This window comes from Leptospiraceae bacterium (assembly GCA_016708435.1).
Lineage (GTDB): Bacteria > Spirochaetota > Leptospiria > Leptospirales > Leptospiraceae > UBA2033.
Map to the genome: position 1 here is coordinate 288,358 of JADJFV010000034.1, position 115,343 is coordinate 403,700.

Sequence of the window (115,343 nt, forward strand, 5' to 3'; positions counted from 1 at the left end):
CAAATATTCATCCGGGGATATTATGACTTATCCTCTCATTCTTGCAATCATGATTGGGAGAGTTGGATGTTTTTTGGCAGGATTAGAAGATGGAACTTACGGCGTGGAAACAGAGCTTGTCTGGGGAATTAATTTTGGAGATGGTGTTAAACGTCATCCGACACAGATTTATGAAATTATTTTTTTAATGGTTTTATGGATTTGGATTCGCTTATTAGAATCTCAAAAAGTAATTTCTTATCTTCATCAAATAAATGGAAGCATATTTCAGGAACAGAATCGTTTACCGAATGGTGTTAGATTTAAGCTTTTCTTATTTCATTATTTGATTTTTCGATTTATCATTGAATTCATTAAGCCAGTAAATCTTTTCTTATTTCGCCTATCGTTTATACAAATCGCCTGTATTTTAGGAATTGGTTATTATTATTTTTTACTTTTAAGATTCTATTTGAGAAAGTATTGTTTATGAAAACCTTTTCATTTTATGCTTAACAAGGTGTATTATAAATTGAGTTTATTATGATTAGCCGCAGCCTATTTGATTGCATTTTCTTGAACAGGTTATCTTTGTTTACTTGAGTATGTAAAAAAAATTTTATTTTTGAAATCAAAATTATTCTTTTCATGTCTAAGTATTATATTTTTTTGAGTTTATATTTTAAAAGGAAACAAAATGAAACCTGCGAAAATTGAAAGTGATGACCTAAACAAAATAGCGAAAAAGATACAGGAAAAATCCGACGAAGCAATTGGCCTATTCGTATTCAACGGATACAGAATTCAAGTCAGTAAATATCAAATGGATGGAGGAAGCAGAGTTCGTATACTGTATAATAAACGAAGAGCCAGAGGTCTTTGTATCGTATGCGAGACTAAAGTAAAACGCGTAAATCCTTCTTCAGGCAAATTATACAGATTGTGTGATACCCATAGAAAATCCATTGACAAACAACGAAATAAAAATCGATCCCAATTGCGCTAAGAGATTAGAATTCCTTTTTTCAAAAAACGAATTTCTTTTTTTAGAGAATTGAGAAGTATTTCTCTTTGCCTCACCTCATTCAAATCTTTTTCGTACCTGCGGAGGTAAATCTCTGTTTTGCGAATCATCTGTTTGAGATAATGTATTTGATTGATTTTTTCTTTAATTTGCTCTAAGATTATTTCAGAATTATCAATAGAAATTTCATCTAGATAAGAACTAAGATTATTCAATTCGTTTAAAAATTCCTTTTTAAGAGTTTCACTTGATAGTATTTCTTTTGGTTCTCCTTGCCATGCGGGGTTATTGGCCCATGGATAATTGTGATTCTCTTTCGCGGATAACAGTTGTTTGGCTTTTGTAACGCCAATGTTTTTGACATTTTCAATATAGGAGCCTCTACTACTTACATTGTAAATTTCAAGCGTTGTAGTTTTGGCTGACTCCTCGAACCAGTGCTTGTAAATTCCTAATACGTAATCAGTTAAAACAGTTCCTCCGTCGCAAGCTTTTACATACTTTGTTTCTCTCTTGCGAACGATCTCCTCATTTATTTTTTCAAGACTTTTTTTTCGGTTTAAAACAGTAAGCCATTTTTCATTGTGATGTGTTCCTGTTGAATGAATTTCTCGTCCTGTATATGCTAAGTCCTGTCCCGTGAGGAAAATGGGAGAAAACCCCATTTGGCGTATTATATCAAATGCGCTAGTCGCAACACTTCCGCCTGATTGAACATCTCCTATGTCACCAATTTTTTCTTCTACGATAGCGCCGCCTGCTGTTATTTCTCTAAATGGTTTTCCCGAAGCATCTACTTGAAATTTAGCTGTCAGGCTATGGATAATTGATTTGAATTTAAAATTACGCAGCAAAGCAGGGGAGGTTACGAAGTCGGCGAATATAGGAATCTCAGATAAATCTTCTCCTAGAAAATGAAAATAAGAGTGCAATTGAGCGTCTAATGTCATTACTCCGTCGGGTATTATTCCAAACTTCAGAAGAACTTTAAGAGCAGTATCGCAAGCGAATACAAATACTTTATCGCGATTTTCTTTAATAAAATCACATTGGCTTCGCAAACTCGGTCCTGCCGAAACTAATATCGCTGGTATATGACTGTAATCTCCTAAACATTCTTTAAATTTGTATCTAGGAGTAGGGTTTGAATTGTATTGAATCAAATTTGAAATGGAATTACGAACCCATATGCGCTCAAATTCAAATTTAGTAAGTAAATCGCTCATCTTAGAAGAAAAAAGTTTGTTGATACGCTCTTCAATGTCTAAGTAAAAAGCTGGGTTTAATTGGATGCTAGGATTATTTCTAAAGAACTTAATACCGGATAGCCGCTCTATAGGAAGAGATTCAATGTAGCCCCATAGAAGGTGGAGTAGTCTTTCGCCTAAGAATAGATGACGACCTGGAATTTCCATTGCCGGATAAATAAATTTATCCCATAAACTAGAAAGAATTTCTTCCGAGGAATCTATAAATAGAATTATTTGATTCCGTGCAATCTTCTCATTCAGGATTTGTATAAGATGAGGATTTCCCAGTCCAAAGACTACGACCAAATCCGTTTCGCGAATCTTTGTTTCGCCAATCATCCTCATTGCCGAAACCTTTGGAGCTACCGAACTAGCTAAATTTTTTCCGCCAATCGAGACATAGTATTCCTCCTTTTCCTTAATTTTATTTAGGGCATATACCCTCGAAGACTCGATAGAGCCTTGAAAATAAAGGTTCAAATAAGGTTTTTTAAGAATTAATTCTTTTAAATTTATTGGTGACATAATATCCACTTTTTATAATGTACACCCTAGAGATTTGGTCAATCGGTTTTAAAAAGAAAAAGCGATCAATTTTCGATAGTACGAAAGGTTTTCAGAAGGGTAAATTATAAATCTCCCGGCAAGGAGAATTGGTAAATTTACCCATTTTAAATCAAATTACTTTTCTATATCAGGGGACTTTATGTATTTAAAAAGTATGAATATTGTTGGATTCAAAACCTTTGCTGATGAGACAGAGGTTGTTTTTGATCCGGGCTTTACGGCGGTTGTCGGTCCGAACGGCTCAGGAAAGTCAAATATTGTGGATGCGCTTAGATGGGTTCTAGGCGAAAAATCTGCGAAAGGTTTACGCGGTGATAAGATGGAAGATGTTATTTTCCATGGATCAGAAACAAGAGATCCCGCCGGTTTCTCAGAAGTAGCCGTTCATCTGGATAATAGCAATAAAACTTTCGCGATTGATTTTCCTACAGTGAAGATCACAAGAAGATTATTTCCTGATTTAACAAATGAATATTATATAAATAACTCCCGTGTTCTAAGAAAAGACGTAGAAAAACTTTTAATGGATACTGGGATTGGAAAGGCTAGTTACTCTATCATGGAGCAGGGAAGAGTAGAGGCAATTCTGAATGCAAAGCCTGAAGATAGAAGAGCAATCTTTGATGAGGCAGCAGGAATTTCTAGATTCAAAATGGATCGAGCAGAGACAGAGAAAAAATTAGAATACACAAGCCAAAATCTTTTGCGGATATCCGATATTATGTCCTCGATGGAAAAAGAGTTAGACTTAAAAAGTAAACAAGCCGAAAGAGCAAAGAATTATTTTGATCTCAAAAGTAAATTAACAGAAGCAGATAAAAATATTCGTTACTTAAAACTAAAAAGTCTTAAGACTCGTTCTAAAAAAGTAGACGCAGAATTAGCGGAAGTAAAAAAGAAAAACGAAGAGCTAATGGCTCGCATGAGTGATGATGCAAAGCTAATCGAAGAAAGAGAAAAATTTCGCTACGAAATGGAGCAGAAAATTTCTGAGATAGACAAAAAGCTTTTGGATTTCCTATCACAAAAAGAAATTCAGCGAGAAAAAATTGAGAAAAATAAAAGTATTATCCACGAGTTCGATCAACGTATAGATGAACTGAGAGCAAATCTAGAAAGTGAAAGAACGCGGATGGAAAATGCAGAATCCGAGTATAATCAACTTTTGGCTCTTAGCGAAAATCTTGCCAAAATGATTCAGATGACTTTAGCGAATGTAGAAAAATTTACTTCTGACAAAAAACAAATTGAAATTCAAATCGAAGAAGAGTTACGAAATATTCAAAATTATCAAGAAACGATTGCTTCCAATGACAAGAAGCATAATATTCTGCGAGAAAAATTAAAAGACAGTATCCTCTCTTTAATCAATCAAATTGAAGAGAAGAAAAGAGACGCCGAAAAATCAGAAGGTAAAAGAGAAGAGCTTAGAAAATTTTTAATATCTTCGCTCGATGATAATATAGATAAAATCAACGAAATTATATCTGGAAATTTAAGTTCTGAGCGCGTAACAGAGATTTTGCGTGAGATAAATCTTACTTCGTATCGAGAAAATCTAAAAGACTTTATTGAAATGGAAGATGTATTTCGTGATATTCTACTTGATAAGGATGGACTTCTAGCAAAAAAAGAAAGCATTGACTCTGAAATTGAGGACTTGATTTTAGAAAATGAAAACCTATCTAGAAAGATAAAAGATGCAAGTTCAAACATTGAATCATTACGTCTTTCCTTGGAAGAAAAAAAAGAGGAAATCGTTAAACTAGAAAAAAGCATCTTAGAGATGGAAGGCAAAAATGCCTCAGCGTTAGACGCTAGAGATAAAGAACTTCGCATTAAGCATGAAGCTGGTGAAAGAATTTCAAATTTTGAAAAATCAATTGAGACTCTACAAAACAAAAAAGTAACCTATCAGGATGATGTAAAAATTCTAGAAGAGCAAATCGAAAAGTCCTATACAGAATTTTTAGGAATGAGTAAAACTTTAGAAGCAGAGAAAGAACAATTAAAGAATCTTTTCTCAGAAATCCAGAATCTAAAATCGTCTTCGCAAGCTGACCAAGAAGAGTTTAAATCCATTATTCCACTCATGAGCGATTTCGAAAGAAAAGCCTCGGCACTTCGCGTGCAGTTGGATACATTCAATGAAGAGTTATACAACGATTATTCGATGAGCGATGTGGAATTAGAAGAAGAAAAATCTTCTCTAACTCTTAAGCAAGAAGCAGAGGATACAAAGCTTAGAGAAATAAAATCCGAGATGCAACTTCTTGGTTCAATCAATCCACTTGCAGTTGATGAATACAACAATGTGAAAGAAATTTACGATCACCACAAATCACAAAAAGAAGATATTGAGAAAAGTAAAAATGATATTCTAGATGTTTTAAAAAATATCAATGCTGAATCAGAAAAACTTTTCACAGAAACTTTTGAAATTATTAAGAAGAACTTTCAAGAAACATTCTCCACTCTATTTAACGGAGGTCATGCAACGATTGAACTAACCGAGAAAGAAGACAAGCTCAACTCCGGTGTTGAAATAATAGCTGAGCCTCCCGGCAAGCATGTGCAGAATTTAAAGCTTCTTTCAGGTGGGGAAAAGTCAATGACGGTTATCGCATTGTTATTCGCGATTTATATGGTCAAACCTTCTCCTTTTTGTTTTCTAGATGAGATTGATGCTGCACTTGATGAAGTAAATAAAATTCGTTTTTGTCAAATTCTAGATAAGTTCAAAGATGTAAGTCAGTTTATAGTAATTACACATGCGCCTCCAACGATTTCACGCGCCAACGCGATATTTGGCGTAACGAGTTCAGAGCCTGGTGTGTCGCGAGTGATTTCTCTCAAAGTAGAAGAAGCAAAACAATTTGCAAAGAAAATGCAAGAGGCTGTATAAGTTTTAGAAATGGCAGAACTAATCGAGGCTAATCAAGATTATCTGGAAATGGGTGGACGAAAATTCCACTCCAGGCTTTTTATTGGCACTGGAAAATTTTCCTCTTCGCTAGAAATGCGAGACGCTATATCTTCTTCGGAAACGGAAATTGTCACAGTTGCACTCAGAAGAGTGAATTTGGAAAACACTGAAGATGATATTTTATCTTCGATTGATCGATCTAAAGTTTTACTTCTTCCAAATACAAGTGGAGCTAGAAATGCAATGGAGGCAGTGCGACTTGCAAAGCTCGCTCGCTCACTAGGTGCAGGTGATTGGGTTAAATTGGAAGTAGTCCCTGATCCTGTTTTTTTATTGCCAGATCCGATTGAGTCATTGAAGGCTGCTATTGAACTTGCTAAAGATGGATTTAAAGTGATGCCTTATGTAAATGCAGATCCAATTTTATGCAGGCATTTAGAAGAGGCGGGATGTGTTTGTGTTATGCCACTTGGTTCTCCGATAGGATCAAATCTTGGCATTAAAAATCGCGCCAACATTGAAATGATTATTGCGCAATCCAAAATTCCTGTGATAGTAGATGCAGGATTAGGAGAGCCTTCTCATGCAGCGGAGGCAATGGAGATGGGAGCAGATGCAGTGCTTGTAAATACTGCCATTGCCATTGCAAAAAATCCTGCTCGAATTGCGGAAGCCTTTAAGCTTGCGACGATTGCCGGACGACTTTCGTATTTGCATCGTGGGCGAAGAATTCAAGGAAATCTCTCCATTAAGGCTAATGCCTCTAGCCCGCTCACTGGATTTTTAAACGAGGAAGATCGTGTTTCTTGACTTGTTCAATCAATTTGATTTTCGTTCAAGTATTTCCGAAGTCAAAGCAAAAACGAAACTAGATGTAGAGATTGCCTTGTCGAGAGCGGTTAATGGCGAACGGCTTGCGTTTACAGATTATTTGTCTCTCATTAGTCCCAATGCCAATTCTTACCTAGAAGAAATGGCTATTCTCTCGAAAGAAATAACGCAAGAGCGTTTTGGGAAAACGATTCAGCTTTATATGCCGATGTATCTCTCAAATGAGTGCAGGTCATCCTGTTTATACTGTGGATTTAGTTTTGAAAATAAAATTCCAAGAAAGACATTAAATGAAAAGGAAATTCGTAAAGAAGCAGAGATTTTATCTAAAAAAGGAATTGAGCATATTCTAATTTTGACAGGGGAAGATTATTCCAAAACTCCAGTGTCTTATTTAATCGATTCTGTAAAGATTTTAAAAGAATACTTTTCTTCCGTATCGATTGAAATTTATCCAATGGATACCTTTGAGTATCTGCAATTGATACAGGCTGGTGTTGATGGACTCGCATTGTACCAAGAAACATACGATCGAGATACCTATCGTAAATATCATCTGCGTGGAGTCAAAAAGGATATGGATTACAGATTGAATGGTCCTGACAGAGGTGGGCTTGCTGAATTTCGAAAAATTGGCATTGGCGCATTACTCGGATTAGCCGATCCACTGGGAGAAATGTTTTTCTTAGGATTACATGCATCTCACCTTCTAAAAAAATATTGGAAAACTTCGCTTCAAATATCTCTACCAAGAATGCGTCCTGCAAAGGGTGATTTTCATTCTGTAGTTCCTGTGAGTGATAGAGAATTTACTAGATTCCTATTTGCACTGCGAATTTATTTTAAGGACATTGGAATTGTTCTGTCTACGCGTGAGAGCGCAAGTCTTCGCAATAATTTAATTGGTTTAGGCATAACAACAATGTCTGCCGAATCGAAAACAGAACCAGGTGGCTATAGTGAGAGTGGGGAGCTTGAACAGTTTGAAACAGAGGATAAAAGAAGTCTAACAGAGGTTATCCGCTATATACGAGTTAAAGGGTTTGATCCGATTCTGAAAGATTTCGATAATGCAATTGTTTGAGTAGGGCACAACGACATCTCTTTGATGCCGCTGTTTTTATCTAGGGTTTACGTTATTTTTTTGTAGCTGAGTAACTTTTCTGAATGCACAATCCGAATTCAGTGCAAGAAGATTGACTTGCATCGTAGCAAGCAAGGACTGCTCTTGTGTTTCTCTTGCAAGCATTCATACATCCATCTTTCATTTTCTTAATTTCTGCTGGAGTTGCTTTCTTGTCTTTATTCATTTCTCTAGCGCAATCTAGGAAACGTTCACAAGCTAAATCACATTTTGGATCTAATGCCCAAAGGGATGAAGAAAAAAGAGAGAGAACTAACAGAGAGGAAAAAATGAGTTTCATGATTATCTCCTTGAAAGTTTTTCTAGCGACACAGGGATTCGAACCCCGGACCTGCGGATTATGATTCCGATGCTCTAACCAGCTGAGCTATGTCGCCGCGAAACCTTCTATAACCTTATTTTTAAAATGCCTATACTGTCAAAACAAAATAGGTCATTTTATCTATCGGAAATCTTAATTTATCGTATTGAAAAAGAAAGAAGTTTTCATTGAAAAATATTTTTTTATTCCTGAGTAGTTTTATTTTTTTTTGTAATATTGTTCAATGATTGCGAATAACTCGTCTGGCACAAAGGGCTTTGCTATATAGTCCGTCATTCCCGCTTTCTGCACTTTCTGCTTGGTGTCAAGAAGGGCGGTAGCTGATAAAGCAATGATTGGAATTTCCTTATACTTGGTCTCTTCTTTTTTTCTAATTTCTATTGCAGCAGTATAACCGTCCATCTGGGGCATTTGCAAATCCATTAAAATAATATCATAATCTTTATCCCTGATCTTTTCTAGACAGACTAGTCCATTTTCTGCTAAGTCTGCTTCAATTTCCCATTTTTGCATATAACGTAATGCTACTTTTTGGTTGCTTATATTATCTTCTACGAGTAGTAAGCGTAATCCTCTCAGGTTTTTTCTTTCTTCATTTGTTTGCATAGTATTTGTAACTTCGGTTCGTTAGATCCTCGATCTATATATTTTTAAAATATTTCTGGAATGGGAAAAATAATATTAAACTCATCTGCTGAAAGCCCAAAAGAAATTCTAGAAATACTAAATGGATTGGCAAATAAATTTTCATTAACCATCCATTTATTTATGAAGGCAATTTTCCCTTTACCGCTTCCCACAAATTTTGTGTTGATTAGGCTTTCTGTATCAGATTTCTGCAACAGTGAAATTGGATATAGTTTTGTACTCATTGGGAAGCTGAAAAATTTCTTAGTAATCTCTGCCTCTAAGAAAACTCCGTTCTCCTTTGAGGAAGCACTAATCATAGTTTTATTTGATTCTTTTTTCCAAGTAAATTCTGCCATTTCCTTCGGAATTGCCCAATTTAATCTTCCTTCTTGCACAGATGTGAGGCTAGACACATATATTTTGGTAATCTTTTTGTAGAGTTTTTTCTTGGTTGATGTCTTCGTTGTTCTACTATGTTCAAAGTTTCCTGGTATAAATAGTAGTTCGAAATATGGACCTACATTGGAAGACTCATAGTTTACAACCATGATAGCGCCAAGTCCTCCTACAAAGGATTTTTTATCTTCTTCAGGAATAAAACCTTTATCGAGTAATAAAGACTTGTTTCCTAAAAAAGGAATAATAAATCCTTCCCCTTTTAAATTCCATGGTGGTGGGTAATGCTTTGTATCATTCATAATCATGTTAAAAAAGATTCATTTTTGCAAAATCTTTTGCGAAATAGGTTATAATGATGTCTGCCCCTGCACGCTTAATCGCGATTAGACTCTCCACCATTGCCTTCGATTCATCTAGCCATCCAAGTCTCGCGGCTGCTTTAATCATTGAATACTCTCCACTTACATTATAAGCTACAACAGGAATTGGAAAGTTTTGTTTAATCGATTGGATAATATCAAGGTAGGCTAACGCTGGTTTAACCATCAGATAATCCGCTCCTTCTTGAAAATCAAGCTCTGCTTCTAATAAAGCTTCTTTTGCATTTCGAGGATCCATTTGGTAAGTTTTCTTATCACCTGCTTTGGGTGCAGAGCCGAGTGCATCTCTAAATGGTCCGTAGAAGCTACTGGCATACTTCGCAGTATACGACATGATTGCGACATCAGAAAAACCATTGTTATCTAAGATATCTCTAATATATCCAACGCGACCGTCCATCATATCAGAAGGTCCTAAAATATCGGCACCCGATTCTGCTTGGGCTAATGCCATTTTGCCTAAGATGACAAGGCTCTCATCGTTTAGAATTTTACCATTTTCAACAAATCCATCGTGTCCATCCGAGCTATAAGGATCCATCGCAACATCTGTAATAATTGTCGCATCAGGAAATTCTTTTTTCATCGATTGTATCATCTTGAGGTATAGGTTATTTTTCTTATAACTAAGGGTTGCTTTTTTATCTTTTAGTTTTTCTTCAATTTGAGGAAATAGAATAAAATTTTGTATTCCCAAATTTAAAGACTCTTCAATCTCTTTCAGGATTAAATCGGGTGAGAATCTGAAGAAATCTGGCATGGAAGAAATTTCGGTTTTCAATTTGTTTCCTTCTTGAACAAAAAGAGGATGAATCAATTGAGATTTTCTTAAAACTGTTTCTGCCATCATTTCTCGAATGGGGCTTGACTTCCGATTTCGTCTTGGTCTTCGTAATATGTCCATATATAGCCAGTGAATGCTTACCAATTGATTTTTCGATTAAAAATTTTACGTTACAATAAAAATGGGATTGGATTTACAGTATTTGGTAATATGAATCAGTTTCTTAGCCCCGTCATTTCTTTTTTCTATGGTGCGTCTTTTTCTGTTTTACTTTTTGGAAACTGCAGCAGTGTTGAAAGTGAAAAAGCATATTGCGAGAAACGTGCACAGCGGTATTTTCTACTCTGTTTGGTAAATATAAAGACATCACCATCTTATTTTGGCAAGCCAGAATGGAACAGCCAGCAAGTTCAATCCTATGCTCAAAACTTTTGTATCTCTGAATACCAGAGAAAAAAAAGATGCGCGAATCAAGATTCTTTTGTGCCCCATCGAAAAGATTGAAACAGTTTTTTATTTTTCTACTTTTTATTTTTTCTCTGTATGCCACAGAAGAATCGCATTCGTTAGATTATTTATATGTGAATGCAAATACCGGTCAGTCGAGTGGCGGACATTCTGCGATTCGGCTAGGGCAACTTGTTTATCATTTCCAATACTTTCCCGACAAAATTTTCCACATCATTCGAGAGCCATGGGAAGAGTTTCGCTATGTATATGGTATACAAGAAAATCGAACTATTCTAATTCGGAAAATTAATCTTTCAAAGAAGAATTATACTTTTCTTCTTGAGCGGATGAATGAAATATACCTCTATCAAAGAAAGGAATTGGACAACCTTGAAAAGCTTCAAAACGATGCCAGAATAATTGAATCCATACTTTCGGGTGATCAAACTCTTTTTTTAAAAGCGGCAGGTTATTTTTCGGAGAACTCTTCATCTTCTAGGAATTATCGTTCTTTAAAAAGGAAGATAGTTGATAGGCTCGGATCTAATTTTATTTTAAAGCATTTAACTTTCGTTCGGAGTCAATTAAACAATTACAGAATTCCACTCCCTCTATCGATTCAAATCGATTCAAATTCAAATGGTTTTCCGAAAGCTGTGGAAAGTTTTTCGATAGAATATGTTGATTTGCTTTCAAACTTAAAAGCCTTCGAAATTATCCAGGAAGAGCAGGGCTTGAAATCAAACGGATACTTTACATTTACCGGTAATCCTGAAATACAGGTAAACGAATCTATACTTAAGCATTTTATAATGCTCTCAGAAAATTTAGAGGAAGAAATTCTAAGATTACTTGAATCGAAATCGGCAAATACTGGATATCCCCTGCTAGTTTTATTGGCGCGTTATCAAGTGTTACAAAAGTCAATCAAAGAAAGAAAGGTATATTTTTTAGATAGCTTTGGAAAAAATCATTCTCTTGTGATTGGGGATGCAATTCAAAACAAACCATATTTAAGTGGAATTTATGAACAAATTTCAAAGAAAACAAATGCTTTATTCTTAAAAATGTCAAAGCAAGATATTCTTTTAGAAAGAGATTATACAATACTCGAAGACCTGGCAAACAGAGAGCGTGAGGTTCTAAATGGGTTAGGGGAGTCGATACCGATTCGCATAAACTATGAATTGATGCTTCCATCAAAAGAAGAGAGTGTCTACCTTTATAGATCGGAATCCTATAAGGAATCTCTGAAAAAAATGGAAGAGCTTTATAAGTCCAATAGAGACAAATATGAATTATCCTTACAAAAAAAATATTCTTTTAATTTATTTAAAAAAAACTGCACTACTGAAATATTTCATTCGATAAATTCTTTTTTTGAGGAAGTCGATAAAGAATCGAAAGAAAAACTGGGCGGTGTGGTGAGAGGTGACGACTCTTTTGTGTTTGTTCCGGTTTATGCATATTATGCGGTAGGTAAAAATTACCGAGTCGTAAATGAAAATATGATACCATCTTTACGAACAATTATTTTAGAAAGAAATATATCCGCTGATTTTCTATTCTTTATGAGAGAGTCTTCAACATTTACTTCAAAATTTTACAAATTTAACAAGGAAGATTCTTTTTTTATTTTCTTTACCGATGATGTCTTCTGGCAAAGACCAATTTATGGCTTTGTAAATTTAATTGCCGGCATAGGCGAGCTTGGGTTAGGTGCGATAATTATTCCCTTTGACAAGGGGGAACAGTTTGTAAAAGGATTACAGGGAATTTTTTTTAGTGGACCGGAGCTTTTATTCTTTAACATCCGAAAAGGAACTTTTATATATGAAGGCAAGCCAGATTGGACGGAAGAGGATTGAGTCAAAAAAAGCTAGTCTTGTAATTCCATTTTTATATCAATGATAAAGGACTTCTCATGAACAAACGATTTTTATTTTTACTGACGGTTTTTTTAAGTTTTAACCTATTCATTTATGTATCGAATGCTGCTTGGTTCATTTACTTCAATAAAACGTATTTATATATTCTATCAGGGATTTGTGTAAGCTTACAGCTCGCATATATCTTTTATGCAAAAGCCAATGAAAGTAGAAATAATCTGTTTCAATCGCGAGTAAAAATTCCTATCGCATTCTCATACATTCTTCTTTTTATTTCTGTATCTCTGATGATTTTTTTTCCCGTTCGAAATTTGAATTTGGGAGATGGGATTTTGCTTTTAGAGCATGTTGCATTGGAAGCGAAAATGTTTGGCTATCATCTTACGATGGATGAAGTCTTTGAGGCATTTGTGCATTCGATTCTATTTGCCAAATTCCCTTCCCATTTTGTCACGCCGATGGAAGTATATCGAATTGTTAGCACTGTATCGGGACTATGCGCTCTTGGAATTCTGGTTCATTATTTTCGAAAATTCAAAGTTAGTTTTACGGGATACTTTCTTGTCTTAAGTTGTGGTGGTATATATTTATTTCATGGGTATAGTGAAAATTATACAATGATAACGACTGGCCTTTGGTTTTATATTCTGTATAGTGTAAATTCTATTCGTTCAAATCAATCTAGAAATATGCAAGCCTTGCTTCCTATTTGTCTTATTGCCTGTTTATTGATACTATCTCATCTAGTAAGCGGCTATTTATTGTTTTCCCTTATTTTCTTGTGTTACCATTTTTCAGATGAAGGAAAATTTCTTCAAAATGCATTGTATTCAACAATCTTCTCGCTTCTTATTTTACTTCCAGTATTTGGCTATTTTACTTTTTTTTCCAATATTCGATTTGACTTTACACAAACTCATTTAACAAATCCTAAATTTTATCCAATTGCAAAAATGATTTCGATAAACCATTTTCGGGACATTCTTTTTTGCATTGTGGGCTCTGCATTTTTACCTTTTGTTGTATTGCTTTATCTATTGCTCTTTAAGAAAGAACAATCTATTCAGATATTGAAAAGAAAAGAGTTTCAATTTCTAATATTTGTTTTAATTGGGTTTCTAATCCACGGCTTTGTTCATTATCCGCAGCTTGGATTTCCGGCAGATTGGGATTTACTTGCTTTTTTTTGGAGTCCCATTGTATTTATAACAGTACTAATGCTAGAAGAATTCCCGGAAATAAATGAGGCTGGATTTAAAGGCAGTCAAGACAGTTTTCCTCTAGAACTTATCCCAATTTTTCTTTTTGCAGGAATTATATTTGTATTAAATGCGGCTATTCTAAGTAAGCCGGACGATAAGAAGATGATTGAATTAAGGGAATCTCTTTTAATCATTGATCGATTTTCCTATTCAGAAGAAGCAACTGTTTTGGTTGGTGTTAAGCCTGAGTTTAAGAAATTTTACTTAAAAGTTAGTTTCTTTTTGTTTGAGTCTGGGATAAAAATTCAAGGTTTAAATCTACATTCAGAATCAAACGTTGCCCGTCTTTTAAATGAGAATAAACAATTTCAATTGGAATTAAAGGAGCATATCGGAAATATTGAAACCAAATGGCAGAAAGATTTTTATGCAAGACTAACGCGCTATCATTTGGAATATCTAGATATTACGAAGGAGAAATGAAAGATTCTTCTGTGGATTTGTTTTTAAACTTTCTTGGATATGCTTATCGACTATTCTCTTTGCACTCTCAAAGGAATTATTTGCATTAGCCGCTATTTGAATTTTCTGAACAAATGATTCGAAATCCATTTTTGAATTAGCTTCTGACGGCAAGAATCCTGAATTATATAGAAAGAGAATAGAGTTGTCTATATAGTCAATGGTTTGAGTTTTGAACTCGGTTCCGGGCATTACTCCAATGATATTGGAAATTTCTGAACTTAAATAACAATAATCATTTGAAATTAAAATTGGATCAGTATTGCCACCATTTGAATAATGAATTTGTTTCTTATCTTTATCAATTAAGAGGCAAACTGCTGTTAGTGTATGAATATTAATTTTAAAATACAATTCATCGTTTAATAGTGACAAGACTTTGTCCGGGGATGTCTCTTTTCTGAAAATATCCTTTAACATATTAATAGTTAATAAACCAATGAAGCTAGAGGTTACACCATTTCCTTCGATTTCACCAAATACGATGATGCTTTTATTTTCTATTTCTTCTGTATAATAAAAACTTCCAGAGACAAATGAGAATGCATGAAAATCTGCATATGTATCTTTCGTATTTGTTTTAGGAGAAATCACTTGCTTCTGAATGGAAGAAATAAATTTCATATCCTGCTCTAAATTTTCCTGATAATTGAAATTATCTTTAAGTAGCGTGTAATACTCTATACTTCTCTCTACAGCAACTTTTACAGAGTCAAAAGAAAAAGGTTTTAATAGAAAATCTGAAGCCTTATTTTTTAAACTTGTCACGACTGAATCAATATCGCCTTCACCACTCATCATCACAACTTGGGTAAATGGATTTATAGTCTTAATAGTGGGAAGTAAATCGAGGCCATTATCATTGGGTAAAAAAATATCAAGAAATATAACCGGATTCAATTCATTTTGAAAATATTGAATTGCTTTTTCTGATGAATCAAAATACTTACTCGCAAATCCAAGGCTTTCTATTATTAGCTGCAAAGCCTCTCCAATTTCGAGTGAATCGTCTATAATTAATACTTCAATTTTCAAATTTTACTCCATTAAGAAAAAGCGGGTAGCTCCGGCATCTGTAACTTTTTCAAAATACTTTTTGTCGAAAATAGTCTCCTTTAAATACTCATCATTGGTAAACAACATTTCTCCATGCTTCCATTTATAAATTTCCTTTGTTTCAGAGAAGGCCAATTTTTCTGTATGAATCAAAATGCTCAAATCTCTCAAATTCCGGCCTTTGAAATTCTTTAGTATAGATTTAAAATGTCCCTGTTTAATGGGATCAATGAATAAAAAATTCTTTTGAAATAGGACGGCATCATGAAAGTATTCAGGAATATTGAATATTCCATAGCAATTCATTTTAGAAAAGAGTAGGAAAATGAACTGAGTTAGTTCTTTAAAAATATTGAGCCCGGGGTATTCCTGTCCTTGAAAGAGTATTTTTTTATTTTTTAATTTTCCCAGTCGAATGTTTTGTGTCAATAACCAATCAATGTATACCATCTTTCTATCTTCTTGGATACTCTTTATAAAGAAGTCAGCAACTTTTAAACGAATGTGGATTAGTATCTCATTTGATTCAGTCTTAATGTAAATTCTATTGTCTAAATCTGAAATTGGATCAGTCACCAGTTTAAAACTCTCATATCCTCTTCTTTTTACCATTTCAAATATTTTAGCCTCTTCAAGCATTGAATAAATCTCTGCATCAGAGAATCGTCCGAAAATTAATTTTTCAATGTTTAAAGATGTGCTCAGTTCATTTGAAAAATCGAGCATGTCTAAATTGGTCAGTTTATCTGAATCTGTTTCTTTACTATCTTTATCGCTGGCTTCAAAAATACTCATATCATTTCCTTGCGAAAATTTGGGCTGTATGGTAGTGGATTTTCACTGTGTCCATAAAATTCTTCGCGTAACCGCCTGCTGCTAATATAACAACCTTGCAATTATTTTTTTTGGCAAATTCTTTGATTCGCTCATCTCTATCTCGTAGACCTTGAAAACTAAGTTTAATATTTCCTAATCGATCACCTTCATAGGGATCCGCCCCTGCTAGGTAAAAAATTAAATCTGGTTTCATTGCTTTTTCTATTGAATCTAATGATTTATCAAGCAATAACAAATATTCTGAATCAGTTGTATGCTCCTCTAGCGGTATATCGAAATTAGACGTTTCTTTCTTTGGATAAAGATTATCTTGATGCATCGAAAACGTAAAAACATTTGGGTCGTTCTCGAAAATTCTCGCATTACCATTTCCTTGATGGACATCCAGGTCTACGATTAATACTTGCTTGCCCTGATTGTGCTTTAAGTAGTGCTTAGTTGCGATTGCTACATCATTCAAATAACAAAAGCCTTCCGCATGGTCAGCGAAACTATGGTGCAGACCACCGCCTAAGTTAAATACAAATTGATAATTGGAAGTAAGCTCTGCGGCTAATATTGTTCCGCCCACACCGTAAAGAAAACTTTCTACAATTCTTTCAGTGAGTGGGAGCTCAGAATACTTCGTTCTTTCTGTTACCTTTAGATTGAGCAAGTCTTCTAAATACTCTTCTGTGTGGACAAGATCGAGGTGGTCACGAGTAGCTTTATCTGGCTCATGAATCGAAATTTTACTAAAGTGCTCATCCAGACAAATCAATTCATAAATTTTTGAAAATTTATTGCCAGGAAACACATGGTCGCCTAAATAAATATCATAGTAAGAAGAATACACAACAGAAAAATTCTTATCTGCGTATTCAATTTTTTCAGGAAAGAAAAAGTTTAGGAAGTTCATATTCTAAATGCAGTTACTACAAATTGAATGGTAGCACTATTGTTGTAATAATTCTCTTCTAAAAAACCGAGTAGGTTAATTGAAGGCGCTCTTGCGATTGCTGACTCAAATTCTGATGCACGATTCCAAATAATAAATTTAATTTTATTTGATGCACCGAGAACTTGGAAACGGGCATGTTGTCCGTCCGACATTGGTTTGAAACTAATAATTTTCGCATTTCGAATAGAAAGTCTAGGCTCTGGATTCTCTTGCCCAAAGGGCTGGAGTATTTGTAATTCCTTGAATAAAGTTTCTGTGACTTCCGTAGGTTGAAGGCTAACACTACTTTGCTCTTCAATGCTTGACGTAGATGATTGTTGTAACCATGTCAAAGCGGCTGTCTTTAATCGTTCTTCTAAGATGGGAATATTTTTTAATTCAATTGAAAAACCACCTGCTTCTTTGTGACCCCCAAAGTGAATTAGTAAGTCAGAAACGAGATTGAGTAAATCCAAAACATTTTCATTTTCAAAAGATCGAATGCTACCCCTGCCGTGTCCATGATCTGGAGTGATAAATATTGTAGGACGTTTATATCTCTCTACTAACTTAGTTGCCACAATCCCAGAAACTCCGGGTTCCATATCTGGTTCATAGCAAAAAATTATTCTTTCTTCTGTCCTCTGCGGTTTTCGCTTAAAATATTCTTCTACTTTGTAAAGATTTCTCTTTGTTCGTTCTTTTCGCTCCGTATTTAATTGAAGCAAATCTTTTGCAGAAATATCTGCTTTTTCCGAATTGTTGGCGAGTAACAAACCAACGGCTATTTCTGTTTTGCCCATGCGACCAGCGGCGTTTAATGCCGGACCGATTCCCCAGCCTAAATCTTTGGATGTAATTTTATTAGAATTTAATTTCAGGGAGTTCATAAGTGAAAAAAGACCTTTTCGATTTGAAGGCTTTGTTTCCAATACATTACTCAGTGTTTCAATACCATGCTTGACTATGATTCTATTTTCACCAAAGAGCGGCATCATATCAGTAATCGTTCCTATAGATGAAAGATCCAGAAGAGATTTTAGTTTTTCTAAGATATGTGGATATTTTGTTAAATAGGTAACAATGTCAATTTTTCTATAAATTTCTTCAAGATTTGGAAAAAGGGAATCAGTAACAACAGAATCTGTGGATTGAAAGATTTCATCCAAATGGTAAGCGAAAATTAGCTTCATGGCCAATGTTGAAGTGCAAATCTTTTTCTCTGGATAAATAGAATCTTCCCGCTTCGGATTTATTAATTTACACTTTGGAATTTTTACTGGAATTTCATGGTGATCGAGAACAATTATTTCTATGCCCTGCGCGACCAAATCATTTATTTCATCATAATTGGATGTTCCGAAATCAAGAGTTATCAATAAATCGGGTTTCTTAGATCTGATAAAATTGACTACACTTGGACACAAACCGTAATCGTCATTTGCTGATGATGTTTGAATTGTCAGCAAACCACCGTTTGCCTCATGTGATTCACGAAAAAACATTCCAAGTAAGGTCGTTGAGGAAATCCCATCCGTATCACGATCACCGAACAATAAAATATGGCTCTTCTTTTTGATATGCCTCTTTATAGTTTGAATTGATTCCGTTAAATCAGGTAAAAGGAAAGGCGATGGGAGATTTTTTAAATCCGGATTCAGAAATATATCCCAGTCTGCTTTGTCTGGCAATATACGGCTCATAAGGTAAGATTGAAATGGAGTTAGATTTTTGTGTTCTGAATCCTTTACGCTAGAAAAATTAATACCGTGTAAAAATTTATCTGACATTGCGTTACTACATAATGCAATTGCCGGACAATTTTGCTCCTGATTCGATGCTTAAAAGGGGAGTTTTTATATCGCCGACAATGGATCCAGTTTTTCCTACTTCGATCTTTTCTCTTGCTTCAACGTTTCCCCGCAGAGATCCATTTACGGCTAAAGAGCTAACTATAATATCTGCATCTACTTGTCCAGTTTCATCCACGATTAGATTGCCGTTTGATTCAATAGTTCCTTTCATCTGCCCTTTCAAACGAAGAGAATTGTTAAAACGAAGAGTTCCTTTGAAAATAATATCTTCCCCAATGATTGTATCTGCTTTTTCTTCGCTCATGCAACTCCGCCTTTTTTATTATTCTAGTTTCATTACAGACAACTACGATAGGTCATTCGATGCAAGAAAAAAATCAATATGCCGCAACAAGAATCGTTTCGATTTCATTTTTAGGCAATTCTCTCGGAAGACAATCAAGAAAAGACATTGAAAAGGCTAGTGAGGCAATTTTAGGAAGCTCATTCTTCTTAACTTCGTATTCTGATAGTCTTTGAGGAATTTTTAATTCGATGTATATCTTACGAATACCCTCGACTGCTTTAATCGCAGCCTCAATAACTGAAATATCGCTTGTGTCCTCATCGAGTGCTCGAGCAATCATGACATATTTATTTGCTGAAGTTGTAAGATTGTATTCCATAATGTGTGGCAATAGAATTGACATAGCTTGAAAAATATCCAATTTTGTAAGACTCATTGTCGCAAGAGAAATTGCAAAGCATAGTCCAAGAGAACTTACGGATTGACTAATTCCAGTTAGCAAACTTGCGGCATACAAAGCATTCTTTGCGGGAATATTCTTCGGATCTCGAATAGAAGTAATAATGTTTTTAGATACTAATTCAATTGCTCGCAGGGACGATGAATTAGTAATTTCGTTAGCATACTTAGATAAAATTGTATCAATGGCAGCTGCTAATATAGATGTTCCAGTTTTGGCTATATCAGAAGAGGTCATATGCAAACCAATTTTTGCATCTGCAACAATTAACTCTGGGAACAAATCTGAGCTGGCAAAGTATTTTCGCTCATTCTCTCTTTCGTCTAGTATTGTGCAAAAAGGGGCACATTCAATTCCCATGAGTGGCATAGTAGGGATAATCACTAATGGCAAGGGCTTTCGGGTTGCCTTTTTGGTCTGTAAAATCAATTCCTCGGTAAATAAATCATTAGCAGCAAGAATTGAAACAACTTTCGCAATATTTACAGATTCAAACGATCCGTAGGCTATGATACAATTGACTTGAGATTGTCGGGCAAAGTGAGCCGCAGTGTCTAATTCTTTAAAAGTTCCAACATTTTCAATGTCATCATAAATAATCAGACCTTCTGTTTCCCTCTCTATGCTCGATTTAAGAGCATACAGTTCATTCGGGTTTTGTAGCTCGCGTTGCGTTGTAATTAGAAGAAACCTGCTACCTACATGCTTTATGAAGTTCCCTGCCTTGGAAGCACAATCAACCTCAATATGCAATTTACACGGAAAGTGAAAATTAACCCAATCTTGTAAAACTGGCATTTATATCTGAATTAATTACCAAGGAAAGAATCTGCAATTTTTTCAGCAGTTTTTTCTATGACTTCGGCACCTAGGTTATCGTAGTAACCATCAGCCAATTTTGACTTAATATCGTTTAATCTACTTACATCCATACCAGTCTGTAAGGATAGGGTATGCGATGTTATTGCTTTAATGTCAGCTTTTAGTTTAGCTGCATCAGAAATGTGAACATTATCATTCGAAAGCAATTCAGAACTTTTTTTGACAGGAGCAGATTTCTTAGGCTCGAAAGCCGATCCAATATTTTTTACCTTATCTATGAACATAATTTGCTACCTCTCTCTGTATATCATATCGGTAGAGGAGCTTTTCTCTTTAGCTATTTTTTTTACGTAGTTATTGATTAATACTACGAATTCCCCCTTTGGATAGATGCTTTCTGGGTTTATTTCTTCTGTCTTGTAAAGTTTTATTTCTTCATGAGCCTTTGTTAGTTCCCTTCCTACTAAAACTTCTGTTCCCGGGAAGAGCTCTTTTACAATAGCGAGCGAAGTTTTAATTTTGTAGACTGATTCGTAGAAGACAATTAAGCCTTCTTTGTTTACAAACTCTTCTAGCTCTGCCTTTTTTCTAACAGGCTTTTCTGAAAGAAAGCCCAAGAAGAAAGTAGGATTGGTCTGAAATCCCGAGACTGATAAAATGGCACCAAGTGCACTTGATCCGGGTATCGGAATGATTGCTAATCCTTCTTTTCTTACGGACCTCACAAGACCTGCACCGGGATCGGAAATTCCAGGAGTTCCAGCATCTGAAATATAGGCAAAGCTTTTGCCTGATTTCATTTCATCTACAATCCACTTGAATGAGTTTGCTTGTCCGGAAAAAAGAGTCTTTGAAGGAGTTTTGATTTCGTAGTTTTGTAGCAGTTTATATGAGTTTTTCGAATTTTCGCAGAGAATTTGATCCACTTCTTTTAAAATGCGGATTGCACGCAAGGTAATGTCTTCTAAATTTCCAATCGGAGTTGCAACGAGGTAAAGAGAGCCTGTTTGCATTAGCGATTACACGATATTACAGTGCTTGCACTTAGATTTGTTGATTCACCATCTTTACACTCGCATCCAGCTCTAGGTTTTCCACCAGAATCTTTGACCGTGCATGGGTTACAGAGAGTTCCAACGGGACAAGTTGCTCTTGTTGAAATGCTACAAGAAGAATCGGAGCAAGCAGATGGATTGCAACTGCTTCCCACCGGACATTTACTTGGATCAGTGCTAGCACAGGAAGAAACTGATACAGACGGATTTGAAGTTTGAGGAACATTGCTTAAAACTGCGCGTAGTGTGAAGTTATACATTTCGCATCTTTGGAAATAGACAACTCCAGGAGGTGGAACCCGCCAAGAAATTTTGCGTCTTTTCATATTATCTTTAGCCGTGGAGTTTTCGAGAGCTAAGTGTGGAAAAGAAGGTTGAACCCCATTTTCCGTGTAAACGCTCCCAGCCATTCCAGCCTGCGTTTCAATTAGCGTAGGATTTTGTGAGGTGATAGTTAAATTATACCCAATAAATTGCTGTTCGGTATTTGTGACGAAGTATTTTACGATGAACTCAGGGCGATTTGGATTTACGTATCCTATCAAATCTCCAACTCCCGTTCCTGTAGTCGGAATTTCTTCGGTCGGTATAATTCCAACAAGTTGAGGAACGTTGATTGGATTTGTAAGGAAAATGAGCGGAGCTAAGACAACCGGCGTATCAGTATTTGTTCCACAGGAAGCTGAAAACAGGAGAAGGAAAAAGCTAGCAACGGATTGCTGTGCAAATTTTTTTAATTCGAAATTCATCGTTTCATCAGCTTTTCAAAATCAATAGATATGCCAAACAAAAAAACTTGTTTTTTTGTTTTCAATTCCTCACTACTATCTAAGATTATTCCTATGACAAATAATAAAGGCGTTCTTGGAATTGTAATATTGGTTTTTCTTGTAATTGGGTATTTTGCTTTTTTTTCTGGCGAGAAAAAGAAAAAGCGCGTTGAGTCCAAAAAGCTGAGTTTGTTGCTTGGCGGAGGCAGTGGAAATGGAGATGATGCAAGTTTTGAAAAGAAAAGGGGGCGTAGGAATAATAATAGTTCAGTTTTTGAGAGTGATTTTGGGAAAAGTGGTCTTCCGCAATTTGTAGAAGAAGAAACTAATTCGCCTGAAGGGCAGCAGGGAGATATTCCTATTAACCCGCAAACTGGTAAACCGTGGGAAGAAGATGCAATGCAACAGTTTGATGAACTTCGCAAATTATTTGCAGACAATGATTTAATTCCCAGACGAGCTACGAAAGAAGATCAAGCCAAACAAGCTCAATTAGCAGAAAAATGGAATAAAGCGCAGGCCGCAGTCAGTAGTGGAACATTTACAAGAGATGATTTGGATACTCATTTTTCGCATCAGAAAAAAGTGGTAGAAGATCGTATGCAGATTATTGAGTATTTAATGGAGGCGCAAAAGGAAGATGGGGAAGTCGATAAAGATGGACAATTCGAAAAAATTCTTGAAGGAACAAAAGCGCAAATGAAACAATTGGAAGTTGAGCGAGAGGAATTATCTAAAAAGTTAGGAGGATAATGGGTAATTTTTAATTTGAACGTTTCTGATAACCCGACGAAATCTCCCTCTCGCAAAGATGATCAGGAGATTTCGTAGCAACCAAAGCTTGCTAGTAGCGATTACTATATTGACAATTCTAGGTTTTTTACCAGACTGACTTCGAGGTGACTCATGCGTAAGGTTATCGAATATTTTTTATCCAAAAGTCTTTTATTAAATCTATTGACGGCGCTGATAATTCTTGTTGGAGGATTTAAGGCTTTCACTATGAATCGGGAGGCATTCCCAAATATCAATTTTGACATTGTAACGGTTACTACCATTTATCCCGGAGCCTCTCCTTCTGAGGTAGAGAAGCTCGTCACCAAGCCAATTGAAGATAGTATTAAATCAGTCGATGGTATAAAGGAATACCGCTCTGCATCAATCGAAAATCGTTCTGGAATCGTCATCACAATTGATCCAAATGTAAAAGATACGCAAAAAGTTGTGGATGACATCAAGTCAGCAGTTGATCGAACTGAGGACTTGCCTGAAGATTCTAAAAAACCGATCGTGCAAGAAATCACTTCTAGCCGTAGTCCGGTCATTGAAATTAATGTAGGCGTAAAAGCGGATTCGAACGGCAAACCGGTATTAACCGAGAAAGAATTTAAGCTAAAAGCAAAACAGCTAGAGGATTTATTGCTAGATGTTTCCGAAGTAGGGCGTGTTGTTCGTCGTGGCTATCGCGAGGCAGAGATGCATGTGGATATTGACCCTTTTGCGCTCGATCGTGTTTCGCTAAGCACGAATCAAATTATCATGGCTCTCAAAGGAAAAAATATAAACTTTCCAGGTGGAACAATTGCAGATTCAGGAAAGGAAGCGATCGTAAGAACTGTTGGCGAATTTGATACAGAAAGCGAAATTGAAAAAGTTTTTATTCGCTCGAATGATGCAGGAAGATCTATTGTATTAAAGGATGTCGCAAAAGTAAAAGAAGACTTTGAAGACAAACAATATATTGAAAAAGTGAATGGGCTTTATTCTATCGTTCTCGTTGTTGTAAAAAAAGAGCGTGGGGATGCAATTAAGTTAGTTGATAAAGTTAAGAAGGTTGTCAGTGATTATGGAGCCAATCAAAAAGATTTTATTACACTCTCTTACGTAAATGATTTATCAAAATACATCCGTCGTCGTTTGGATGTTCTTGTTTCGAACGGCTTACAGGGATTTACCCTTGTTGTCATTTCCTTGTTTTTCTTTTTAGGATGGAGAGTTGCAATCATGGTTGCTCTCGGTCTGCCTCTTGCCATGGCATTAACATTCATTATCCTCGACTATATGGGTATGACTCTAAATTTGATTTCGATGTTAGGACTCATCATTGTAGTCGGTATGCTAGTAGATGATGCCATTGTAATTAGTGAAAATATTTATCGATACTTAGAAGAAGGAATTGAGCCGTATGAAGCTTGCATAAGGGGAACCATCGAAGTAATCGCACCAGTAACAGCAACGATTACTACTACAATCGCAGCATTTGGTCCTATGTTATTTGTGACTGGAATTTTTGGTAAGTTTATTTATTCAATTCCAATGGTAGTAATTATTGCACTTTCGTCTTCTTTATTTGAGGCTTTTTTCATTTTGCCGTCACATATTTACGATGCAAATAAACGTGGAATTAAAAAGGGAGAGATTAAGGAAGAAGGACACTGGTTTATAAAAGTGAGAGAAAGATTTTATCGTCCTTCCCTATCATGGGCACTCCATCATTCTAAGACTACTATTTTAATCCTTTTAATTACATTTGCTGGGGCTATTGCTCTAAATGCAAAGTTCGGCAAATTCAAATTATTTCCTGGTGGTATAGAAGTGTTTATCATTAAGATTAGTGCAGAGACCGGTCTTACTCTAGAAGAAACAGAAAAGTTTGGACGCGCAGTGGAAAGAGAGATTGCTCTATTAACGCCTTATCAGGAAAAACCGCTATCTGGATTTTTGAATCGAATACATTTTTTCTTTCATTCGATAGGAATTGGTGTGAGTGAAAAATTTCATACAGGTGAAGTAGAAAATTATGTTACACGAATTGGAATTATTCAAAAGGATGTGAATGATCCGTTTACAAAGCGAGGGAAAAATTTTGCACAAGTAGTCGTATATCTTACTCCTGACGCAGAAAGAAAACGGACAACCGATCAGATTATCAATTATGTGCGCAAAAGGACTGAATGGCTAATGAATGAAAAAGCCTTAGCTATCGCCAAACAGAAAGAAGCCGCTAGACTCAATCAGGATAAAGCCAAGCACAAAGTTTCTGAATTGGAAAATGTTCAAATAGAGATTCCAGAAGAGTTCAAAGATCTAAAAGGAAAATTAGTATCTCTAGATTTGGAAGCAATACAAGGAGGTCCACCCGTTGGCAAACCAGTTGCCATAGAAATTAGAGGTGATGATTTTATAACACTGAAAAAAATTGCACAAGAGTTCAAAGATATTATGGGACAAGTGGAGGGCGTTATTGATATAGGAGACGATTTCAATGACGGAAAGGATGAAATTCGTTTGACGATAGATGAAGCGTTAGCCGCTCAAGCAGGTGTATCAGTTCAACAAATCGCACTTGCTGTAAACACTGCTTATCAGGGAACAGTGGCTACTACGATTAAGCGCGCCGAAGAAGAAGTGGATGTAAGAGTTCGCTTCCCAGAAAATTTTAGAACTTCTATTCGCTCTCTGGATAAAATATTTGTGAACAATAATATGGGCAATCTAATTCCAATTTCTAGAATGACAAAATACCAGAAGTTGCCAGGTATAGCTTCCATTAACCACTTAGACGGCAAAAGGTTATTAACTGCTACTGCCAATTTGGATGAAACAAAAACTACATCGATGAAAGCAAACCAAGAAATTAAAAAAATAGTCGATGCAGCTAAGGTTATTGATAAATATCCAGGATATCGAATTCGATACGGTGGAGAAAATAAAGATACCGAAGAATCTCTCGCAAGTCTCGGAAGATCTTTTTTAATTGCTTTCTTTATAATTTTCATCATTCTGGTTTCCCTGTTTAGATCTTTTATTCAGCCTTTGATTGTGGCTGCTGCAATTCCATTTTCTTTTATTGGAGTCATTCTAGCATTTGTCACACATGGACAATATTTTAGTTTCTTAAGTTTTATTGGAATTGTGGGTCTGGCTGGTATCGTTGTCAATGATTCGATTGTGCTCGTAGATTTTGCCAATCAATTGAGAATACAAAGACCAGATATGACATCGTATGAATTGCTTTTGGAAACAGGGTGTGTGCGTTTACGACCTGTTATCCTTACGACGGTAACAACTGTATTAGGTATTTTACCAACAGCTTATGGAATAGGTGGGGCTGACCCATTTTTAATGCCAATGGCACTCGCGATAGGTTGGGGGTTAGCATTTGCAACACTCTTAACACTAATCATTGTTCCTGTATTGTATAAAATCACAATGGACATTCAGATTTGGTTTGTCTTAAAGGCGAATAAAATTAGAAAGAAACAGACTATGGCTGTGTAGAAAGAATTGAAAATAAATGGAAAAGTTTAATCTGACTTGTATTTAAATTTTCTATGAGTGATCTTTGTATAATTAAGATTAATCGTTCGAACAAACTTGTAATAATAAAGAAGGAAAAGAAATGAGTTTAAATTGTGGTATTGTGGGACTTCCAAATGTTGGAAAGTCGACTATTTTTAATGCGCTTACAAAAGCAGGAGCGCAAATGGCAAATTATCCGTTCTGCACAATAGAGCCTAATAAAGGAATTGTTGAAGTTCCAGATAGAAGACTCAATCGTTTGGCAGAGATTTATAAGCCTAAGAAAATTATTCCAACTGTCATGGAATTTGTAGACATTGCCGGATTAGTGAAAGGGGCAAGCACTGGAGAGGGACTTGGAAATAAATTTCTATCTCATATAAGAGAAGTGGATGCTATTTGCCATGTTGTGCGAGCCTTTGAAGATGCAAATATCACGCATGTGCATGGGAAAGTGGATCCAACGGAAGACGTGAGCATTGTAAATTATGAATTAATACTTTCTGATTTGGAAAGTTTAGAAAAACAATTTCCAAAATTACAAAAACTTGGAAAGACAAGCAAAGAAGCTGCCGAATCTACACTGGTGATGGAGAAAATCATCAATATCCTCAAGGAAGGAAAATGTGCTCGACTTCTTGATTTGAATGCGGATGAAAAAAAAATTGCGCTTAAGTTTAACTTGATTACATTAAAACCTGTTTTATATTGCGCTAACGTTCTTGATTCTGAAATAAAAAATACAAGCAATCCTCTTTTAGACAAAATTTATGCGATGGCAAAGGAAGAAGATGCAGAGGTCGTTGTTCTCTGTGGGAAAATTGAAGAAGAAATTTCCGGTCTTGCTCCTGAAGAGCAAATAGAATTTCTAAAAGACATTGGAGAAACGGAAAGTGGATTAAACCGAATGATTCGCTCGGCTTATAAGCTTTTAAATCTTGTTACCTTTCTTACTGCCGGTGAACAAGAAGTAAGAGCATGGACTACACTCGTTGGAAGCACTGGTCCTAAAGCGGCTTCCGTAATTCATTCCGATTTTGAAAAAGGCTTTATTCGAGCAGAGGTAATGACCTTCGAAGATGTAGACCGTCTTGGTTCGCCCGTGAAAGTAAAAGAAGAAGGTAAACTAAGACTAGAAGGTAAAGACTATATTGTCCAAGATGGGGATGTGATTTATTTTAGAATTAATGCGTAATGTGTCTTTAGGGGTTTCTGTTCATTAGCCTCTACAATCAAGCCAGATTGGTTTTCGTTAAAGAAAAGTTTTTTAGACAGGATTAACAAGATTTACTGGATTAAGAAACCCAAAGCCAATCTGAGTAATTCCTGAATGAATAGGCATCGAAGTTTTGCAGAACTGTGTTTAACAATGTAAATGTTTAAACTAAAGCCATTTTTCTATTGGGATCTGGTCTGAAGGGTGCGATTAAGATTGCTAGTATATGAATGTCCATTGTATTTTCCTTTTTTTATTCTCTATTCATGATTGCGTCTAAAGAAATTTCTTCGAATGCAAGTAAGAATGAATAGAATAGTTTTAGTAACTCAATAAATTCTTTATTTATTTCTACAGTATGATAACTTGTGAGTATTAGTTCGTAATCAATTAACTCGATTGCAAAATTGTTCTGTGATAATAAATTACAGGAAAGACTCTCTCTATTTAGAATTTGGGCAGATAGTCTTTCTGAATTGCTTTTTAAGTAAAATTTTTCCTCTAAATCCAAATTTTCACAAATGCCGTGGATAGATTTATCAAAAATTCCACTTGTTGATTTGTAAGCTTTCTTATCCTGAACGAGAAAATAGAAATCCCTTGGATTGTGAACTGGTGCTTTTATTTGAAGATACATTCCCGTTTGTGGATTTGCTTCGTAAACAGCTTCTACTGAAATAGGTTTTCCATTTAAATGTCCACGAATGACTGGGCGATCTAATGGATCTGAAAGAGTGGAGAAAGAGTAGTTGTTCTTTGCAGCAAACTTCTTCCAACTATCCCATTTTCTATTTTCTTTTGTATTAAAAAAAACTAGAAATAATTTATTTTGAATCTTCATGGAAATATATTTCCATGTGGTTAAAATTTATCAATAATTTTTTGACAAAACTAAATTAATTTTTTAAAAAATTGCAAAAGTATAAAGTTAAGCCACTTTCCATCAGGAATTTCCTCTGTTTTCCGAGTAATGAATCCAACATGTCCCCCAGTTTCTGTCAAAATAGGAGTAAGGCTTTGAATTTTTTTCCAATGAATACTACGGAAAGTATCTGGAGGAATAAGAGGGTCATCTTTGGCATGAATGACAATTCCCTTTGCTTTAATTTTATGGATGTAATGAATGCTTGAGTTATTACGATAGTAATCAAGTGCCCCTTTGTAGCCGAATAAGGGAGCTGTTACCATATCATCAAAGTCAAACATTGTCCTAGCTTTATAGGCATGCTCTTTGACTGAGTTTGGTGCAGACAGAATTCCTCGCTTGAATTTATCTTTGAAAGAATCTAAGAAAACTTTTCTATAAAAAATACCTGCCTGAGAATCAATGTGCTCACAGGCTCTCTTTAGATCTAATGGTGGTGAAACAGCAGAGAAGAATTTGGATCGAATCGTTCTCTTTTCTCCAAAGTATTTAAGTAAAATATTGGCAGAAAGAGAAAAACCGCAGAGTATTATTTTCTTTGAAAAATTATTGTATACATAGTTTTCAATTTGGGCAACATCATTTGTCATACCTGCATTGTAGCCTTTTTTGGATAAGCCTTCGCCTCGACCACACCCTCTCTGGTTAACACGTATTACCCCGTAACCCTGTAGCAATGCAGCTTCCGCCAGGGATACTATATAATGACTATCTGAGCTTCCTTCCATTCCATGGAATAAAACTAAATAATACCCATTCCAACTTATAGCCTTCTTATTCGACTTTGACAGAGGGGGATTATGGTCTAACCACAAAAAATCTCCGCTATCATCTTTTGTCTTAAGAATTAATACGTCTGAATCATACTTTGTTTTTAAATGATTCTTTGGTGGGAATATTGTAGTGAATATTGTTTGAACATGATTGTTATTTAAAAACTTGGGAGGGTGGAGATTAATTACTTCAGTATTTCCGTCCATTCGTCTGCTTCTTCTTTGTTAAAGTATTTTTTTTCTTTTAAGAATTTCAAAAAACTCCTAAGCACTATTTTAGACCTAGTTTGAAGTTCTTCATAGTTATCAAAATTGTCTTCTAAATAAAAATTTAAAAAATCATCTACTTCGTAATGGGTAAAATCTTCAAGCTCTATAGGCTCTTCCGATTCAGTAGTTCCTTCTTCATCATGAAAAAGATGAGAGAGATAGTTTAAGATTAAAACAATTATCTCCCCATCGTCTCTCTTTGTGTAATCTAGATATAATCTAAATACAGTCTCTAAATCTTGCTTATTGGACATGGATCGAAGTTGCCAGAGCGTCTACTATGCCGTATTCGATTGCCTCATTCGCAGTCATATAATAGTCTCTATCTGTGTCCTGAGCAATTTTTTCGAGGGGTTGCCCACAGGCTTCTGCTAAAATTCTATTTAATAACTCTTTAGTTTTTTTAATTTCATTTGCATGAATTCTTATATCTGTTGCAGGAGCTACGATTTGCCCACCGATGCTTGGTTGGTGAATCATAACTTTTCCGCTAGGCCAAATAAACCTTCTGCCTTTCTCTCCAGCGCATAATAGGAGTGAGCCCATAGAAGCTGCCATTCCCATGCATACAGTCGCAACAGGTGAGGAAATCATTTTCATTGTATCATAGATCGTCATTCCAGATGTGATCACGCCACCGGGACTATTAATATAAAATGTAATTTCTTTTCCTGGATCAATCATTTCTAAATACATTAGCTTATTGACAATTTCTTTAGCTGATTCGTCCATGACTGGACCCCAAAGGAAAATCTTTCTTGTTTCTAGAAATTTCTTTTGTATGAAATTTCCATTTTTGAGTTCTTCTAGTATATTCGGAGCTTTTTCTTCCGTTTCTTTCTCGTCTTCGGATTTGAGTAAATTTGTTGAATTCAAGTTCATATCTACCACTATTTATTATTTAAATTTCATGAAAACACCAATTAAAACTGCTCCGGCTCCAATGATATAAAAAAACTTGAGCATATTGACTGGTGGCAAGTGTTCTTTTGTGTCTTTCTTTTTTAAATGAGAACTCGGTAAGCCAGAAGCAAAGAGTCTATCGCTAGATTCATTAGAAATAGTCTCTTTGAATTTTATTACTTTCGAATCTTCAGAAAGCAAATAATACTTTCTCGCTTCTCTGGCTAATGCAGTTTCGTCATCTCTTAGAAATTTCTTTTTAGCTTCTAAATTCATATTCTCAGTTTCTAAACGTTCCACTTCCTCTCGAAGTGTATTTAAACGATTTTCGAGAGTTCTCCTTTCTAATATACCATTCGAGCCAAGTACGGCTGAGTATAGTATGCAAAAAACGGAGATGAGTCCGATAGAAACTGAAATTTGATTTTTATTTAACATCAAGATTGTAAAAAGTTTTCTTTCCTTTATAGACTGCACTTGTGCCCAAATCTTCTTCAATTCTTAGCAGTTCATTGTATTTCGCGATTCTATCTGTACGAGAGAGGGAACCTGTTTTGATCTGTCCAGAATTGGTTGCAACGGCAATATGAGAAATAGTAGTGTCTTCGGTTTCACCACTTCTATGACTTACAACCGCAGTGTAACCAGCACGTTTAGCCATTTCAATAGCAGAAAGAGTTTCTGTCAATGTTCCAATCTGATTTACTTTGATTAGAATAGAGTTACAGATACCTTCTGTTATCCCCTTTTGTAGCTTTTGAATATTAGTTACAAACAAATCATCACCTACGAGTTGAACCTTACCACCAAGCTTATCGGTTAACGCTTTCCAACCAACCCAATCGTTTTGATCGAGGCCATCTTCAATGGTAATAATCGGGTATTTTGAAACTAACTCAGAATAATAAGCTACTAATTCTTCGCTTGTTTTTTCTGGATTTTTTTCTGCTTTTAAAACATATTTCTTTTTTTTCTTATCATAGAATTCACTAGAAGCTGCATCTAAACCGATTAATATATCTTCCTTGGCTTTAAATCCTGCTTTAGCAATTGCTTCTAAAATTACTTCAAAGCCCTCTGAGTTACTCTTAAGGTCAGGGGCAAATCCACCTTCGTCTCCAACTGCTGTGTTTAATTTTTTCCCATGTAGAACTGATTTTAAAGCATGGAAAACTTCTGCGCCCATTCGAAGTCCTTCTTTAAAAGAAGTTGCACTCACAGGCATAATCATGAACTCTTGGAAGTCAACGTTGTTATCCGCATGAGATCCACCATTGATAATGTTCATCATTGGAACTGGTAGTTCTCTTGCAAAGTTTCCGCCTATATAACGGTAAAGCGGAAGATTACAGTATTTTGCCGCTGCACTAGCTACTGCTAAAGATACGCCTAATATCGCGTTTGCCCCTAAGTTTGCTTTGTTAGGAGTTCCATCTTCTTTGATCATTTTTTCGTCTATAAATGTTTGCTCTAGTGCGTTTAGACCAATAAGAGATTTGGCAAGCTTGGTGTTTACATTAGCCACAGCTTTTAATACTCCCTTTCCGCCATAACGCTTTTTGTCGCCATCTCTGAGTTCTACAGCTTCGTATTCTCCTGTTGATGCTCCTGATGGCACTGCGGCGCGACCAATATGACCGCTTTGTAACTTAACATCTACTTCAATGGTTGGGTTACCTCTTGAATCTAGAATTTCTCTTGCTTTGATTGATTCGATAATGGGTGAATTTTTCACGGGATAAAACCTCTTATTGATAAAAATAAAAATACAAAACTATTGTTTCAAATACCAATTCTTACTAGCAATAATTTTTTTGAAAAATATTAATTTCTCTTTTATTAACGGATGGAAAATGCAAAAAACCGTAAACTTTTTATCGAAGGCGAGCGATTTCGACCGAAACTAAGAGCAGGTAATACATTGGAAGACAAAAATTGGATGAAACGGTTTGTTTTGGGAATTACGGGCTCAATGGGGGGTGGAAAGTCAACGGTAACGAAGATTTTTGAATCTCTTGGTGCTTTTCGAATTTCGTCTGACGAGATTGCGAGGCAGTTTACTTCCGGTGACTCGCCTGTTAAAAATGAAATTATTGAGCTATTAGGGCATGAAGTTTTAGATGAATTGGGTAATTTAGATAGAAAAAAGATTGCAGAAATTGTTTTCTCTGATAAAAACGCAATCGCAAAGCTAAATGAATTAATGCATCCATTGATTCGAAAAAAAACTCTCGCGTTGATAGAATCCATAACCAATGGAAGGATAATAGCATGGGAAGCACCACTTCTTTTTGAAGCCGGTGGGGATAGCATCTGTAATGCTACACTTACCGTATTTGCCGAATACGAGCAAGCTTGGAGTCGTGTATATAAGAGGGATGAAATTACAGAAGAAGAATTTCGAAGCCGACTCGCAAACCAGATGGATATTAAGAAAAAGCTAGAAGCTTCCGACTTTAGGATTGTAAATGATAGAGATTTAAGGCATTTAGAGTTAGAATGCAGTGCTATTTATAATGAAATAATGAATAGAAAAATTATCCCTTAGGGGTAAGAGGAAACAAATGAAAGAAAGAACATTTTATACTATCAATCTAGACGTGCGAAGAATTGTATTTATAGTCGCAATACTCATTGGTCTCATGACCTATTTTTTTATGCTCGGGAATGCGATGGGTAAAAAGAGTGTAGCCGCAAAAGATAATTCTGCAAAGGATTTGACAGAAGCACACCATGAAGAAAACAAAACTCCAGAGAAATCTCCCCTGAAATCTTCACCAGAAGAAAATATGGTTCCTGCTCCACCGGAAGAAAAAGTAGATGGAAAAGAATCCGAAGTAGTTGACTTAAAACCTTCTACCGACAATGCCAAAACAATTCCCGTTCCAGTATCTCCGGTTCAAGAAGTGAAAGAAGACTTAACTAAAAAACCTGTAGCGGTTAATCCCGTTCAGCCGCTTCCTGCTAAAACTGGACAGACTCCTCCTCCTGTTGCGGTGAATCCTGCTTTGCCTGCAAAGAAAGCCTTATATCCTTATCCTGCCAAGAAAGTATTACCTCCTGCAAAAACTCCGATTGTGCTTGAAGAAAAAAATTTCTATACGATTCAATTAGGTGCATTTAGTTCCCAAGAGCAAGCTAACAAATTTAAAGATAATGTTATTACAAAAAATAAATTCCCAGGAAAATTTGCTCCTTATGTTTTAAAGCAAAGAGATTTTTTCGTTGTCCTAGTAGGTAAGTCAACTGCCAAAGAGGATTTAGAGAAAATTGTTCAGAACTTAGATGCGGCTACTCAGGGTTCTGCGATGATTGTTAAAAACAAAAAGCCATAAGAAAATTATGATTTTTAAATTTTGAATTATGAATTCTAAGAAATGTGTACTGTTAGGTTGTGTTCTACTTGGCATTAATTCTATTTTATCAGTAGAACCGCCTAAGGAACCAACTGCTCCAAGTGTAGAGTTAGCAGACAAAGTTGATACTCCCAAGAAAGATTCTAAAAAGGATAAGAATACTAAGTCTGCTTCGGTTACAGTTAAACTTTGTGATGGCAGACAAGTAGCAGGAAATATAGAATATGAAAAGGATGAAATTTTCTTTCAACATCTAAAAGATGGAATCAAATACGATAAAAAGATGCGGATAATGGAGATTAAGCAGTTAAAAGTTTTATCCTGGGAATTGAAGAAAGGGAAAAAAGTAAAGGATGGAACAACATTTCAAATTTCCCCATCGAAGGTTCAAATTACTAACAATTCTGCTGAAAATTTTATTCTGAAAGGTTTGCAAGATACTGAATTTCTGAATTTAAACGTATCAAATCAAAATGGAATTGCAAAGCTTTATACATTTTGGTTGGATTTACAATATGAAAATGGAACTTGGTTTTCAAAGCTGTCTACTGTGAATGGTATAGAACGGGAAGATTGTCATGCTGATGTGATTCGTGTGATTCAGTTTAATTAACAGAGTCATATAGTTTCCTGCTTGACTTCTAATTATTTTTTATCACTGTATTTCTATGAAAAAAATCCTGTTTTTAATTCTTGTTGTATTCTCTCTTCGTGCTGATTCTATTCTTACTATCAGACATGTAACGTTAGCCGATATAGTCTATCAGCCTCATTCGGAAGAAGGTTATCTACAAGGTTGGAATTTCTTTTTTCGCAATTCAGAATTTAATATCATCGCAACATACTTGGTTAGTAATCTTGGTCCGAATGATTTGAATAATGGTGTTAGCATTGCGATCGAATCTAAAAAGACAGGTTCCATTTTTATTACAAAGGAATTTGGCAGAAAAGATCTTTCCGTGGATAACGGCATTAATCTCAAGATGTATAACAATACTTTGAAATATGACAATGGTGTATATGAGGTTTCTCAGTTTTATGATGATATGAAACTCTTTCTAAAGTTTGAATCAGATAATCTAGGTGCAACACTTTCAGGTGGAAAGCATTTTGTCAAAGGGCAGGAAAAGTTTGTTCGGGCTGATATTCCTTTTTCATTTGTGAAGACAACAGGCTATATTGATTATAAAGGTGAAATTATAGAGTTAGAGGGAGTCGGTGGGCTAGAGCATTTAATTACAAATTATGAAGTTTATAAATACAGCAGCAAATGGGAAATACTCCGCGCAGTGAATAAAGAGGGAATGAAATTATATACTGGAGGATTTCATGGAATAAAAAAATCGGGCGAAGATTTTTTTCGGACTCTTGTGATTCAAAATCAAAAAGGAGAAGTCTTACTTTCTGGAATGATTACAAAAACCGAAATCGTTTCATCTGAATTGGATAAATTTTCAGGGTATACACTTCCAGTAAAAGAAAAAATATACATAGGAGATAATGGTTGTTTTGTGCAATCAGACCGATTGTATAGTGTTGGTAAAATTAATATACTTTCGAATATTTCAGCCGTGTTGCGCTTTTTTATAAAACTTTTTTTTGCAAATCCATTTCAAGTTAATTACTCTACACGGCTAACAGTGAATTGCCCGGATTCTTTTAAACAAATACCGACAGAATTTACAGGGATTCACTCCTATTACTTAATCAATCCAAAGTAAATTCCTTAGTGTAAATGAATTTATGTAATTAATAAATGACTTGACTATGTTTTAATTTCTATCGTATACTTTATCAGAATGAAAGCCATAGAGAAGCATCGAATTTATATAGGGAAAAGGCAGTAATAGGAAGTGGATATTAGTTTATCAGATTGCGAGAAAGAGCAGATTCATATACCAGAGTTAATACAGCCGCATGGATATGTATTAGTTTTTAACAAGAATACGCATATAATTACTAGATATAGCGAGAATTTTGAGCATTTAATCGAGCAGGCAAAGGACAAACTGATCGGGAAAAGGATAAGTGATGTTATCCCTTCGAGTGTCTATAAGATAATTAAAACAAAGCTAGATTTTTCAATGTATAAGCGACATACTTTTTTTAATGCTGTGCTTGAACAATACTTTGAAAAGCCTATCGATATTATAATTTGTGATGCGATAGGCGAAATTATTCTTGAACTCGTTCCCAATTCAAATATCGAGGAAGATATCCACTCTATGGATATCCAATTAAATGAAATTGTTCGCAAAGTGATAACTACTCAACAAATAAATTCACTTTTTGATGTAGCCGCAATTGAAATAAGGAAACTATCTGGCTATGATAGAGTGATGATTTATAGGTTTGATGAAGAGTTTAACGGTGAGGTAATTGCCGAATCTAGAGAAGCGGCAATGGAGTCTTATCTAAATCTTCATTACCCTGCTAGTGATATTCCATCGCAAGCTAGAGAACTTTACAAAACGAATATGATACGAACTATAGTGGATATTCATTATAAGCCGGTTCGAATTCTAAAATCCATTAACGAATCTTCTGCACCTTTGGATATGAGCCATAGTTATCTTAGAAGTGTATCTCCTATTCATTTGGAGTATTTGCACAATATGGGAGTAAGGGCAACTTTAACTATTTCGATCATGGTAAATGGCAAACTATGGGGACTCATTAGCTGTCATCACCGAACCGCATTTTCTCCGAATATAAAGCGCTTGAATCTTGTTGAAATTTTTGGAAACATACTTGGTGGAATTATTCAGGCACGAGAAGAAAGTGAAAATGAAAAAAGAAGCAGTGAATTGCTTGCTCGTCTTGACCTTGTAATGGAAATGCTTTTGATGCATGAAAAGAGTTCTGATCTAATGAGCCTGATTCAGAAGAAAATTCATTTGCTTCAATCGATTTTTAGTTCTGATGGATTTCTTGTTTACACAAACAATGCTATCATTGCGCATAATTTCCCTTTTCCTGAGAATGAAATAAAGCAATTGATAGATTGTTTAAAACCATTGGTGCAAGATAAAATTTTCCATACAGATAATTTGGTATCGGTAAACAGTAATTTGCCGGAAGTTATTTTGGAGATGTGCGCTGGTCTTATCGTAATGAAATTAGACACGCAGCCGAGTAGTTATTGGATATGGAGACGGAATGAAAAAACGCAGACCATTTCTTGGGGAGGAAATCCAAATCAAAAAGCGATTTTAAATCAACAGGGAGTAATTTCACCGAGAAAATCATTTGAAAAATACAATCAAATTGTAACCAAGAAATCAATTTCTTGGGATATATCTGAAAAAGAATTTTATATTCATTTAATTCCACGGTTATATAGATTGCATGAAATTTTTGAATCGAATAAGGAATTAGAGCACCATAAGCAGCATATACTTCATATAGAAGAAGAGCGTGCAAAACATTTTGAAGAATTAGTAGAAATGTTAGTTAGTGTAATTGAAATGCGCGATGCTTATACTGGAAATCATACTCGCAGAGTTGCAAGTTATTCACTAGCGATAGGTAAAGAATTAAAGATCAATAAGGAAGATATTAATCGACTTAGAGAAGCCGCCATTCTTCATGATATTGGAAAATTAATTATTCCAGATACAATTTTACTGAAACCGGGAAAACTATCTTATAAAGAATACGAATTGATTAAGCAACATGTAATAGTGGGACACCAGATTCTAGACAAGATAGATTATTATAAGCCTATCGCGCATATCGTTCTAAATCATCATGAGAAATATAATGGAACTGGGTATCCTTTGGGAAAGAAAGGCTCTGAAATTCCTTTTCTATCGCAAATAATGATTGTTGCTGATTCGTTTGATGCTATGACTACGAATCGAATTTATCAACCTAGAAAGACATTTGAAGAAGCATTGGCAGAGTTGATAAAATATCGTGGTATATGGTATCACCCAGAAGTCGTAGATGCCACAGTAAGAATGGTGAAAAATTTACAAATAATAGAATCCGAAACATCTCAAATGCCATTTACGCAAATTGAAAAAGAAAGGTTTTCTTATTTTTTCAAAGACCAATTAACAAATATATATAATGCGACTTATTTGTGGCGAGTCATTAATGATTTAATTCCAGGAATGCATTATAATTATTTTTTAATGATTGAACTTCGCGGAATGACAGATTACAATTCGCATTTTGGGTGGAATAAAGGAAATGAAATCATTCAAGAGTTGGCGCAAGTCTTGATAAAAATTACGAAAGAAGAGCAATTGTTTAGAGTCTTCGGGGATGATTTCATTGTCTGTTTTGAAACGTTAGACGCTAAGGATTCCTTTTTAGCAGCATGGAAGATTACTCAGATTCAAGGAGTCTTGTGTAATTGCAGGTCCATTGAAAAAAACATGTTCATAGAAATTCTATAAAACTAATGAATCTTGATCCCAAAACTGTAATCCTGTTTAACGCAATCGGATCTCTTTCTATTAGCTTTGGCTTTTATATAATTTCGCGCGGTAATCTCCGTCAGATATGGGAAATCAGAAGTTGGGCACTTTCCACTTTTATTCAGTCTACCGGTTGGATAATCATTGGAGTATTGCGCGGAATAATTCCTGATTTCATATCTATCATTTTGGGCAATGGTTTACTTATTTTATCGCAGGCAATGACTTTTAACATTCTTTGCAAGTTTCTAAATATAAAGGCAAATCGTTATTATTCGTATCTAGTAACTGGAATCGCAACTCTTTTTATTTGCTATTATCAAATGATTGAACCTGATTTTTCGAAGAGGTCAATAGCTTTATCAATTAGTATAGCATTGATTCAGATTTCTTCTGCGTTTGCTTTGCTTAAGCCTTTAAGTCGTCATTCGGTTCATTATTTTATTAGCGCAACTTATGCGATATGCGGTATTTCCTTAATTGGTCGCGCAGTATTTTATATAATTCATTCGAATCCAATCAATTCACTGTTTGAGCAAAATCTAATGCAAGACATTGGCTATCTTATTTTCTTTTTGACAGTCATGCTTTTGCCCTTTGGTTTTTTATTATTGTGTATAGATAGATACATTGTTAAGAAAATGCAGTCAGATGAGAAAATACAAAAGTTGCTAATGGGAGTTGAACAGAGTCCAGTTTCGATTGTGATCACAAATACAAAAGGGGAAATAGAATATGTCAACCCGTGGTTCTCGGAGGTAACAGGTTATAGCCGAGAAGAGGTGATTGGTCAAAATCCTAGAATATTGAAATCAGGATTCACACCTCATAATGAATATGTGACTATTTGGGAACAGATTGCAAGTGGAGAAAAATGGAAAGGAATTTTTCACAATAAAAAGAAAAATGGAGAATTATACTGGGAATCCGCAAACATCTCACCAATTCAGAATGCGAGAGGAGAAATTACACATTACATAGGGATCAAAGAAAACATTACTGCTCAAATAGCTGCAGACAAAAAAATCAAGGAAAGTGAAGAGAAGTATAGACTCATTTTACAAACGTCGAGGGATTTGATTCACATACTAGATTTGGATGGGAATCTCATCGAATTCAACTCTGCCTTTTTAACGCATCTCGGATATACAGAAGAAGATGTGAAGAATTTAAATGTCAATCAATGGGATGCACAATGGAATCAAATTGAATTGGAAAAAATTATTCCAGATTTAATCAAGAATCCGAAAATTTTCGAAACGGTTCACAAACGAAAAGATGGATTACTTGTAAATGTCGAAATCAGCGCAACTGGTATAATGATTAAAGACCAATTCTTCTTATATGCAGCAGCAAGGGATATAACTGTTAGAAAAAAATGAACTCATACTAACAGAAATTAGAAAAAAACTGAAAGATTCAAATACAACTAAGGACAAATTTTTTTCCATTATTGCACATGATTTAAAGGGTCCAATTGGAAATATCAATTCAATCTTAGAAATTGTTACTAGTAAAGAAAATGAGATATCGAAACAAGAAAATGACAAATTTATGAGTATGCTAAAAATTTCAGCAAAGAATGTTATGAGTTTACTAGAAAATCTTTTGACATGGTCTCGTTCACAGCGAGGGGATATTGATTTTAACCCGAAGAAATATGCTTTGAATGAAATTGTTAATTCTAATGTAAGTCTTTTTTTCTTCCATGGCGGCTAACAAGAATATACTTTTAAAAAATAGCATTGAGGACAAAGTATCTGCCTTTTTTGATTTTGAAATGATGAATACTGTCTTTAGGAATTTAATCAGTAATGCAATCAAATATACAAGGGAAAATGGAGAGGTGAATATTTCTGCCGTTGAAACTAAGGACTTCACTGAATTTGTTGTGAGGGATAATGGGATAGGAATGAGCGAAGTGATACGCGATGGTTTGTTTCGATTGGATGTAAAACAGGCAAGCATACAAGGAACAAAGGGTGAGCACGGCTCTAGACTTGGCTTGATTCTATGCAAGGAATTTATTGACAAACACAGGGGAAGCATTACAGTAAAATCCAAACCGAATCAGGGAAGTGAATTTCTAGTTCGGCTTTATTGGAATAATCATGATGAACCTCGACCCCAAAACCTTAATTCTTTTTAATTCGATTAGTTCTCTATTTATTGGGCTTGGACTTTATACAATTTCGCATGGCTACCTAGGACAAATCTGGGAAATAAGGCGATGGGCTCTTACTGTATTAATGCAGGCTGCGGGATGGATTTTTCTTGGAACTGTTGGTGAGGCTAATTCTGATTATGCATCAGTTATTCTTGGTTATGGTTTAATTCTTTTTTCATTATCCATGAGCTTTAATATTCTTGCGTCTTTCTTGAAAGTTAAGATAAGACATTATCTTGCCTACTTTTTATTTGCCATAGGATTGAGTCTTATTGGATTTTACACGTTTGTGTTTCCAGATATTTTAAAACGCATTGCTTTTCTCACTCTCTCCAGTTCCATTCTTTTTATTTCTTCCAGTTTTATTTTAGTAAAGAATAAAAAATGGAAATTGAAAAGTCATTTTTTCACTGCATCGATTTATGCGATATGCGGAATATTTTTGGGTTCAGGGTCGATTTACTTTCTACTTTGGGATAAGCCTCATATTCAGTCAATTTTTGAACGTGATAATGCATTAGGAATTTCTTATACAATTTTTTTGTTAGGCGTAGTTCTGATTCCATTTGCTTTCTTACTTATGTGCATTGATATATTCATCATAAAAAAAGAGATGGCAGATCAGAGAATTAAGAAGTTAACAATGGGAATCGAGCAAAGTCCGAATTCGGTAATGATTACCGATACAGATGGTGCAATCGAATATGTGAATCCTAGTTTTTCGGAGATTACAGGCTATTTGTCGGAAGAGGTAATCGGAAAGAATCCCAGAATATTGAAATCAGGGTATACATCTCTAAAAGAATACAAAGAAATATGGAATACTATAGGCTCTGGTCAAAGATGGAAAGGAATCTTTCGTAATAAAAAAAAGAATGGAGAACTTTATTGGGAGTCTACAAGCATTTCTCCTCTAAAGAATCAATTAGGAGAAATTAGTCATTTCATTGCAATTAAAGAAAATATTACAGCTCAAATTATTGCGGAACGAAAATTAGCCGAGAGTGAAGAAAAACATAGACTCATCATGCAGACTTCTACGGATCTAATTCATATTACGGATATTCGCGGTAATCTCCTTGATTATAATTCTGCTTTCTTAAGGCATCTTGGTTATAAGGAAGAGGAAGCCGAAACTCTGAAAGTGAAAGACTGGGACGTGCAATGGAATGAATCTGAGCTTGAGAAGATAATTGAGGATCTTATTCATAAGCCACAAATGTTTGAAACCATGCATCGTAGAAAAGATGGAACTGTCCGCAATGTAGAAATTAATGCAATCGGAATAATGATTCAAGGCGAATACTACCTATATGCCTCCGGAAGGGATATAACAGAAAGAAAGCAAAATGAATTTGCGCTCAAGGAGAGTGAAGAAAAATTTAAAAGCTTCTTTCAAATGAATAAAGCCATATTTTTATTAATCGATCCAATGAACGGCAAAATATTAGACGCAAACTCCGCTGCTCAGAATTATTATGGCTATTCAGTTGACGAATTAAAGTCAATGCGGGTAACAGATATTAATACCCTGAGTCCAGAAGAAATAAAAGCTGAAATGCAGAATGCTTCTCTATTTATGAGAAATTATTTTAATTTTAAGCATAGATTAAAAAATTCTGACATAAGGGATGTAGAAGTATATTCAACACCAATAACTATTAACCAAAAAAATATCTTATTTAGTATGGTGCATGATGTTACTGAGCGCAAAGAGGCAGAACGATTATTGCTAGAAAGTGAAACTAGATTGAAACTTGCTTTAGAAGGTGCCAAGGAAGGAACATGGGATTGGAATATTAAAACTGGTGCAGTCATTTTTGACAATTACTGGGCTGAAATGCTTGGGTATGAACTATCAGATATTGCGCCTAATGTTACTTCATGGGAAGAATTGTTACATCCTGAGGATAGAGAAATTGTATTCGATTGTCTTACGAAGCATTTGAATGGCGATACAGAAGTTTATCAAATGGAGCATCGAATGAAGACTAAATCTGGTAAGTGGAAATGGATATTAGGGCACGGAAAAGTGATTGAAAGAAATGAGGTAGGAGAGGCGCTTAGAGCCATTGGAACTCATGTAGATATTGATATTTACAAAGTTGCGCACGAAGAACTTAGAATTGTTTCCGAAGAGTTAAAAAATTCAAATGCGACAAAGGATAAATTTTTTTCGATTATATCCCATGATCTGCGAGGTCCGATAGGAAACATAAATTCACTTCTAGAATTAATTACAAATACAGAAAGCAAATTATCAGAAGAGGAATACAGTGAGTTCATGGGAATTGTCAAGTCCTCTACAAAAAATGCTTATATCTTGCTTGAGAATCTTTTAGTATGGTCAAGATCGCAAAAGGGGCAAATAGAGTTTAACCCCTTTAAGTATAATATTCACGATTTGATTAAAGCGAATATCAATTTGTTTATTATTTCTGCTAAGAATAAAAAAATTTCCATAACTAGTAGTGTAGATAAAAATGTATTTGCCTACTTTGATTTTGATATGATGAATACCGTGATTCGGAATTTGATTGGAAATGCAATTAAGTATACCAATGAGAATGGTGAAATTTTAATTTCCGCCAGAGAAGAATCAGAGTTCACTGAAATTAAAATTCAGGATAATGGTATAGGTATGAGCGAAGCAATTGTGCAAAGCCTCTTTCGAATTGATCTAAAGCAACCAAGTATTCAAGGCACAAATGGGGAAAAAGGCTCTAGGCTTGGTTTAATTCTGTGCAAAGAATTTTTAGATAAGCACAAAGGCTATATTGGTGTGAAGAGTGAGCCAAACAAAGGCACAGAATTCATCGTTAGGCTTTATTCGCCAACGGTAAAGTAAAACTAATTTCTGTTATATTTCCATCTGTAGTAATCCAGAATAAGCCGCTATTTTTTTCTACCAACTCTTTACATAATGCTAAGCCAAGTCCAGATCCTTTTTCTGCATCATCAAGAGGTCTATCAATATGATATTCAAATTTGAATATTTTTTCCTGTAAAGGCTTGGTAAAAAACATGCCTTTGTTTATGATTGAAATTGTAATCTTCTCTGAATCGGAAGTTGTTTTAATTTTTATAAATTCATGATAGTTTGTAAACTTAATCGCATTGGAAAATAAATTTTCGAGGATGATTTTCATTGCGTATTCATCTGCGAGCGCAAACACTTCATTTTGTGCTAACTCACTCTCTACAGTAATTTTCTTAGATTGAATAGTTTCAGTGTATTCTTTTACAATTTCGTTCATGATCTTCGATAAACTGATTTTTTCTGCTGTGAGTTTAATCAGATTTGTCTCAAGCCGGGACCAGTAGATTAAATTTTTGAGATAGGATTTTGTTTCGACATTGAATTTATTTAGTTTTGCTAATGATTCTTTCGCAGCCTTCATATCATTCACATTGATGAAGTCTTGTAGAGAAGTAATCCTGGAAAAAATTTCATCCAAATCATCTTTCATATCCTTTGCTATGATGGAAAAGAATGTATTTTTCTTATTATTTAATTCCTTTAATTGTTTATGAAGCAAGCTATTTTCGAGATGAACTTTTACTCTTGTAATGACTTCTGGATTTTGGAAAGGCTTTGAAATAAAATCAATGGCTCCGAGTCGCAATCCTTCCACCTTTGTATCTATATCCTGATGGGCACTTATAAATATTACAGGAATTTCTCTTAGCTCTGATCTTGACTTTATAATGGAAAGAAGTTCTAAACCACTCATCTCAGGCATATCAATATCAAGAAGAATTAAATCAGGAACTTGTTGATCGAGTAGCTTTAACGCATTTTTTCCACTCGAGGCAGAAATGACATTGTATTTCTCAATCTTGAGAATTAAGCTGAGCATTTTCTCGCTCATTTCTTCATCATCAACAACGCAAATAGTATAAGCCATTTATTTCTCCAAAAATCTTAATATCAGGCAATAAGTTACTGTCGCCTGATGAACAAAGTTTTGTCAATGGATAATTATCAATTACTTCACTAGAGTCTCAGGCTTGAATTCAAGAATTGATTTAATCGAATACTCGCTTAGTTTGTATACTATAGGCTCATTATTTTTTCGCACATAATAAGTATTTAACTTTTTATCAAATCCGGCGGATAGAATTGTATAGCTTTTAGGAATTCCATCTTTGCTTTTAAAATCTACTCTTAACTCGAATGGATTGGCATCAATATTAGATAACACTGATTCATCTACTAAAATATCATCGCTATTAACAGAAGAAAGTTTAGAGAGAGTAGTGCTCATATCTTCGTTTGCAATCTCTCCTTTTTTAGGGGATTCAAGATTCCAAGCTTTTGTCTTTCTAATCTCATAGCTATTGCCTATCCTTTTAAGGGTAATACCGATTATCTCCTCTGATGTAAGCCCAATGGGAGATACTTTTTTGTTTAGAAAATGAACAAAATCAGCCCGGTTGGTTGCTGCTTTCAGATTTTCTTCTATTAAGTAAATATCATCTGAATCTTTCCACTTTATATGACTACTGTTTGCATCGGAGGTAGCAACAGAGCCTACTAGGAAGTAACCGATAGAATTGACATTGTCAAAAAATTCTATACGAATTTCATCTTCGTTAAAACCATACTCGTCCGCTCTTTCTTTTGAAGAGCTAACAAGCGTATATTTTCTCGCGTTGGAAAGAGATTTTAAAAGTGAATCCATTTTTTCTTTGTCAACGGGAAGAGTTTTTCCCTTTGCCAAAAGACTCCATTCATCGTTTCCTTTTTTAAGTTCAAACTTTGAATCCGGAAGTTTTGTTTTCTCTACGGTGATTTTTGTGATTGGAGAATTTGTATTATAGAAAGTAGATGCTTGATCGTAACTGCTGATTCTAAATCCAAATGGATCTTTTACAATGAATATAAGTAGAAGAAAAATAATGTTAATCGTTGTCAGTGTAAGAGCTGCATTATTCATGCAAAAATTAAAAATTTTATTGTAGTATTCTAAAATAGATTTCATGGAAATTACCTTTTACCTGAAGTTCTCTTTTTCAAACGAAGAAAGGCATATATTCCAATGCCCACTGGAAGGAGTAAAATATTAAGGAAGCTATAAATGAACTTTTCAGTTTTATTTACATCCTTTAAATTCTTAGTGTATACTTGCTTGGTTCTAAGAGAAAGCATGTCTGTATCTCCACTGAGTATATCTATGACGTTTAATACAAAGCTCAAGTTGGTTCGGAATAGGGGTAGATAGTCGTTAGTCGCAAGCATATCTGAAACAATATAAGGACTTCCAAAGACTACGATTTGACTTTTCTTTCCTTCTTTTGTTTTGTCGATAAATGCTTCTGTTGTCTCTTTGGGAACAGTATCTGTTGTAAAATAAGATTTTAGGTTTCCCTCTACATGCAGCCCTAGCACAAAACTTGTATTTTGCGCATTGATTGGCTGTTTGGCAACTTTTTCTTCATTTACAATAACAAACTCAGCTCTCTTGTCAGCCTTCTTAGTGCTTTCAATCAATGTTGTGTATACTGCTCCCGGTTGCTTGTCAGACTTCACGTCTATAGAAGACGTCCATGGAAGTAGAACTGCACTGGCATTTTTTGTGAACTGACTCTTTGGATTGATTGTTCCGCTTTCTTTTCTCGGAATAACCCAGAGCGGATAATGGAAAGCTTCCGCATTTGGATTCGTCAATTGCTGAAAGATCGAAGTCACTGCGTAAGAATCATCTGGCTCAAGGATCATATCAGTTTTAATTTCTATTCCATAATGAGAAAGAAAAGCATTGATTGCTCCTACTTCTGCCGCAGGTTGGGCTAATCCTTCATTGCCTCCACCCATCATCGCGGCCATTTGATTTTGCCCGCCCATTTGGAAGTTAAAAGTCTTTGCAAAGATTAAAAGGTTTCCACCACGCATTAGGAATTGATCTATATAGTATTTGCCCTTATCCGTTAAGTCAGGAGAGCCTACCCATAATACAGTTTTAATTTCATCTGGAATGCTTTCTGAATTTACATTGATTTCTTGGATTTCTCCATTTTCAGGAGCGAATGCTCTGTGCACAAAAAGTCCAAAGGTATCTTTTCCCATTCCCTGTGTTTGTTCTGGAGCTAAAAATGCGCCGGCAGTTTTAAGAATAGCAACTGTAGAGGAATTATTCTTCTTAAGCATTTTCTTAAGTGAGGATAATATCTGGTATTCGATTGCTTCTGCGAAATAGGCATTTGGAATAACTGTGGACTTTGAGCCTACGGTGAGTTTAATTCCAAAGTAGGCTTGCTTGATTTCGACAGAGCCTCTTTCTTGCTGATTTAATTGAGCCGGCTTAATTCCTGCTTCTGTAGCTTTCTTCTTATCCGACTCATTGGAGTCGGGGTCATGAAATCTAAGCTCTACTTTTTTGCGATTTACATTTGCGATTTCTTTAATTAGCTCTCTTGTGAGGCTAAGTCTGGCTTTGTGCTCACCTGGAACATCGGAAGAATAAAATGCATCAATGTATAGTTTTTCAGGAAGATTTTGTAAAACTTTTTCAGTGCTGTCTGTCAGATTAAAACGATTTTCCCTTGATAAGTCTTTGCGACAGTAGAAATCACTGATTAGATAATTGAATAGGAAAAAGCTTAAGAAAGTGCTAAAGGAAATAAATTTATAATTCTTATTTAGTTTAGAAAAAAACTCTATCATTTTTTACCTCGAATTACAAAAACATTTAAAAATAAAATTACTTTAATAAAACTAATAAAATACAGAACATCCCTCGGATCAAATACTCCCATTCGAAAAGATTCGAAGTGTTGAGAGAGGGAAAGAAATGCGATAAATCCACCTAGAAAATTTCCAAAGAATTTGAGTATAGGCTGATATCCCATGATAAACATGAGAAAGCAAGCAAGTAGTGTAAGGATGAATGCAGAAATTTGATCTCGCGTGAGAGAGGAAATGATTAATCCAATACTGATATAAGCACCTCCCAAGAGGATAGTCCCTATATACCCCATAAGAACAAGACCGAAATCTAAGTCGCCTAGGATACGCACTGTTAGGGGAGCGAGTAGGGTGCAAAGAATGGTAACGGTTAAAAACATCCAAGCAGATAAAAATTTACCGATAACGATTTCGTAGTCTCTGATTGGTAGTGTCATTAGAACTTCGATTGTTCCTGACTTTTCTTCTTCAGACCAGATTCGCATTGTGATAGCAGGAATGAAAATTATATAAAGTATTGGAATCCAAGAAAAGAATTGCTCTAGACTTGCGATTTTTAAATCCCAAAATGAATTTCCTCCCAGTCCATAGAAAAATAAAAAGGAAATTAGAAGTAAGAAAAAGGAACTGAAGATATACCCTATTGGTGTGTTGAAGTAAGTGGATGCTTCTTTACGAAAAATTGTTTTTATATTTCTCATGGTTACTTACGTGTTAGCTCCTCAAAGATTGATTCTAGAGAGCGTTTAAATACTTTAAGCTCTCTTACTGGTAGACTGGATTTTGCAAGTGTCGCAAATACTACTTCTGGTTTTAATTCAGTCATATGCACTAGATAGCCTTTAAATCCTGCCTCATTTATTTCTGGGAATTCTTCTACGCTCAGAAAGGGCGCGGCTGCAAATAGCGGTTTCACCTGATTTAACTCTGCGCCTACTTGAATGGATACAGAGAAACCGGAATGTAGATTTTTTACGGAAGAATTGGCTACAATATTTCCCTGGTTAATGATGATTACCTCATCACAAATATCTTCTACTTCTTGCAAGATATGAGTAGATAAAATCAAAGTCTTTTCTTTACCCAGTCCTTTGATTAAAGTTCTGATATGTGAAATTTGATTTGGATCAAGTCCTGATGTAGGTTCGTCTAAAATAATTATTTCGGGATCGTGAATCAATGTTCCGGCTAAAGCAACCCGCTGTTTAAATCCTTTTGAAAGAAAACTAATCGGAGTATTATAATGCGATGATAGCTCACAGATTTCCACCATCTTTTCAATTCGTGATGGTTTATCAAGAGTAGCCACACCACGAATATCTGCCATATAATTTAGATATTCACTGATAAGCATTTCAGGATAGAGAGGAGCGGATTCTGGTAAGTAGCCGAGCTTCTGCTGAATCGTAATTGGATCTTCTAGAAAAGCATGAGTGCCATAATAGATAGATCCTGAACTTGGTTCTAAATAGCCTGTGAGTAAGCGCATAGTCGTTGTTTTGCCCGCGCCGTTTGGACCAAGTAGTCCCGTAATGACTCCCGGTTTTACTGAGAAGGAGATGTTATTCACGGCTACTTTGTTTTGAAATTTTCTAGTTAAATTTTCTACACGTAACATTCTGATACACCTTGATTAGAACAAAATTGTAGAAAACGGTCTAGTGTCGATAAAATTTTTTTTATAATACCAAGCTTTTATTGTAAGAGTTTAAAGGTTTCCTGGTTTAGATAATTGTCTTTGTATTTTTGATAGTTGGCAGCGGTGCGTGTGATAATCTCGCGCTCTTTTTCATTTATATCTCGAATGATTTTTGCGGGACTACCCATCACTAATACTCCTGGCGGAATTTTTTTTCCGGGAGTGACTAGGGATCCTGCGCCAACGAATGCGTATTCGCCGAGTTCAACGTCATCCATTACAGTTGCACCCATTCCTACGAAAGAAAAATCTTTTAGGGTTGCTCCGTGAATTGTAACTCTATGTCCAAGCGAAACATTATTTCCAATATTAACTGGATAGACGTCACGCGCCACATGTATGAGAGACATATCTTGAATATTACAGTTGTCACCAATTCTAATATAATTTACATCACCACGTATCAGAGTTTGAAACCAGATCGAAGTATTCTCTCCTATCTTTACATCTCCAATGACTTCTGCACTAGGAGCAATGAATGCAGACTTTGCAATAGCAGGACGAATTCCTTTAAATTCATAAATCATAAGGATATAAAAAATTAAAATGATCCTCCTGTCATCCCTGAAATTACATATAAGAAATCTTTTTTGCCACAGAGGCACAGAGACACAGAGAGGTTCAGAATTTCTCTTTGTTTATTTAAGTAATCAATTTAATGAGAGCGGGGAAGTTAATTTTATATTTTAAACTCACAAACATACGCATGAAATTGGAAAATAAACATTATTTTGTTAAACGAACTCTCTCTTGAAATTCCTCCGTGACTCAGTGCCTCTGTGGCAATCAAACAGTTGTTGTTTTTAATCTTTCTTAATTTTACTTGCTAGATTCAATTTTCGGAAATTTCTGGTATTCACTGCCCATGCAAAGTTATAAACCAAAGTCGCAACTGCCTGACCATTTAGAATTCTTTAAACGTTTTTTTATTCGATTATCTGTTTCGTCTCTTTTGTCTCTGGCAATTGTTTTTATTACAAAGTTTTTCCTTTTTTTTCCATACACAATTCCAAATGATTTTATGAATCCAGAATTTAAAAAAGGAGAGCGAATTTATATCACTTATTTATTTCAAAAAGATAAGCTACTCATCGGGGATGTTGTTTTAGTAAAATTAAATCCAGAAGGCAGTGTATTGCTTGCCCGCGTAGTTGGAAGAAAAGGTGATAGAGTATCTCTAAAAAATAAAAAGCTATTTCGCAATGGGAATCAAATTTCAGAATCAGATAAAATTCTGCTTACCGATAAGCGCTCCCCTTTTGCTCCTTCTTTTTCTAAGAGAGACAACTTAGATGAAATTCTAGTGAAAGAAAAAACCTATTTTCTATTAGCCGATAATCGAGATGAAGGAATTGATTCTAGGGAACTAGGGCTTTTCCCGCAGGATTCTATTTTAGGCAAAGTTCTTTTTTAGCACTTGCCTAAATTAGAATGATTAAAAAAAATACCATTAGCATTCAATAAAACTTTTTTTCAGGCAGAGCAATGAATTTTAAACCAGAAGATGTTTTACTCGTTTTTCAAAAATCAATTCAAAACTGGCATGTCCATTTATCGCCGGCAACCAATCCATACAAAAAAGATTCAATGGATTATATTCTCTATTCTAAAAATCACATCGATACAATCCAATGGCATGTAGAAGATGAGATACGTAGAGCTGATATTGCCGACTCAGAAATTGCAAAGCTCAAACGACAAATAGATGCGCTCAATCAAGAGCGAACTAATTTGGTAGAAGTCCTCGATGATTATTTTTTAAATCTTTATAAAACAGTAATTATCGAGTCGGGAGCGAGATTGAATTCAGAGACTCCTGCCTGGCTCATTGATCGAATGAGTATTTTAGAATTAAAAATCTACCATATGCAAGAGCAAACTGAAAGAAAGGATGCAGATGAGTCGCATATAAATCAATGCAAAGCTAAACTCGCTGTCTTACTCGAACAAAGAAAAGATCTTTCTACTTGTTTAAATGAATTGCTAGAAGACTTGCAACAGGGTAAAAAATTTATGAAAGTATATCGTCAAATGAAAATGTATAACGATAAGAATTTGAACCCCGCGCTCTACGCGAACGAAAAATCATAAAATGAATTTATTAGTAATGCGGTTTTCGGCAATGGGGGATGTGGCACTGTTAGCACCTGCTCTGATTGCAATATCTGCCAATTATCCCAATGTTCAAATAACGCTTGTTACCCGCGGAAATTTCACTCCCTTTTTCTTCAATATGCCGAATGTAAACGTAATTGGCATTAACCTCAAGAAATACAAAGGCATTGTAGGAATCTGGAAGTTTTATAAGGAGCTTGAAAAATTGGGTCCTTATGATAAAATCATTGATTTACATTCCAGTCTTCGAAGTCGTGCTTTTTCTTTTATATATAGACTTAGAGGAATTCCTACCTTCACAATAAACAAGGGTAGAAAAGAAAAAAATGAACAAATTAAAAGGAAAAATAAAGTATTAAAAAATCTACCACATACAGTGGATCGATATTTAAAAGTATTTGAACATGCGGGGTTTCCGGCTGTTACACGCAGAGGACCCTGGATCAATGTGGATGCTGACTCAAAGATATATGCACAGGATTTTTTTAAGAGGATGGGGCTTAAAAAAAAGGAAACACTCTGGGTAGGTTTCGCACCATTTGCCGGTCATGAATTAAAAGAATGGCCTATGTATAAGTCCATTCATTTAGTGAAGCAAATTCAAACAGAGTTTAATGCCTGTATATTTCTTTTCGGATCCACAGAAGAGCGAAAGAAGTTAAAGGTGATTCAGGGTGATCTAGAAAATTGTTTTATAGTATCAGGGGATAAGATGGGTATCCGTGGAGAGTTGGGTATCATGGAAAAATTGGATTTGATGATAGGAATGGACTCATCAAATATTCACTTGATGGCATTACTCAAAAAACCTGTAATTGGAATCTTTGGAACTACTCATCCTTATTCTGGATTTGGTCCTTATGGTCAGGAAGATTCAGGAGTTTTGCAAGTGGAGCATCTTCCCTGTAGACCCTGTAGTATTTATGGAAACACTACTTGCTACAGAAAAGACTTTGCCTGTATGGAGATGATAGACCCGGCGGATGTAATCAAACGTATCCGCTTCGTCTTAAACGTGAATACTCTTTGGTAGGCAGACTTGTTACATGAATAAGTTAAGAAGATGATCTTTCTTTTCTTTGTCTTTGTGTAGAATAATCGCTCTTTCGTAAACATCTTCCATTTTTAAAACACAACCATTGAGTTCATGCTCTGATGCTATCTTAATGGAATTTTCAGAGAAGCGTTTGTATTTTTCAGCGTCTGTTAAAATTTCTATACATCTATCAGCAATTTCGATTGAGTTAAATGGCTCTGCGCAATAACCATTCTTATCGTCCTTAATCAGTTCGGGAATCGCAAATGATTTAACGCCAACTGCTGGTAAGCCGCAGGCAATGGATTCAAGTATTACAAGTCCTTGCGTTTCCATTGTAGACGCGGTTAAGAACAAATCATATTGTGGATACACTTCATGGAGCTTCGAGTTGTCAATGAAACCAGCGAATAGAATCTTATCAACTAAGTTTAATTTTTCTACCTGATGTTTGAGTGTAGCGATTGCAGGACCTTCTCCAATGATGGTAAGAGTTGCAGTTGGAAGTTTATTTAATATTAATTTGAAAGAGTTGATGATTACATCACAGTTTTTTTCGTAAGAAATTCTTCCTACATGAAGCAACTTAGGATTAGCCGGTAACTCCCGAATATTTCCTTTGAATCTAGATAAATCCATTCCGTTTGAAACAACCGTAATTGGTTTTCGAATTTCATATTCAAGAAGCTGTTCTCTGAGTAGATTAGAGGGGGATATGATTAGATCACATCTGTCGTATAGATTGTTGCAAAGTTTTAGAATGATTTTTTTTCTGATATTGAAGTTGTCCCATTTCTGAACTTTCACTAGATCTTTTAGTTTCAATTCTTTATCAAATCGATTGATCTTCATGAATAGTTTATCTAGTTTTAAGAGTCGGTAGAAAGATACGTATGTGTTTTGTTCTGCCATCAGTGTATGATAGGTTCCAATCGTAGGTATACCATATTTTTCCGCTGCGCTGATTGCGTATTGACCGAGTAGTCCGGGTGTATGAATGTGAATGATCTCTGGTTTAAAATCTTTAATGAGTCTTTTGATTTTGTCAGGATTTGGAAGAACTACTTTGATATCCGGATAGCTCGGGAGGTAACCGCATGTAAACCTCTCCACAGCAATTTTATCATTCATTCTTGAAAAATCTCCATCCCCATACTTGGGACAGGCAATTAAAAATTCGTGACCTCTATCTGAAAGTAATTCAGAAAAATTCTTAATGGATAAAGCAACTCCATCTACCTTAGGCAAAAACGTATCAGAAAAATACATGATTCTCATAACTACTCAGGCTCCTTTAAGCTCAATGAAGACAGTTTTTCTTTTTCCATTGTCTTTCACAATCAAAAATAACAAAAAAATCGTTTCTACTCAGAATGTTTTGCCACAGAGGCACAGAGTCACGGAGGGTTATGGAATTGTGTCATTTTTATTCATGTGCATCATGTGAAAGAGAGATAATAAAAAGTTGGAACAAATATCACTTAGTAACGGAATATCATTAATCTGAATTATGAAAATAAACATTTTTATTGAATATGACTCTCTCGAAATTTCTCTGTGTCTCCGTGCCTCTGTGGCAATAAGCAATTTTTATTTAACAGCTTTCTTTGCTTTTTGGGGATCTCGTATATGCATCACTTCAAATTGAGTTCTCGATTGATTGCCCATATTGTCAATAGCATAGAACTTTAACTCATACTCCCCTGGATCAGAAAAGCGGAGAGGTTCGATATAAACTTGTGATTCACCCCCGTTGATGGAATAGAATATGTTTTGAACCCCCGAGCAGGAATCTTTGGCTTCAATCTGGCTAATATAGATTTGTCGCTTGATTCCGTCAAAAGAAGAAAGGATATCTGCTCGGACTTCGGGCGGATTTAAATCATGGCGAAAGAATTTGCTATACGTTTTTGTATTTCCCAATCTATCCGAGGTAGTAATAAATAGCTCTATTGTTCGATCGGAGAACTGTTCTGGAATGGAGATTCCTTCTTTTACAGCCCAATCCATTTCCTTGAAATCATTTCCAGTTCTTAAAAAAACTTTTGCGGACTCTATTCCACTGAGTGCATCTTTTATTTTAATTTCGATTTTTGAGTTACGGCTTGTGTAAAGAAATTTCTCGTTATCCACAAATGTGTTTGTAAATACATACTCCACAAAAGGAGCTTCTGAATCTAAAATATATTCTACCGTTTTCATCTTTTCACGATTGCCTAGTCTGTCCTCAGAATAGTATTGAATCACATTGGAGCCTTCTTTTTGTAAATGAATTCCACCCTGATAGTTTAGCCATTTGCCATCGTTGATTTTGTAATAGGTTGACCAGCCTTTTGCTTTGCCTTCTACCACATCTAGAGTGATTAAATGACTTGCGGGAAGGAAGTTACCCGGTAAAGGCTGAACGGGGATTGGTTTTTTTGGCTCTACAACTCTTTGTTCAATTTCAAATACATCTGAATAATAGCCACGAATTCCAAATTGGTCAATGGCGGCAATTCTTCCATATCGGAAACTTGGATTTGTAGGAAGACGCAAAGATGTATCTTTTGTTTTAGCTTGATAAAGGATCCCAAGAAATTTAACAGAGTCAGCAATTTGAAGTTGGTATTCAACTGCTTGGGAATTTTTTTCCCACTCAATCCATATATATGGATTTTGTTCTTCTTCTGCTAAGATTGGGTAGGTTAAAAAAGTTAAGAGTAATACTAATTTGCCTAAGATAATTCTAGAAATTTGATTCATATGTTTGTTCCTAAAAAAACACTACTTATATTCTAATAAAAAAACAAGCAATTAAACATTGGGTGTGTGAACAAAATCAAAGCGGCAATTTGGGTTTGCAAAAAAAAACCTGCCCTTTAGTAAAGGCAGGTTTTTCTATGATTCAGATTAAGATTTGGTTTAGAGTAAATTATGCTCTATTGCTATTTTTGTAATCTCAGCATTTGAACTAACATTCATCTTTGTTTTGATGTTCTTTTTATGAAAATCAATTGTAAATTCTTGAACATTGAGTTCTCTTGCAATTTCTTTGTTCTTAAATCCTCTCGCAACAAAAGACATTACCTTTTTTTCTTGCGGAGTTAGAACATCGATTAATTTATTTGGGCTAAGCGACTGAACATATTCGCTATTGATTATATCTTGAATTACATAAGAAAAGAATCTTTTCCCTGCTTCTACTGCGTTGATAGCATCTGTAATTACTTGCGCTGGTTCGCTTTTTGACACAATCGCATCAATGTCTTCTTTGATAATCTTCTTGATAGAGAAGTGATCATCCATTGAAGTTAGCACCAATATCTTCATTTTCTTATTCAGCTTTTTGTAAATAGGAATAGCTGAAAAGAAGTTGAAAGATGGCATATACACATCCAAGCAAAGTAAATCGCAAGGGGTTTCTTTTAAAAGGCTGAATAATTCTTCACCGTTACCCGCTTCTCCGACGATTTTTATGTTTGGCATTTTTTGAAAGATAACCGTCATTGCTCTACGTATCAATTCATGGTCATCCGCGATTATTACTCTCATTAGTTTGTTTTCCAAAGTTTTTCCACTCATGTTAAATTAGTAAGGATAATCTAAATTATTCTTTTCTCCTCTTCGAAAATAAATTATTCTATTTATACTTATCTGTAGGTATCGATTTTTTATAAATACTTTTATCTGTCTATTAAAAAAAAAGCATATTTTATTTCATTAGAAATGAGTAAGGCAAGCTTATGTAAGTAAAAAAACGGGTGAAATTTTTGCTCAAAATTTTGACCTCAAAAAGTAAAAGTCGTGAAAACAATAGCGGTAATTTCTGTAGCAAAAATCTTTACGGCTACAGCAAAATTGCTTTCAATTGTCATTCTCGAAAATTTTAATCGGGAATCTAAAGGTATTTGAGTTGTTCAAAAAATGTCACCCTGAGGCTCTCTATTGAGCATACGTTAAACATTTAAGCCATCTAAAAGGGACATAGAAGCCAGATAGAAGCCGAACTCGGCTCGAAGATACGTTCTAGATTGGAGTCAGATTCGAATTACGGTTATAGTTTAAATGGTAATTGGGTTTTGCTACAGAGGCACAGAGTCAGGGAAAATTATGGGATTGCGCCATATTCATCTATGCGCATTGTATCCGTTTTGTTAAACAGCAAAGTAAAGCGAAGCGGTGTAGAGAATTGTTTTGAGAAAAAGTTTCATCTTTTTTTCATTCTTTTTCCGAATCCTATTGACTTAAGCCCGTAAAATTAATGTATAGTAAATTTTAAAATTGTTTAAGGAACCTAACAATGAGCGATAATCACAATCCACAGGGATACTGGACATTTCTTGTTATTCTAGTGCTAAATTTACTATTTTTTGTATATATTTCTTTTATTCATCCTGGGGTAGTTGGTGTAGATAAGCCGAATGCGTCAGTAAAGCAGGAAAAAAGCAAATAATAAAGTTAAGAATGCATTTAAAATTCATTAAAATTCTTTCTACTCTTTTGGTTTTGCTTTTCACGGGAGCGTTGTATTCTTATGACCCTGCCTATACGGAAAGCAATAATGAGCTGCCAAATGAAATTGTCGATTTGAAGATAGTAGAGAAATACGGAAATCAGATAAACTTGAATTTGCAATTCAAGAATGAAAAGGGTGAATTAGTTAGGCTTAAGGATTTTTTTAATTCTAGCGATAGACCTGTTTTTCTAACTATAATTTATTATCGATGTCCGACTCTTTGCAATTTTCACCTAAATGGGATTTCGAGAGTCTTCAAGTCCTTGGATTGGACTGTAGGAAAAGAATTTGAATTTGTTGCAGTGAGTATGGATCCCAATGAAACGCCTGCGCTTGCTTCCAAAAAAAGAGATGCCTATGTTTTGGACTACGTAAAAGAAAATCCAAAGCGTTCTGGAGACGGATGGCATTTCTTGACAGGAGAAGAATCGCAGATCAAAGAGCTTGCCGATTCAGTAGGATTCAGATACAGATGGAATGCACCGATCAAGCAATGGATTCATCCAGCCGTTGCGTATATTATTACGCCTGATGGAAAAGTTTCCCGCTATTTACATGGAATTGAATTTGGGGATAGAGAATTGAAGCTTTCCTTAATCGATGCTGCAAGTGGTAAAATTGGCAGTTTCACAGATAAATTTGCTTTATTTTGTTTTCAATTTGATCCGAATAAGAACAAATACACTTTGTATGCATACAATTTGATGAAACTAGGCGGAGCTATTACCGTAATTATAATGGCGGTTTTCTTATTTATGTTTTGGAGATTACAAATGAAAAATACAACTACTAAGGGAGAATTCTAAATGTATTCTTGGTTGAATATTAATCTGGCTAATACCTTTATGCCGGTCGAGGGAACTGAGTTAGCGGGAAATGTGGATAATCTATATATTTTCCTTCTAATTTCTAGTTTGATTTCTTTTATTATTTTAATTGGCGGAATGACTGCTTTTATCATCAAGTACAAACGCCGCAGTGCAAATGATAAAACCGCTTATATAACCCATAACAATCTCTTAGAGTTTTTGTGGAGTTTTATTCCATTCGTTATCATGATGGTAATTTTTTATTGGGGAAAACTCATTTACGATGACTATCGCACTCCACCTGAGAATGCGGAAGAGATTCACGTTACAGGTAGACAATGGGTTTGGAGATTTACTTATAAAAATGGTTATGCGTTTAGCACTAAGCCAGCAAATGCTGCAATGCTCAATGTCCCACTCAATAGACCAATTAAATTGGTTATGACATCGGGTGACGTTTTACACAGCTTCTTTATCCCTGGATTTAGAAACAAGCAAGACGTTGTTCCTGGAAGATACACCTACCTTTGGTTCAAAGCAACCAAGTTAGGACAATTCCAAGTTTTCTGCACTGAGTATTGTGGTTTAGAGCATTCCAATATGCCTGCCACTGTAAATGTAATGCCAGAGGCAGAATATGATGCTTGGGTTAGAGCCTATGTCCCAGAAGCAAGTGGTGGTGGATTAGCCGATAAAGGAAAAGAAATCTTCACTGAAAGAGGTTGCACAGCATGTCACTCTGTCAATGGAACTAGAATTGTAGGACCTACCATGAAGGGACTATCTGGAGCAAAAAGAGAGTTTGCAGATGGTAGCTCTGCGGTGGCGGATGATGCTTATTTACGTGAGTCAATTCTGAATTCCGGTGCCAAGATTGTGAAAGACTATCCAGCAGCGATGCCTATTTTCAAAGGGCAAATCGAAGAAGAAGACGTTTCAGCATTAATTGATTATATCAAGAGTTTAAAGTAGGAGTTCACATGGCGCATACAGAAACACATAGTCATGATTATTTGAATCATCAGAAGGGCTTATGGTCTTGGCTAACAACGATTGACCATAAGAGAATTGGAATCATGTATTTGATTGTAATTCTATTCTTTTTCTTAATTGGGGGCATTTTTGCCCTTTTAATCCGTATGGAATTATTTACAGCCGGTCCAACACTAGGCATTGATCCAGGGACTTACAATCGACTCATGACTTTTCATGGGGCGATTATGGTCTTCATGGTAATCGTTCCTGGCATTCCATCTATCTTTGGTAACTTTCTAATTCCAATTATGATAGGCGCAAAGGACGTTGCATTTCCTCGACTAAATCTAGCTAGCTGGTATGTATTTATGACGGGTGCGATCATTGCGTTTGCTTCTTTGTTTTTTGGAGGAGCGGATACAGGATGGACATTTTACACTCCCTATAGTATCAGACAACCAAACGGAGTAATCTTTGTAGTGCTCGGAGCATTCACAATGGGGATGGCTTCTATTTTAACAGGTCTTAATTTTATCGTAACCGTTCATAAATTGAGAGCGCCAGGTCAGACAATGACTCGGATTCCTCTTTTTGTTTGGGCAACTTACGCGACTGCGATCATTCAAGTATTAGCAACTCCGGTATTAGGTATAACACTCTTACTCCTAATCGCTGAAAAGACATTAGGCGTTGGGATTTTTGATCCTGCGTTAGGGGGAGATCCAGTATTGTTTCAACATTTCTTCTGGTTCTATTCTCATCCTGCTGTTTATATCATGGTTCTTCCTGCGATGGGGATTATCAGTGAGTTAATTGCTACTTATTCTAAAAAGACTGTGTTTGGTTATACTGCGATTGCTTATTCAAGCTTAGCGATTGCGGCAGTAAGTTTTATTGTTTGGGGACATCATATGTTTGTAAGTAGCCAATCAGAATTTGCTGGTATCATGTTCTCTATTATCACAATGCTTGTAGGAGTTCCTACTGCTATAAAACTTTTTAACTGGATTGCAACGATGTATATGGGTTCTATTAAGCTAGATGCTCCTATGCTTTTTGCGATTGGGTTTATGTTCTTGTTCACAATCGGTGGATTGACAGGTGTTTGGCTTGCAACTCTTGGAATGGACGTTCACTTTCACGATACTTATTTTGTAGTGGCTCACTTCCATTATGTAATGGTTGGGGGAACACTGATGGCATTTACCGGTGGAATCTTCTATTGGTTTCCTAAAATGTTTGGAAAGATTTGTAAAGATAGCATTGCGAGAGTTTCTTGGGTGTTTATTTTCACTGGCTTTAATGTTACCTTCTTCCCACAATTCATCTTAGGTGCGATGGGTATGCCAAGAAGATACTTCGACTATCTTCCACAGTATGAATCTTTGAATCAAGTCTCTACAGTTGGGTCTTGGCTCATTGGATTTGGATTTTTAATTGCTCTTTATGCTATTATAGATGGGCTTTTGAGAGGCGAAAAGGCTTCGAATAATCCTTGGGGCGGAACTACTTTAGAGTGGTTAGCTACTTCTCCTCCTCACCATGAAAATTTTGAAAAAACTCCAGTAGTAAGTGTAGGTCCGTATGAGTACCGTTAAAACAGAATCCCATTTTCATCACGCTCACCACTTTGACAGTGCTGAGCATCAATATTCTTCAGCCAAGCAGGGTATTTGGCTGTTTATGGTTACCGAAATTTTAATGTTCGGTGGATTGTTCGTTGCGTATTTGATTTACAAATCACTGTATGCACCTGTGTTTCATGTTGGAAGTTCTTACCTCGACGTGAAGATGGGAACGATCAATACATTCCTTCTTATTACGAGTTCTTTTACAATGGCTTTGGGGATTTACTTCAACCAAAAGAATGAGCGTAAGAAAGCTGTGATCAGTCTTGCGCTTACAATTCTTTGTGCAATTGGATTTATGACTGTCAAGTTCTTTGAATACAATCATAAGATTCATTTAGGACTTGTTCCGGGTAAGTTTTTTAACAATCCTGAGTTTGTGCAAAAGGTAGCAGATTTTGCTACGAATATGCAAGCTACATCTTCGGCTTATCAAGAAATTGATATTGCAGCATTAAAAAAGATTGCTCCCTTATACTTTGGATTTTACTTTGTAATGACAGGTCTTCATGGTTTTCACGTAATCATTGGAGCTTGTTTGATTTTTTGGGTAATGATAAGAACAGCGAAGGGCGACTTTGGCTCAGAATACTACACTCCTGTTGAAGGTGTAGGTTTATTCTGGCATATTGTAGACTTGATCTGGATTTATTTATTCCCACTTTTATATTTAGTAGGTTAATGAGGAAATTACTATGGAAGAATTTGTAAATTACGCACTGTATTTTATAGCATGTGTTTGTGTTTTAGTTCCTTTATTTGGTTTAGGACTTGCACCGGGGATTATTGTGAACTTAGAATTAGCTGCAATTCTTGGAAGTCTGTATTCTCAAATCGTTGAGAAAGGCTTGATTAAAGCTCTTATCAAGGATAAGGGTGATTCTCCAATGATTAGACCGATGGTTCCCGCCTTAGAAAATGTGCAGAGAACCATTGATTCAATCGAAGACGGAACATTCGGAAAAAAAAAAATAGATAAACACGAAGAACATGGCCACCATATAATTCCAATTTCTGTCTACACAGGCGTTTTAGCTATATTAGCTGTCGGAACGATCATTACTGTTGGAGTAGCACAGCTAGATTTCGGACCTTGGAATACTGTGATTGCCATGTTCGTTGCAACGATCAAAGCAAGCTTTGTCTTGTTATTCTTCATGCATTTGAAGTATGATAACGCAATGAACAAGGTTATTTTTGGCTCGGGCTTTTTCTTTTTACTGATTTTATTCTCTTTTAGTGTTATCGATATTTATACGAGAGTAAAACCAATTTTAGGATTTCCTAAGTTTTAATGCCTAATCCTACCTGCAACTGCGGAACCGATAGAGCATCCCTGGATGCAGAAGAAAGTAGAAAGTATTCTAAGATGTCTATTTTTCTTCTGCTCTTTGGAGTATCTGCCGTTCCCATTTCCCTCGAATTCAAATGCAAAAAATGCGGTCAAACCTTTGATCGCCTGAGCGAAGAAGAATTAAAAAACTTTAAATACTAAATTGCTTTGCTTTCCTAACTAACTTCAGTTCGGTGTAACAGATATTTCATTTGTCATCCCCGAAATTCCGCCCTTTCGCTTCGCTCACACTACCGCCAAGCGATATCGGGCAATGTCATTAAGATAAGAGTTTTTCACCACGAAGAGCACGAAGTTCACGAAGGGGTTTATGAAGAAATCCTGTCTTTTCTTCGTGTTCTTCGTGCCCTTCGTGGTTAAATTTTTCTTAGTTTTCCTTAACTTAATGACATTGAGCGATATCGGGGATCTCAAGAAGTAGAGATTCTCGCTATACTCAGGGGTTGTGTAAAAACAAAGATTTTAATAAACCACGAAGAGCACGAAGTTCACGAAGGTCAAAATTTCCTAGGAAATTTTCTCTTTTTCTTCGTGTCCTTCGCGCTCTTCGTGGTAAAAAGAATGCTTTTACACAGTCCCCTCTGTTCATTACCGCTTAGCCTTTAAATCTACAAAACATATGGCTAAAAATAAAAAACTTCATTGAAAATTTAAAAAATTAGATTGAAAAAAATAAAAATTACATTGAAATTTTCGAGAATTTCAATGTAATTTTACAGAACTTCATTGAAAAAAAATAAAATTTCAATGAAGTTTTTTATTTTTGAAACAGGGAAAATTATTTTTAGAACAGGGCTTTTGTTTTCTTAAGTATTCAAAAAATTTTACTTAACCTGTAGCTTTGGTTTTATGAATGATAGTATCAAAGATAATGTCAATGTTAATGTCTAAGATACTTGTGAAATTTTAAGAGTATCTTTGATAGCATCATTCATAGAATTGTTGATAGTGTCTTTGATGTGGGGTTAATTGCTAGGAATGGATAACGTCTAATTTTTTACTCAGCAGCTTGCATTAGTATATCATGATACAGCACATCACTAATCCAAAAGCCTGCATCCTTTCGTAGTGCATCTAGTAGCGGCATAACTCGTTCTACCACACGCTTTTGTTATCATATTTTCTGTAAATGTATTAGATCTTGTTTTAAATCTTCTATGTCATAGTGAATGGGAATTTTTCTGGTAGCTAAAATCTTTTGGAATTGGAATTGATGCAACCCACAAAGCTTAGCAGCTTTGCCCAGACTCAATTTATTCATCTGGAAAAACAAAACAGAAATTTCCGTTAGAAATTCCTGTTCGGACATTCCAGTTTGATTTACAATTTCTGATGAGATTAAGACTGACATTAGTTTCATAGTAATCAATTTTAGAAGCCAGTCAAGTAATTTTGCTTGATGAGATACTTAAAAGAACAGACTGTCATTGGATAGATTGGCCGTTTCCAATTTGGAAATTGGTCGGGGGGAAGGCTAATATTGCAATAGTATCCCGCATTTAGTCTTAGTAGAATTCCCGATTGGATTTTTGCAATGATCTCTATTAAAACTCCTTGCTATTTTATTTTTCCAGTTTAGAATGACCTTGGGTAAGGTAAAAGTTATGATAAAAGAACAAGTAATAGAAATGATTCAGTCTCTACCCGAAGATGTATCCCTAGATAGGATATTGGAAGAGTTATTTTTTAAACTAGTTATCGATTCTTCTTTAAGACAATTGGATGAAGGTAAAGGTATCCCTCATTCACAAGTAGTGCAAGAATTTCTCTATGCCTGAAAATATCTACTGGTCTCCTAAAGCAATTGACCATCTCAGAGGAATCAGAGATTATATAGCTAAAGATTCTAACATCTATGCTAAAAATGTAATATCACAAATTCTTCAAAAAATAGAAGCAATAGGCAAATCTCCGTTATCTGGTAGAATTGTTCCCGAATACAATCAAAGTGAACTACGTGAAAGACGCTATGGCAATTACAGAATCGTATATAGAATAAAGACCGACAAAATAGAAATAGCCGCAATCTTTCATACTGCTCAAATTCTAAAAGATTTAGATTAACAGTTATTCGAATTTCCCTTTTCCTCCATTTACTAACCCAGCAGCTAATCACCATTTACCTTTTTACTACTCAATGAAACCATTTCCATAACTAGAAATTCCCATTTTTTTCCATTCCATCTACCTAAAATTGGGTAGATCGGCTTACAAAAAACGTATAAATCTACCCAATTTGAGGTATTTACAATCTTCGAAGAATATGCGATAATTGGTTATGGGAAAAGTTAGGTGATCGGGTAGATGCTAGTATTTTTTAATTCGTTTTCAACTCTCTTTTGCCACTTTCAATAATGGAAATAGTTTCAAATCAAAAAATGCAGGAAAACTAAACGATGACCTTTAAATCTAAATACTATTTTTTATTTAATAGCATAGTTCTAATCACTTTACTCTTTTATCTCCCTGTCTATTCGCAGGAAAAGAAAGGAAAACCAACCAAAGCCTACCACATCAAATCGAAAGGCATGAAGCTAACTGAGATTGATGAAGAAGGTGTTCCAATCAATAACGGAAAGCGTTATGCGATAATCATCGGAATCAATGATTACAATGATACGGCAATTTCTGATTTGTCTAAGGCACGAAATGATGCGAAGGGAATCGGAAAGATTCTAAAAGACATTGGGCAGTTTGACCAAGTCTTTGTAATGACAGATGATGTGGTCAGAAGTGATCCAGAGCATTTGTATCCGACGAAATTAAACATAGAAGAAAAGATTGAAAGTGTTCTACGATTTACAACTCCAGATGATTTAATCGTGTTCTACTTTTCAGGACATGGAATTTCTGATTACGATGAAAATGGATTTTTAGTAACAGCAGATACGGTAGCGGATAAAAAATTTGATACTTCTCTCAGAGTAGATTGGATAGTCAAAAAATTCAAAGAAAAGAAAATCAAAAAATCTCTCCTTGTGCTAGATGCGTGTAGGGATAAATTATATACCTCAAAAAGTTCCGAACGAGACAGCATTAAAGAAAAAATCTATACAGAAGCAGAAGTTGCGGCTACTTTCTATTCGACGAAGTCCGGTTATTACAGCTATGAAGACGACGACTCCGACTACGGGGTATTTACAAAGAATTTGATTTATGGAATGGAAGGCAGAGCAGATGACAACAATGATGGTGTAGTATCCTTCGGAGAATTACAGCAGTTTGTCGAAAAAGGCGTTCGGGATTGGTCGATAAAAAAGAACAAACAACAAAAACCATTCACTAAAATCTATGGAGAAAGAACAGGTGACTTGGCAATCACTGTTGCTGGTAAGCCTGAAGTAAGTCTTGCGGATAAAAAGGTAGTAGTTCCTTCTCGCATTGGATATGTATGGCGTTCTGCATTGGTTCCCGGTTGGGGGCAATACAATAGCGGAGCCAAGAAGCGGGGAATTTCTTACTTTGTAATTAGCCTTGGCTTTCTAGGTCTTCATGCCTCCAATATGAGCAAATTAAGTGCAGCCCAATCAGCGTATACTGGAGCTTTTGCGATTCCAGGAAGTTTGTTTCTCCCTACCTACATGAACTTACAAAACAAAAAAAGCAGTTTAGAAAAGGCTGGTAATGCCTCCATGATAAGCCTTGGTTTATTGGTTGGATTTTGGATTTGGAATGTAATAGACGCAGGGGTTTTGACTGATTTGCCCACAGAACCTAAAACATCAGGACTTCAATTTAATATCGAGAGAGATTCCCTGTCATCACAAAGCTTTGTAGTAGGAATGCCAAGTTCTGAGACGAGGAACTATGTGGAGTGGTATTGGAGATTTTGATGTGCTTTCCCAAGGGCGTGGATTAACCCACGCCCTTGGGAAATATATGATAGAAACAAAAATTTAACAAACAAAAAAGGAAAAAAATTATGAACACGAACGATTCAAAATTCAAGATTAAGAATTCAAAATTCCTTGGAGTAACAATATTATTCATCATCGGATTATTTACCTATTGCCCTATGGTTAAATACAATAATCCGACCGATGGTGCGGGCGGGTTGGTTATGCAGTTGTTGGATACATTCGGTAAAACAATTAATGGAAATGCGAATCAAACCACAAATACTTTCGCAATGCGAGATGTAGTAACATCAATAGATGAAGGAACTTCAAAGACAATTTATGTTCGTTTGGCTGTAAAGAGTAATACAACACAAACAATTACAATCAAAACAGATATTCCTGCTTTAGAAGTAAATCCTACTACTCTTACCTTTACCCCTGATAATTCCACGGTAGAACAGAGCTTTACAGTATCAGCATTGATTGACAGTAATCTGGTGGATGAAAAAGGAAATGTTACACTAAGTAGTTCAGGCGAGTTGGAAGCAAAGACGCTCGGAATAACAAACAAAGATGTAACTGGGAATTGGGTAAGTATAACGACAGACAATAGCTTTGTAGAGGAAGGAAATAAGGGAAGTATTAATTTGAAACTTACTGTCAAGCCATATGAAACAATTAAAATTGATCTAACATCTGATTATACAGGATTGACTGTCGATACTGGACAATTGACATTTACAAAAGATAATTGGAGCACGGAACAAATTGTAGGGTTAACTGGATCGATTGATACTAATACGATTTCAGAAAATGTAAAAATCACTGGAAGCACATCTGGAATTACTAACTTTCTAACTCTTACTTACAGGGAAAATTCAATTGTAATTCCATCTACTGTTTCTATATATAATGGAGAGCATATCACAGCCAAACTATCTTATCAACCTGGAGCTAATGTTACAATAGCAGTAACTGCCTCTTTAACTTTTAATGGAACTACTACCGCTTCTTCCTTGAACTTTACACCTAGTAATTATAGCACAACACAGAATATAGTTCAAATCAATAGTATCACAAACCTTCTATTGGATACTAATTTGTATAGTAATATTCAAACCCTAACTATTACTGCCAGTTCAAATGGAATGGCAACTGTATCAAAATCTGTGCTTTTAGATATTGATAAGACTTATACAACAACTACGAATGCAGTTTACACTGGTGGCACTGCTTTAGATGAAACAATTACAGATACGGTGAATAACCTAATCTGGCAAAAATGCAATATGGGACAAACTGGAACAACTTGCTCCGGTGGTCGCACAACTGCGAACTGGGCAAATTCCATATCCTATTGCGATACACTTTCAATAGGAGGAAATTCAAACTGGAGACTGCCAACGAAATCAGAGTTGGCGACCTTGGTATCTGGTTCTATTTCTCCGACGACTCACACAATTTTTGCAAGCTATACTATCGCCAACAATTATTGGTCGTCTACTACCTACGCGCCAAATACTCCCAATGCGTGGTTCGTCTATTTCAACAATGGCCTTGTCAACGTCATCAATAAGACAAGTAACGTCTATGTACGTTGTGTTTCCGGACCGTAGTCTTGGACATTTGGTAATTTATTTCTTATATATGGGTATCTGTCTTGACATCGTCTTAAGGTGAGGCTAATGGTTCGACTCCGCTCACCAACCGCCGACTTTATCTACTGTGGAAGATTTGAACTATTTCCAAGCGAAGCTTCGAGATGGACTACACACTTGAGCTGAAAGAAGAAAAAGGAAACCTGATTGTGTTTGGGGTTAAGAAGAAAATTGTAGAGACATTACAACATGACGACGTAGAGACAATTCATGAATTGACTTTACGATCATTCTAATTTCGAATAGGGCTGTATTGTTTTTAATTTAGAAATTCCAGAATAATGTTTTAAATTGAAAGTATGAAGCGGTAAATTTAAAGATAGTGGCTGTTGAGGCAATTAATATTTCAATAATTCCCAGTTCCTTGCTTAGGTGTGATTTGGCAAAACTTTGTAATGCTAATTCGCAATGCCTTAGAAAGCCAAAGATCAAAGGAACCAAATTTCTTTGTGATGGATTCAATTTCTTTCTTAGAACGGCAACCTTTTATTAGCTCCATATATACATATCCAGCAGAATAAATTGTTCATTTTCATTCTCGCGAAACCAATCCAATGCAGGTTGATAATTTCTTAAAGAGTCTATGAGTATGTCTGTATCCAAAAGGATCATTTAAAAATTCTCTCATTTTCTGTTTGTCTTAGCCTTTGGACAAACTCTACACTATTTTCGATATCAGATCGATGAGCCCAGAGACCAGCAGCTTTCAATATATCTTTACCTGTCATATATTTAGATTCATGTAATTTCTTTTTTGGGAGTAGTCTTAGTTAAAGATTTTTTTTTTCTCATTATTCTTAAATAAAATAATAATTTCTACTTCCTGTCCTCTTTTTAAGGAAACGTTCTTTAAGAACAACTCTCCATCATTAGAATATTGGAATTTAATTGAATAGCTTGATTCATAGATTCAGTTTTGAGATTTAAAGTAGGAATTGCAATCGGAAAATTATTTTTTGAAAAGAAAATCATTCAAACGATTGCAAAGTCAAATGCTTTTAAAGAATGGCAGAACGGTGCTTTTACTTTGTAATCAAAGAAGCAATTCTGAATGTTAAGTGAAAGACGAAAAAGGAAACATAACAGCCTGTAGCCTTCGCAAATATAATCTCATAGCCCGGTCTCTTTAGAGCCGGGTTCAAATACGAATGTGGTCAACGCCAATGGTCGCACGCGATATTGCAGGCAGGGATTTTGTGATCTTTGGGAAATTGTATTCGAACGAAAGAAGGCGAAGAAACGTTTCTTCACCTTCTTTGGTTCACTCCTTCGAGGAAATAAAATTTAACAACAAAGGACACCTTCTCATGAAAACACTTCTCTTATTTCTAACAAGCCTCTGTTGATCCTAAATAAGGCATGTGAAGCAATCAAGGACACGCGGATAACAAAGATTATGCAGTTTTTGGATGGGAATATGAGAAAGTTGTAGATTCATTACTTAATGAGACCAATGGTTCGACTCCCAATGCTGTCATCAAATTTTAACCACGAAGGGCACGAAGATCACGAAGGGATTTTGTAATGAAATCCTATCTTTTCTTCGCGTTCTTCGTGCCCTTCGTGGTTAATTCTTTTTTTCCTTTCCTTAAGTTGACAACATTAGTTCGACTCCGCTCACCAACCGCCGACTTTATCTACTGCGGAAGATTTGAACTATTTCCAAGCGAAGCTTCGAGATGGACTACACACTAGAGTTGAAAGAAGAAAAAGGAAATCTGATTGTGTTTGGGGTTAAGAAGAAATTGTAGGAAAAAATAAAAGAGTTGTAAAAGTATTTACAGGATTTAAATTGAAAGGGGTAGATAGTAAAATGAGGAGGAGAAAATATGAAAGTTGTAATTGAAATTGAAAATACTGAAGAATGGAAAGTGATACAAGATTCCTTGTTTCTTTTACAATCGACAAGGAATTCTAAAAAACTTTCGCCGACTCCTTCTATTATCCAAAAAGGTAATAAGAAATTAAACCCTGAGATTCTTTTTGGACTTTGGGCGGATTCCCCCGTTCATTTACCTGAACTAAGAAAAAAAATCTGGAAGAGAAATTTCTAAATGGTATAGGTAGATACAGATGTATTGATTGACGCGTTGAATGGAAAAAATGATGCAATCTCTTTGATAAAAAAAATAGGCTTCGATAATACGATTCTTTCTTCCATTACTCTTATGGAGGTATATCAAGGCGCTATTAATAAATCTCAACTGATTAAATTAAAAAAGAATTTATCCTATTATGATATACTTCATTTAGATTTTTCTATTTCTCAAAAAGCTATTGAGTTGATTAGTGAATTCAAATTAAGTCACGGTCTTAGTATGCCTGATGCACTCATTGCAGCTTCGGCGATTACTCATAATATTCCTCTTTGCACCTATAATATCCAAGATTATAAATTTATTAAAGAACTGATACTTTTTAAGACATGACTTTGAGAAATAAGCTTTGTCGATAATAAAAAAATTAAAGGACATATTCTGTGAAAACACCTATCCTATTCATTGCTTTCATCTTTACCACTTTAGGATAAATTGTCTCTACCTATTTAATCATTCTCTGACAGATAATAAACCGTATCCCCTTCATCGGAAACGTAGTGGCAATATTTATAAGCATTTATAAAAGACTTTAAGATAGATTCAGAAGAAAAATGATAAGAGCTACCTAGCTTTTGTTTTAAGTGCTTGTTTGCTTCTTTAAGATTGTAATGTGGAATCTTAGAAAAAATATGATGAACTACATGGGTTCCTATATTGTGGTGGATTGGCTCGAAGATTCCGTAAGACCTGTCTATTGTAGAAATAGCACCTTTACATAATTCCAATTGGCTGTTCTATACCAGGGGATTTTAGTATCGGTATGATGCAAGTAGGTAACAAGAGATAGCCACACAACAAAGACAAAGTAGGGGATGATATATAAATTGAGTAGGTTTAAAAATCCGAATTGGAATCCTGCATAGGCAAGAAGGCTAATCATCATTATCCAGGCTGTAGTGCTTGTGATTACTTGTCCTTTTTCGCTCGGTGTAAATAGATTGCTACTTGGTAAAAAATGAGAGCCTTCTTTTTTGGGTGAGCGAACAAATAGGTAAAGCGGGAATACGATTAGGAATATTTTATATCTTAAGATTTTAGAAGTCCAATGCAGTTTCTCATAATCTGATTTTGCAAGTGGATACCAGGATTCATCTTTGTCTAAATTGCCAGTGTTGTTATGGTGTGTCCTATGACTGATGCGCCAACCATGATAGGGCACAAGGATTGGAGTGTGGGCTAGATGCCCGAATAAAGAATTAATCCATTTTGAATCGGAAAAGGAACCATGACCGCAGTCGTGACCTACTACGAATAAAGCCCAGAAAAAAGTTCCCTGTAAAAACCAATACACAGGATAAAAAAGCCAGGAGTCCAGATAGACAGCAAGACCAAATAAGCCCGCTATCACAATTGTATCTAAAAAGAAGTAAAACAGAGATTTAGGGACAGAGCTTTCGAATAAATCTTCTGGAATAGAGTTTTTTAACTCGCTAAGTTTAAATTGGCTTGAGTGAGTGGTTGCGTTTTTCGGTTATAGTTGAATCTTTCAATACTGTATTGGATTTTACCATGAAATTTTTCTTCGTGAATGTATATTGCTTAGGATGAATCCATAAAAAACAGTGTTAGTTAAATGGCAATGATTAAAATATCGACCTTAGGATGTTAGTATGAGTTTAATTTTTGAAAATGATCTGAATACAGTCTCTTGGCTTCGCTTTGCTATCTGTATTTTCTTTGGCTTAGTATTTTTTTATGTTGAGGTTACTAAAAAGTTTCAACTTTCATACAGTAAATTTAATACGAAAGGAAATCTAGAATCGAAAAAAGGTATGTTCATCATTTACTTTTTACCGTTTCTAACCTATGTATACTTTTATCTTACTTCTTCTTTTGTTGCGAGCCTGTATCATCAACTTATCTTTCTTGCGGTTACTCTTCATTTTGCGAAAAGATGTCTCGAAGTCTTATTTCTACATCGCTATTCGGGAAAAATTTCTATTCTCACAACAGCACTCATTACATGGGCGTATTCTTCGATTGCCTTTTCCATTCATGAATCCGTAAATGGAATTACCAAGCCAGATATGTTGCAGGGTAACAGTAATATACCTCTTTACTTTGGCTTTGCCTTATTCTTACTCGGACAGGGTTCTAATTTCTATCACCATATATTACTGACTCGCCTTCGCTCAGGCGAAAGCCGTGAATATAAAATTCCTACCGGTGGATTGTTTTCTTATGTAAACTGCCCTCATTATCTAAGTGAAATCATTGGTTGGATTGGAATTGCCATCATGAGTCAATACTTAATCGTATATGGTTTAACCTTTATCATGTCAGCTTACCTCTTCGGACGCAGCATCAACACCACGCGATGGTATCAAGAAAAAATCCCAAACTTTCCAAAAGAAAGAAAATCTATTCTGCCTTTTATTTTATAATAGCAGAAAATATTGCCACAGAGTCACGGAGTCACAAGAGGTTTTTAATTGGTATTTAGTCCGTTAATACCTCATGGAGTTAATTAATTTAAAACCCTCCTTTCTCTGAGTCTCGGTGACTCTGTGGCAAAACATTTTTGTTTTTAGTTTGCTTAATTTGGAAAATGGCAGATTTTGACAATTGTATCATTTATGGCAGGCAAAATTACACATATTGAAGTCTTAGCGCAGGCGATTAAACACCTAGATCATGGCACGACAGATCAGCGCAGTATTTCTCACTTGCTTCTAGATCAAACCAATCGCAAATATGCAAATCTAGGAACAATTACTCCCGATATTTTTTATTATTATCATATTCTTTCTCCTGCTAAACTGACTGCCAATGCACAGATTTGGGGTGATTTACATCATCATAAAAATGTAACCGAATTAGTTCTTAATTTTTTAGATATCATCATAGAAACAGAAGAGGGCACCTATCGGGATAGAATGATTGCTTTTGTCTTAGGTTATATTTGCCACTGCGCGGTTGATGTTGTTACGCATCCGTATATTTTTTTTATTTCCAGTGATTATTATAACAAAGACCCAGAAATAGCAAGTCTTGCCCAATACAATCATATGAGAGTTGAATTTGCATTAGACTCTTATTTGCTAGATCATCGTTGGGGAATGAGTCCAAAGGACTATGACTTCACACATTACATTGACGTGCGTAGACGTGGAGTCAGTGGACTTAAGAAAATTGATCCGATGATTTGGATATTTTGGCTCGAAGCATTACGCCTAACGTTTCCAGAAGAGTTCAAGAAACATTACAGAGGCTCTGTTCGAAAGATTATTCCGGGAGATATTATCAATGACTCTTACCTCGGTTACATTCGATTCAATGAAGTTCTAGATTCTAGAAGTAACGCAATGAGAAGCCTTTTAAAAATAGTTGACTATATTCCATTTACAAAGAAAAAAGCATCTGTCTTACTTATGCCTTTTAAAGATGCTATTGATACAAGAATTTTAAATTCTGACGAGAGAGAATGGTTTTATCCTGCTGATTCCAGTCGCAAAAGAAATCTTTCCTTTATTGCATTAGTCAACCAAGCTTCGAATTCCGCTCGCGATGCTATGACTTATGCATGGGAATATTTAAAAGGCAATGTAAAGCGGGAAGCCATGATAAAAGAATACGGCGGTTACAACCTTGATACAGGTCTTAGATATCAGGGTATTTCCGATATGAAAGAGTTTGCACCTTTATGAATAAAAATTACAATATCATCAGCACAAAACTAATCGGTTTCTTTGCCTCAGTGGTTAATTCCATATTAACCGGTAGTTATGCTTTTTTTAAATTAGGAGTCTTTTTGTTATTTCTCGGTGGTCTAAACGCTTTCTTAATCGTTGGCTCTTTCGATGATGTTAAGCTTATTCCAAAGGCTATGGACTACGAGATTCCTTCTACTCTCTATGGGGTCAATGCCAAAGGACAATACGAACCAATTGCTGAATTCTACCAGTTCTCTCGAATTGTTTTAGACTTGCCTAGTTTCAAAGAAGAAACAGATGCACCGGATAAGCGCAATAAGGTGCTACAATGCTTTTTATCTACAGAGGATAGTAATTTTTATGAGCATCATGGATTGGATGTAAGAGGGATTATCCGCGCCTTCGCTGTCAATATAGTAGCTGGAAAAATTAAAGAAGGTGCCTCCACGATTACCCAGCAAGTTGCTCGTTTGAAGTTTTTAAATACAGATAGATCTTTTATTCGCAAAGCAAGGGAAGCCTGGCTTGCTGTTCTCATGGAATTCTATTACGATAAGAATACAATACTAGAAATGTATCTAAATGAAATTCCTCTCGGACATGGAACCCTTGGAGTAGGAGCTGCGGCTCGGTTTTATTTTCGTAAAGATGTAAATTCTCTTGGTTGGGGAGAAGCGGCATTACTCGCAAGTCTCACCACTCGACCAAAAGAATTTAGCCCATTGGTTAATCCAATGATTTCATCCAATAAAGTTCGAGTTATTTTCATGAAGCTAGTGGAAAACGGGAAAATGGACATTAGCCGTGCAGAGATAGAATACAAAAAATTCTCCGAGTATTATGCCAGCCTAAATCGATCTCCGAATGATTCTGCTTATTCCGATAGACTGAACCGCTTTCCTTATTTTACAGAATACATTCGGCGTTTATTGAAAAAACAAATCAGCAATGAAGATTTATACAGCGGTGGATTAAAGGTATACTCGACTCTTAATATTCAGCACCAGACAGAAGGAGAAGCGGTTCTCTCAGAAGGACTTGCAAATCAAACAAAGATTTCCAATCAAAAATCTTTTAAGAACATTGATGCCTTCGATGATAAGTTCGGTGATATTTACAATGCGATTTCTTTAATTCATGATATTGGTGATTTTAAATTTAAAATCTCTCGGATGGAAAGAACTTTTAGAAGTGTATACCAGGAAGAGTTAAGAGACAATTATGCTACACTCAATTTATTGACTGGAACAGATAATGTGGGTGCTGTCTTTGATGAGAATTATGCAAAGCAGACTACACAAGATCATCTACTCCCGGTTGAGGGGGGAATCATCAGTATGCGCCCGGATACTGGCTATATTACTTCTATGATTGGTGGTTCGGGGTTTCGCTCGGACAATCAACAACTTAGACCGATTCAAGGTTACAGACAACCGGGCTCTTCTTTTAAGCCTCTTGTCTATGCAACTGTTCTAGATTATTACGGAAAAAATCCTGACAAAGAACCAGATAAAAATGTAACTGCCTCCACTTTATTTTTAGATTCTCCTTTACAGTATTTGATGGAAGATGGAGATGAATGGTCTCCTGAAAATTACAGTGAAGAATACTCCGGTTTCATGCGATTACGCGCTGCATTAGAAAGTTCCAAGAACTCAGTTGCGATTCGTGTAGTCGAGCATATTGGTCTTGGAAAACTTTTACCAACACTGACTGAGCTTTTGCGGATAAACAGAGATATCCCCAAGAACTATTCCGTTGCACTCGGAACATTTGAAATGACTCCCTTTGAGTTAACTCGTGCGTATGCGACACTCGCCTCCGGTGGAAAAGAAGTATTCCCGATTTCTATTCTTTACATAACCGACAGCAAAGATCAAATGATCAAAGACTTTCGTCCCGAGCATGAGAAAAAAGAGCGCAAGCAGATTTTATCTAAAGAAGCAAGTCTTATCATTACCAGTATGATGAGCGATGTAATTAAGCATGGAACGGGTAAGGCGGTATTATCTGCAGGTTTAAATCGTCCGTCTGCTGGAAAAACAGGAACTACGAATAATTTTAGAGATGCCTGGTTTGTAGGTTACACTCCTGAGCTTGTTAGCTCGGTTTGGATTGGTTACGATACAGGGACAGTTTCTCTTGGTAAAGGAATGTCAGGTGGGGTTGTGGCAAGTCCACTCTGGGGAAGATTTATGGCAAAAGCACTCAAGGGTGAGCCGCCTAAAGATTTTAATTTTGGGGAAAATCTAAATATCATAACCCGTAAGGTATGCTCTATTTCCGGAAAGATTCCAGGACCTCAGTGCCATAAGACCTACGAAGAAATCTTCATTAAGGATACTTTGGATAAGACCATCTGTGAAGACCACCGCGGTTATAACCCGGAAATGGACATTCCCCAAGAGATTCTTCCGCTTCCGCCTGTGAGTAGTGGAAACAAAGAAAAAGAGATTGTTAAGCCTAAGAAAAAGAAGCCAGTCAGTGGAAATAAGCCAGAAGTCGCCGAACCTGTTAAAGTGGAAAAGCCAGTTAGCAAGAAAAAGCCCAAAAAGAATATCTTCCAGGGAGATGAACGGTTAGAATAGTTTCCGCAAATAGCAATAAAAGTAATATACTTGTCATTAAAAGAGTCGAAAATATAAAGGATTAAGGTCTTTAAAAAAAGAATCCAAGGATTTTTAAAATCTTGAATTCTTTTTAAAGTTTGTTACAGTATTGAGTCAGATAGCATATGATATTTCAAAAACCTAGAAAACTTCCCCATGGCAAAGAGCTTCTCCGAACGGAAAAGTTTACTTTGATTTATTTGGGAGCAGGTAACCTTCATTATTCTTTCATTGGGGATAAAGGGTTGGTTTATGGAGATATCGACTTCAAAAAGAACCATTTTAAAATCATTCCTCTTTTGACCATTGCAACTCTAATTACCTCCTACCTTGTATTTGGAACGAATCCAACTTCTGCTATGATTGAGCCTCCAGAAGTTTTGCAGGAAGAAATCGTTGAAAATGATGAGCGTGATAAACTTGCAAAAAACGCAGACGAAAATTATCTCAAACAGACCGAAGCCCAAAAACTAGCTATTATAAAATCTTCTGAGTCAGGGAAAGGAAAAGTAAAACATATTTCCTATCATGTAAAAGAAACAGATACGATGCAGTCTATTTCTTCTCATTTTAATGTTACTCCTGAGGCGATAAGAGAAGCCTCCAATCTAAAACCGACTGATAAAATCTATCCCGGAAATGTTTTGAGTATTCCAAACCGTCGGGGATTGCTATATAAATTTAAGAACGGCGACACTCTTGCGAAAGTTGCCAGCACTTACAAAGTCAGCATTGATGAAGTCATTGAAGAAAATAAATTGGAAGAAACAGATATATTTATGCCGGGTCAAAAAATATTTCTTCCGGGCGCAATCATTCCTGATCCAACTCCTGTTTGGTATTCGCCGGTAGTGTCCAACATCATCACTTCTGGATTCGGCTGGCGCTCTTATCCAAGATACCAGTTTCATGAAGCACTCGATCTAAAGTCAAACTATGAGCCCGTTCGCGCTGCAAGATCTGGTAAAGTAATTTACAGTGGTTGGATGGGCGGTTATGGTAACGTAGTTATCCTTGAACACAGTGGTGATTTAAAAACTCTCTATGCTCATAACTCGAAGTTATATGTTCGAGAAGGCGATTATGTGTTAGGTGGTAAAGTGATTTCTAGGTCTGGTTGCACCGGTTATTGCTTTGGAGCACACTTACATTTTGAAGTGATTAAAAATGAAAAGTCAGTTAATCCAACTAGTTTCATTAAGGGTTTTAGTTTTTAATTCAATTTAGTGATTATGAAAAAAATTTTATTTATTATTCTTACTTTAACATATTATAACTGTTCCTCGACTCTGCCTGAAATAAAAGATATGAAGACACAATTGAATGAACGCATTGTGAACTCATACGATACGACCAGTCCTGTTCGAGTTTTGTTTTCTACTTTGCGAAAGCCTATTTCGCCTGACGTTTCTTGTTCGAATAGTTATTATTCTACACAACTCGATACGACAGAAAGATTTGGAGCCTGCGAAGTAATTGTTCCTGCCTCTCACGATATAGGCAGTCTTGACCAGGATGCTTCTGGAAGCAGTGAAAAATATTATAAATTAGAAAACCATGCTTCGCTTTCTAATATTGACGCACTGAAAACAGAAATCTCAAAAAATCAATTTCCTGAAATAATCGTATTTGTGCATGGATTTAATGTCAAATTTGAAGAAGCAGTATTGCGTGCGGCACAGATAAAATATGATCTAAAATTTGCCGGCGAAGTGGTATTATTCTCCTGGCCTGCCGGATCAGAAGATGGAGTCTTAAACCAATTATTAATCAAAGGCACCTATCAAAACAATTTGACAAACGCAAAAGCATCCATTTTTACTTTTAAGAATTTTCTATCAAAACTAGAAACTACCAAGAAAAAAATTCATCTAATTGTTCATTCTATGGGTCATCAAGTTGTGCTTCCTGCTGTTGCGAACTTAAACAGAGAGACGAACGAAAAGTTAATTCAGCAAATGGTTTTAAATGCGCCTGATTTTGATTCGTCAGAATTCAAAGGAATTGCGGATAATCTAAAAAAATCGGCAGAGCGCATAACAGTATATTGCTCACCCGGAGACAACGCCTTAGTAGCTTCAAGCAAAGTGAATCAAAATAAGCGACTTGGCTCTTGTGAAAAGCATTCTGGAATTGATATGGTGAATGTAAATCCAGTTGACTCTCCCGTGATGGGTCTTGGAGGACTGGGACATGGTTATTATTCTTCTCGTCCGATACTGACTGACCTCTACCAAGTCATCTTAGGACTAGATGCTAAGAATCGTTTATTCTTACGAAAATCCTCTCCAATGAATGGAGAAGATTATGTGATGAGACGATAATAGATACATGAAAAAGTTAATCCTTTCTTTTATTTCCATTCTATTTCTTATTTCTAATCAGCCAATTTCTTTAAAAGACAAAGAGTTTGTAATCTTTTATTTTTGCGATATGAACGGTCGGTATGAATTCGATGCGGATGGAAGAAAAGGGCTTGCGACTATTTCAGAACTAAAGCGACAGGAATCAAAAAGATTCTACGATCATAGAGGACAAGTCTTGTTAATCTCCGGTGGAAATTTCTCCGGCACAGGCGAGAATATGAGAGCGCATTTTAATCTTTTAAATAAAGCTGGATTTGATGCTGCCTTTATTGGAGAAGAAGAGTTGGGCTATTTAGAATTAAACCCTGCACTCAAAAGCCTAGAACTACCATTGATCGCACAAAGAGAAAATGACTTTAAGGCTAACACCGAGAAACTCATCAAATCAGAAGATATTCAATTTCGAATTAGTCACACTCTTGCCCCAATCGAAGATACATCAATTGACATACAGTTATTATTCCACCGCGGTGGCTCGTATGATTATTTGAAAACCATCGAAGTCCAGAAGCCTATTTACTATTTTATAAATGAAGCAGATATTTCTTCTTTTAGTTTTAAGAAAAATATATATACAGTTCAGTGCCCCGGACCGGATAAGTTAGGTAAGATAAATTTATATTTTAGAAATAAAACATTAATTCGTCAAAGACAGGAATTCGTTGCACTCAATACAAAGGATTCTAATAAATCTTGGCTTGAGCCGGATAGAGAAATCGTAAACGAGTTAAAGTAAATTACTCGTTTACTCCCATTTCGCTAGCTAGAATTTCTGATTCAGGAAACCTTTTATACAGAGCTTGGAATATTTTAGAAGATTCTTTCTCTAGATTAAGTTCACGATAAGAGATTGCCTTTAAATATAAAACTTCCATTTGGAATCTGAAATTTCCAGACTTTGCAATTTGTATTAGAAATTTCTTGTAGTCTTCGTCGTGAAAATAAATTACCGCCATAGAACGATTTGCCACATAGGATAGAGGGTATTTCTCGTAATACGCAGAAATTTCATTTTTAAGCTCTAGAGATATGGTTGAATTGCATAGAAGCAAAATCTCAAAGGGGGACAATAGGTAGTTTGCGCTGTATTCTTTTAAGAGGGAGTATTTTTGAGTGAGCTTGTTTTTTTCAGGCACATCTTTTAATTGTTCCTCAACTGAATATAGGATTCCTTTGTCTTTTCCGTTCATTACATTCATTGCTTTGATCCAAGTTTCTATTTCTAACTTGGAATGACTTTTTTTCATAAAGAAATAAATCTTGAAATAATTATAAGTCTGTTGATACGAACTCACAAAGAGTCTTTTTTCTTCTTGTGAAAGTTCTGTAAACTTTTCAGATATGAGCTTGAAAATAGGGGAAACGTTGCGTATGCCCTTGAATTCATTTTTGAATACTTGAAACACTAATCCTAGTAAATCTGGATTTGTTCCCGAAACTACTAGATCATAGAGATAGTTCTTTTCTGATTTATCGATTTCTAAAAACTTGAATTTGTAAAGGATATTGATTACAATTTTTTCATCACCTGCGAGGACGAGGTTACGCAGATTGTTGGGATAGATTTCTGTTAGAATAAAAAAGATTTGAAACTTTAAAGGAAGTAAACCGCGAGTTAGATATTTATTGGCGATGGCAACTAAGTCAGCGAGACGATTTACTTGAATTAAATAAGTGCTGATGAGTTCTAGAAAGTCTATATCTTCGATAAATTCTTTTTCGTAATAGGAAATGATTTTTTCTAAATCAGACACGAGTTGCTTTTCTTTCTCAGAAGACGCACGCGTCAAATAATTAGATTTAAAATCGATGTCTTCGATTCTCTTGAAAGAAATTTCACCGAGTAAATTGGTCTCGATGTATTTCTCAGGAATGAATTTTAAATCGTAAGAATCTGCAAGGTTAGCTTTTAAAGATTCTTTTAGTTCAACAAGCTCAGCCTTGAGTTTAAGACTTTTCTTTTCTGGACTTTCGACTTCGACTGGAGGAACAGAGACTGCCTTAAACCCAGAGGATTCTCTTAATGCCTCGATAGAAGGCTCTGAAAAGGAAATTTCTTCCCAAATGATTTTAGTTTTTTTTTCTACCATAGATTGAATTCAAATAGTCAGCATTCTTGCTTCCTATTTTCTGTCATTTTAAATACATGTCCATATTAAAAACATCCATAATTTCATTCATCCTCTTTTTCTCGATTCAAAATCTTTTTGCGAATGATGATATCACTTACCTAATTAAATCCATGAGCTGGCGCAAGATTCATAGAACTTTAAGCGCCGATAGCCTTCCGAATGACAGCGCTGCGTATGCACTGGTTCGATACTATGAAGAGCATAGTGAAAAGACAAGTCTAAAAAATCGCCTTCTCTATGGAATTGTAACGGGAAATTATCCGAAGGAAATCGGAAGAGCCGAGATTAATTACTTATTAAGCAATCCCTTAAAGGACTCTAGAGTGATTGTTCGTTTGAGTTATATAAAACTCTATCGTGAGCTAGTAAAACAAAAAGAACTCAACGACTCCGAAAAGATTATTTTTTTGCAAAAATATACATTAGAGAATGATCCAGTTGTGATTCGTGCCTTCGAAGAGATTTTAAAGATTCACAGCGAATCAAAAGAATATGAGCAAATCATCAAACGTATAGATGCTCTAACCGAAGACGAAAAAAAGTTCATGATGATTCCTGATGTTCGTAATTTGTATGCTGTTAGCCTCTACAAGACAGGAAAAGTCTTTGATGCAAAGAAAAACTTTCTTACAATTCTTTCCGATAAACATGCAGGCTCTACTTCTAAACAAAGAGCAATTTCAGGTCTCAAGGATATCAATGATGAGTTAAATACTTTTCTGACAAAAGAAGAGCTTGCTTCCTTTGTTAATATTCTTCCGGGTAAAGATCAGAGGTCAATGTCAATTAAAAAGATTTTTTCTCCAACAAATACATTTAATTCAGAGCAGCGAATCAAAAATGTAACTATCTTTTTTCTAAACAACACAACTTTTAATGTAATCCCTTTTCTAAAGGCTAACAGTGCATTAATCGCAAAAGAAGATTCCTTTCTTGCAAACATTGCAGAGAATTTAATCAACAAAAGAGATTTCTCTTCTGCCTTAGAGCTTCAAAATCTATACTTGAAGAATTCAACCTATCCACTGGCTCATAAGAATTTTTCCCGTATCTACAAGAAGAATAAGCAAGATGATAAATACTTCGCGAGTCTACTCGAATATTTAAAACTCAATCCCTATGACCTGCGCTCTCATGATTTGTTGATCGATTTTCTAGCGAACTCCAATTCCAATTCAATCGCTTATATGCCAGAAGAATACTGGAATCGTGCAATCGAGGCTATCCCTAATTTGCCTGTAAAAGGAAGACTGATCTATTGGTATCTTCGCTATTTACGCTTTAAGGGAGAGACTGATAAATTAAAATTTATTCTAGGAAATTACTATTCCTATTGTCCTGGATCTTACTATACAACGGTAATAGCAGAAGAATTTGCAAGTGAATTAAAGACGTTACCCGCCATTGATAATCCAATTTCGAGCAAAGAAAATATATTCAAATTTCTTTCGGTTCACAATAACACTGATTATGTAAAGCCATTGGTCGGACAGAATCTAAGCTTTGCCTATTACAAAGATTCTATAGAGTTGGGGCAAAGGCTAGTAGCCGCACATAACAAAATAGAAAGCCAGAAATCACTTCTCACGGCAGTTGACTATTTAAAGGTTGGAGAATTTGATCGGGCTATGTTTCTTTTAGATGAATATGCAAATCGGATGAATCTTAGCGAGAACGATAAATTTGAAATGTATGTAGGGGCGGGAGATCTAAGTAAGAACACGTATCTTTCTTTATTCTATACAAGACAACTAATGAAGAATTTTAAGATTCCGGATGATCCGCTTCTTCTGCCTGTATCGATTACTTCGCGCTTGTATCCGAGACCACATCTAGACATTGTAAAAGAGAGTGCAAAAGAATTTTCAGTCGATGAAGACATTGTATATGCCATTATGCGCCAGGAATCTTTTTTTAGAGAGAATGCAATTTCCCCTTCGAACGCGCGGGGGTTAATGCAGGTTATGCCCGCCACAGGAAGGATCATTGCAAAGAAATTAAAGATTCAAAACTATTCTTTGCATGACCCGGAAGTGTCCATTAAGTTTGGCGCAAAGTTTATAGCTGACTTACTCAATTCTTACGGAGCTTTGAAGTGGGCGTCTATTGCGTATAACGGAGGACCTGGCAATTTAAGAAAATGGAAGCGCAATCATTATATGAATGATTTTAATCATTTCCTAGAGGAATTACCATCGAAGGAATCTAGAGATTATTGTAGAATCATTATTTCGAATTATATCAATTATAAAGTCTTGCGAAAGTGAGAAGGAAACGGCTAATAACGTCTTGACAAGTTAAGCACAAATATCTTTTCTTATATCAAGAGACTAAAAAGATGTCTCTAAAAAATAGGAGAAAATTTCATGACAAAAAAAATTACACTTAGTATCGTATTGGTTCTAGTTTCTGTTTCCTTAGCATTCTGCGGAAAAAAAGAAGAGCCAAAACCAGAAGTAAAAGAAGTTAAAGAAGAAGTTAAGCAACCAGAAACAGCAGCACCAGAAGGTGACTTAGGTGCAAAGATCAAAGCATACGAAGATTTCGTAACTAAATTCTGTGCTCTTTCTGAAAAAATGAAAGGTGCAGCTCTTGCAGAAAAAGCAACACTATCTGCTGATTTTGCTAAAGACAGTGCTAATCTAAAAACTTTACAAGCTGATCTAGATGCTGCTAAATCATCTCCAGATGAAAAAGCAAAGATCGCTGCTGCTTCTAAAAAAGCTGCTGGTTGTGCTGCTGTTGCTGCTGGTGCAAGTTCTTCTCCAGTTAAGACACCTGAACTACCTGCTAAAGCTCCTGCGATACCAACTAAAGTTCCTGGAATGTAATTCACTATTCTAGGCTAACTCTCATTATCCCACGAACGGAATTGCAAAGATAGACTCTATCTGCAAACTGTAAGTCGGCGATGGTGAGAGTTTTTTCTTTTAACTTTCCTTTTTTCAGTAAATACTCTCTCATGACTCCGGGCAATGCTCCCGATGACAGGGGTGGAGTATAATATTGATTATCCTTCTTAATAAATAGATTGTAAATCGAAGTTTCTACTACTTCTTCTTTTTCATTTAAAAATACAAAATCCATAAAGCCTTCTTTCATAGCTCGTTTATATTCTTCATTATAAGTTTTACGAATGGTAGTCTTATGAGACTGGAAAATGTTTTTAGAATTAATACGGACTTGACTCAGTTTAATTCTTCCAAGAGATTTCTTTTGAATTTGTATATTAGAATGTTCTAATTGAAGTTTCCCATCCCGAAAGAGTTCTAGTCTAAGCTTTACTTTAGATGATTTATCTATTTTGTCCTTACTATATTGAGTGATAGCATTTACAATCTCCTCTTCGTTGTAAGAAAATCCAAAGAAGTTAGCGGATTTTTCTAGTCTTTGTAAATGTAAAGAGAGTAGAGTAGGCTTGCCGTTTCGTAAGAGTATACTCTCAATTAGCTGCAAAGGTATTGCACCTAATAAAAACCTCTGTTTAACAATGCATTCTTCGTATTCTCTTTTAGGATTCGAATCCCATACGATTCCACTTCCAACTCCCATCGTTCCTTTTCCATTTTCTAAAACAATTGTGCGTATGGGTATATTGAAAATAGCCTCCTCTTTAGAAATAAACCCAATCGCTCCAGTATATACATCTCTGAACGTGGATTCCAATTCCTGAATGATTTGCATGGTTCTATATTTAGGCGCACCGGTGATAGAGCCTCCGGGTAGGAGTGCTTTGAATAATTGGTAGTAGTCTACACTTTCCTTCAAAGTGGATTTTACTGTCGAAGTCATTTGAAAGAGAGTTTCGTATTTTTCTATCTGCCTTAATTTCTCTACCTGAACTGTGCCGAGCTTTGCAATCTTACCAAAATCATTTCGAATTAAATCTACTATCATACTATTCTCAGCTTTTGTCTTGGAGTCCTGACTTAGTTCTTTCAGTAAATTTCTATCGTCTAATTCGGATTTTCCTCTTGGGCTTGTTCCCTTCATCGGTCTTGCTAGTAGAGTATTATTTTTACGTTTAAAAAATAATTCGGGAGACAGAGATAGAATTTGCCTTTTGCCGTCATGGACTATCGCCGAGTAGGCGACTGGCTGTCTTTTCTTTAAGGCTTCGTATAGATGGAAAGGATTTCCTTCCAAATCAAAGCCTACTCGAAAGGTAAAATTAACCTGATAGGTTTCTCCTCTTTTGATATAGTCTAGAATTTTGAGAACTTTTCCTTCATATTCGGCTTGGCTCAGATTCATGGAAAGGGAATGAATTGCAAAAGAGTCCTGTTGCGGCGAAATGGAATTAGCCGTAGACTCTGTAATTCGTGGATTCTCATATACACCAAACCAGGCAAGCGGAAATGCAAATGGAAAATTCTCTAAGGGACGGCGAAAGCCTTCCTCGAATAAATACCCCGCCTCGTAGGAAAGGTATCCTGCCAGATAAAAGCCTCTCTCGATATAAGAATCTATTTTTTTTATCAGGCTTTCCAGGTCGTTAAATGTATTTGCCGCAAGCACTTCTACCGGCTTTGAGAATAGAAAGGTTCTAGTTTCGTCCTGCGAAGGCAGAGTTGTTTCGAGTAAAACTGAATTTGGTTGTGCTAAGGCTAGTTCAGAATCCATATTTCTGCTCATTTTAATTTTTAGAACAAAAAAGTATATTGACAAAATCTGAAAAGGAGTATACTGAGCGAAATTTTTCTAGGGGGAAATTATGGCAGAAGCCAAACAATTATTTAACCAATCCTTTACAGTTTTTGACGCAAAGAAACAAAAACGTAAAAAGGCAAGAGTTCGGCTGAGCACTCCTGGCTCCTTTTATTTAAACACGCATAAGCATAGAGTGAATAATTGTCATTTAGTCGATTTAGGAACGGGTGGTCTAACCATTCAATCCGGAAGCATTCTTTATATCGGTGATGGCATCACGGTAGAATTTGAACTCAACAACCAAAAGCTTCGCATCCCCGGAGTAGTCGCCCGCGCCACCGGCAAAGACTACGTTGTGCGTTACGACGAGTTGCCCCCCTTTGAAACCGATGTCATACAAGACTATATCCACAAAGTATTTTTTAGAGATGATAAGGGGAAGGAGAAGAAGTAGGGGCGACATTTTGTTACGCGAGAGTTAAATATAATAATTCTCGCGCCCTTGTTGCGGCTACGTAGTATTTAGCGCGCTCTAAGATCTCAGGATTATCCGTTAGACTAGAAACTTCCGAACAGGCTAAGATAATTACTCTAAATTCAAGTCCCTTAATTCTTTCCATACTTCCAATTCGAATGCCTTCAATTTTGTCTTCTGGATCATCTTCTTTTGATTTTAATTCTATATGAGAAATATTTTTCTTAGTCAATTCTTGCACAATGTCTTTTTTGTATGGTGTGATACAAATCTCGTGCGCTAAAAAATTATGAACTTTCAGCAATTCTTCTACCCATTTTCCAATTTGAATCGATTCAGATTTTGAATCCTTAACATGTGCTATAATTGGAGCGGGTCCACTTAGATAAGATTGCTCTCCTTGCTGTTTGACTTTATCCCCTTCAAAGTCACTAATATCTAAACCGGAAAGAATAGAGTCCGCATATTTTCTGATTTGTTCGCTCGTTCTATAGTTGATTTTGAGTCGATATGATCTTCCTCTCGTTTCTATACCACCCCGACTGAGCGGAAAATGTTTTTGGTAAATTCTCTGATTTCCATCGCCTGCCAGTGTGAGAGTGTCCGTCTTTCCTATGCTGTTTTTATTGAGTGCTGCTACGAGTCGAATGGATTCTAAACTAAAATCTTGAATTTCATCAACTAGAATATGAGTAAACGATTTATATTTTTGATTCTCCACTAAGAGTCTTGCTTCATGAATAATTCCATCAGGAGTAAATTTATTTCTATTCTTTAATTCTAATTGAAAATGATTAAATACTGCCCAGAGTTTTTTTCTATCCTCTCTCTTTAATGGTTTTTGTCCGGTTCTAGCGACAGTTAGATAGGCTTCTTCCGAATCAATTCCGTTTGAATCTACGATAACTCGGTATTCTTTTTTTATTTCTTCTAAAGTTAGTGGCAAATAAGAATTATCCGCATTAGGTATAATGTTATTCCAAATAGATTCTTGCTCGGTTGGTTCAAGAACAGCTTTATGCAATTGATTGCTAGAACAAATGCTTCGAGCTAAATTATAAAGGCTAATAATTTCAATATTCTTTTCTAGTTCAGGATTCAATTTTTTTATACTGTGTCTAATGGCAATTGCGAGGTTTCCAGTGAATGTTGTAAATAGGATTTTCGGATAATCCGATTTGTATTTATTTGCTAAATGAATTGCTCTATGAATGAGGCAAACTGTCTTTCCCGTTCCTGCAGCTCCGTTAATTAACATAGGACCGTTCATTTCTTTTTTTACAATATTCTTTTGATAGGGATGAAGAAAGACTCTCCATTCTTCCATAGAAGCAAGTAATATCTTTTTAAACTCTTCTTCGTTATCAAATAGGATTAAATCACTGTTAAGTGGGTTATTAATTTCTGGAAAATCTTTTACGATTTCTGTTTTGCTTTCGTCTTTTCCTAATATTTCATAGATTGCCTCATCTACAGTCATCCCGCTTGATAGTGCAATTAGAACCTGCTTACATTCAGTCGGCATATATTCTACAAGGGACAATAATTCTTCATCTGATTTTACTGAGCGGATAGCTGGTATTAATGGTTTTGGAATCCCAGCGGTAAACAGCTCGTTATCCGATAGGTTATCTAATATGTATTTAGGTTTATTTTCATATTTTTGCTTGGAATCAGAGAGCAAAGTTTCTTTTTGAATTTCAATGTCTTTTAAATCTAAGATTTGGAAAGAGCCTGTTTTTTCATGCACATCGAATCGTTTATTCTTTGCCCAGTTGTAGGCTACGTCGTGTTTGTCGATATAAACTAAAAGAAAATTTTCTCCGTGTTCTGGCTTAATTACAATTCCTCTGTATCCATTCGGAAAATCTATTCCGTGCACTTTGGGATCAAGCATGGATTCTTTTAAAGAATGAAGATGAAGACTAGTAGAATACGGATCTTTTTGAAACGTAGTTAGTATATCAGGAATCTTCGCTTGCACAGTGGCAGGCAGGGAAGAAAGCATCTTGAATATATTTTTATGAACAGTTATTTGAGCCATTGTTATTCCTTAATTGAATAAATCTTTGAAAAAGTCTATTCCGTTTTTATATACATCCTCTAAAGTGATAACAACATATCCCGATTCAATCCATGTATTCTTAGTTGGAATTTGTTCTCCGGCTAAAAATACAACTTTTTTCTCCGGTAGTATCCATGCATATTCAGCGAATAATTCTTCTTTGCTGCTCGGTAAAAAGTATTCGGATTCTGGACAGGGAATTTTACTTTCAGCGAATTCGGTTAAAAGATTTTTTAAAGAGGATAGAGAGTCATCAATTATTTTCTGCCAGTCACTCGAAATGGTTTCTTCTTCGGATAAGTTTTCAACTAACTCTTCTAAATGCTCTGGCTTGTAGTTCGATACGGGTATAATTTTAAAATTCTTTAAAAACTGAAATAGATTTGCATTTCCTAAAATATTTCTCCATCTTTGTTTGAATTCAGGACTTGTTACGGATTCATCTCTATCATCGAGCCTACATAGCATAGTTCCTGCAATATTTTGATTTGCGATTTCTATTGATTCAAAAAGAAAAAGAAAATCTTTCCATTCTTGAAAATTGTTTACGATAGAATAAATTTCTTCTTTTGGTTGGACTTCTGATGTTGAACTTCCCTGTAACCAGGCGGTTAAATATGAATTTACCTTATCACTTGCGATGGAAAGTTTACTGGAATTTAAAAATTGAACTTGCACTTTTAATAGAAAGTAAATTGCATCGGGAAGTTTTTTTTCATTACCTTTACTTTCCGTTAAGGCTTCTGGCTTTTGTAAAACTTCTTTGAATTGAGTAAAGCTGTCTCTTAATAAATTTAGAATATCTATTTTATACTTAGATTGCAGGCTCTTACAATTTTGTCGGAAGAAATTAAGCGATTGGCTATCTTTCATGATCCAGTAGTTCAATTCTTCTTTTTCTAAATCATCCCAGGTGATATTCCAAACATAGAAGTTTCCGCTTTCTAGAATAGAATTTCTCTTTTTGAAATCGTCGGCTAATCTATTATTGGGGTTGCAGTGAAATTCAAATCCATCTAGAAAAATGGCTATAGGCTTGCAACTAACGGTCTTACAGGTGAATAAGAAATCAGGACGACACCTTTCCTTTACACCTTCATTAAATGAGAGTTCCGGTTGAATTTCAATTTCCCAGACTAAATGATTTTTATTGGAACTTAGTTTAGTGGTTCTAAAACCATTTTTGCCGTTGACGATTGTTTTTTCCCATTTCCAGTATAATTCTTTTTCGCAAAAAGTTTTTAATTTATCTATAAAGTTTTTTTCTAGAACGCTTTCAAACATTTTGTCCTGATTGATTTCGGAGAAAGACGTTGCGTTTTGTCTATGACTTCCTAGTTCTAATAGTCTATCTAGGAGTCGAATTCCTAATTCGCGGCTAATATGCTTATGACTGTATTGGAGTTGATAGCTTCTGATACAGCGATAGCAACCATCTGTATCGCTTTCGTCTTTTTTTTGTGTTAAATGCCTACACTCACAGGTTTCGAGAGATTGCTTGGCAAAGCGTAAAATCTCCATTATCCCCTCGGCACCTCTTTCCTCTTTGTCTTTTTTTTCAAAGAGAGTTTTTAAATAGCCAGTTCCTCCGGGGACAGTATCCATTAGAATCAAATAATTCTTAATTGGATTTGTTTCATTTCCGGGGATCATCTGGTTGTCTATGATGATAGTTGCCGGATTTCCTTTTAGTTTAATTCGAATTCCGAGACTCAAGCAGGCTTTTAGAGTTTCTACTTCTTGTATTTCTAAAAATGGAATTAGAATACGAATGCATTCCGATTGGAGTTTTCTGTATAGGTAAATATTTCTCCATTTGAATTGATCAAACACCTTGCCTTGAAATTTGGCAATTTCAAATTTTTGATAGATAGAGCAACTTCTTCTATGCTTTATCTTTTCTGGCTTAACACCGTCTAATAGCACTATGCCGCATTCTTCACAGACTTGAAATCCTTTTTCAGAAAGAATTAAATCCTGACCGGCGGATAATTCTGATAAATCAGAGGCATAGCCTGAATTCAAATCACGCATGAGCATGGAAGGACGAAATTCAATTCCAAAGCCTTCTCTTTGATTAATCCAGGCAGTGTTTGTTGCTTCCTCTGTTGTTTCATCGAAAACTCTTGCTGTTTTGTAATAAGCTCTTTCTCTTTCTTCAGCTCTGTCACCGGATAGACTCTCGTAGTATTCAACGTAGGATAAAGCTTTAGAGCGAGAGAATTCTAGAAAATCTTTTTGCTGACCTAGATCGGATTGGCTTTTATCATCGCCTCCGTGACCACATTGGGGACAATGCTTGTTTTCCTCTGTGTGAGAAATTAATTCTACATTTCTAAGATGTCCACAATTTCCACAGATTCCAAACTTTTCAATTAAAGTATCTGTCTTTGAGCCAATGAATAGTTGTTGGATTTGGAATTGTTTGCCATGAGTGTAGAAATGATTGGAAGGGGCTAATTCCTTTATGGCGCTAGAAGCAGGGCGGGTTAGCTCTACAGAATTTTGTTTTTGAGAAGTGTCTCTATTTTTGTTAAAGGTCGTTCCATAAAAACCAACTCCTTTTTCCGGAAATGCGTAATTGGGTAGAAGTCCATTTTCTGTGAGAAGTTCTAATAAGTATTTGCGGCTTAAATTTCTAGAGCGCGTTTGTAGAATGGAGAGTTCTTCTTCTAGTTCTAATTTTAATTCTTCTTCGGATTCATGAATTGTTTTAATTTGCGATTTGACTTTAGCCGCAGCATTTTCGAGTTCCCGTTTTTCCATGTGTAAAGAATTGGAAAGGGAATCTATTTTTTGGAGGATATTCTCACATTTGGTTTCGATTCTAAATTTATCTTTTGTTTCTTCGCTTACACCTGTTTGAAAATGAGATAAGAATTTATTTTGTAGCGCCGTTTCGTTTTGAATGATCCAGGCAAAAAATGTTTGTAGTTTCCCGTTTTTGTCTTTCCAATCGTCTAGAAATTGTTTTACTGTAGAAGGAATATTTGTTAAAACCTGTAATTTCCCCGCTTCATCCAAACAATAGGCGAGATACTGTCTGGCAAGAACGGCAGATGCATCTAGCCAACAGCCCGGAGTTTCGATTTTTCCTTTGAGCATGGCAAGAGGTCTTGCATAAAAGAAAAGATCATGCGGTCTTTGGTTTACAATTGCGATGATAAAAGAAGAGCCACTCTTTCTACCCGCTCTTCCTATGCGTTGCAGATAATTGGAAGTATTCGGTGGAATGGAGCAGAGCATAGTGGAAGAAAGGTCACCAATATTAATCCCCATCTCCATAGTGCTAGTGCAAGTCAGAACATTTGGATCATCTAAGTGTTTGGAACTGATAAAACTTTTTTCTAAATTAATTCTATCGGTAGAATTTAAAAGTCCTGTATGCTCGGAAGCGACTATTCGACGTAAGGCGCCTTTTTTATAACGTGCCAGGTAGTAATTCTGTCTGCGGCTAGGTGTAGAGATAGTGTATTTTCCTTCCTTGTCTGTATGTTCGATAGAAGGAATTCCTATCCAATTCTCTGCTTCTTCGAAAGGTCTTACGAGCAAATGGTCATTAGGCGTTCTAAGAAGAACAATATTGGAAGTCAAATAAGCCGCACTTGTAGATATCGCATAATAAGAAGTAGTCGAATCTTCCTGAACAAGAACGAATAATCCCGATTTAACTCCTTCTGTAAGCAAGAGACGAATCAAATCCAATACAACTAAATCATCTCTTTCGAAATCAGGAAAAAGTCTATAAAACCAAACTAAATGCCAGGCAAGCGGACCCGTTTTAGAAGAAGACAATACATATTCATGTCCTTTCTTAAAATTGGTAACGATGAGTCTTGGTTTTAAAATATAGGGCTCTGCATTTGCCGGTCTTACATACTTTGCAGGCGGATAGGTTTCTCGTTCTGGAATTGCTTTGCCAAATGGGAGTTTGCCCCAAAAATCGTTTGCGGCTAGGCTTGTAAGATACTCATGATAAACTGCCCCTTTTAGTTTGTAACGATGTAAAAACCCATAGAGATAGAGCTTTAATTTTTTATCATCTAAACCAGTTAGGGTCGGAGAAATAGAAGGCATACGGGACTTTAGGAGAGAAATTGTTTTGTCTATGATTTCTTGTTTCCAACCGAGGGCAGAGCTTCCACTTGCTTCGAGAGTTCGGCCATGAGTTTGCATAAAGCCAAATTCACTTTGAATTTCCCAGCGAATTCTAGAATAGAGTTCTTTTTTGACGTTAGGCGGAATATTCTCCAGGCTTTCCCTGTTTCTAAAATCTAAATACGGTTGGTAATTTTGCAAGTCATAGGGAACGAATATTGATAGAGCTTTTTTTAGAGAGCCAGGTCTTCCCGCTTTTTTCTCTGACCAGTAGGAAAGAAGATGCTCTACACTATTATCGAGAAGTAGATTACCGTTATTAGCCTCGATAGCATGTTGCAAACCGGCACGTAGAGTAAAACTATAAGTTCTAGATGAAAAAAATCCTGCCCTGTGAGAAGCATCTTGCACACTATCGGTAAATGCTAATAATTTAGGCTCTGGATTTAGATTGCTACTGAACATTTCATCGAGAGCAACACTGGAAATAGTAGCAGACTGGGCTCCGATGAATAAAACAGATTCTCTAGATTCGCACTGTGGGCATTTCTGGGCACCAACGGCAAATCCATCTTTGTCTTCGGTGTCAAAGTTTGCTTTTACAAAAAAGCCGTTCGTTGAGCCAGAAAGCGGACAATCGCCGTCACCCTCACGAACAACGAGGCTATCCGGAAAAAGTTTGTATAAAGGATGATCCTTGGAATTTTCGTAGGCGGAAATATCCAGACGTTTACTGAGGATAACGATGTGTTTACTTCTTGTCCGGTTGGTTTGAAACCAGGCTCTGTAAACTGAATTGGGATCTTCTACGAGAGCAAATCCTTTTACTCCTTTACTTGTGACAGAATCTTCTTTTGTGATGTCGATTAATCCCACCCAGCCGGTCTCTCCACATTCGCGACAATGAAAGGCAGGAAAAGATTTGATACCGGGTGTCGGTTCATCTAGCCAGGAATAATCGGTATTAGTTGAAAGAACTTTTCCGACTCTACGAAGTTCTCGAATCCAGAGTTGGGATTGGATTCCGAGGAGGTTTAATTTATTATTAAATATTTCAATTTTAGCGCGACCGATGAGAGAAAAAAAAGAACCCATGATAGGTTTAATCTCTTCTAACAAAAGACCTTCTCTTCCGAAAGCAAGCTCTCTTTGGGATAGTCTTTCTATAAATGAATCATAGAGAAGGGGAAACTCTCGATTTACCTCGGCTTGTTCTTGAATCTCCATGATGTATTTGAAGAGTTTAGTAGTGATTAGCCACTTGCCTAAAGAAAGATACCAGGCTTCTAAATCAGCCTGCAATTCAGGCGCCTTCCAGAGTTTAGCCTGTCTAAAAATATAATCTTCTTCGGACTCGGAAATATCAGGCTCTAAGAGAGTGATGTCAGTAGGAATTTCTAAATCAATCAAATCATTCGAGGTGATGATTTCTTCTACTTTCATTCTTTCCTCGGAGATGACAGACTCACTTCCAATGTCTTCTTCAAAAATAGTAGAGGCAAACGCGGATAAGCTGTCCTCGGTAGTTTCGAGAGTATCTAAAGGATTATTTGGATCGCGGTCTAATCTTGACAGATCGCTTTTGTCATCTATCGTTGCACTAGTTCCAACGCATAAAAGATCGCCTTTTTCTAAGCCCAATCTTTCTTTGAGACGACGAATGAGACAGGCAACGTCCGCGCCCTGCACTCCTTCATAGGTATGAAGTTCATCTAGAACCAGAAATTTTAATTCTTTGTTTTTGTTGTATTTCCAGAGGTCTTGGTCATCGGGACGAAAGAGAAGAAGATCTAGCATACGATAGTTGGTAAGTAAAATATCAGGAGGATTTCGTTTTAAGACAGAATGATTTGAAATGCCATGAGTAGGAGCCATTTCTTTATCGCCTTTGTCTTCGGATGCTCCGGGGTCAGATGGATCAAACCAACCTGTGTAAGTTCCAACAGTAATACCGGATCGCAAGAGGGTAGTGTCTTTGTGGATAATACCGGCAATTCTTTTTTCTTGGTCTGTGGCGAGTGCGTTCATTGGATAGAGGATAATCGCTTTTATCCCGTTAATTCCTTTTTGCTTTTCGCGGAGGCAATGGTCTAGAATGGGATAGAGAAAACATTCTGTCTTACCAGAACCAGTTCCAGTAGTGACAATGGCATGTTTGGGAAAATCCTCTTTGGTGTCTAGAAGCCTCCACGCTTTTTGTTGGTGAAAATAGGGATGGTTTTCAACTTTGAATTGAAACGGTGGCTGATAGCTCTTATCCGCAGATCGAAAAGGACGGGAGAGTTTTAACCAGGAGCCTTTGAAGATTCCTTTTTCTTCGTCTGTAAGAAATCGAGAGAAAGCAAGCTTTTCTTCTTGTCCCCGAAATTCAAACGTGGACTCTAAATAAAACAAAACTTGCTCTTTTACATTTTTAGAAATATGGATAGGCAGCATGGGTTATAATTCTTCTGCAATTTCTAGAATGTCATTATACAGCTTTTCACTTAGGTATATGTCAGAAGTCTTTATTTTGTCCAAATATGGTTTTACATTTGTAATTAAATTCTTTCTTTTTGCTCTTAAAAGTATTCCCGAGCTTCCAATGATGTTAATCTTATTAACAAGGGCAACTTTTCTAGCTCGCTTGTCATCTAATAAAAGTTTATCTGCACCTATTTTTTTATATAATGCCATCGCAGAAAGCTCACCGTGTTCGATTGATGAGTCAGTGATTACATAATCGTCTATTGAAATTTTCTCAATTTTATTTTCTAGGAAGATTTGTAGTTTGGCTGATTCTTTCTTTCCCTTTTTTATTACTTCATTGTAAACAGTTTCAGGAACTTTTACCGACGTAAAAAGAATTTCCAAAAAAGATAATGCATCACAAACGGAAAGCGCAATAAGAGCTGAACTATCAGCGACTAATAACAATTAAAATCCTTCCAATTCTTGTAGTAGCTCTTCTTTAGATATTTCTATAACTGGTATGAGATTTTTTTTGCACTCTTTCATGAAATCGTATATATCCAAATTTGAAATAGTTGCCGCTTTAGAAAGAGATACTCTCCCTTGTTTAAAAAGCATTAATGCATAAAATAACAATAACTCTTTTTGAATGGAATTCAAATCTTGCAATATTGCATAGGAGTCCGGAAGTTCGATGGCTATATTCATAATATTCAGTTTTTCCTAGAAATTAAATACAATCAACACATTTTTATTTTTAGATCATCTTGCTTTTTTTATTACGAAACAACTCCAAGAGTGCGCAACTGCATTATGGAACGACCTAAGGAGTGACATTGAGTTTCGTTTTTGTAAAAATTTTCTTAGCACTGACGAAAATTGCCTTACAAGAAAGGGGATATTATTTGTATTCCCCTAATGAAGCTCTTACCTCTTACAAACGATTTTACTTTTAAGGCTGTGTTTTCCAAGCATGAAGATGTATTGCTTGATTTGTTAAATTCCTTTCCTGACTTTGAGGGGGATAATCAAATTAGCTCCTTGAAAGTTTTAAATCCTAGAATTGAAAAGGAAGTAAACTTTCCACTGTTCAAAGACAGAGAAAAATTCTATTGGCATTTTCAGATACGAGATGAGGAAGAGAGGGAAAAATGTTTGACAGAAGATTTTAGTGTTCGCATTATAGAAATACCAAAGTTTGCGAAAGATATTTCCAGGCTAGAAAGCCCTTTAGATTTTTGGGTCTATCTACTCAAAGAGGTCACAAACTTAAAGGGGGAACAAATGAAGACATTAAAGAGAAAGAATCCAAAGATAAAAAAAGCAGTCGTAAGGACTTGATTAATCAAGTCCTTACGATAGAGCCCTTTTTTATATATATTACCACAAAAGACGTGATGAATCACGTCTCTACGTGAAATCAATCCTGCGAATCCTGAAATCCTGTCGTAATCTTTTTCTTTGACAGAGCTTGGCTGTTGGGCGTAAGCGGGCGGAATTAACATGATTAACAGGATTTTGTTTTTTAGCATTAACCAAAATCAATCCTGTAAATCCTGCGAATCCTGAAATCCTGTCAAATTCTTCTTTGTAGGATTTTTATATTTTCTTTTAATCTGAACTGATCTACCAAAATTGATCAGTAAGCCAATTTCTATATTCGTTGCTTTTAAATAATTCACTAATTGAACTTCGTGTGGCTTACCTATATTATCCACAGCCTTTAATTCTAAAATGATACTTTTATTTATCAACAGGTCTGCGAAAAAGTCTCCTACTAATGTTTCATCATAGAATACAGATATTGGGAATTGTTGATCTACCTCGAATCCTTGTTTTTGTAGCTCAATCTTTAGTGAATTTTCATATACCTTTTCTAGAAATCCAAATCCTAAAACATTATGAACTTTATAAGCGCACGCAATTATTGCCTCAGTTAATTCTTCTTGCTCCATTAATCAATCCTGTCGTAATCTTTTTCTTTGACAGGATTAACAGGATGGACAGGATTTTCTTTTTAGTATTAACCAGACATAATCCTGTAAATCCTGATAATCCTGAAATCCTGTCGTAATCTTTTTCTTTGACAGGATTAACATGATTAACAGGATTTTTCTTTTTAGTATTAACCAAACAATCCTGTAAATCCTGATAATCCTGAAATCCTGTCGTGATTCTTTCTTTGACAGGATTAACATGATTAACAGGATTTTTCTTTTTAGTATTAACCAAACAATCCTGTAAATCCTGATAATCCTGAAATCCTGTCGTAATCTTTTTCTTTGACAGGATTAACATGATTAACAGGATTTTTCTTTTTAGTATTAACCAAACAATCCTGTAAATCCTGATAATCCTGAAATCCTGTCGTAATTCTTTTTCTTTGACAGGATTAACATGATTAACAGGATTTTTCTTTTTAGCATTAACCAAACAATCCTGTAAATCCTGATAATCCTGAAATCCTGTCGTGATTCTTTCTTTGACAGGATTAACAGGATGCACAGGATTTTGTTTTTTAGTATTAACCAAAATCAATCCTGTAAATCCTGATAATCCTGAAATCCTGTCAAATTCTTTTATCTTTTCGGAAACTTCTCATAAGCCACGCGATAATCCTCTTCCCTATCCACACCGCGAAACGGCGGATAATACGTCTTTGTCACTTTCTGGGTTCCGTTGTCCACCGACCACGTTATCGTAATTGACCTCACCCCGTCTTTTTCGTTTTTGTCAGACTTATTACGTGTAGCCCCCTCTCCTAAAGGAAGAGGGGACTCACTTCTCCCCCCTTCGTGTCCTTCGTGCTCTTCGTGGTTAATCCCTCTTCTTCTTCCCGAAATTCCTTCCCGCCCGGATCTTTCCTCGTGGTATTCGGAATCCTTCTGCCGCGAGCATCGTAGCGGTCTACTTTTTCGTAGCCGCGTAGGACTGGGAACTGGACGCGGTAAATGGCGATTAGCTCGTCAACGGTAAGTCCGAGCGACAGTGCCACAAGGACATCAATTTCAACGAGAGCCTGACGTCTGGCGAAGTCACTTCGTAGAGGAGTTCTCCACGTCCACTCTGCGGGATTTAATTTCTTCCACGGGTCTTCGAACTCATGCACCAAACGTATGTCGTCTGACGTCCAACAGTCTTTCAAAATCGCCTTCGTCGCCACTTCCTTCCAGAGATCGGCGTAGTATACCGTCAGGCAGTTGAGGCGCAGGGCACGGTGGACAATAGGCTCTACGTATTTTCCTTTCAGGAAGGGGAGGGATTTGAGGTCGGAAGATTGGACGTTAACTTTGCCTTTGATTTTGATAAAGAAATCATACGGCACAGAAAAGCAAGCACCGGCAAAATTATACTAAATCGTAAGAAGATTCCATAGCAAGAAAATTCAAAGCATTTATTCCAGTATAGCCCTTTGGAAGTATAGCTCCAATAAGCGTCCTTTCATTGGCTGCTTGACACATGTAGCGAAAAGCTATTTTAGGAAAATCTAATATACTCTCCTTATTGTTCTCAACTTTAATTTCCGGTATTGCTTCTTTGAATTTCTTTTTATCACCCGGCTCGTAGAGTGTGCGTGGTAGGAATTCTTCTTTTAAAACAGTAAAATCAATATCAGAGTAAGCAGCAGAATTTAAACATTCCTTGTTTGGAATTTTATTCAAAGGATTTCCTACAAAGATATGAGGACCGGATAATACCACTTGTTCGGGCTTTTTAGGTTGATAGGTTGGATTTTCTCTACGGATAATTTCTCCTGTCTTTTGACTACCTGTTTCATGAAATATTTCATGTATACTAAATTCTTTATCATATTCTCCTAATTTACTGCTGACTGTGGTAAATCGTTGTAATACTTTCAATATTTCTTGACTATGAATCTGTGGAAGTTTTGCTTCTAGGTAATCCGTGTTAGCTTCTTCAAATAGTGATTGAAAGAGTTGTAATTCTTTTTCTGTCACATGAATGATTCGATTGCAATGTCCTCTTACACTCCAATTTCCTTCGTCGTCTTTGATTCCAGAAATAGGATCAGTGGGAGTAGAATGAGAATAACATTTAGACATTGTATCAGGAACAAATAGATTGCATATTTTATTAAACTCAATATTATCTCTTTTGCTTCCGCTTATATTAATACAAAAAGACAATACATGGTGAACATCGGCAAATAGTAATAATTCGTTCTTAAACTGATAGTGTGCCCTTAGCCGCTTAAAGTATTCCTTTCTTAAAGTTCCGCCGTTTGGATCGTCGAAGACGCTGTTTGGATGGAGGAGTCCTACGATTCCTCTAGCGGATAACAACGCCCAGCTTCTTACGATGAAGTTTTTGTATACGTTCGTCTGCACTCCTGCGAGTTCGGGGTAGAGGTTTCGGGAGTTCAGGAAGGTTACGGTTCCTATGCTTCTTCTAAATTCGTTTAGGTATTTCTTTCGCGCTTCTTTTTCTTTGAGCAAACTCTGCTTTGCCTTTGTAAACTCCGCACTCTTTGCTCCTTTGACTCCAAGCTTCGGATCTATTTCGCCTAACGCCACCGCTTCCTCCCAACCCACTTTAATCCACGGCGGATTTCCGTTGATTAAATCAAAACCGAAATAATTATGAATTTTAAATTTTGAATTATGAATGGAAGAGGCTCCCTCATTCAAAATTAAAAATTCACCATTCAAAATTCTCTTCACGAATATCTCCGGAAACACCAACTCCCAATGCAGAAACTTTTCTTCCTCTGCGATTTTGCGCGAGACTTCGTAGTAGGAGAGTGCCGATTCTAGCTCATCGGTGGACGGGATATGCATATTTGAAGAGTGGAGTAGCACTTCGATGTTGGTTCCGAGGCGCATTTTGTAGAACGCCAAAGTGTTTTTATCCACAACTACATTTCGAAGAAGCAGCTCAGCGGATACTAGGAATTCGTCTCTAGAGGGAAGGGAATTTACAGCAGACAAATCCCAGAAGTAGAGAGCGCAGAATGTGTCTAGGAGAAGCTTTAGACGTTGGAAGCTACCGCTTGCCGATTCTAGATTTCGTTTTACTTCTTCTTGCTCTTCAAGAGAAATTCCTTTTGCAAGCGCCAATTCGCTATTAGACGGAGTGGGAAATACAGTTGCAGTGCACTGGGTTTTTTCTAGGGCAGAGAGACGCTCTAGAAGGTAGTCGTTCCAGTGTTTGTCGATGGAGTCTGATATATCGCGCAGGCGATTTAGATCTTCGTCCTCCCAACGTTTACGCACAGACTCTGCAATCCATTTTCGAGCGATTTCTATTTCTTTGGGATAATACTCTTTAGCCTCTTTTTCGTAAGCAAGCGGAATCATTTGGTTGTCAAAGACCAAGAAGTGGTAGAATTCGTCTTTTTGTCTTTCTTCTCCTGGCTTTAGAAGACGCGGATTTGTGTTTTGCTCTAAATGTTCTCCCTGTTTGAGTTGCTCTCTAGTCCACACAGCCCGTCTTGCCCCGATGAGAGAATTTCCAGCTCTGAGACGTAAACCAAACCACGGAGTAGCGGCAGATTGGTATTTGTCTCTCTCTCCGTTTTCTCCTTTTTTGACTAGAAGCTTATGAGAAGAGCCGAGCCAGAGAGACAAAGCACCTAGCTCTACAGCGGTTGGATTTAAGTCTACCCCGTAGACGTTTCGGGTAACGATGAAATGCTTCACACGTCTATGCTCGTCTGTGTAGTTGGCGGGCTCAATGTAGACTTTTAGTTCTTCTTGTTTTAGTTTTAGATAGGCGCTTGCAAGTTGGTTTGCCATTTCTTCTATGAAAGCACCACTACCCATAGCAGGCTCACAGAGTTTAAAGGCTAATATCGAGTCTGCGTCAGATGGTTTAAAATCCTTTAGAAGTTCTCGAAGCGATTCTTCGACTAGACTTTTTGTGAGCACGAAAGGCGTATAATGCGAAGCGCTCTTTTCTCGGTCGATGCTATTTAGATGTAGAATAAACGCGCCCTTTTTGTAAATCTTTACGCGCTTGTCTTCGGCTTCAATTTCTTCTTTGGAAAATTCTTTGCTTCTATCGGCAGATACAAAGTAGGTCTGAGTGGAATTATCCCCGAAGCTACCGTCTTTCGATTTTACATGAATCAAATCTTCTTTCGCAAACATTCCCTGATACGAGAGCAAACCCTCATATACCGCTCCGAGTTGGTTCACGCCTAATTCTGCGTAGTTTACACGACCGATAGACTTGGACTTTTCGTGTTTGGCAAGCGATAGGCGAACGAGCACTTTCTGCCATACATGGTTTGGAAATTTCACCGTGTTAAAAAGCGGAGTGTATTCGGGTGCGAAAAGCGAGGCAGTCAGAGGCTGGATTTGAAATACTTTATTTTCGGGTGCAATGAGTACTCCATCGCGGCTACTCGCATTAAACCCCTTGTAGATGATTTGAAATAGAATCGAAAGATGCTCATGGAAATACGTTCCCATTTCCGATTGAGAAGTAAGCGGCACTTGCTCTAAATCCCGCAGTGCTTCCAAGCTATAGCCTTTTAGATATTGATCGGAATCGACTGGCAAAATCCCAAGCTCTTCTCCTCTCGACTCCGCATAAAAGCAAAACAAAAGCCGATACGCAAACGTAAGAGCTTCGTTCTTTAGATTCTCAGCGGATACTTCCAATTTGTCTTCTTTTACATTCGAGTTGAGATAGCCTTTCTTTTCTTCGGGGCTTAGAGAATTATAAGAAAGTTTTTTTCGTTTGCGTGCTTCAATCCATTCGTTTGCCAAAAGCTCTATCGCCTCTCGCACGGACTGTTGTAATTTCTCTGTCACCCCGTAAGCAAACTTATGACTTTGTTGTTCTAATCTTTCGTGTAGAATTTCCGATTCGCCTTCGGGACAAAGAGTTTCGTAGGATAAAAAGGCAGCGAGTTGATTACTTGCATCCTGTGTATTTTTTCCAAACGCATCATCCAAGTTAAACAGCAAGTATCTCCCTTGCGAATACGTAGTCTTATTAAACAGATAAATAAAAGTCCCCGCCAAAAACAAAACCCACCGAGGCGACACTTCTGCTGTAAAGATTTTTCCAATGAGCTTCTCCCAATCACCGTCGGCTAGTGGCAAATGTCCACCTGTCACCTCGAACTGCCCCACCGTGAGAGGTCTATCTTGCTTAACACTATCGTTGTTTTGCAAAATAGATTTCTCACGTTCGTTCGAAATGACTGTGGAAGCAAGCGGAAATAATTCCAGTGGTTCTTCTGATCCTTTCTTCTCCGGTAAACTATTTTCCGGCAAAGTAAAAAAAGTTTCGCAGATCGTGAGGTAAAGGGCATTATGCCGCGTGAAGTTTGCCTTGACTGGTATATACGAAGTATCCCCTTCGACTAGAAATTCTTCTCCCTGGTATTCTTTGTAGCCGAGTGCTTCTAGTAGCTCGGAATGAAACGAATTGATTTCTTCGTCTTCGTTTCTTTTTTCGATATTTAGTTCAATGGCTCTTGCCTTAGCTTTAAAATACTTTTGGGCAAGTCGTTTGATCTTAGCCGGTGTAGAAGCTGTGCCTTCTTCTTTCCATTTTGTTATAAGCCCAGTTAAGTCATTTGCAAAGATTGTGTCCAAGTAGTGAGAGCTATAATATTCGCCTACGTTTTGAATGCAACTGTCAATCGCCATATCATTCTCCTACAATGAGCAATACAAGTTTAGTAGTAGGCTCGTCTTCTGCTTTGAAGTATAAATTTTCCCAATTCTTCTTTCGGTTCTCGTAGTATTCTTCGATTCTAGTTCTTTCATTTTTATATTTCTTAAATTCGTTTGACTTATCGCTTAACGTCTTAATCTTTGCGTCGAGCCATTCGGTTCTTTTTTGTTTCCAGTTTTTAAGTCGTCTGTCTTCAGAGCGAAGGTCTTTGACGATAGACTTTTCCCAGTCTAGCTTTTGGGTTTTCATAAAATCCATACTGATCTTAACAGCAGAAGCTTTAAGAGGCTCTGCTGCTTTGATGTTTAGCGTCTTACCGCTATTAGCCTGATTTAAAAAATTGGTCTTTGTAATTGCTTCTTCTAAACTCAAAAGCTCATGCGTTCCATTCTTATGAAATAAAACCGAATGCGGATTGACAACTATGGGAGTTCCGCCTTTCGAATTGACCTGACCGATAAAACAATAACAAAGCTCACCCTTGGCAAATTGGCTCGAATAGACGACAGGCGCAACACCTCTATCCAGGTGCATAATCACACGCTCTACAAGCCACTCTAAGACAGGATGAGTTTCATTTGTGTAAAGAGTCTTCGACCAGTAGCCGCTTGTCTTACGCGCTCCTTCCATCGCAAGCATCACTTGTTTTTTGTCCTCGGTGAGTCTAAATACATTTCCTTCTGGAAATGCTTCTTCTGGAATAGAAGTATATCCCTGAATCACCGAGTTTTCCATTCCCAGTCTACGACGAAGCTCAGAGGGTAGACTGAATTCGTAGAGTTTGCCATGGGTCTCTATCGGCGGGTAATCTGTATTTACTTCTTGCAAAAAAGAATAGGCTTTCTTTAGAAAATCCTGATTGGAATAAAACCGGACTTTTTTTGTAATCAGGCTACTTGGCTCTGGTAATTTCGTATTAGCCGCTTCTTCTTTACTTGCCTGTAGGGCTAGTTTAAGCATTTCTTCTAAGTAGTCGCCTTCATTCGCCTGATCGCTCTTAGTCTCAAAGATGTTTTCGTTTCCTTTTAAAATTCCTTCCTCTGCGATGAATCTTTCTTCTTCTTTCTCATCATAGAGTTTTAGAATGCTCTCTCCACTTCGTCTCAGGCGATTGATTTCTTCTACTTTAGAAATGAGTCTATCAAAGATATGTTTGTCACCCTGTAAAATTCCATTCTTAGTATTCACAAACAAATAGCGGATAACAGGCTCTTTAGTTTGACCGAGTCTATCTATACGACCATTTCTCTGGATGAGAGTAATAATCGACCACGGTAGATCGTAGTGGATAATTAGATTACACTCATGGTGCAAGTTTACACCTTCACTCGCAACGTCAGTCGCAATTAGGATTCGAATCGGGGAGGCTCCGGAGGAAAATGCTTCTACTGTTTTTGTCAAATGAATATCGGGAGTAGAGCCGCTGATAGTTGCAATCGACTGCGCTATTTGTTTATCGTATTCACTGCTATAGTCTAGCTTAAATTCTTTCGCGAGTGCTTCTGCTAAATTGTCCTGCGTTTTTCTGTATTCGGTGAATACTAATACGCGGGGGCTTTCTTTTTTTCCAGACCAGCCGATTTTTTTTAGTTCATCTACGAGTAGCCTGTATCTGCTAGAAGATTCGATTTTTAATTTGGCTAATTCTTTTTTGATCTGGTTTAAGATTTCTATTTCGCTACTTTTTGTCTCTGTCTTAGAAAGCTCTTTTAGCCTTTTGTCTACAGTCTCCTTGCAGGCTTCGGGACTCGACAAAAAGATTTTATACATTCCATACTGCAAAAGACTTTGACCGGAAAATTCTTTTTTAAATTCACTACGCATCTTTGCAAAGAGAGAATATACATTTTCTTCTTCTAGCGACGAATCACGAGTAGTCTCAGAAAGGGGAATTACCTTTCGATTGGAAAGTAGGCTTCCTGCTTCTTCTCTCACATCTTCCTTAAACCGCATGAGAAAAAATCCTTTGATGTCCTCTACATTGTATTCTTTAAACGTAGGGTCTGGAATGATAGAAGGGTCGAGTAGGGAAATCAGTCTGCCAAATGTTTCCCGTTTTCCATTATGCGGTGTGGCTGTGGTTAATATGATATTGTCGCAACTCTGTGAAAGAACTCTTGCCAGCCTATAGCTCAAATGTCGTTCGGGAAGACTCGCTCCTGCGACGTTATGCGCTTCATCTATGATGACTACATCCCAGCGCGCACTCTTTAAATAATGCTCATACTTTCCCACGTTTTTAAGTGTATCAATACTGATAATGACTCTGTGGTAAATCTCAAATGGATTTTTATTGGCAGGAACTTTGAGACGAAGCTTTGCAATTCCTTCCGAGTCAAGTCGGACAAGTGGAATATTAAACCGATTCCAAAGCTCCGACTGAAACTGTAAGAGCATAGATTTTTTAGCGAGCACTAAAATGCGATTCGCCTTACCGCGCCTGATTAGTTCACTTAGAATCATTCCTACTTGAATTGTCTTTCCAAGACCCACAGCATCTGCGAGTAAAAGCCGAGTGCGAAGTTGACCTAGCGCAATATGAACAGTATCCTCTTGGAACTTCATAGAATCAAAAACGCCAGCATTTTCTAAGTCGGGCTCTTTAGAGGTTAATGGCATTTGCCGCAGATTCGCTTCTAGAAATAGTTTGGAAAATTCATACCCGCGAGAAGTGTCAGCTACTAGCTTTGTTTCGGCTGGATCAATGACTTCTATATTGTCAAGCTGGGTGATAAAAATCCTTTCCTGTCCGCGGGTCAAATCGTCCGTTCCAATACAGCTCAGGGTAAATTGACCATTGTCGTTTACCTCTGTCTTTAGAATCAACCACTCTGCATCTCGAACTAAAATTCTCTGCCCTGCGGCAAACGATGTTTTGTCTTTAGTCAAAGTCTTCTATCCTTATGATAAATTGGTTTAGCTCGGCTAATCGCAAACAAGAGTTTAATACATCGACATCATCTTCAAATCCGATTGGAGACGATATGTCATCTTCTTCATCTTGTGTTAGGAAATAATACGCAATAGCCCCTTTCAGCCAATACTGTGAGTCAAGGGCAAGCTCAGACCAGCGCTTTTCTACTTCTAGAAAGGTATCGTTTATTTTTTGGGCAAGTTTTAAGTTTAAAAGCCCGTTTGTCTTTGCGATTTCTTCTAGTTCTTTGGTGTATTTCTTAGTTCGATTGGTTAGCTCAATAAGGGGAGTCTTCGCGTATTCGTTCGATAACTTTTGTAGGATTTCAAATTCTTTCGGGTTTAGGTTACTGGGTATGTTTACTTTCACTCTAGTATTGCTCACTAAACAACACTTCAATTAGAGTCCCTTCGAAAGCAAGAGATATTTTTAAGAAATGGTAGGATTTTTCACCAAACTAATCCTGTAAATCCTGCGAATCCTGGAATCCTGTCGTGATTCTTTTTTTTGACAGGATTAACAGGATGGACAGGATTTTTCTTTTTAGTATTAACCAAAATCAATCCTGTAAATCCTGCGAATCCTGGAATCCTGTCGTGATTCTTTTTTTTGACAGGATTAACAGGATGGACAGGATTTTTCTTTTTAGTATTAACCAAAATCAATCCTGTAAATCCTGCGAATCCTGAAATCCTGTCGTGATTCTTTTTCTTTGACAGGATTAACAAGATGAACAGGATTTTCCTTTTTACTATTAACCAAAATCAATCCTGTAAATCCTGCGAATCCTGAAATCCTGTCTAATTCTTTTTCTTTGCAGCTTGGGGGGGGTTTGTTTTTTTATCTCGCTTCGTCCAGATTGTTTTTTAGGTGTTTCTTGCCTTTAAGAGATTGAATTCCTTATTTCCATAAATTTTGCGATATTCCTGCCTTTTCTTTCATCTATAACTAACCAGTCTGCTTTTTTATTCATGGCAAGAGTAATAGCCTCGGCTTCTCCTCTATCCAGTTCCTTTTTTAGAAGAGGTTCAATGCTTTCTACTTCTTCTGTTATAAAAAGATTCTCAGGAAGAGCGAAGTCTTTTTTATATTTTGTATTTGTGAATTCTTTCTCTACAAACTTTGGAATAAAAATCCTTTCAAAGATTTTCTCCCATAGGTAAAGTTTTTTTATTTTTCCGAAGGCGATAATAGGACTAGTATTTGAAACTATAATCATAATTTTCTAGCACTAGCGATTTCTTCTTCTATTTCTTCAGTATCCATTTTTACAACAGGGATTCCCATTCGACTGATTTCTGAAATGAAGTCTATTCGATTCATTCCACACATCTCCGCTGATTGTCCTGTTGTTAAGAATCCTTCTTCGAAAAGTTTGATTGCTAGTAATTTCTGCGTTTCTTTACGGATTCTTTCTTTTGATCCATCCCATTTTAAGAGTAATGAGTCCGGTAGTTCTATGGTAACGCTTAACATTGTTTTACTCCTAATTTTATTCTCACTGCAAACTTTCAAGTGTCAAACTCTTTTTCATCCTTTTCTAAAGTGAGAGAGCATTGTCCGCCCTTTGTTATTATCCTGTAAATCCTGGGAATCCTGAAATCCTGTCGTGATTCTTTTTTTTGACAGGATTAACAGGATGGACAGGATTTTTCTTTTTAGTATTAGCCAAAATCAATCCTGTAAATCCTGCGAATCCTGAAATCCTGTCTATTTCCTTTCTTCTCTGTTTGAGTTTGTTTGCGCAGTGTTTGCCCGAGCATTCGTCTCTGTTTAAGAATGAAATCTTAAAGTTTGCGAATAGATTTTTAAAGTTTGCGCTTGCGCCGGTAAACTTTGCGCGTGGATTTTGAGTGTTTGCCGCTGGATTTTTCTAGTAGGGAAGAGAAAAAAATTCTTTTCTTATTGACTTTGAATTGTATGATTGTAAAAAAATCCCGTGGCAACTCTTCCCAGTCGCCACAGGATTTCGTTTTGTTGGATTGGGGTCTTGGACTAAGCTGCTTTAACGTCTTGTTCCATTTCCCCGGTTCTGATTTCTGAGCCGAAGAGGTTTCTCACCCTTAGCCGGTAACTTTCTCCAATTACAATCCCATTGGGTGTTTTGAAAGAAACTAATTTACTGGTTACTTGGGAGTATTCGCTCACTCGAATCTCCGCGCCATTCTTTTCGAGAAAGACTCCCTGGTTTAATTCCGCCTTATTAAACTTTAGGTTTTCGCCTCGAATCGCAACTAAATCGCCTGAGCTGAGTGTATCGACTGCTCCTGAGCTGATGTTTTCGACAGAAATAACCAAAGGCAGAATTTTGCCCTGTGCCACTCTTACCGTTTTTGCCTCAATAGCGACTCTTTTGACAAACATCTGGCTCGGCACAATAGAAACCTCAACCGAATGTTTGTCCTCGGAAAATGCTTCCTCTGGGTTTTGAAATACACCCTTTACTTTGGGGCGTAGGATGCAAAATCCAAGATTAACACTTCTTCCCTGTGATAGGTTTTCTATGCAAACTCTCTCGAGGTTTTCCAAAACTGCTAAAACGTCGGGTGGTGTTGCCGTTGATCCATAGGCTAATGCTTTTATCACATTTCTTATATCCAAACTGCCTTCCAGCAGAGTCCTAGGTAAGTAGGGAGCCTTACCTTCCGTGCCAAGCTTGTTTTTAACGACTTGGAATTTGACCATAGAGGTCCTCCGGAACCTTGATTAGCGACATAAATCGCCTGATTCCAAAACTCACATTACTTTAGTATTAAAATTTGTCAACATGGAAATATGCATAAAATACAATAAAACATTAAAAAAGTAAAAATATGCATTAGAAATATATAAAAAAGATTTGAACTCAGAAAAATAGGCAAGAAAGAGTTTGACTTTCTTTCTATGTAAAAAAATGGTAGATCAGCCTATGAATGCAAATGATCTCTATTTAGAAATTGGGAAGAGGATTACCAATGCACGTCTTTCCCTTGGTTGGTCGCAAGAAGAAGCGGCTAGCAAGTTAGAAGTCACCCGTGTTACTTGGAATCATATGGAAAAAGGAAACCAAAAGATCGCCATCGATAGGCTTTTGGCAGTGGCAGAACTATTAAAAATTCCACCCGGTAGACTCGTTCCGGGGCTTTTGCCAGACGAGGTGACAGAGCGAGTAAAAGATGAAAACTTCTCAGAAGAAGAAACAGACACTATATATAAAACATTGGATAAATACCAAACCGAGTAGGTGGTATTTGGGATAATTAGGATTAACCCCTTGAAATGTAGGGAGCAGATACAATGGACAGAAAAATAAAAAAAGAAATTAACAAACTATTAAATACCATTTCCTATGCTGGCGGAGTCGTTGACTTAGATGCAATTGCCAAGCATCTGGGAATTCGAGTGTATAAAGACAATCTACCGGACAATGTTTCCGGTGTTTTAGATTGCAGAAAAGCCATGTCGCCTATCGTATTAATCAATTCTACACACCATACCAACCGTCAGAGATTTTCTCTTGCTCACGAAATCGGTCATTTCGTTATGCATCAAATCACTGGCGTTCACATGGACACAAAAGTATTTCTCAGACAGGATACTCCCAATCCTCTCCATTCTAGAATGGAAAGAGAAGCAAACAAATTTGCCGCCGAGCTTACCATGCCCGAATTGCAAGTCAAAGAATCCTGGAATCAAATTTCTTCCGATTTCCTAGACGATAATCCCGTTGCCGCATTAGCTAACCAATTCCAGGTAAGCGAAGGTGCCCTAATGATTCGCCTAAAAGAAATCAAAGGCTTAAATAAAATCTGGTAATCTTATTGTTTTAAGAAATCTCCTTTGTTGTAATTTCTGCCAAAGGTATTTTCCTTTCTAATAGGTGTTGGCTACTTTTTTTTGAGGTTTGCGGTTTAAAAACCTTGTGCAAAGTAGAAGGTTAAAGTCCATTCTATGCCTTGAAGCTTTCAAAAACGTTTTTTCTTTACATTTAGAAGCAGAAGTAAAATTTTATCTAGAATGACTTTTACAAATAGGATGAATTAGGATGCTACAAAACAGGCTCGCCATACTTGGATTTTTACTACTCGCTTTGCTTTATGATTGCAAGGCAATTGGAAATACGTTTCAACCCATAGAAGGGTTTGACGCAAAGACGAATGAAAGACTCGAACGTTTCTTTTGGAAACTAAAAATTACGATAAAAGAAAAATCGCAGTCTTTGATGGAGATGGAACTGTAGTCGGTCAGGCTCCACATTATATGGCGGATGAATGTCTCTACGAAGTAGCAAAAGCAAATCCACAAAAAAAAGCCGATGTGATTCAAAAGATGACAAAGCTTTCCAATGTTTCGATGGAATATGTGCAACTTCGAGTGAAATTCTTTGAAGGGGATACGGTGGAGTATCTGCGTGAGCTTGGGGCTAAATGCTATCATACGCACTATGCAGGAAAAGTGTTTAAACCTATGGTAGGTCTCATTGGGGCTTTAAAGGAAAATGGATTTGAAGTGTGGATAATCACTGCTAGCCCGGAAGCACTCTATCAAAAATTCTTAAGTGAAGAACTGCATATCCCAATTACAAATATTGTGGGAGTAAAGTCAGTTGTCCACGAAGGAAAAATTACAAGCACAATGATTGAGCCAATTCCGCAAGATCATGGAAAAAAAGAAGCGATTGAAACTTTCGTGCAGGAAAGACCTCTCCTTGTAGGCGGAAATAGTCGCGGCGACAAAGAAATGATTGAATACAGCGGCAATTTAAAGTTAATCATCAATCCAGATGAATATGTAGCCGAAGATCAAACAGAAAGTATTGCCGAGTATGCGCGTAAGAACAATTGGGTGATAGCTAAAATCAAAGATGTTCCACCGGCGACATTTCCCTATATTTCGTCTATCGTATACAAAATGAAAAAAAATAAAACTAACGAGTAATTATGATAACAAATCTAATCAACTGGTTTAAGCCAGCCGTTTCGCAAACACGTCACTCCGAAGAAGAAATTCAAAAAATTTACCCCAAGTATCGCTGGCATGTATTGGAATCAACATTTTTGGGATACGCTGCCTTTTATTTTGTAAGAAACAATCTCTCGGTTGTCTCTAAAGAAATGGGAGAGGCTCTACACTATGACAAATCTCAAATCGGAGACATACTAGCAGTAACCGCTATCACTTACGGGCTTGGAAAATTTGTAATGGGTGCGCTCTCTGATAGAAGTGATTCCCGTAAGTTTATGTCTGTGGGGCTAATGCTCACTGCTCTCGTGAATTTCGTATTCGGCTCCGTGGAAGATTACTCTATTCACTTAATCCTCTGGGGGCTAAATGGGTTTATCCAGGGAATGGGCTGGCCTCCTTGCGGACGCTCTATCGGGCATTGGTTTAGTTTAAAAGAGCGCGGTAGTGTTTTTGCTATCTGGAATGTGGCGCATAACGTAGGCGGTGGACTTGTTGGTATGGTAGCCGCTTTTTCTGCCAGTCATTGGGGTTGGAAGTCTGCGTTTTATGTTCCGGGGATACTAGCTGTTATCTCGTCTGTGTATATATATCTACGACTAAAGGATACTCCTCAATCGGAAGGACTTCCTCCAATTGAAGAATACAAAAACGAAAAGACACTCCATGCAACAACCGAAGAAACAGAAAGAGAGCTAGGAACCAAAGAGCTTCTCGGAAAGTATATCTTTAACAATAAATTCTTATGGCTCTTTGCGTTTGCGAATTTCTTTGTTTATATTGTGCGTTATAGTATGCTTGATTGGGGTCCTACTTATTTAAAAGAAATCAAAGGAGCAAGCCTAACCGGTGGGGGTTTCAGTGTATTAGTCTTAGAATTTGCAGGAATTGGTAGCACAATTTTAATGGGCTGGTTATCGGATAGGCTTGGCGGTAGAAGAGGGATGGTGAGTTTATTTTGCATGATTCCCATTTTTTTTGCTTTTGGGGTAATTTACTATAATCCGCCGGGAGCTTTATGGCTTGATTTAACAATGCTTGCTGTCATCGGCTTTTTCGTTTATCCGCCTGTAATGCTATTAGGAGTAGCTGCCCTCGACGTTACTTCTAAAAAAGCAGTCGGAACAGCCGCGGGCTTTGTTGGTCTATTTGGCTATATAGGAAGAACGGTGCAAGCCAAAGGTCTCGGCTGGCTTGCCAACAATCCCGAATACGGCTGGAACTATGTTCTCTATGCCATCCTCGGTGCTACTTTACTTTCTATTTTATTTTTAAGTTTCACTTGGAATATTAAACCTAGGGAATAAGTTAGATTCTAAATTTCGATCTCCAAAATAACAGGTGCATGATCGGAGACTACGAGAGACTGGTCAATCTTACAAGAGCGGATATTCTTTGTTAGATTCTTGGTTGTGAAGAAATAATCAATGCGCCAGCCTTTGTTGTTGGCGCGGGCGTTGAAGCGGTATGTCCACCAGGAGTATTCGTGAAGCTTATCTGGATTAGCCACTCTAAAGGCATCGACCATTCCTGAATCTAAAAAGTCTGTTACCCATTGGCGCTCTTCGGGTAGATAACCACTGTTCTTCTCATTTCCTTTTGGATTGTGAATGTCGATAGGTGTGTGTGCAATATTGACGTCTCCGCATATAATTAGCTTCTTGTATTTTTTCTCCCACTCTGCTTTTTTCTTTGAATAGAAATCTAAAAATTCCATCTTTATCGCCTGACGCTCTTCTCCTGAAGTGCCAGAAGGAAAATAAGTATTGATGAATGCAAAGTTTTTAAATTCGACTAATATACTTCTTCCTTCACTGTCGAATAGTTTATGACCAAGACCGATTTCATGCGACTTTGGTTTTTGTTTTGTGAAGATGGCAGTGCCGCTATAGCCTTTTTTTTGGGCACTGAATACAAAGGGAATATACCCGAGTTCTTCAAAGAATTCTGGATTCATCTGAGAGTGTTCTGCTTTGATTTCTTGGAAGGCGAGAATATCTGCCTTTTGTTTTTTGATAAATTCGAATAAGCCTTTGCTTTTTGCTGAACGAATTCCATTGCAGTTGAGGGTAATTAATTTCATTGTGAATATTTTCCTTTTCTAGAATGAATGATTAAAATGATTAGTTATTATGGCTATTAAAATTAAGAAAATTAGTATAAAAAATGAATCCGACTATTTGGATATTTTAAAAAGAGCAAAGAGTGATATCTCTGAAGCCTTTGACGTTGTAATTCCTATTCTAAAAGATGTAGAGCAAAACGGAGATGCGGCAATTCGTCGTTACACCGAGAAGTTTGATAAAATAGCTCTTGACAATTTCAAATTTGAAACCAATAAAATCGAAGCAAATATTCCCGAAGAATGGAAGAAAGCCTTAGAAAAAGCGAAGTCAAATATCCGCCAATTCCATTCAGCTCAATTAAAAACTAAAACAGAAATAAACGTTAGTGGAAATAGACTTGGCATTAAATACACTCCTGTAGAATCTGTTGCTGTATATGCACCGGGGGGAAAGGCTCTTTATCCTTCCTCGGTATTAATGGGTGCCATTCCTGCCAAGATCGCAGGTGTAAAACATGTATCCTTAGTTACTCCACCTTCGAAAGAAGGGGGGCTCAATCCGGTATTATTATACGCCGCTCAAATCGCAGGAGTAGATACAATTTATACTGTCGGGGGAGCCCAAGGCATAGCTGGATTAGCCTACGGAACAGAGACTATAACGAGGGCAGAATTTATAGTAGGACCGGGAAATCGTTATGTTACCGCCGCCAAATCGTATTTAGCCGGAGTAGGGCAGATTGGAATCGAAAGTCCCGCAGGACCTAGTGAAGTGTTAATCATTGCGGATAAGACTGCTAATCCACAATGGGTTGCTTGCGATATGCTGTCCCAAGCGGAGCACGGAGAAGACTCTGTTGCAATCCTCACTACAGATTCAGAGGAGTTGGCAAACCAAGTTGCTCTCGAATTAAAAAAAGCATTAGCCGAAAGACCTAAACGTCGCGAAATGAAAGAGAAAGCTATTGACGATAATAGTTATATATTAATATTTCCTAATATAGCGGAAGCGATAGATTTTTCTAACCTTTATGCTCCGGAGCATTTGGAAATCATCACAGAGAATTACGAAAAAGACTTTGAAGGAATCGTTCATGCCGGCTCTGTATTTCTTGGTCCTTATTCTCCTGTTGCAATGGGGGATTATATCTCAGGGACTAATCATGTTTTGCCGACAGCAGGTGGAAGTAGAATCTATTCCTCTTTAGGTGTAGATACATTTCTAAAACGAGTCACCTATCAAGAGATTCGTCGCGATTCACTGACAGAATTATACCCGTATGTAAAAACTCTTTCCGAAATAGAAGGACTAGACGAAGAGCACGGAACTTCTGTATATTTAAGAACTCTATAAAATAAAAATAACAGGATAGAAGGATGAAAAACGTAAAAGAAATTGTGGATGGCATTTTAAATTCCAAGATTGCTATTGAGAGATATTTAGCGGATAATGAGAGTTTATCCAAGAACACCAAGCCACTCTTTCTTGCGTTTTGGGATTTTGATGGAACCATACTCAAAGGAGATTGCTCGGAGGGTCTAAATGAGCCAAATGGTTTTAAAGGACTAATGGAATTAGGCGTTTTAAATGGCCATTCTGCCGAGTTTAAGGGTGAGTCAGGTGTAGATGCATTCTGGAAAAAGTATAGAGAAATGGAAAGCGTTAATAAGAAAGAGGCATATATATATTTGCCTCGACTCTTTTCTGGAACTAAGGAAGAAACGATTCTAAATTTAGCAAAGAGCATTTTAATTCTGTCATGCGTAATTTCTACTTTCCATCCTCTATTCAGATTCTAGAGCAATTAAAAGCGAATGGAATTGATTCGTATATACTCTCTGCCAGTGCCCATTTTTTTATCAAAGGCTCAGCCGGCACCCTTCCAATTGATGCAAATCATATGTTTGGAATAGAAATGAAAATTTTAGATGGAGTTATTACCCTAGAAGAAATAGAGCCTGTCACCTATGCAGAAGGAAAGACTGAAAAATTAAAGCTAATTGTAAATAGCCTCATGCAGGACGAAAAGACAGCGCAAGTTTTTATTCTCGCTGGCTTTGGAAATAGCTTTCACACAGACGGTCCCTTTTTGCAATACATCGCCGAACAACGACTATTAGCCGGTAACCCTACAACAGTAATGATTAACGGTGGTAATGCGCCCGAAGAATATGATGGAATCTTTAGAGAGGTGAATTTTGACATATAGGATAATAAATTGTCTATTTAAAAAAGATAGCTGGTCGACAGAAAGAGTATCGATTCCGGCTGACGTCCACCGCTTTTGGAAAAGATAGAATAATTGACCAAGGCTAGATGAATTTTAAATACTTCCTCTTCTTTGCTTGGAAAAGCATTCCAACTTACGCCTACTGCGAGTCCGAGAGAGCGTTGATTGATTCCTTTGCTGTCATAGAATCCGCCTGATTCAATACCTCCGCGAATTTGAAAAGGGGAATCTTTTAGAGTTTGCTCTAGACCAAGGCTGAGTTTTACTTCTGCTCCAAGTCCTCTATCTAGACTCGGTCTTGAATTTTGTCCATTCAAATCGAATGTGCTTCGTTCCCAGAAGATTTTTCGAACCTCGGAGTAAATGACTGTTTGCTGCAACTGAAAGCTATAACCGACAGCAGCATATTCGGGTAGCCGCTCTTTTAAATTATCAACTCCTCGATAGCCTTCTAATCGAAACGCACCGGGGCTTTGCATTGATAGTCCAAAAAGATGCTTTTCCTTTTTATAAGAAAGAGAAGCAGTAGGGCTAAGAGAAAAACTGGATTGATAGCCACCTCTATAGACTACACTCGGTCCAATTCCAAAAGACGCATTCCAATTCTCTGAAAACTTATAACTCCAAAAAAGAGAGAATGTATAATTGGACATGGATTCATATCCACCGGGAAAGTTTTGATAAAAACTTTGTTTGCCCGTAACCCCCCAGCCATTCTTAGCATCTATTGGAATATAAAAGCCAGCAGAGAGTGGTTTTACTGCGCTGTATTTTCCTTGGTCTGTAGAAACAGTAACGCCTCCGTCTACGATGTATTTTTGGTTGGAAGAAAGGATTGCGGGGTTGCTGTAAAGATTTGCCGAGGGATTATTTAAACCTACACCGAGGGATGCCATTCCTGCCGGGGAAGCATGAGTAAAGCTTAAATCGTAAGGTCCATATTTATCTGCGAACAAGGGAAACGCAAGAATCAATGTAAGAAATAAAAGGTTTTTCAATCTCATTGTCTATACAAGTCTGGATATTGAGCTTTAAAGGCAATGAGTTTATTGGAGGAGTTTAAATGAAAGTTTCTATAATTGGTGCTGGTGGTTTGACGGGAAGAGAGTTGATTGGTTTACTTGCCAATCATTCTGAGATTGAGATTGTTCATATTACGAGTAATAAAACAGCGGGAAAAAAAATCTCAGAAGTGTTTCCAAATTTGAGATTTAAAAATGACTTAGTTTTCAAAACCCATGAAGAGGAAATTCCAAAAGATAGTTTGGTTGTCCTCGCTGTGCCGAATGAAGTCTCTCTTGATATGACACCTAAGCTATTAGCCGCAGGGCATAAGGTAATTGATCTATCTGGCGCCTATCGTTTACACAATAAAGAATTATTTGAAAAATTCTATGGGCTTAAGCATGAATCCTTTGAGTTAATGCAAAAAGTTGTATTTGGAATTCCTGAAATGTTTAGAGAAAAAATAAAAGGCTCTGATTTTGTTTCTAATCCCGGGTGTTATGCGACTTCTGGTTTAGTGCCCCTTTTTATGCTGGGAGAGCTTAGAGAAAGAATCCAAGGCGCCATTGTCATCGATTCCAAATCAGGTGTAAGTGGAGCGGGTGGAAGAACGGAGGATATTGGGTTTACATTCACAAATACCTATGAAAATTTTCGAGCATATAAAATTTTATCTCATCAACACACTCCTGAGATTGAGGAATACGGTGGTTATGCGATGAAAAATAAATTAGCAAAAATTGTTTTTACTCCGCACTTATTGCCAGTGTATAGAGGAATCCTTTCAACGTTTGTAATTCAATTTGATAAAGCAATTGATCCATCTGAAGTAGCTACTCAATTTTCAAAATTTCAATCCGAACCATTTATAAGAATTTATAAAAAACCAGAAGAAATTGAATTGAAAAATATTCAAAATTCAAATTTCTTGGATTTAAGTTATCGAGTCGAAGACAATATTTTAGTGCTTGTGTCTGCGC

At 36.4% G+C, this 115,343-nt stretch carries 104 protein-coding genes, 1 tRNA gene and 1 pseudogene (2 of these 106 only partly in view); 53 read left to right on the forward strand and 53 right to left on the reverse strand.

Going from position 1 to position 115,343, the window contains the following annotated elements; translation table 11 throughout:
• Together IPH52_24110 and IPH52_24115 are read left to right on the forward strand one after the other, a co-directional pair.
• Positions 1–472, forward strand: the 3' portion of a protein-coding gene (locus IPH52_24110) for a prolipoprotein diacylglyceryl transferase (GenBank protein ID MBK7058077.1). The gene continues 329 nt to the left of window position 1, outside the view; only the last 472 of its 801 coding nucleotides appear in the window; the start codon falls outside the window, past its left edge; its stop codon occupies positions 470–472.
• 204 nt (positions 473–676) lie between these two features.
• Positions 677–985 carry a hypothetical protein gene (locus tag IPH52_24115; GenBank protein ID MBK7058078.1) on the forward strand — a complete coding sequence of 103 codons (309 nt, stop codon included), beginning with the start codon at positions 677–679 and terminating at the stop codon, positions 983–985.
• Here IPH52_24115 and IPH52_24120 read toward each other — a convergent pair.
• Positions 982–2,778: a motility associated factor glycosyltransferase family protein gene (locus IPH52_24120; GenBank protein MBK7058079.1), complete on the reverse strand. Its 1,797-nt coding sequence runs from the start codon at positions 2,776–2,778 to the stop codon at positions 982–984. The genes IPH52_24115 and IPH52_24120 overlap by 4 nt on opposite strands.
• A gap of 181 nt (positions 2,779–2,959) precedes the next feature.
• Here IPH52_24120 and IPH52_24125 point away from each other — a divergent pair, with 181 nt between their 5' ends.
• Genes IPH52_24125 through thiH form a run of 3 tightly spaced genes read left to right on the forward strand, consistent with a single transcriptional unit; the run spans position 2,960 to position 7,661 of the window.
• Positions 2,960–5,725: an AAA family ATPase gene (locus IPH52_24125; GenBank protein MBK7058080.1), complete on the forward strand. Its 2,766-nt coding sequence runs from the start codon at positions 2,960–2,962 to the stop codon at positions 5,723–5,725.
• 48 nt (positions 5,726–5,773) lie between these two features.
• Positions 5,774–6,556, forward strand: a complete 783-nt coding sequence (locus IPH52_24130; protein MBK7058081.1) for a thiazole synthase — start codon at positions 5,774–5,776, stop codon at positions 6,554–6,556.
• Positions 6,546–7,661 (forward strand): 2-iminoacetate synthase ThiH, encoded by a 1,116-nt coding sequence (thiH, locus tag IPH52_24135; protein MBK7058082.1) that lies wholly within the window; start codon positions 6,546–6,548, stop codon positions 7,659–7,661. Before IPH52_24130 ends, thiH begins: the two co-directional genes overlap by 11 nt.
• A gap of 52 nt (positions 7,662–7,713) precedes the next feature.
• Here thiH and IPH52_24140 read toward each other — a convergent pair whose 3' ends face one another.
• The 5 genes from IPH52_24140 to hemB form a co-directional block, all read right to left on the reverse strand.
• A complete protein-coding gene (locus IPH52_24140; protein MBK7058083.1) occupies positions 7,714–8,001 on the reverse strand; it encodes a Cys-rich protein in 288 nt (95 codons plus the stop codon).
• Between the two features lie 23 nt (positions 8,002–8,024).
• Positions 8,025–8,098: transfer RNA gene (locus tag IPH52_24145), tRNA-Met, on the reverse strand.
• Positions 8,099–8,241: 143 nt separating this feature from the next.
• Positions 8,242–8,649 carry a response regulator gene (locus IPH52_24150; GenBank protein MBK7058084.1) on the reverse strand — a complete coding sequence of 136 codons (408 nt, stop codon included), beginning with the start codon at positions 8,647–8,649 and terminating at the stop codon, positions 8,242–8,244.
• A 44-nt stretch (positions 8,650–8,693) separates the two neighbouring features.
• Positions 8,694–9,371, reverse strand: a complete 678-nt coding sequence (locus tag IPH52_24155; protein ID MBK7058085.1) for an acetoacetate decarboxylase family protein — start codon at positions 9,369–9,371, stop codon at positions 8,694–8,696.
• 7 nt (positions 9,372–9,378) lie between these two features.
• Positions 9,379–10,356, reverse strand: coding sequence for a porphobilinogen synthase (gene hemB, locus IPH52_24160; GenBank protein MBK7058086.1), 978 nt, complete (start codon positions 10,354–10,356; stop codon positions 9,379–9,381).
• Positions 10,357–10,736: 380 nt separating this feature from the next.
• Between hemB and IPH52_24165 the strand changes: the two genes are divergently transcribed.
• On the forward strand, positions 10,737–12,554 hold the full coding sequence (locus IPH52_24165; GenBank protein MBK7058087.1) for a hypothetical protein: 1,818 nt from the start codon (positions 10,737–10,739) through the stop codon (positions 12,552–12,554).
• A gap of 56 nt (positions 12,555–12,610) precedes the next feature.
• Entirely contained in the window at positions 12,611–14,260 is a 1,650-nt protein-coding gene (locus IPH52_24170; protein ID MBK7058088.1) for a hypothetical protein, read from the forward strand.
• On the opposite strand, the gene IPH52_24175 is transcribed toward IPH52_24170, so the two are convergent.
• The 10 genes from IPH52_24175 to IPH52_24220 all read right to left on the reverse strand — a co-directional run bounded on the left by IPH52_24175 (position 14,237) and on the right by IPH52_24220 (position 22,628).
• Entirely contained in the window at positions 14,237–15,334 is a 1,098-nt protein-coding gene (locus tag IPH52_24175; GenBank protein MBK7058089.1) for a fused response regulator/phosphatase, read from the reverse strand. The two genes, IPH52_24170 and IPH52_24175, sit on opposite strands and share 24 nt — an antisense overlap.
• Positions 15,335–15,337: 3 nt before the next feature.
• Complete coding sequence (locus IPH52_24180) at positions 15,338–16,150, reverse strand: hypothetical protein (GenBank protein ID MBK7058090.1); 813 nt, start codon at positions 16,148–16,150, stop codon at positions 15,338–15,340.
• 1 nt (position 16,151) lies between these two features.
• A complete protein-coding gene (locus IPH52_24185) occupies positions 16,152–17,090 on the reverse strand; it encodes a histone deacetylase (GenBank protein ID MBK7058091.1) in 939 nt (312 codons plus the stop codon).
• Positions 17,087–18,901, reverse strand: a complete 1,815-nt coding sequence (recJ, locus tag IPH52_24190; protein MBK7058092.1) for a single-stranded-DNA-specific exonuclease RecJ — start codon at positions 18,899–18,901, stop codon at positions 17,087–17,089. The genes IPH52_24185 and recJ overlap by 4 nt, the downstream gene beginning before the upstream one ends.
• Positions 18,902–18,908: 7 nt before the next feature.
• A complete protein-coding gene (locus IPH52_24195; GenBank protein MBK7058093.1) occupies positions 18,909–19,229 on the reverse strand; it encodes a polymer-forming cytoskeletal protein in 321 nt (106 codons plus the stop codon).
• Between the two features lie 73 nt (positions 19,230–19,302).
• Complete coding sequence (locus tag IPH52_24200; GenBank protein ID MBK7058094.1) at positions 19,303–20,469, reverse strand: iron-containing alcohol dehydrogenase; 1,167 nt, start codon at positions 20,467–20,469, stop codon at positions 19,303–19,305.
• Between the two features lie 11 nt (positions 20,470–20,480).
• Positions 20,481–20,777, reverse strand: a complete 297-nt coding sequence (locus IPH52_24205; GenBank protein ID MBK7058095.1) for a flagellar biosynthesis anti-sigma factor FlgM — start codon at positions 20,775–20,777, stop codon at positions 20,481–20,483.
• A 6-nt stretch (positions 20,778–20,783) separates the two neighbouring features.
• A complete protein-coding gene (gene rsmI, locus IPH52_24210; protein ID MBK7058096.1) occupies positions 20,784–21,506 on the reverse strand; it encodes a 16S rRNA (cytidine(1402)-2'-O)-methyltransferase in 723 nt (240 codons plus the stop codon).
• Positions 21,506–22,297 carry a hypothetical protein gene (locus tag IPH52_24215; protein ID MBK7058097.1) on the reverse strand — a complete coding sequence of 264 codons (792 nt, stop codon included), beginning with the start codon at positions 22,295–22,297 and terminating at the stop codon, positions 21,506–21,508. Before IPH52_24215 ends, rsmI begins: the two co-directional genes overlap by 1 nt.
• 91 nt (positions 22,298–22,388) lie before the next feature.
• Positions 22,389–22,628 carry a hypothetical protein gene (locus IPH52_24220; protein ID MBK7058098.1) on the reverse strand — a complete coding sequence of 80 codons (240 nt, stop codon included), beginning with the start codon at positions 22,626–22,628 and terminating at the stop codon, positions 22,389–22,391.
• 596 nt (positions 22,629–23,224) lie between these two features.
• Here IPH52_24220 and IPH52_24225 point away from each other — a divergent pair.
• Together IPH52_24225 and ychF are read left to right on the forward strand one after the other, a co-directional pair.
• A complete protein-coding gene (locus tag IPH52_24225) occupies positions 23,225–26,599 on the forward strand; it encodes an efflux RND transporter permease subunit (GenBank protein MBK7058099.1) in 3,375 nt (1,124 codons plus the stop codon).
• Between the two features lie 121 nt (positions 26,600–26,720).
• Positions 26,721–27,815: a redox-regulated ATPase YchF gene (gene ychF / locus IPH52_24230; protein MBK7058100.1), complete on the forward strand. Its 1,095-nt coding sequence runs from the start codon at positions 26,721–26,723 to the stop codon at positions 27,813–27,815.
• 274 nt (positions 27,816–28,089) lie between these two features.
• On the opposite strand, the gene IPH52_24235 is transcribed toward ychF, so the two are convergent.
• From IPH52_24235 to eno, 6 genes are read right to left on the reverse strand one after another with little or no spacing between them, the layout of a single operon-like run.
• Positions 28,090–28,677, reverse strand: coding sequence for a hypothetical protein (locus IPH52_24235; protein ID MBK7058101.1), 588 nt, complete (start codon positions 28,675–28,677; stop codon positions 28,090–28,092).
• A 50-nt stretch (positions 28,678–28,727) separates the two neighbouring features.
• Entirely contained in the window at positions 28,728–29,741 is a 1,014-nt protein-coding gene (locus IPH52_24240; GenBank protein ID MBK7058102.1) for an alpha/beta fold hydrolase, read from the reverse strand.
• The gene (locus IPH52_24245; GenBank protein ID MBK7058103.1) at positions 29,720–30,058 is read right to left on the reverse strand and encodes a hypothetical protein; all 339 of its coding nucleotides are present in this window, start codon (positions 30,056–30,058) and stop codon (positions 29,720–29,722) included. Before IPH52_24245 ends, IPH52_24240 begins: the two co-directional genes overlap by 22 nt.
• Positions 30,048–30,686 carry an ATP-dependent Clp protease proteolytic subunit gene (locus IPH52_24250; protein MBK7058104.1) on the reverse strand — a complete coding sequence of 213 codons (639 nt, stop codon included), beginning with the start codon at positions 30,684–30,686 and terminating at the stop codon, positions 30,048–30,050. Before IPH52_24250 ends, IPH52_24245 begins: the two co-directional genes overlap by 11 nt.
• 15 nt (positions 30,687–30,701) lie before the next feature.
• On the reverse strand, positions 30,702–31,145 hold the full coding sequence (locus IPH52_24255) for a septum formation initiator family protein (protein MBK7058105.1): 444 nt from the start codon (positions 31,143–31,145) through the stop codon (positions 30,702–30,704).
• Entirely contained in the window at positions 31,135–32,442 is a 1,308-nt protein-coding gene (gene eno, locus IPH52_24260) for a phosphopyruvate hydratase (protein ID MBK7058106.1), read from the reverse strand. The genes IPH52_24255 and eno overlap by 11 nt, the downstream gene beginning before the upstream one ends.
• Positions 32,443–32,553: 111 nt before the next feature.
• On the opposite strand from eno, the gene IPH52_24265 reads away from it, so the two are divergent.
• From IPH52_24265 to IPH52_24305, 9 genes are all read left to right on the forward strand, one after another.
• Positions 32,554–33,255 (forward strand): dephospho-CoA kinase, encoded by a 702-nt coding sequence (locus tag IPH52_24265; GenBank protein ID MBK7058107.1) that lies wholly within the window; start codon positions 32,554–32,556, stop codon positions 33,253–33,255.
• Positions 33,256–33,271: 16 nt separating this feature from the next.
• The gene (locus IPH52_24270) at positions 33,272–34,042 is read left to right on the forward strand and encodes an SPOR domain-containing protein (GenBank protein MBK7058108.1); all 771 of its coding nucleotides are present in this window, start codon (positions 33,272–33,274) and stop codon (positions 34,040–34,042) included.
• Between the two features lie 28 nt (positions 34,043–34,070).
• Positions 34,071–34,676, forward strand: coding sequence for a hypothetical protein (locus IPH52_24275; GenBank protein ID MBK7058109.1), 606 nt, complete (start codon positions 34,071–34,073; stop codon positions 34,674–34,676).
• A 55-nt stretch (positions 34,677–34,731) separates the two neighbouring features.
• A complete protein-coding gene (locus IPH52_24280) occupies positions 34,732–35,784 on the forward strand; it encodes a hypothetical protein (GenBank protein ID MBK7058110.1) in 1,053 nt (350 codons plus the stop codon).
• A gap of 132 nt (positions 35,785–35,916) precedes the next feature.
• On the forward strand, positions 35,917–38,469 hold the full coding sequence (locus IPH52_24285; protein MBK7058111.1) for an HD domain-containing protein: 2,553 nt from the start codon (positions 35,917–35,919) through the stop codon (positions 38,467–38,469).
• Positions 38,470–38,474: 5 nt separating this feature from the next.
• Entirely contained in the window at positions 38,475–39,872 is a 1,398-nt protein-coding gene (locus tag IPH52_24290) for a PAS domain S-box protein (protein ID MBK7058112.1), read from the forward strand.
• 178 nt (positions 39,873–40,050) lie between these two features.
• Positions 40,051–40,209 carry a hypothetical protein gene (locus tag IPH52_24295; GenBank protein MBK7058113.1) on the forward strand — a complete coding sequence of 53 codons (159 nt, stop codon included), beginning with the start codon at positions 40,051–40,053 and terminating at the stop codon, positions 40,207–40,209.
• The gene (locus IPH52_24300; GenBank protein ID MBK7058114.1) at positions 40,199–40,639 is read left to right on the forward strand and encodes a HAMP domain-containing histidine kinase; all 441 of its coding nucleotides are present in this window, start codon (positions 40,199–40,201) and stop codon (positions 40,637–40,639) included. Before IPH52_24295 ends, IPH52_24300 begins: the two co-directional genes overlap by 11 nt.
• Complete coding sequence (locus tag IPH52_24305) at positions 40,602–43,505, forward strand: PAS domain S-box protein (protein ID MBK7058115.1); 2,904 nt, start codon at positions 40,602–40,604, stop codon at positions 43,503–43,505. Before IPH52_24300 ends, IPH52_24305 begins: the two co-directional genes overlap by 38 nt.
• On the opposite strand, the gene IPH52_24310 is transcribed toward IPH52_24305, so the two are convergent.
• The 6 genes from IPH52_24310 to IPH52_24335 all read right to left on the reverse strand — a co-directional run bounded on the left by IPH52_24310 (position 43,477) and on the right by IPH52_24335 (position 49,571).
• Positions 43,477–44,565, reverse strand: a complete 1,089-nt coding sequence (locus IPH52_24310; GenBank protein ID MBK7058116.1) for a response regulator — start codon at positions 44,563–44,565, stop codon at positions 43,477–43,479. The two genes, IPH52_24305 and IPH52_24310, sit on opposite strands and share 29 nt — an antisense overlap.
• Positions 44,566–44,646: 81 nt before the next feature.
• Positions 44,647–45,642 (reverse strand): DUF4340 domain-containing protein, encoded by a 996-nt coding sequence (locus IPH52_24315; protein MBK7058117.1) that lies wholly within the window; start codon positions 45,640–45,642, stop codon positions 44,647–44,649.
• A gap of 5 nt (positions 45,643–45,647) precedes the next feature.
• The gene (locus IPH52_24320) at positions 45,648–47,324 is read right to left on the reverse strand and encodes a GldG family protein (GenBank protein MBK7058118.1); all 1,677 of its coding nucleotides are present in this window, start codon (positions 47,322–47,324) and stop codon (positions 45,648–45,650) included.
• Positions 47,321–48,046, reverse strand: coding sequence for an ABC transporter permease subunit (locus tag IPH52_24325; GenBank protein MBK7058119.1), 726 nt, complete (start codon positions 48,044–48,046; stop codon positions 47,321–47,323). The genes IPH52_24320 and IPH52_24325 overlap by 4 nt, the downstream gene beginning before the upstream one ends.
• Positions 48,047–48,048: 2 nt before the next feature.
• Positions 48,049–48,963, reverse strand: a complete 915-nt coding sequence (locus tag IPH52_24330) for an ATP-binding cassette domain-containing protein (GenBank protein MBK7058120.1) — start codon at positions 48,961–48,963, stop codon at positions 48,049–48,051.
• A gap of 77 nt (positions 48,964–49,040) precedes the next feature.
• Positions 49,041–49,571 (reverse strand): gamma carbonic anhydrase family protein, encoded by a 531-nt coding sequence (locus IPH52_24335; GenBank protein ID MBK7058121.1) that lies wholly within the window; start codon positions 49,569–49,571, stop codon positions 49,041–49,043.
• Between the two features lie 338 nt (positions 49,572–49,909).
• Here IPH52_24335 and lepB point away from each other — a divergent pair, with 338 nt between their 5' ends.
• From lepB to IPH52_24350, 3 genes are all read left to right on the forward strand, one after another.
• Complete coding sequence (gene lepB, locus IPH52_24340; GenBank protein MBK7058122.1) at positions 49,910–50,458, forward strand: signal peptidase I; 549 nt, start codon at positions 49,910–49,912, stop codon at positions 50,456–50,458.
• 71 nt (positions 50,459–50,529) lie between these two features.
• Complete coding sequence (locus IPH52_24345; protein ID MBK7058123.1) at positions 50,530–51,135, forward strand: DUF4254 domain-containing protein; 606 nt, start codon at positions 50,530–50,532, stop codon at positions 51,133–51,135.
• 1 nt (position 51,136) lies between these two features.
• Entirely contained in the window at positions 51,137–52,192 is a 1,056-nt protein-coding gene (locus IPH52_24350) for a glycosyltransferase family 9 protein (protein MBK7058124.1), read from the forward strand.
• A gap of 9 nt (positions 52,193–52,201) precedes the next feature.
• Here IPH52_24350 and IPH52_24355 read toward each other — a convergent pair whose 3' ends face one another.
• The 3 genes from IPH52_24355 to IPH52_24365 all read right to left on the reverse strand — a co-directional run bounded on the left by IPH52_24355 (position 52,202) and on the right by IPH52_24365 (position 55,729).
• On the reverse strand, positions 52,202–53,473 hold the full coding sequence (locus tag IPH52_24355) for a glycosyltransferase (GenBank protein MBK7058125.1): 1,272 nt from the start codon (positions 53,471–53,473) through the stop codon (positions 52,202–52,204).
• Positions 53,474–53,785: 312 nt separating this feature from the next.
• A complete protein-coding gene (locus tag IPH52_24360; protein ID MBK7058126.1) occupies positions 53,786–54,940 on the reverse strand; it encodes a hypothetical protein in 1,155 nt (384 codons plus the stop codon).
• 159 nt (positions 54,941–55,099) lie between these two features.
• Positions 55,100–55,729, reverse strand: coding sequence for a response regulator transcription factor (locus IPH52_24365; GenBank protein ID MBK7058127.1), 630 nt, complete (start codon positions 55,727–55,729; stop codon positions 55,100–55,102).
• Positions 55,730–56,477: 748 nt separating this feature from the next.
• Here IPH52_24365 and IPH52_24370 point away from each other — a divergent pair.
• From IPH52_24370 to IPH52_24400, 7 genes are read left to right on the forward strand one after another with little or no spacing between them, the layout of a single operon-like run.
• Positions 56,478–56,630, forward strand: coding sequence for a hypothetical protein (locus IPH52_24370; protein ID MBK7058128.1), 153 nt, complete (start codon positions 56,478–56,480; stop codon positions 56,628–56,630).
• An 11-nt stretch (positions 56,631–56,641) separates the two neighbouring features.
• Positions 56,642–57,499: an SCO family protein gene (locus IPH52_24375; GenBank protein MBK7058129.1), complete on the forward strand. Its 858-nt coding sequence runs from the start codon at positions 56,642–56,644 to the stop codon at positions 57,497–57,499.
• A 39-nt stretch (positions 57,500–57,538) separates the two neighbouring features.
• Positions 57,539–58,474, forward strand: coding sequence for a cytochrome c oxidase subunit II (coxB, locus tag IPH52_24380; protein MBK7058130.1), 936 nt, complete (start codon positions 57,539–57,541; stop codon positions 58,472–58,474).
• Positions 58,475–58,482: 8 nt separating this feature from the next.
• Positions 58,483–60,075: a cbb3-type cytochrome c oxidase subunit I gene (locus IPH52_24385; protein ID MBK7058131.1), complete on the forward strand. Its 1,593-nt coding sequence runs from the start codon at positions 58,483–58,485 to the stop codon at positions 60,073–60,075.
• A complete protein-coding gene (locus tag IPH52_24390; protein ID MBK7058132.1) occupies positions 60,062–60,787 on the forward strand; it encodes a cytochrome c oxidase subunit 3 family protein in 726 nt (241 codons plus the stop codon). Before IPH52_24385 ends, IPH52_24390 begins: the two co-directional genes overlap by 14 nt.
• Before the next feature lie 13 nt (positions 60,788–60,800).
• A complete protein-coding gene (locus IPH52_24395; GenBank protein ID MBK7058133.1) occupies positions 60,801–61,400 on the forward strand; it encodes a cytochrome C oxidase subunit IV family protein in 600 nt (199 codons plus the stop codon).
• Positions 61,400–61,600: a hypothetical protein gene (locus IPH52_24400; GenBank protein MBK7058134.1), complete on the forward strand. Its 201-nt coding sequence runs from the start codon at positions 61,400–61,402 to the stop codon at positions 61,598–61,600. Before IPH52_24395 ends, IPH52_24400 begins: the two co-directional genes overlap by 1 nt.
• Positions 61,601–62,456: 856 nt before the next feature.
• Here the strand turns inward: IPH52_24400 and IPH52_24405 are convergent.
• Positions 62,457–62,561 (reverse strand): DUF3368 domain-containing protein, encoded by a 105-nt coding sequence (locus tag IPH52_24405; GenBank protein MBK7058135.1) that lies wholly within the window; start codon positions 62,559–62,561, stop codon positions 62,457–62,459.
• Positions 62,562–62,573: 12 nt separating this feature from the next.
• Positions 62,574–62,810: a UPF0175 family protein gene (locus IPH52_24410; protein ID MBK7058136.1), complete on the reverse strand. Its 237-nt coding sequence runs from the start codon at positions 62,808–62,810 to the stop codon at positions 62,574–62,576.
• Positions 62,811–63,063: 253 nt separating this feature from the next.
• Here IPH52_24410 and IPH52_24415 point away from each other — a divergent pair, with 253 nt between their 5' ends.
• From IPH52_24415 to IPH52_24430, 4 genes are all read left to right on the forward strand, one after another.
• The gene (locus tag IPH52_24415) at positions 63,064–63,237 is read left to right on the forward strand and encodes a hypothetical protein (protein MBK7058137.1); all 174 of its coding nucleotides are present in this window, start codon (positions 63,064–63,066) and stop codon (positions 63,235–63,237) included.
• Positions 63,230–63,523 (forward strand): type II toxin-antitoxin system RelE/ParE family toxin, encoded by a 294-nt coding sequence (locus IPH52_24420; GenBank protein ID MBK7058138.1) that lies wholly within the window; start codon positions 63,230–63,232, stop codon positions 63,521–63,523. The genes IPH52_24415 and IPH52_24420 overlap by 8 nt, the downstream gene beginning before the upstream one ends.
• Before the next feature lie 332 nt (positions 63,524–63,855).
• Positions 63,856–65,292: a caspase family protein gene (locus tag IPH52_24425; GenBank protein ID MBK7058139.1), complete on the forward strand. Its 1,437-nt coding sequence runs from the start codon at positions 63,856–63,858 to the stop codon at positions 65,290–65,292.
• Between the two features lie 89 nt (positions 65,293–65,381).
• On the forward strand, positions 65,382–66,914 hold the full coding sequence (locus IPH52_24430; protein MBK7058140.1) for a DUF1566 domain-containing protein: 1,533 nt from the start codon (positions 65,382–65,384) through the stop codon (positions 66,912–66,914).
• Positions 66,915–67,302: 388 nt separating this feature from the next.
• Here IPH52_24430 and IPH52_24435 read toward each other — a convergent pair whose 3' ends face one another.
• Positions 67,303–67,455, reverse strand: a complete 153-nt coding sequence (locus tag IPH52_24435) for a hypothetical protein (protein MBK7058141.1) — start codon at positions 67,453–67,455, stop codon at positions 67,303–67,305.
• A 1,330-nt stretch (positions 67,456–68,785) separates the two neighbouring features.
• Between IPH52_24435 and IPH52_24440 the strand changes: the two genes are divergently transcribed.
• Together IPH52_24440 and IPH52_24445 are read left to right on the forward strand one after the other, a co-directional pair.
• The gene (locus IPH52_24440; GenBank protein ID MBK7058142.1) at positions 68,786–69,010 is read left to right on the forward strand and encodes a hypothetical protein; all 225 of its coding nucleotides are present in this window, start codon (positions 68,786–68,788) and stop codon (positions 69,008–69,010) included.
• A gap of 27 nt (positions 69,011–69,037) precedes the next feature.
• Positions 69,038–69,385, forward strand: coding sequence for a type II toxin-antitoxin system VapC family toxin (locus IPH52_24445; GenBank protein MBK7058143.1), 348 nt, complete (start codon positions 69,038–69,040; stop codon positions 69,383–69,385).
• 116 nt (positions 69,386–69,501) lie between these two features.
• On the opposite strand, the pseudogene IPH52_24450 reads toward IPH52_24445, so the two are convergent.
• A pseudogene (locus IPH52_24450) lies at positions 69,502–70,469 on the reverse strand (fatty acid desaturase).
• 196 nt (positions 70,470–70,665) lie between these two features.
• On the opposite strand from IPH52_24450, the gene IPH52_24455 reads away from it, so the two are divergent.
• The 6 genes from IPH52_24455 (at position 70,666) to IPH52_24480 (ending at position 78,419) form a co-directional block, all read left to right on the forward strand.
• Positions 70,666–71,439, forward strand: coding sequence for a hypothetical protein (locus tag IPH52_24455; GenBank protein MBK7058144.1), 774 nt, complete (start codon positions 70,666–70,668; stop codon positions 71,437–71,439).
• Positions 71,440–71,631: 192 nt separating this feature from the next.
• On the forward strand, positions 71,632–72,702 hold the full coding sequence (locus IPH52_24460; GenBank protein MBK7058145.1) for a zinc dependent phospholipase C family protein: 1,071 nt from the start codon (positions 71,632–71,634) through the stop codon (positions 72,700–72,702).
• On the forward strand, positions 72,699–75,296 hold the full coding sequence (locus tag IPH52_24465; protein ID MBK7058146.1) for a transglycosylase domain-containing protein: 2,598 nt from the start codon (positions 72,699–72,701) through the stop codon (positions 75,294–75,296). Before IPH52_24460 ends, IPH52_24465 begins: the two co-directional genes overlap by 4 nt.
• A gap of 146 nt (positions 75,297–75,442) precedes the next feature.
• A complete protein-coding gene (locus IPH52_24470; protein ID MBK7058147.1) occupies positions 75,443–76,534 on the forward strand; it encodes a peptidoglycan DD-metalloendopeptidase family protein in 1,092 nt (363 codons plus the stop codon).
• A gap of 15 nt (positions 76,535–76,549) precedes the next feature.
• Positions 76,550–77,641 (forward strand): alpha/beta hydrolase, encoded by a 1,092-nt coding sequence (locus IPH52_24475; GenBank protein MBK7058148.1) that lies wholly within the window; start codon positions 76,550–76,552, stop codon positions 77,639–77,641.
• Between the two features lie 7 nt (positions 77,642–77,648).
• Positions 77,649–78,419: a hypothetical protein gene (locus IPH52_24480; GenBank protein MBK7058149.1), complete on the forward strand. Its 771-nt coding sequence runs from the start codon at positions 77,649–77,651 to the stop codon at positions 78,417–78,419.
• A gap of 1 nt (position 78,420) precedes the next feature.
• Here IPH52_24480 and IPH52_24485 read toward each other — a convergent pair whose 3' ends face one another.
• Complete coding sequence (locus IPH52_24485) at positions 78,421–79,773, reverse strand: hypothetical protein (GenBank protein MBK7058150.1); 1,353 nt, start codon at positions 79,771–79,773, stop codon at positions 78,421–78,423.
• A gap of 152 nt (positions 79,774–79,925) precedes the next feature.
• On the opposite strand from IPH52_24485, the gene IPH52_24490 reads away from it, so the two are divergent.
• Positions 79,926–82,082 (forward strand): lytic transglycosylase domain-containing protein, encoded by a 2,157-nt coding sequence (locus IPH52_24490; GenBank protein ID MBK7058151.1) that lies wholly within the window; start codon positions 79,926–79,928, stop codon positions 82,080–82,082.
• A gap of 99 nt (positions 82,083–82,181) precedes the next feature.
• Complete coding sequence (locus tag IPH52_24495; GenBank protein ID MBK7058152.1) at positions 82,182–82,646, forward strand: hypothetical protein; 465 nt, start codon at positions 82,182–82,184, stop codon at positions 82,644–82,646.
• 4 nt (positions 82,647–82,650) lie between these two features.
• Here the strand turns inward: IPH52_24495 and pabB are convergent, their stop codons facing one another.
• Positions 82,651–84,438: an aminodeoxychorismate synthase component I gene (gene pabB, locus IPH52_24500; GenBank protein MBK7058153.1), complete on the reverse strand. Its 1,788-nt coding sequence runs from the start codon at positions 84,436–84,438 to the stop codon at positions 82,651–82,653.
• Between the two features lie 91 nt (positions 84,439–84,529).
• Between pabB and IPH52_24505 the strand changes: the two genes are divergently transcribed.
• A complete protein-coding gene (locus IPH52_24505) occupies positions 84,530–84,919 on the forward strand; it encodes a PilZ domain-containing protein (protein ID MBK7058154.1) in 390 nt (129 codons plus the stop codon).
• A 13-nt stretch (positions 84,920–84,932) separates the two neighbouring features.
• Here the strand turns inward: IPH52_24505 and IPH52_24510 are convergent, their stop codons facing one another.
• From IPH52_24510 to IPH52_24525, 4 genes are read right to left on the reverse strand one after another with little or no spacing between them, the layout of a single operon-like run.
• Entirely contained in the window at positions 84,933–86,984 is a 2,052-nt protein-coding gene (locus IPH52_24510; protein ID MBK7058155.1) for an ATP-dependent helicase, read from the reverse strand.
• 9 nt (positions 86,985–86,993) lie between these two features.
• Complete coding sequence (locus tag IPH52_24515; GenBank protein MBK7058156.1) at positions 86,994–93,539, reverse strand: DEAD/DEAH box helicase; 6,546 nt, start codon at positions 93,537–93,539, stop codon at positions 86,994–86,996.
• A 3-nt stretch (positions 93,540–93,542) separates the two neighbouring features.
• A complete protein-coding gene (locus IPH52_24520; protein ID MBK7058157.1) occupies positions 93,543–94,019 on the reverse strand; it encodes a DUF3368 domain-containing protein in 477 nt (158 codons plus the stop codon).
• The gene (locus IPH52_24525) at positions 94,020–94,262 is read right to left on the reverse strand and encodes a UPF0175 family protein (GenBank protein MBK7058158.1); all 243 of its coding nucleotides are present in this window, start codon (positions 94,260–94,262) and stop codon (positions 94,020–94,022) included.
• A 210-nt stretch (positions 94,263–94,472) separates the two neighbouring features.
• Between IPH52_24525 and IPH52_24530 the strand changes: the two genes are divergently transcribed.
• On the forward strand, positions 94,473–94,895 hold the full coding sequence (locus tag IPH52_24530) for a PD-(D/E)XK nuclease family transposase (GenBank protein ID MBK7058159.1): 423 nt from the start codon (positions 94,473–94,475) through the stop codon (positions 94,893–94,895).
• Positions 94,896–95,095: 200 nt separating this feature from the next.
• On the opposite strand, the gene IPH52_24535 is transcribed toward IPH52_24530, so the two are convergent.
• The 9 genes from IPH52_24535 to IPH52_24575 all read right to left on the reverse strand — a co-directional run bounded on the left by IPH52_24535 (position 95,096) and on the right by IPH52_24575 (position 105,597).
• The gene (locus IPH52_24535; protein ID MBK7058160.1) at positions 95,096–95,509 is read right to left on the reverse strand and encodes a GxxExxY protein; all 414 of its coding nucleotides are present in this window, start codon (positions 95,507–95,509) and stop codon (positions 95,096–95,098) included.
• Complete coding sequence (locus tag IPH52_24540; protein ID MBK7058161.1) at positions 95,487–96,086, reverse strand: hypothetical protein; 600 nt, start codon at positions 96,084–96,086, stop codon at positions 95,487–95,489. Before IPH52_24540 ends, IPH52_24535 begins: the two co-directional genes overlap by 23 nt.
• A 229-nt stretch (positions 96,087–96,315) precedes the next feature.
• Positions 96,316–96,879 carry a hypothetical protein gene (locus tag IPH52_24545; GenBank protein ID MBK7058162.1) on the reverse strand — a complete coding sequence of 188 codons (564 nt, stop codon included), beginning with the start codon at positions 96,877–96,879 and terminating at the stop codon, positions 96,316–96,318.
• 22 nt (positions 96,880–96,901) lie between these two features.
• Positions 96,902–101,179, reverse strand: a complete 4,278-nt coding sequence (locus tag IPH52_24550) for a hypothetical protein (GenBank protein ID MBK7058163.1) — start codon at positions 101,177–101,179, stop codon at positions 96,902–96,904.
• 1 nt (position 101,180) lies between these two features.
• Complete coding sequence (locus tag IPH52_24555; GenBank protein MBK7058164.1) at positions 101,181–104,096, reverse strand: DEAD/DEAH box helicase; 2,916 nt, start codon at positions 104,094–104,096, stop codon at positions 101,181–101,183.
• Positions 104,089–104,490: a hypothetical protein gene (locus tag IPH52_24560; protein ID MBK7058165.1), complete on the reverse strand. Its 402-nt coding sequence runs from the start codon at positions 104,488–104,490 to the stop codon at positions 104,089–104,091. Before IPH52_24560 ends, IPH52_24555 begins: the two co-directional genes overlap by 8 nt.
• An 80-nt stretch (positions 104,491–104,570) precedes the next feature.
• The gene (locus IPH52_24565; protein MBK7058166.1) at positions 104,571–104,849 is read right to left on the reverse strand and encodes a hypothetical protein; all 279 of its coding nucleotides are present in this window, start codon (positions 104,847–104,849) and stop codon (positions 104,571–104,573) included.
• Between the two features lie 155 nt (positions 104,850–105,004).
• A complete protein-coding gene (locus IPH52_24570) occupies positions 105,005–105,340 on the reverse strand; it encodes a DNA-binding protein (GenBank protein ID MBK7058167.1) in 336 nt (111 codons plus the stop codon).
• Entirely contained in the window at positions 105,337–105,597 is a 261-nt protein-coding gene (locus tag IPH52_24575) for a UPF0175 family protein (GenBank protein MBK7058168.1), read from the reverse strand. The genes IPH52_24570 and IPH52_24575 overlap by 4 nt, the downstream gene beginning before the upstream one ends.
• Positions 105,598–105,743: 146 nt before the next feature.
• Between IPH52_24575 and IPH52_24580 the strand changes: the two genes are divergently transcribed.
• Complete coding sequence (locus tag IPH52_24580; GenBank protein MBK7058169.1) at positions 105,744–105,974, forward strand: hypothetical protein; 231 nt, start codon at positions 105,744–105,746, stop codon at positions 105,972–105,974.
• Positions 105,975–106,116: 142 nt separating this feature from the next.
• Here the strand turns inward: IPH52_24580 and IPH52_24585 are convergent, their stop codons facing one another.
• Positions 106,117–106,806: a DUF4469 domain-containing protein gene (locus IPH52_24585; protein MBK7058170.1), complete on the reverse strand. Its 690-nt coding sequence runs from the start codon at positions 106,804–106,806 to the stop codon at positions 106,117–106,119.
• Positions 106,807–107,014: 208 nt separating this feature from the next.
• Between IPH52_24585 and IPH52_24590 the strand changes: the two genes are divergently transcribed.
• The 4 genes from IPH52_24590 (at position 107,015) to IPH52_24605 (ending at position 110,369) form a co-directional block, all read left to right on the forward strand.
• The gene (locus IPH52_24590) at positions 107,015–107,344 is read left to right on the forward strand and encodes a helix-turn-helix transcriptional regulator (protein ID MBK7058171.1); all 330 of its coding nucleotides are present in this window, start codon (positions 107,015–107,017) and stop codon (positions 107,342–107,344) included.
• A 53-nt stretch (positions 107,345–107,397) separates the two neighbouring features.
• Entirely contained in the window at positions 107,398–107,916 is a 519-nt protein-coding gene (locus tag IPH52_24595) for an ImmA/IrrE family metallo-endopeptidase (protein ID MBK7058172.1), read from the forward strand.
• Between the two features lie 363 nt (positions 107,917–108,279).
• Entirely contained in the window at positions 108,280–109,038 is a 759-nt protein-coding gene (locus tag IPH52_24600) for a haloacid dehalogenase-like hydrolase (protein ID MBK7058173.1), read from the forward strand.
• A gap of 2 nt (positions 109,039–109,040) precedes the next feature.
• Positions 109,041–110,369 carry an MFS transporter gene (locus IPH52_24605; GenBank protein MBK7058174.1) on the forward strand — a complete coding sequence of 443 codons (1,329 nt, stop codon included), beginning with the start codon at positions 109,041–109,043 and terminating at the stop codon, positions 110,367–110,369.
• 8 nt (positions 110,370–110,377) lie between these two features.
• Here the strand turns inward: IPH52_24605 and xth are convergent, their stop codons facing one another.
• Complete coding sequence (gene xth / locus IPH52_24610; GenBank protein MBK7058175.1) at positions 110,378–111,145, reverse strand: exodeoxyribonuclease III; 768 nt, start codon at positions 111,143–111,145, stop codon at positions 110,378–110,380.
• Positions 111,146–111,194: 49 nt separating this feature from the next.
• On the opposite strand from xth, the gene hisD reads away from it, so the two are divergent.
• From hisD to IPH52_24625, 3 genes are read left to right on the forward strand one after another with little or no spacing between them, the layout of a single operon-like run.
• Entirely contained in the window at positions 111,195–112,481 is a 1,287-nt protein-coding gene (gene hisD, locus IPH52_24615; GenBank protein ID MBK7058176.1) for a histidinol dehydrogenase, read from the forward strand.
• A gap of 23 nt (positions 112,482–112,504) precedes the next feature.
• Positions 112,505–112,927, forward strand: a complete 423-nt coding sequence (locus IPH52_24620) for a hypothetical protein (GenBank protein ID MBK7058177.1) — start codon at positions 112,505–112,507, stop codon at positions 112,925–112,927.
• A complete protein-coding gene (locus IPH52_24625) occupies positions 112,888–113,337 on the forward strand; it encodes a hypothetical protein (protein ID MBK7058178.1) in 450 nt (149 codons plus the stop codon). The genes IPH52_24620 and IPH52_24625 overlap by 40 nt, the downstream gene beginning before the upstream one ends.
• 17 nt (positions 113,338–113,354) lie before the next feature.
• Here IPH52_24625 and IPH52_24630 read toward each other — a convergent pair whose 3' ends face one another.
• Positions 113,355–114,362, reverse strand: coding sequence for a hypothetical protein (locus IPH52_24630; protein ID MBK7058179.1), 1,008 nt, complete (start codon positions 114,360–114,362; stop codon positions 113,355–113,357).
• Positions 114,363–114,421: 59 nt separating this feature from the next.
• On the opposite strand from IPH52_24630, the gene IPH52_24635 reads away from it, so the two are divergent.
• A protein-coding gene (locus IPH52_24635; protein MBK7058180.1) for an N-acetyl-gamma-glutamyl-phosphate reductase crosses the window boundary here: on the forward strand, positions 114,422–115,343 show its 5' portion. 98 nt of this gene lie beyond the right edge of the window; only the first 922 of its 1,020 coding nucleotides appear in the window; it begins with the start codon at positions 114,422–114,424; its stop codon lies beyond the right edge, outside the window.

What these genes read in the sequence shown, in the direction of transcription:
- IPH52_24465 (MBK7058146.1), top strand. Translation starts at nt 72,699, where the DNA reads ATGAATAAAAATTACAATATCATCAGCACAAAACTAATCGGTTTCTTT.
- IPH52_24490 (MBK7058151.1), top strand. Translation starts at nt 79,926, where the DNA reads ATGAGCTGGCGCAAGATTCATAGAACTTTAAGCGCCGATAGCCTTCCG.
- IPH52_24385 (MBK7058131.1), top strand. Translation starts at nt 58,483, where the DNA reads ATGGCGCATACAGAAACACATAGTCATGATTATTTGAATCATCAGAAG.
- ychF (MBK7058100.1), top strand. Translation starts at nt 26,721, where the DNA reads ATGAGTTTAAATTGTGGTATTGTGGGACTTCCAAATGTTGGAAAGTCG.
- xth (MBK7058175.1), bottom strand. Translation starts at nt 111,145, where the DNA reads ATGAAATTAATTACCCTCAACTGCAATGGAATTCGTTCAGCAAAAAGC.
- IPH52_24480 (MBK7058149.1), top strand. Translation starts at nt 77,649, where the DNA reads ATGAAAAAGTTAATCCTTTCTTTTATTTCCATTCTATTTCTTATTTCT.
- IPH52_24120 (MBK7058079.1), bottom strand. Translation starts at nt 2,778, where the DNA reads ATGTCACCAATAAATTTAAAAGAATTAATTCTTAAAAAACCTTATTTG.
- IPH52_24170 (MBK7058088.1), top strand. Translation starts at nt 12,611, where the DNA reads ATGAACAAACGATTTTTATTTTTACTGACGGTTTTTTTAAGTTTTAAC.
- IPH52_24475 (MBK7058148.1), top strand. Translation starts at nt 76,550, where the DNA reads ATGAAAAAAATTTTATTTATTATTCTTACTTTAACATATTATAACTGT.
- IPH52_24270 (MBK7058108.1), top strand. Translation starts at nt 33,272, where the DNA reads ATGAAAGAAAGAACATTTTATACTATCAATCTAGACGTGCGAAGAATT.
- IPH52_24575 (MBK7058168.1), bottom strand. Translation starts at nt 105,597, where the DNA reads ATGTTAAGCGTTACCATAGAACTACCGGACTCATTACTCTTAAAATGG.
- IPH52_24470 (MBK7058147.1), top strand. Translation starts at nt 75,443, where the DNA reads ATGATATTTCAAAAACCTAGAAAACTTCCCCATGGCAAAGAGCTTCTC.
- IPH52_24455 (MBK7058144.1), top strand. Translation starts at nt 70,666, where the DNA reads ATGAGTTTAATTTTTGAAAATGATCTGAATACAGTCTCTTGGCTTCGC.
- IPH52_24155 (MBK7058085.1), bottom strand. Translation starts at nt 9,371, where the DNA reads ATGAATGATACAAAGCATTACCCACCACCATGGAATTTAAAAGGGGAA.
- IPH52_24335 (MBK7058121.1), bottom strand. Translation starts at nt 49,571, where the DNA reads ATGATTTATGAATTTAAAGGAATTCGTCCTGCTATTGCAAAGTCTGCA.
- IPH52_24530 (MBK7058159.1), top strand. Translation starts at nt 94,473, where the DNA reads ATGAAGCTCTTACCTCTTACAAACGATTTTACTTTTAAGGCTGTGTTT.
- IPH52_24295 (MBK7058113.1), top strand. Translation starts at nt 40,051, where the DNA reads ATGCTAAAAATTTCAGCAAAGAATGTTATGAGTTTACTAGAAAATCTT.
- IPH52_24225 (MBK7058099.1), top strand. Translation starts at nt 23,225, where the DNA reads ATGCGTAAGGTTATCGAATATTTTTTATCCAAAAGTCTTTTATTAAAT.
- IPH52_24290 (MBK7058112.1), top strand. Translation starts at nt 38,475, where the DNA reads ATGAATCTTGATCCCAAAACTGTAATCCTGTTTAACGCAATCGGATCT.
- IPH52_24415 (MBK7058137.1), top strand. Translation starts at nt 63,064, where the DNA reads ATGATAAAAGAACAAGTAATAGAAATGATTCAGTCTCTACCCGAAGAT.
- IPH52_24150 (MBK7058084.1), bottom strand. Translation starts at nt 8,649, where the DNA reads ATGCAAACAAATGAAGAAAGAAAAAACCTGAGAGGATTACGCTTACTA.
- IPH52_24280 (MBK7058110.1), top strand. Translation starts at nt 34,732, where the DNA reads ATGAAAAAAATCCTGTTTTTAATTCTTGTTGTATTCTCTCTTCGTGCT.
- IPH52_24360 (MBK7058126.1), bottom strand. Translation starts at nt 54,940, where the DNA reads ATGAATCAAATTTCTAGAATTATCTTAGGCAAATTAGTATTACTCTTA.
- IPH52_24430 (MBK7058140.1), top strand. Translation starts at nt 65,382, where the DNA reads ATGAACACGAACGATTCAAAATTCAAGATTAAGAATTCAAAATTCCTT.
- IPH52_24620 (MBK7058177.1), top strand. Translation starts at nt 112,505, where the DNA reads ATGAAAAACGTAAAAGAAATTGTGGATGGCATTTTAAATTCCAAGATT.
- IPH52_24390 (MBK7058132.1), top strand. Translation starts at nt 60,062, where the DNA reads ATGAGTACCGTTAAAACAGAATCCCATTTTCATCACGCTCACCACTTT.
- pabB (MBK7058153.1), bottom strand. Translation starts at nt 84,438, where the DNA reads ATGGATTCTGAACTAGCCTTAGCACAACCAAATTCAGTTTTACTCGAA.
- IPH52_24400 (MBK7058134.1), top strand. Translation starts at nt 61,400, where the DNA reads ATGCCTAATCCTACCTGCAACTGCGGAACCGATAGAGCATCCCTGGAT.
- IPH52_24435 (MBK7058141.1), bottom strand. Translation starts at nt 67,455, where the DNA reads ATGGAGCTAATAAAAGGTTGCCGTTCTAAGAAAGAAATTGAATCCATC.
- IPH52_24350 (MBK7058124.1), top strand. Translation starts at nt 51,137, where the DNA reads ATGAATTTATTAGTAATGCGGTTTTCGGCAATGGGGGATGTGGCACTG.
- lepB (MBK7058122.1), top strand. Translation starts at nt 49,910, where the DNA reads ATGCAAAGTTATAAACCAAAGTCGCAACTGCCTGACCATTTAGAATTC.
- IPH52_24395 (MBK7058133.1), top strand. Translation starts at nt 60,801, where the DNA reads ATGGAAGAATTTGTAAATTACGCACTGTATTTTATAGCATGTGTTTGT.
- hisD (MBK7058176.1), top strand. Translation starts at nt 111,195, where the DNA reads ATGGCTATTAAAATTAAGAAAATTAGTATAAAAAATGAATCCGACTAT.
- IPH52_24505 (MBK7058154.1), top strand. Translation starts at nt 84,530, where the DNA reads ATGGCAGAAGCCAAACAATTATTTAACCAATCCTTTACAGTTTTTGAC.
- IPH52_24550 (MBK7058163.1), bottom strand. Translation starts at nt 101,179, where the DNA reads ATGGCGATTGACAGTTGCATTCAAAACGTAGGCGAATATTATAGCTCT.
- IPH52_24365 (MBK7058127.1), bottom strand. Translation starts at nt 55,729, where the DNA reads ATGAGAGTAATAATCGCGGATGACCATGAATTGATACGTAGAGCAATG.
- IPH52_24265 (MBK7058107.1), top strand. Translation starts at nt 32,554, where the DNA reads ATGGAAAATGCAAAAAACCGTAAACTTTTTATCGAAGGCGAGCGATTT.
- IPH52_24370 (MBK7058128.1), top strand. Translation starts at nt 56,478, where the DNA reads ATGAGCGATAATCACAATCCACAGGGATACTGGACATTTCTTGTTATT.
- IPH52_24115 (MBK7058078.1), top strand. Translation starts at nt 677, where the DNA reads ATGAAACCTGCGAAAATTGAAAGTGATGACCTAAACAAAATAGCGAAA.
- IPH52_24255 (MBK7058105.1), bottom strand. Translation starts at nt 31,145, where the DNA reads ATGTTAAATAAAAATCAAATTTCAGTTTCTATCGGACTCATCTCCGTT.
- IPH52_24195 (MBK7058093.1), bottom strand. Translation starts at nt 19,229, where the DNA reads ATGAGCGAAGAAAAAGCAGATACAATCATTGGGGAAGATATTATTTTC.
- IPH52_24250 (MBK7058104.1), bottom strand. Translation starts at nt 30,686, where the DNA reads ATGAACTTGAATTCAACAAATTTACTCAAATCCGAAGACGAGAAAGAA.
- IPH52_24595 (MBK7058172.1), top strand. Translation starts at nt 107,398, where the DNA reads ATGGACAGAAAAATAAAAAAAGAAATTAACAAACTATTAAATACCATT.
- IPH52_24245 (MBK7058103.1), bottom strand. Translation starts at nt 30,058, where the DNA reads ATGTCCAATAAGCAAGATTTAGAGACTGTATTTAGATTATATCTAGAT.
- IPH52_24535 (MBK7058160.1), bottom strand. Translation starts at nt 95,509, where the DNA reads ATGGAGCAAGAAGAATTAACTGAGGCAATAATTGCGTGCGCTTATAAA.
- hemB (MBK7058086.1), bottom strand. Translation starts at nt 10,356, where the DNA reads ATGGACATATTACGAAGACCAAGACGAAATCGGAAGTCAAGCCCCATT.
- IPH52_24130 (MBK7058081.1), top strand. Translation starts at nt 5,774, where the DNA reads ATGGGTGGACGAAAATTCCACTCCAGGCTTTTTATTGGCACTGGAAAA.
- IPH52_24485 (MBK7058150.1), bottom strand. Translation starts at nt 79,773, where the DNA reads ATGGTAGAAAAAAAAACTAAAATCATTTGGGAAGAAATTTCCTTTTCA.
- IPH52_24625 (MBK7058178.1), top strand. Translation starts at nt 112,888, where the DNA reads ATGCGTAATTTCTACTTTCCATCCTCTATTCAGATTCTAGAGCAATTA.
- IPH52_24410 (MBK7058136.1), bottom strand. Translation starts at nt 62,810, where the DNA reads ATGTCAGTCTTAATCTCATCAGAAATTGTAAATCAAACTGGAATGTCC.
- IPH52_24215 (MBK7058097.1), bottom strand. Translation starts at nt 22,297, where the DNA reads ATGAATTTCGAATTAAAAAAATTTGCACAGCAATCCGTTGCTAGCTTT.
- IPH52_24305 (MBK7058115.1), top strand. Translation starts at nt 40,602, where the DNA reads ATGATGAACCTCGACCCCAAAACCTTAATTCTTTTTAATTCGATTAGT.
- IPH52_24345 (MBK7058123.1), top strand. Translation starts at nt 50,530, where the DNA reads ATGAATTTTAAACCAGAAGATGTTTTACTCGTTTTTCAAAAATCAATT.
- IPH52_24510 (MBK7058155.1), bottom strand. Translation starts at nt 86,984, where the DNA reads ATGGCTCAAATAACTGTTCATAAAAATATATTCAAGATGCTTTCTTCC.
- IPH52_24315 (MBK7058117.1), bottom strand. Translation starts at nt 45,642, where the DNA reads ATGAAATCTATTTTAGAATACTACAATAAAATTTTTAATTTTTGCATG.
- coxB (MBK7058130.1), top strand. Translation starts at nt 57,539, where the DNA reads ATGCCGGTCGAGGGAACTGAGTTAGCGGGAAATGTGGATAATCTATAT.
- IPH52_24590 (MBK7058171.1), top strand. Translation starts at nt 107,015, where the DNA reads ATGGTAGATCAGCCTATGAATGCAAATGATCTCTATTTAGAAATTGGG.
- IPH52_24300 (MBK7058114.1), top strand. Translation starts at nt 40,199, where the DNA reads ATGGCGGCTAACAAGAATATACTTTTAAAAAATAGCATTGAGGACAAA.
- IPH52_24325 (MBK7058119.1), bottom strand. Translation starts at nt 48,046, where the DNA reads ATGAGAAATATAAAAACAATTTTTCGTAAAGAAGCATCCACTTACTTC.
- IPH52_24185 (MBK7058091.1), bottom strand. Translation starts at nt 17,090, where the DNA reads ATGAACTTCCTAAACTTTTTCTTTCCTGAAAAAATTGAATACGCAGAT.
- IPH52_24420 (MBK7058138.1), top strand. Translation starts at nt 63,230, where the DNA reads ATGCCTGAAAATATCTACTGGTCTCCTAAAGCAATTGACCATCTCAGA.
- IPH52_24275 (MBK7058109.1), top strand. Translation starts at nt 34,071, where the DNA reads ATGAATTCTAAGAAATGTGTACTGTTAGGTTGTGTTCTACTTGGCATT.
- IPH52_24205 (MBK7058095.1), bottom strand. Translation starts at nt 20,777, where the DNA reads ATGTTCATAGATAAGGTAAAAAATATTGGATCGGCTTTCGAGCCTAAG.
- IPH52_24235 (MBK7058101.1), bottom strand. Translation starts at nt 28,677, where the DNA reads ATGAAGATTCAAAATAAATTATTTCTAGTTTTTTTTAATACAAAAGAA.
- IPH52_24140 (MBK7058083.1), bottom strand. Translation starts at nt 8,001, where the DNA reads ATGAAACTCATTTTTTCCTCTCTGTTAGTTCTCTCTCTTTTTTCTTCA.
- IPH52_24330 (MBK7058120.1), bottom strand. Translation starts at nt 48,963, where the DNA reads ATGTTACGTGTAGAAAATTTAACTAGAAAATTTCAAAACAAAGTAGCC.
- IPH52_24630 (MBK7058179.1), bottom strand. Translation starts at nt 114,362, where the DNA reads ATGAGATTGAAAAACCTTTTATTTCTTACATTGATTCTTGCGTTTCCC.
- IPH52_24570 (MBK7058167.1), bottom strand. Translation starts at nt 105,340, where the DNA reads ATGATTATAGTTTCAAATACTAGTCCTATTATCGCCTTCGGAAAAATA.
- IPH52_24375 (MBK7058129.1), top strand. Translation starts at nt 56,642, where the DNA reads ATGCATTTAAAATTCATTAAAATTCTTTCTACTCTTTTGGTTTTGCTT.
- IPH52_24525 (MBK7058158.1), bottom strand. Translation starts at nt 94,262, where the DNA reads ATGAATATAGCCATCGAACTTCCGGACTCCTATGCAATATTGCAAGAT.
- IPH52_24495 (MBK7058152.1), top strand. Translation starts at nt 82,182, where the DNA reads ATGACAAAAAAAATTACACTTAGTATCGTATTGGTTCTAGTTTCTGTT.
- recJ (MBK7058092.1), bottom strand. Translation starts at nt 18,901, where the DNA reads ATGTCAGATAAATTTTTACACGGTATTAATTTTTCTAGCGTAAAGGAT.
- IPH52_24355 (MBK7058125.1), bottom strand. Translation starts at nt 53,473, where the DNA reads ATGAGAATCATGTATTTTTCTGATACGTTTTTGCCTAAGGTAGATGGA.
- IPH52_24605 (MBK7058174.1), top strand. Translation starts at nt 109,041, where the DNA reads ATGATAACAAATCTAATCAACTGGTTTAAGCCAGCCGTTTCGCAAACA.
- IPH52_24585 (MBK7058170.1), bottom strand. Translation starts at nt 106,806, where the DNA reads ATGGTCAAATTCCAAGTCGTTAAAAACAAGCTTGGCACGGAAGGTAAG.
- IPH52_24200 (MBK7058094.1), bottom strand. Translation starts at nt 20,469, where the DNA reads ATGCCAGTTTTACAAGATTGGGTTAATTTTCACTTTCCGTGTAAATTG.
- IPH52_24425 (MBK7058139.1), top strand. Translation starts at nt 63,856, where the DNA reads ATGACCTTTAAATCTAAATACTATTTTTTATTTAATAGCATAGTTCTA.
- IPH52_24125 (MBK7058080.1), top strand. Translation starts at nt 2,960, where the DNA reads ATGTATTTAAAAAGTATGAATATTGTTGGATTCAAAACCTTTGCTGAT.
- rsmI (MBK7058096.1), bottom strand. Translation starts at nt 21,506, where the DNA reads ATGCAAACAGGCTCTCTTTACCTCGTTGCAACTCCGATTGGAAATTTA.
- IPH52_24310 (MBK7058116.1), bottom strand. Translation starts at nt 44,565, where the DNA reads ATGGCTTATACTATTTGCGTTGTTGATGATGAAGAAATGAGCGAGAAA.
- IPH52_24320 (MBK7058118.1), bottom strand. Translation starts at nt 47,324, where the DNA reads ATGATAGAGTTTTTTTCTAAACTAAATAAGAATTATAAATTTATTTCC.
- IPH52_24460 (MBK7058145.1), top strand. Translation starts at nt 71,632, where the DNA reads ATGGCAGGCAAAATTACACATATTGAAGTCTTAGCGCAGGCGATTAAA.
- IPH52_24180 (MBK7058090.1), bottom strand. Translation starts at nt 16,150, where the DNA reads ATGAGTATTTTTGAAGCCAGCGATAAAGATAGTAAAGAAACAGATTCA.
- IPH52_24240 (MBK7058102.1), bottom strand. Translation starts at nt 29,741, where the DNA reads ATGGACGGAAATACTGAAGTAATTAATCTCCACCCTCCCAAGTTTTTA.
- IPH52_24440 (MBK7058142.1), top strand. Translation starts at nt 68,786, where the DNA reads ATGAAAGTTGTAATTGAAATTGAAAATACTGAAGAATGGAAAGTGATA.
- IPH52_24515 (MBK7058156.1), bottom strand. Translation starts at nt 93,539, where the DNA reads ATGCTGCCTATCCATATTTCTAAAAATGTAAAAGAGCAAGTTTTGTTT.